Source organism: Pseudomonas brassicacearum, assembly GCF_000585995.1.
Lineage (GTDB): Bacteria > Pseudomonadota > Gammaproteobacteria > Pseudomonadales > Pseudomonadaceae > Aquipseudomonas > Aquipseudomonas brassicacearum_A.
Genome location: NZ_CP007410.1, coordinates 1,597,395 through 1,709,453 on the forward strand (window position 1 = coordinate 1,597,395; position 112,059 = coordinate 1,709,453).

The window sequence follows — 112,059 nt, forward strand, 5'->3', positions numbered from 1 at the left end:
CGAGGTGTAGTTGCCCGGCTTGCCCGGGGTGAACGGCCGGCCGATGCTCAGGTGGTTGTAGTAGGTCGGAATCTGCCCTACCGAGCGTGGGAAGGTGATGGGCAGCTTGCCCGACGGGTTGTAGTCGCCGAACAACACATCGGCGATGGCGTTGCCGCCCTCGGTGCCGCTGAACCAGGTTTCCAGGATCGCGTCAGCCTGTTGCTTCTCGTCCAGCAACGACAGCGGTCGGCCATTCATCAGCACCAGCACCAGCGGCTTGCCGGTGGCCTTCAAGGCCTTGATCAGCTCGCGCTGGCTGGCGGGAATGTTCAGCTCGGTGCGGCTCGAGGATTCATGGGACATGCCACGGGACTCACCCACGGCCGCCACCACCACGTCAGCGTCCTTGGCGGCTTTCACCGCTTCGTCGATCAGCACTTGGGCCGGGCGCGGGTCGTCCACCACTTCCGGGGCGTCGAAGTTGAGGAAGTTCAGGTAGTCGAGCACCTTCTTGTCGCCGGTGATGTTGGCGCCACGGGCGTAGACCAGCTTCGACTCGGCGCCCAGGGCGCGGGTCATGCCGTCGAACAGGGTGACCGACTGCGCTGGACGCCCAGCGGCGGCCCAACTGCCCATCATGTCGATCGGTGCCTTGGCCAGCGGGCCGACCAGGGCGATTTTCGCGGTCTTCTTAAGAGGCAGGGTCTGGTTGCGGTTTTCCAGCAGCACCAGGCTGCGGCGTGCCACGTCACGGGCATCGGCGCGGTGCAGGCGGCTTTCGGCGTAAGTGTCGGCCGGATCGTCTTCGGCTTTGCCGATGCGCAGGTACGGATCCTTGAACAGGCCCATCTCGTATTTGGCCGCGAGCACTTCCCGGACCGCGTTATCGATGTCGCTCTGCTCGATCTCACCGGCCTTGAGCAAGCCTGGCAGTTCCTTGCCGTAGAGCGAGTCGTTCATGCTCATGTCGATGCCGGCCTTGATCGCCAGCTTCGCCGCTTCCCGACCGTCCTGGGCGACGCCGTGCTTGATCAGTTCGAAAATGGCGCCGTGGTCACTGACGGCCAGGCCCTTGAAGCCCCATTCCTTGCGCAGCAAATCGTGCATCAGCCAGGTGTTAGCGGTGGCGGGCACGCCGTTGATGGAGTTCAGCGCGACCATCACCCCGCCGGCTCCGGCGTCGATGGCGGCGCGGTAGGGCGGCAGGTAGTCCTGGTACATTTTCACCGGGCTCATGTCCACGGTGTTGTAGTCCCGGCCGCCTTCCACCGCGCCGTACAGGGCGAAGTGCTTGACGCTGGCCATGATGCTGTCGGCGGCGTTGGCGCCGTTGCCCTGGAACGCCTTGACCATCACTCCGGCGATGCGTGACACCAGGTAGGTGTCCTCGCCAAAACCTTCGGAGGTCCGGCCCCAGCGCGGGTCGCGGGAAATGTCGACCATCGGTGCGAAGGTGATGTCCAGGCTGTCCGCCGCAGCTTCCTGGGCGGCGATCCGGCCGGAACGGTAGATGGCGTCCATGTCCCAGCTGGAGGCCAGGGCCAATGGAATCGGGAAAATGGTGCGGTGGCCATGGATCACGTCATAGGCGAAGAACATCGGGATCTTCAACCGGCTGCGCATGGCCGCGTCCTGCATCGGACGGTTTTCATCACGGGTGATGGAGTTGAACGTACCGCCGATGTTGCCGGCGGCGATTTCCTTGCGGATCATCTCCCGGGGCATTTCGGGGCCGATGCTGATCAGGCGCAATTGGCCGATCTTTTCATCGAGGGTCATCTGCTTCATCAGGTTGCTGATGAACGCGTCCTTGTTCTCCATGGGGGCTGGCAGGTTGTCGGCAAATACGGATTGACTGGCCAGAGTGACAAACAGGCCCAGCAAACACAGCTTCTTCATGAATAGTTTTCTCGCAAGCCTAAAGGGCGGTGATCAGGACACGCCGGTCAGCCAAAATGTGAGGAGCGGCTATTGTTGTTCAGTTAAATGCAGCACACTTTCGAACCCATTGGGCTGAACTTAGTTTCGCACTGCGCATCTTTTAGCCCATCGACCCGATTCAATCCAGTGCGGCGGCAGATTATGCCCCAGACGTCGGTGAGATAGGTGGCAGTGTTTTATCCAATGTCATGCAAGGGAGCGCTTCATCCCATGAATCTACGACTGAACCCCCGCATAGGCCTGCAAATGCTGGCCCTGATGCTCTTCTCCACACTGCTGGCCGGTTGTGGCATCAACAACATCCCGACCCTGGACGAACAGGCCAAGGCCGCCTGGGGCCAGGTGCAGAACCAGTACCAGCGGCGCGCCGACCTGATTCCCAACCTGGTGGAAACCGTCAAGGGCTACGCCCAGCACGAGCAGGAAACCCTGACCGCGGTGATAGAAGCACGGGCCAAGGCGACGTCGATCCAGGTCGATGCCAGCACCCTGGATAACCCGGAAAAACTCAAGCAGTTCCAGCAGGCGCAGGATCAATTGACCGGCGCGTTGAGCCGGCTGATGGTGGTGTCCGAGCGTTACCCGGACCTCAAGGCCAACCAGAATTTCCTGGCCTTGCAATCGCAGCTTGAAGGCACCGAGAACCGCATCGCCGTGGCCCGCCGCGACTTCATCCTGGCGGTGCAGAAATACAACACCGAAATCCGTACCTTTCCGGGCCGCCTGTGGCACAGCGTGATGTACAGCAACCTGCCGGTGCGCGAAACCTTCGAGGCCACCAGCCCCAATGCCGAGAAAGCGCCGGAAGTGAAGTTTTGATCAATTCGGCAGTTTGAAGCGTTGTGGGAGCGAGCTTGCTCGCGATGGCGGCGGCACATTCAGCATTGCTGCAAGCTGACCCACCGCTATCGCGAGCAAAGCTCGCTCCCACACAGGAGTTGCGATGCGAGTGTTGAAAATTGGCCTGGTGCTGTTGCTCTGGGTGTTTGCAGTCACGGCCCAGGCCGAATTGAAGTTTCCGGCGCTGACCGGGCGCGTGGTGGACACCGCCCAGATGCTCGACCCGTCGGTGCGCGGGCAACTGGATGCGCAGCTCAAGGCCCATGAACAGGCCACCGGCGAGCAAGTGGTGGTGGTCACACTGGCGGACCTGCAAGGCACCAGCATTGAAGACTTCGGCTATCAGTTGGGCCGGCATTGGGGCATCGGGCAAAAGGATAAAAACAACGGTGCGCTGCTGATCGTCGCCCGGGATGACCGTAAACTGCGCATCGAAGTGGGCTACGGCCTGGAGGATCGCCTGACCGACGCCCAGAGTTCGGTAATCATCAACCAAGTGATCACCCCGGCCTTCAAGACCGGCAACTTCAACAAAGGCATCAGCGACGGTGTGGCGGCGATGCTGGTGGTGTTGGGCGGCAGCCCGCTGGACGAACCGGCCCCGGTGTACAGTGCGGACGGGCAGCAGGAAGAGAGCGATTTCGTCGGGCGTCATCCATGGCTTTTCGTGCTGTTGGTGATGCTGTTTATCATCACCGTGATGGTTTGCCAGGTGCTCGGTATCCTGCCGTCTGGAGGCGGCGGTTCCAGCAGCTCCGGCCGGGGAGGCTTTGGCGGCGGAGGTTCCGGCGGCGGTGGCGGTGGCTTCAGCGGGGGCGGGGGCAGTTTCGGAGGCGGCGGTTCGTCGGGCGGCTGGTGACAATAATAATGAGCGGGCGTTTCTAACCATGGCACTACTGACTGAACACGAACAACGCAAGGTCGCCGAGGCCATCGCCCGGGTCGAGCGGGACACCGACGCCGAACTGGTCACGGTGCTCGCCGCCCGTGCAGACGACTACGCCTATATTCCCCTGTTGTGGGCCAGCCTGCTGGCCCTGGTACTGCCCGGCGTGGTGCATTACCTCACGGGCTGGCTGACCCTGCACAGCCTGTTGCTGGTGCAATGGGTCAGTTTCATCGTGCTGTGCCTGGTGTTCCGCATTCCCAGGGTCACCACGCACCTGATTCCCCGTTCCGTGCGTCACTGGCGGGCCTCCAACCTGGCGCGTCGACAGTTTCTCGAACAGAACCTGCATCACACGGTGGGCAGTACGGGGATATTGATCTTCGTTTGCGAGGCCGAACGCTATGTGGAAATCCTGGTGGACGAAGGCATTTCCAAGCGCCTCGACAACAAGAATTGGGACGCCATCGTCGCCGCGTTCACCCAGCAGGTTCGCCAGGGGCAGACGCTGGAGGGGTTTGTGACCTGCATCGAAGCCTGCGGCGAATTGCTCAAGGTGCACGTGCCGGTGACTCACGAGCGCAATGAACTGCCGAATCGGTTGGTGGTGTTGGGCTAAGAAATTTCCCGTGCCCTCACCCCCCATCCCCCCTAAAATACCCGCCATTCCCGATTCGCCCGCCCCGAGGCCGCTTTTTCATGTCCGCCACCGCAACTCCCGTCCGTCCCGCGCCGGATCACCACGCCCAGTTCATCGCGCTGCTGCAGGCGAGCCTTGAGCAGAATGCGTTCATCAAGCTGGTGCTGGCCAAGTACGTGGGTGACGAAGCGGACCTGCAACGGCTGATCATCAAGCAGCTGACGGTCAAGGACCAGGCCTGCCTGTCTTTCGTCTACCGCTACAAGACCCGCGACATCACCAAGAATTTCCCGCTGGCCGAGGGCGTGGAAACCATCGCCGCGCTGTTGCCGGCGTCGTTCAAGAACGCGCATTTGCTGGCGGTCACCGACGAGGCGCAGTTGGAGTACAGCAAGAAAGGCAAGAGCTCGTTGTTCAAGAGCAAGCCCCAGCAACTGCGTGAAGTGCCTTCTGCCGAGCACAACCGTGAGAAAAACCGCTTTCTTGACCTGAACCGGCCGTTCCTGGCCGATTTGGGGGTGACCAACCACGAGCACGAGCTGATTCCGGCGATGTCGCGCAAGTGGAAGCAGATCAACAAATTCATCGAAGTCTTCAGCCATGCGCTGACGTCTTCGCCACTGGCTCTGGACAAGCCGGTGCGGGTTTCGGATTTCGGTTCGGGCAAGGGCTACCTGACCTTCGCCATCCACGATTACCTGCGCAACACCTTGCAAGCCGAAGGCGTGGTGACCGGCGTCGAGCTGCGCGAAGACATGGTCAAGCTGTGCAACGAAGCTGCCGCGCGCTTGGAACACCCGGGCTTGAGCTTCCAGCACGGCGACGTACGCAGCGTGGCGCCCAGCGCGGTGGATGTGATGATCGCCTTGCACGCCTGCGACATCGCCACCGATTACGCGATCCACATGGGCATCCGCTCGGGCGCCTCGATCATCATGTGCTCGCCGTGCTGCCACAAGCAGATCCGCCTGCAGATCCAGAGCCCGGCGCTGCTCAAGCCAATGTTGCAATACGGCCTGCACCTGGGCCAGCAGGCGGAAATGGTCACCGACAGTCTGCGGGCGCTATTCCTGGAGGCGTGTGGCTACGAAACCAAGGTGTTCGAGTTCATCTCCCTTGACCACACCAACAAGAACAAGATGATCCTGGCGGTCAAGCGCGCCGAACCTGCGGACCCGACCGAACTGCTGGCGAAGATCCAGGCACTCAAGGCGTTCTACCACGTCACCGAGCATTGCCTGGAAACCTTGTTGCGGGCTGATGGTTATCTCTAGCACTGAGCCCCGTGTGGGAGCGAGCTTGCTCGCGATGGAGCGATGACGCGGTGTGCCTGAGAGACCACATCGCCTGAATCGCGAGCAAGCTCGCTCCCACAGACTGTCCTGCCACTTCTTTTTTGTGCAGCCCGTCAGGTAATGATGGGTTATCGCTCATCCGTCGACTTACCGGACTACCTTTAATGCGTTCACCCCTCACGCATTTCCAAAGGAGCCCAACCCATGGCCGCCAAGAAAATCCTGATGCTGGTCGGCGATTACGTCGAAGACTACGAAGTCATGGTGCCGTTCCAGGCGTTACAGATGATCGGCCATACGGTGCACGCGGTGTGTCCGGATAAAACGGCCGGGCAGACCGTGCGCACGGCGATCCACGACTTTGAAGGCGACCAGACCTACAGCGAGAAACCAGGGCATCTGTTTGCCCTCAATCATGACTTTGCCGGTGTCGAAGCCGCCGACTACGACGCGTTATTGGTGCCGGGCGGTCGGGCGCCGGAATACCTGCGCCTGAATGAAAAAGTCCTGCAACTGGTGCGCGATTTCGACCTGGCGGGTAAGCCGATTGCCGCAGTGTGCCACGGTGCGCAATTACTGGCGGCGGCGGGCATCCTCGAAGGGCGCGAATGCAGCGCCTACCCGGCCTGCGCACCGGAAGTACGCCTGGCGGGCGGGACCTATATCGATATTCCTGTGACGGAAGGCCACGTCCAAGGCAACCTGGCGACCGCGCCGGCCTGGCCAGCGCACCCGAACTGGCTGGCGGGATTCCTCACCCTGTTGGGCACGGCCATCACTTTGTAGCGCACTGCGGGGCCGACTGGCAGAACAAGCGCAGCGGGTCTTTACTGCTTGAGCGACATTTTGCGCGCCCAGAGGAGAACCCCTATGTCTGGATGGTACGAAATCAGCAAAAGCAGCAACGGCCAGTTTCGGTTTGTACTCAAGGCGGCCAATGCCGAAACGATTTTGACCAGCGAGCTGTACACCACCCGCAGCGGTGCTGACGGTGGCATCGCGTCGGTACAGAAAAACAGTCCGCTGGCTGAACGCTATGAGCTCAAAAGCACCAAGGACGGCCATCCGTACTTCAACCTCAAGGCCGCCAACCACGAAGTGATCGGCAGCAGCGAGGCCTACGCCTCGGACGCCGCCCGAGACAAAGGCATCGCCAGCGTCAAGGCCAACGGCCCGACGACGGTGATCAAGGACAAGACCCTGGCAGCGCTTTGAGTTCATCCCTGTGGAAGCGAGCTTCCTGTGGCGAGGGAGCTTGCTCCCGCTGGACTGCGAAGCGGTCCCATCGATCTTCAACACTTCGCAAATGACGACTGCTGCGCAGCCGAGCGGGAGCAAGCTCCCTCGCCACGGTTGAAGCTAAACCTCCACCGGCACCGACAACTTCGGATTGCCCAGCGGATGGCTCTTGGCATCGAAGAAGCGCAATTGAACATCCAAGCCGTGAAACACCTTGGCGTAATGCCGCTTCTGGTGCTGGATAAACGCCTGGCTGCGCGGATAGATCGAAATCGCCACTGTTTTCGGCGCTGCCTGCCGCAAGGCTTGGACAATGTGTTGGTCCTGCTCGCCCAGGGCATGGCCGAACAGGCACAGGTTGTCGCCGTGGTGCAGTAACTGGTCATAGCAGAACGACAGGTAGTCGGAGCTGCGGATGGTCTTGAGCTTGTCCGAGCTCGGGCCTTCATTGACGAACAGCGGCACGTCGTCGAGGGTCTTGATCGTGTTGTTGATAGCGAAACTGCCCAACAGCGTGCCTTCGGTGGAAGTGAGCTTGCGCGCCGTGCCGTCCTGGTTGCGCACCAGGTGCAGGCCACCGTGCAGATACAGCAGGCGCGGTTTGTCCGTGGCCACCTGGCTCAGATCAAAACTGTGATCGACGCCGAAGAACAGGTCGGTGAGGGCCTCGGGCGCGTGCTGGATCGCCCAGTAGTTGAGCAAATCGTAGTTGGTGGTGAACACCGTGCGGTAGTGGCTCATTTCCTGGTTGAGCGTCGCCAGGGTCGATGGCTGCACCAATCGCCACGGGATATGCACCGCGTGCACGGTGTTGATCAGCGCTTCCTTGATCGCGTAATAGCGATTGCGCGGCGCGGCCGAGCTGACGGCCAGGGCCTTGTTGACCCGGCTGGTGGTTTTCAGCGCGCCGAGCACTTGTTCGAAACTGCGCGTCTGCATCGCGTCAAACACACTCAATTCAGACGGACTCAACGGCTTTTCTTCAACGGTGCGGGCGTTTTCGAACAACGAGTCGTAGCCGAAATCGTCCCATACGGCGCGGCTGGCACCATTGCCCACCAGCAAGCCGCTGAAGGTGGTGTTGGCACGCAAGGCCTCCCAGTCTTCGAGCCGGGCGTCATGTTCCTGGAAATCGGTCATTGCGAAGCTCATCTCAAAATGTGGCAAAAGGCAGGGCGCGACTTTATCACGACCCAATCTTGAGCCAGATCAAGATACGCCGTGACTACTCGGTCATTCTGTAGGCCCTGCCGATCCGGCCTCTTCCTGGAGCATGACCCCATGAGCAGTACTTTTTTCATTCCCGCCGTGAACATCATGGGGCTGGGTTGCCTCGAGGAGGCCATGGTCGCCATCCGTAACTATGGCTTTCGCAAAGCGCTGATCGTCACCGATGCGGGGCTGGCCAAGGCCGGCGTCGCGAGCATGGTGGCCGGGCAACTGGCGTTGCAGGACATTGATTCGGTGATTTTCGACGGTGCCAAGCCCAACCCGAGCATTGCCAATGTCGAGCTCGGACTGGGGTTGTTGAAGGAGAGCCAGTGCGATTTCGTGGTGTCGCTGGGCGGTGGTTCCCCCCACGACTGCGCCAAGGGCATCGCGTTGTGTGCCACTAACGGCGGTCAGATCCGCGACTATGAAGGTGTCGACCGCTCGAGCAAGCCACAATTGCCGCTGATCGCCATCAACACCACGGCCGGCACCGCCAGCGAGATGACCCGTTTCTGCATCATCACCGACGAGACGCGTCATGTGAAAATGGCGATTGTCGATCGCAACGTGACCCCGTTGATGTCGGTGAACGATCCGGCGTTGATGGTGGCAATGCCCAAGGGCCTGACGGCCGCCACGGGCATGGATGCGCTGACTCACGCGATCGAGGCTTATGTGTCCACCGCCGCCAACCCCATCACCGATGCCTGCGCCTTGAAGGCTATGACCCTGATCAGCAATAACCTGCGCCTGGTTGTGCGCGACGGCACCGATCTGACGGCGCGGGAGAACATGGCCTACGCACAGTTTCTGGCCGGGATGGCGTTCAACAACGCTTCGCTGGGTTTCGTCCACGCGATGGCGCATCAACTGGGTGGTTTTTACGACTTGCCTCACGGCGTGTGCAACGCAGTGCTGTTGCCTCACGTGCAGAGTTTCAACGCCTCGGTGTGCGCTGCTCGCTTGACCGACGTGGCCACTGCCATGGGCGTCGATACACGTGGGTTCAGTTCGGAAGAGGGTGCCCAGGCCGCCATTGCGGCGATTCGCAGCCTGGCCCTTGACGTGGACATTCCGGCCGGTTTGCGTGACTTGGGCGTACGCCTCAACGACGTACCGGTACTGGCCGCCAACGCCTTGAAAGATGCTTGCGGCCTGACCAACCCGCGAGCGGCTGATCAGCGGCAGATCGAGGAGATTTTCCGCAGCGCGTTTTAAGCCACCCGGGGCGGCATGAACCTTACGCATAGCATCGCCGCCGCCCCCAGCAGCGCGCACAACGCTGCCAGCGGCCAGGCCTGTTGGCTCAACAACAGACTGGCCATGGCGCCGATCACGGACGCCATCAGTTGATGCAGGAAACCGCTCAATGCCATGGCGTAGGCGCCGGCTATCGGTGAACCCTCGTTGGCCAAGGACAGGCTGATGGGGTAGTTCAACGACTGGCCGAACACCGCGAAGCAATACGGCAGCCAGAAGAGCAACGCGATACTGCTCAGGGTGAGGCTGCCTACTAGCATGGTCGCGCTCCCGCCCAGCACCAGTGCGATGCCCCAACCCATCATCCGGCGTTGACCGGTGCGCAACACAAAAGCGTTCACCGCCAGCGCGCCCAGCAGATACGCGGCACTGATTGGCCAGCCCAGCAAACCGTACTCAATGGGCGACCAGTGAAAGCTTTCCTGCAGAATCAACGGCGCTGCGGTATTGAAGGCAACGATCACTCCGTAACCCAGCCCTCCTGCCAAGGCTGGCAGCAGAAAACCACGGCGCGTGAGGATTTGCCCGTAAATGCGCCACGCCGATTGCCCGTTGCCGGTTTGCGCCAATACCGCAAATCTGGCCCTGGACACTGCGGCCGCCATGGCCAGGCTGACTGCGCCCACGCCATAGAAAATCGCCTCCCAGCCGAACGCAGCCTGGATCAGCGAGCCCAGGTACTGGCCGATGCCGAGGGCAATCACGAAAGCGATCGATATCCAGGACAGCGCCTTGGCCAACAGGTCGCCGCTGAAGCTGTCGCGAATCAACACCCGCGCCATCACCGAAATACCGCTGGCGCCGATGCCCTGGATCAACCTGAGGGTCAGGAACCCTTCCACTGTCGTGCCCAGCGGCAGGGCCAGGTTGCCCAGGCCGTACAACCCCAATGCCGCCAGCAAGACCGGTTTGCGCCCCAGGCGCTGGCTCAGGCTGCCCCACAGCAACATGGGCAGCGCCATGCCGATCAGGTATACCGCCAGACCCCAGGACACCCGGGACGCGTCGGCCCCGAGATCCCGGGCGATATCAGGCAGGGCCGGCAAGTAGATGCTCATGCCCAGTTGCGCCAGGAAGACGGTGGTGCAGGTGACGATCAGGGTTGTACGGTTCTTCATCAACGACTCGTTTCAAGGGCGGATGTCACGCCCGTGTGCCAGCAGCAGCTCGGTAATCCGTTCGCAAAATGAGCGAATCACGTCCGGCTCCATATCGGCGCGCAGGGTAACGCGGATAGCAGCCTTGCCTTGCGGCACCACGGGGAAAAAGACCGCTGAAGTGAAATACCCCAGCTCGGCCAGTTCGACCGCCAGGCTATTGGCCAGGGCTGCTTCGCCGCAGGCAACCAGGCGGATCGCCATGGGGCTGGCATGCTGCTCGGTACGGACCAGGCTGTCGAAGAGGCGAATATTAGCCTGCAAACGCTCCTGCAAGGCGCTGAATTCTCGGCTGCGGTGCAGGCGGATCGAGGCCATGCCTGCGCCGATCGCTGCTGCGTTCAGGCTTTGGGACCAATTGCTTGGGCCGCCGTAGCGTTGCACCAGGGCTTTGTGCCGTTCGCTACCGAACAGGGTCAATCCACCACTGGCCCCGAATGACTTGGCCAGCGAGGCGACGATCAAGATGCGCTCGTCCATCGCATGCAGGCGCGGCCGGGCCAGGCCCGCGCCGCATTCGCCGACGGCAGACAGCGCGTGGGAGTCGTCCAGATACAGAAACAGGCCGTAACGCTGTTTGAGGTACAGCAGGCTGTCCAGGTCCGCCATGCCGCCCATGCTATAGGCGCTGTCGGCCACATACGCCACGTTGCGCTGTCGTTTGCACAGGTCTTCGATGAAATCCATGTCGTTATGCGGGCACGTGATGACCTGGGTTTCATCGGCGCAAGCAGCCTTGAGGTGGTTCATCGAATAATGGGCGTATTTGTCGAACACCATGACGGGCGGCCGATTGTCGGTGAAGGCGCCACTGGCCAGCAGCGGCAGGATCCCCGCGCTTGCGGCACTGCAAGACAGGGCACTGAGGCAGCTGGCACCAAACAATTCCGACAACTGGGTTTCGTACTGGTCCAGGATCGCCAGCTTGCAGCGATTTTTTGAGTTGGCGACACGCAGGGTGCCGGTTTCCCACAGGGCGGTCATGGCACCGTCGAGCAGCGCGGGGTGGTAATCCAGGCCCAGGTAGGAGGTGGTGCAGAAGTGATGGAAGGTCCGACCGTATTGGTCGACCAGGACATTGGGTGTCTTGACCTCGACATTCAGGCCCGAGATTTTTCCGATCTCGGCGTTCTTCCAATCCTGGTCTGCCAGGGAAATGACCTTACGGTAGTTGGTGAACTGATGAGTCGATTGTGCGGTAGGGTTCATAGTGCGATTACATTCCTTGGTTAACGATGCTGTCCGTGGGGTGTTTCAATAATCGGTGTGTTTCCAGACTTTACAGATCGTTGGGCAGGGCTTTGAATCGGCTATTTCCGGCATGTTTGAGTGTTACCGGAGACTTCTGTGTAGGATCTTGCCTAGGAGCTTGGGCGGGGAATCCATTTGCGGTGTCGGAGCTTGGCAGCGCTATGTCTTTGACCCCTAGGCCTGTTGCGTTTGGCCTATCATTGTTTTCCAGAGGTTACCCACGGATGCTCTCAGGCTTCAATCATCTGACCCTTGCCGTCACGGACCTGGACCGAAGCGTGGTTTTTTATGGCGAGCTTTTGCAGCTTCGTATAGAGGCCAAGTGGGACCGCGGGGCCTATCTGTCGTTGCCTGGATTGTGGTTGTGCCTGGCTCTTGACCCGTTGCGCAAGGCCGCGCCGGCGGCGGACTACACCCATTACGCCTTCAACATCAGTGCCGAGCATTTCCCCCAACTTGTGGCGCGGCTGAATGCAGCCGGGGTGGCGTCGTGGCGGGACAACCGTAGCGAGGGCGATTCGTTTTACTTCCTCGATCCGGACGGTCACAAGCTTGAAATCCATGTGGGAGACCTGGCCTCCAGGCTGAAGGCTTGTCGGCAGGCTCCGTATCCCGCCATGGAGTTCTTTACCGATCCGTGAAGCGTGAACGGGCGCCGCGTCGTAACGAATAACGACACCAAGGGCCTCGCCCAGATCTATCCTGACCGCATACGCTATCCTCATGGGTACCAGGCTCTGCGTCGCGTACCACCCCCACGCAAGGTTCCGCTCACTTCTGCATCATACGGATGACCTCCAGCCCCATGGACACTCGAAGTTCCGCGCCGTTGGCCAGTTACATCGACCTTCTGCTGGACGCCGTGTGTGCCGTCGACGGTCAAGGGCGTTTCGTGTTTGTCAGTGCCGCCTGCGAACGCATTTTCGGTTACACCCCGCAGGAGCTGATCGGCCAGCCGATGATCGAGATGGTGCACCCTGCCGACCGCCAGCGAACCTTGGAGGCGGCGAGGGAGGTCATGGGCGGCGAACCCAAGCTCAATTTCGAGAACCGCTACCTGCGCAAGGACGGTCGGGTCGTGCACATCCTGTGGTCGGCGCGTTGGTCACCGGTGGATCAATTGCGGATCGCCGTGGCGCGGGACATTACCGAGCGCAAGCAGGCCGAGTCCCGACAAGCGGCGCTGTACGCGATTTCCGAGGCGGCCCATGCCGCGGCGGATCTGCTGGCGTTGTTCAAGCGCATCCACCTGATCATTGGCGAGTGGCTGCCGGCGCTGAATTTTTCGGTGGCGCTGTATGACGAGCAATGCGCGCAACTTAATTTTCCTTACCACGTCGATGACTCGGAACGGCAACCCGAATTACCCGGCACGATCACGGGGCGTCTGTGCGCCGAGGTGATTCGCAGTGGCCAACCCATCCTGTTGACGCCCGGTTGCAGCGAGCTGACGCCGGGGTTTTGCGACCTTGTGGCGCTGCCGGACGCGCCCTGTTGGCTGGGCGTGCCGCTGAACTCGCAGAACGGCACGATTGGCGCTCTGATCGTCAAGAGCGCGCCGAACAACGCACGTTATACCGAGCAGGATAAGGAACTGCTGCAATACGTCTGTGCGCAAATCACCACCGCTATCGAGCGCCAGCAACTGCACGCCCGGTTGCAGCACATGGCGCAGTATGACCAATTGACCCAGGTGCCCAACCGCGAATTGCTGCGTGACCGCTTCAAGGCGGCGCTGGCCACCGCCCGGGCCGCATCGGGGCGCATGGCCCTGCTGTATATCGATCTGGATCGCTTCAAGCAGATCAACGACACCTACGGCCATGGGGTGGGCGATATGCTGTTGCAAGCGGTGGCCAGCCGACTCAAGGGGTGTGTACGTGATACCGACACCGTGGCACGCATTGGTGGGGACGAGTTTGTGGTTCTACTCCATAGCATTCAGGTTCTGGAAGATGCCCACCGCGTGCAGGAAAAAATCCGTCATGCGTTGGCCCAACCGCTGCGCCTGGACGGGCATTGCCTGAGCATTGAGCCGAGCATTGGTGTCGCCTGTTTTCCCGAGGATGGCACCGAAGACGTGGCGCTGTTCCGCCACGCTGACGCGGCGATGTATGCCGCCAAACGCCACAATCACAAGGTGTTCGGTATCTGACTGCGCGCCACCGTTCGTCGTGGCGCCGGATGTTTAATCAAACCTTTGAGCCCTTGATCCTTTCAAATGCCAGGCGAGCCCGCTTGCCCCTATCCGTGAAGCGGGAGGGCCAAACCACGTCCGGTTCACGAGGCGATGACCCAGGAAACATCGCCCACGATCGAACGAAGGTGTCTGAAACGGGTCGCAAAAGTGGGAGAACCACTACTTCGACCGACGAGATTCCCGGTGGAAAACCAAAATCGGTCGTAAAACCGAGTCGGATTTTTTTACTGGAACGTCTCACGTGGTTCTGATTCATGGGCGGGAAAACCTGCCGCAACTTTTTTCAGAGGAGGGCGTGATCATGAGCCGGATGGCCATCTTTTTACGCACCAGCAGTCTCGTCGTGCTGATGGGCCTGGGTGCCAATAGTGCCTGGGCCCAATCGCCTGCCGAATTCATCAACGATGCGTCGGCCAAAGGCATGGCCGACATCGAGGCCAGCCGCATGGCCCACGGGAAAGCCGAATCCAGGGAGGTCAAGGATTACACCATCATGGTGATCAACGACCGCACCACCGCCAATCAACATCTGGCGAAGATCGCGAAAAAGCTCGACTTGCCTGTCGCGCCTCGAGAGGAGGTAGCAGACAAGGCCAAGACGCTGATGCCGCAGGTACAGGAGGGCGAGTCCTTCGAAGCTGCTTATGCAGCCAGTCAGGTCAAGGCCACCGAGGAAGCCATCGCGCAAATCGAGCAGCAAGCCCAGACCACCGAAGTACCGGAAATCAAGGCGTTTGCCGATGAGACCCTGCCTAAATTGCAGACCCATCTTGAAATGGCCAGGGCGCTGCAAGCCAGTCGCTGATTCGCACCCCTTCTTACATCAAGACCAGGGCGTTCGCGTCCTGGCTCATCTTGCCCGCCGAAAAGGAGAAGTTCGATGTCCACACGCCGAGAACCCAACCAATACGCGATGCAGAACCCACTGACCCAATATCCGCGCCCACCCTTTCCTGACCAGCCGCAGTCGCCACCGGGCATTGACCAGGACATGGTGCCCAAGCCCGATCATGGTGAAAAAAGTTACCAGGGCTTCGGGCGTCTGGAAGGGCGCAAGGCACTGGTCACCGGTGGTGACTCAGGTATCGGTCGTGCCGCCGCCATCGCCTATGCCCGCGAGGGTGCGGATGTCGCGATCAACTATTTGCCCAGCGAAGAGCGTGATGCGCGGCAAGTCATAGAATTGATCGAAGCCGAAGGCCGCAAGGCGATCGCGATTCCTGGTGACCTCAAGGACGAAACCTTTTGTGTGCAATTGGTGAAGAGTGCCCACGAGCAATTGGGCGGCCTGGATATTGTGGTGAACGTCGCCGGTAAGCAGGAGGCGCAAAAAGACATTGCCGACATCACCACCGCGCAATTCGACGACACCATGAAAACCAACATCTATGCGATGTTCTGGATCTGCAAGGCGGCGGTGCCACTGATGCCGGCGGGAGCGACGATTATCAATACCGCCTCGATCCAATCCTACGATCCGTCCGCGACGCTGTTGGATTACGCCACCACCAAAGCGGCCATTGTGGCGTTTACCAAGGCGCTGGCCGGGCAGGTCATCAGCAAGGGCATCCGGGTCAATGCCGTGGCACCGGGGCCGATCTGGACCGTGCTGCAACCCAGCGGCGGCCAACCGCAGGAGAAAATTCCTACCTTTGGTGCCCAGGTGCCGATGAAACGTCCAGGCCAACCGGCCGAATGTGCGCCGCTCTATGTATTGCTGGCATCCCAGGAGTCGAGTTACATCACCGGGGAAGTGTTTGGCGTGACAGGTGGCAACCCACTGCCTTGATGCTTGGCCGAAGCGCGCGAGTGGCACGTCACCACTCGCGCATCTCTCAGCACTGGTTCAGGTCGATCTTGCTTTTCGCTTCCAGGCCTTCAAGGCTTTTGACCTCGTCGTTGCCCATGGCTTGGTAGTGCTTTCTCAACGCCTCCAGTTGCTTGAGGTCCAGGGATTCGAGCCCGAGCATCGCGTTTTGTGCCTCCTTGGTCGCTCGCAACAACTCATCGATCTTCAGGTGCAAGATGTCTGTATCGCGGTTCTGCGTGTTCTGGATCAGGAACACCATGAGGAAGGTGATGATGGTGGTCGAGGTGTTAATGATCAATTGCCAGGTGTCGTTGAAACCGAAGAAAGGTCCGCTGGCTGCCCACAGTGCCAACAACACGATGGCCCCCAGGAATGTCTTGGGGCTCCCCGCCCAGAGGGCTAGTTTTTGAGCGATTTTTGCGAACGTCATTGCCGTGTTTCCTTATGGGATGCACCTGTCTGGTGTGACAGCAACGAGGCGGTGAAAATTCTACTTACATTTCAGTCGCCAACATCCGTCGACGTTCATCGTCCGGCACGATGACAGTCGCAACCATTACCGCTCTCGCAGGTCACTGCTCAAAGCCCTCGGCATCGGAGTACATCATGAATCTCGCCCGCACTTTTTGCCTTGCCTGCTGCTTGTTCGCCCTGCAAGGCTGTTTCGACAACTCGGATAACGAGACCAAGGACAACACCGACGGCACCAAGTCTTCGGTGCAGATGCAGGAGTCCGGGGCGGAGAAAAAATAGACGGCCCGCAGCCACCGGAGCGGTGACTGCAAAACCCCAGTGGGAGCGAGCTTGCTCGCGATGGCGTCAGATCAGCAGCATCCAGATTGGCTGACAGGGCGCTATCGCGAGCAAGCTCGCTCCCACAAACGTTCACCGCCCTTAGGGCGTCATCAGCACGCTACGCTTCCCTGGGTACCGGGCCTCTTGTGTAAAGAGATATTGTCGTGCTATCACTCACGCAAGGACGCTCAGTGCCCAGTTAACTTCCCGATAGGGAGAAGGGCCTTGGATGGAGCTCAGCATGGACCGGCTGCGCCAGCACGCAATTGATCGTAAGAAAATCAAACATATCCCGTTTTTTCAAATCGGGCGGTTATGTCGTGCCTGAAATCTAATAAATGACACCTTAATTGCCCATTTTTTCTAGGCGAAATATCCGCTCAAGCTTCACTGGCCACAGCCGAAAAACACCGCAGAGATTCTTGCTTCAGTTTTGTAAACAAGCACTGATTTTACGAGACCTCCTCTACCATCCTTAAACAGGGAAGAAAAATGGCCGTTATCAATGGAACAGCTGGCGCAGATGCACTAATTGGCACCGCCGGGGATGATGAGATCAACGCTCTGGGCGGGAACGATGTAATTAAGGGCACTGCTGGCGCAGACAAAATTGACGGCGGTGCTGGTATAGATACTGTTGATTATTCGGCATCGACTGAAGGTATCAGTATAGATTTGCGCCAGGGAACTGGACTTGTTGGACGGGGTGGCGACGCAGAGGGGGATACGCTCATTGGTATCGAAACCGTCATAGGCTCTGCCTTCAACGACGTGCTCTCCTCTGGCCCGTACACCGTAATCCCAACGGTACGGCTGGAAGGGGGGGCTGGCGACGACATCTACAACATCAATCTGGGGCTGACCCCCTACATCATCGAACAGGCCGGTGGCGGCAACGATGAAGTCCGCGTGTCGGTGATCAATGCCAACGGCACGGTCCTGGCGGCAAACGTCGAGCGCCTGACCTACGTCGGCACTGGCGCATTCACCGGTTATGGCAACGACAGCGACAACATCATTACTGGTGGTTCGGGTAACGACACACTGTACGGTGGCGCGGGAGCGGATCAGTTCATCGGCGGTGCCGGCTATGACATAGCGGGTTATACCGACAGCAAAGAAGCTGTGACCATCAACCTCAAGACGGGTGTGCATACCGGGATCGCGGCAGGTGATACCTACACCGGTATCGAGGCGATCAGAGGATCGAATTTCAACGACACGTTCGTTGGCGATGGTAGCGGTATGGATTTCGACGGCGGTGCCGGGATCGACACGGTTGACTACTCGGGCTCGACTGCGGGGGTAAACGTCGATATCCGTACCGGGACGGGAACGGCAGGAACGGGCGGAGATGCCGAAGGCACCATTTTAGCGAATATCGAAACCGTCATAGGCTCTGCCTTCAACGACGTGCTCTCCGCTGGCCCGTACACCGTAGCCCCAACGGTACGGCTGGAAGGGGGGGCTGGCGACGATGTCTACAACATCAATCTGGGGCTGACCCCCTATATCATCGAACAGGCCGGTGGCGGCAACGATGAAGTCCGCGTGTCGGTGATCAATGCCAATGGCACGGTCCTGGCGGCAAACGTCGAGCGCCTGACCTACGTCGGCACTGGCGCATTCACCGGTTATGGCAACGACAGCGATAACATCATCACCGGCGGTTCGGGTAACGACATACTGCACGGCGGCGCGGGAGCTGATCAGTTAATCGGCGGAGTTGGCTACGACGTAGCGGGGTATCTTGACAGCAAAGAAGCTGTGACCATCAACCTCAAGACGGGTGTGCATACCGGGATCGCGGCAGGTGATACCTACACCGGTATCGAGGCGATCAGAGGATCGAATTTCAACGACACGTTCGTTGGCGATGGTAGCGGTATGGATTTCGACGGCGGTGCCGGGATCGACACGGTTGACTACTCGGGCTCGACTGCGGGGGTAAACGTCGATATCCGTACCGGGACGGGAACGGCAGGAACGGGCGGAGATGCCGAAGGCACCATTTTAGCGAATATCGAAACCGTCATAGGCTCTGCCTTCAACGACGTGCTCTCCGCTGGCCCGTACACCGTAGCCCCAACGGTACGGCTGGAAGGGGGGGCTGGCGACGATGTCTACAACATCAATCTGGGGCTGACCCCCTATATCATCGAACAGGCCGGTGGCGGCAACGATGAAGTCCGCGTGTCGGTGATCAATGCCAATGGCACGGTCCTGGCGGCAAACGTCGAGCGCCTGACCTACGTCGGCACTGGCGCATTCACCGGTTATGGCAACGACAGCGATAACATCATCACCGGCGGTTCGGGTAACGACATACTGCACGGCGGCGCGGGAGCTGATCAGTTAATCGGCGGAGTTGGCTACGACGTAGCGGGGTATCTTGACAGCAAAGAAGCTGTGACCATCAACCTCAAGACGGGTGTGCATACCGGGATCGCGGCAGGTGATACCTACACCGGTATCGAGGCGATCAGAGGATCGAATTTCAACGACACGTTCGTTGGCGATGGTAGCGGTATGGATTTCGACGGCGGTGCCGGGATCGACACGGTTGACTACTCGGGCTCGACTGCGGGGGTAAACGTCGATATCCGTACCGGGACGGGAACGGCAGGAACGGGCGGAGATGCCGAAGGCACCATTTTAGCGAATATCGAAACCGTCATAGGCTCTGCCTTCAACGACGTGCTCTCCGCTGGCCCGTACACCGTAGCCCCAACGGTACGGCTGGAAGGGGGGGCTGGCGACGATGTCTACAACATCAATCTGGGGCTGACCCCCTATATCATCGAACAGGCCGGTGGCGGCAACGATGAAGTCCGCGTGTCGGTGATCAATGCCAACGGCACGGTCCTGGCGGCAAACGTCGAGCGCCTGACCTACATTGGCACTGGCGCATTCACCGGTTACGGCAACGACAGCGACAACATCATCACCGGCGGTTCGGGTAGCGACACACTGTACGGTGGCGCGGGAGCGGACCAGTTAATCGGCGGTTCGGGTAACGACACATTGTACGGCGGCGCGGGTGCGGATCAGTTGATCGGCGGTGTTGGCTATGACATAGCGAGCTATCTCGACAGCAAAGAAGCCATGACCATCAACCTTAAGACAGGTGTGTATTCCGGGACCGCGGCAGGTGATACCTATACTGGTATCGAGGTGATCAGGGGATCGAATTTTAACGACGTTTTCTATGGCGGTAGTTCGTCCATGATGGAGGATGGCGCGGGTGGCGTGGATCTAGTCACTTATGAACAGTCTGACAGCGGGGTGACGATCGACCTGACCAACGGCACCGACATAGGGGGGGCTGCTGGCCACACCTACGCCAACATTGAGTTTTTTCAAGGCAGCAATTTTAACGACACACTATCAGGCTCTGGTTTGAAGGAGATCTTCATTGGTGGAGCCGGGGCAGATGTAATCGATGGTCGCGCAGGTTTCGACAGTGCTTTTTACATTACAAGCACAACAGGAGTCTCGATCAACTTGCAGACTCAAATCAATCAAGGTGGCGATGCCGAAGGTGATGTATTGCTCAACATCGAACACGTGTTGGGTAGTCACTTCAACGATGTCTTGGTTGGAGACACGGGTGTTAACTATCTGGAGGGTGGATTGGGCAACGACGTCATCGACGGCGGGGACGGCGATGATTTCCTCTATGGTGGGCTGACTTCGTGGATAGAGCCTTTCAAAGTCGATAGCTCGGCGAATGGGCCGCAGGCAGACATCTTGTACGGCGGCGGCGGTAACGACACCATCGTCACGGCTGCCAGTGACGAGGGTACTCAGGCCTACGGTGAGGCCGGAAGTGACACGATCACTGTGATACATGGCATGGCTGATGGTGGGGATGGCAACGACCTGCTGACCGGTAGAGGCGTGGGCTTTTCATTGTCGGGAGGTCAGGGGGATGACAGACTGATATTGCAGACCGGCGGTTTTGCTAACGGTGGTGAGGGTGACGATATCTACACCATCGATACTCCAAAGTTAGTGACAATTCGGGACGATGGCATCAGCAGCGGCGACAAATTGATTTTGTCCTATATTGGCAGCGATGAACTGTTGGCTGATCGCATCGGTGATGATCTCTATCTGCATCGATCAAGCTTCGCTCCAGGACAGACACCGCAAGAAGGTGTGCGCCTCCAGGATTGGTTTGCAGGTTACGACACCATCGAACAGATCCAGACAGCTGATATGCAGCTCGTCAGTCTGTCGGGCATCAAGGGGTTTGCCGATGATCTGTTTTCCTAAACAGCTGAGTCGGCGTTTCTTGCCGCTTCATACTGGTCACGGTAGGGAAATGCACTCAATGGCAATCACGCTTTCCTAATCAGTCTTGAATGTGTCGCTTTTGCCCGGTATTGCTTGAGCCGGGCAAAAGTTTTCAACCCTGCACCCTGTGGAGAGAAACGTCGCCCGAATTGACTACAGCGGTGAAGACACACGTTTGAAGACAGGCTGCGGCAGGAAGCCAGATGTATCCGTCCAGCCAACACACCTTCCTGACTCCAACACCAAAGACGATGGTCTAATCGCGGGGTAAGACGTAAGCGAGCAAGCTCGCTCCCACAAACGTTCACCGCCCTTGCTGCAATACCTTCAGAGCGGCAGAAGCGAGGAACCCAGACCGGCTTTTCTCTTCAGGATGGTGCAACACATATTCATCAATGCGATTGAGCAGATAGCCTGGCAGCGTGATGTTGAGCTTCTGCGCCTTACCCAGGTATTTGGTTACATCAATGTCCACCAGCGCCCAAGTACAACCGGCGTATTTTGGATTGGCCGCGTGCAAGGTAACGGTGTTGGCCGGCGGAATCGCCGAGCCGTCCTCAGCCAGAATTTCGAAGTGCCCCTCAATGGCCTCTCGCGCCATCGCCATGGCGTCGTCCAGATCGTCGCCTGCGGAGAAGCAACCGGGAATATCCGGCACTTCAACACCCCAGGCGTGCTTGTCATCGCCCATGGAAATCGCAATCGGGTAAAGCATATTCATCGTCCTCCGGGAACGCAGGGCAACGGGCCGGCTGGAGCAGCGCCTGTTGCAAGATACTGATGGCCGTTTTCTTGAGCAGGTCCTTCTTCGGATGAGGAACCGTGACCAATCCCGGTTTGGTCGGGTGCTTGAAGTGATGATGACTGCCCCGAACCCGCACCAGATACCAACCGTCCGCAATGATCTGGCTTATCAAAAATCGGCTATTCACAACACCTCCGTGTGGCGTGCTTGGTGGGTACTATACCTACTGAAATTTAATGATCAACACCATAACCACCAAGAGTGAGGCTTGCGGGTGTGTGATTTGATTGCATCGAAGTGTAGAAGCCGCCCCCGGCAAGGATTGCTGGGAGGCAAACGGGGTTATTGCGGGATGTAAAAGATGGCAAAAATACGCCCGTGGCGAGGGAGCTTGCTCCCGCTGGGCTGCGTAGCAGCCCCCGGTTTCAGCCCAGTTCGCTTCGCTCCAGGTGTCCGTCCGACCAGCTTATCCACAGGCATTAGGCCTGCTGCACAAACGTCAGCCGCACCGCAAACCCAATCAAAAGACTGCCAAACAACCACTGTTGCACGCGCTGGGCCGAAGGGGAGCGCTGAAGCCAGCGCCCAAGCGCGACACCTACCAGCGCGTAGGCGCTATCAAACAACAAACCAACGCTGACCAACACCACGCCCAGAGTCGCAAACTGCCCCAACACCGGTCCGCCCTTTGGATCAATAAACTGGGGCAGTAACACCGAGCAAAACAACAATGCCTTGGGATTAAGCAAATTGGTCAGCAGACCGCGCCGAATTGCCTGGTACCAACGCCGCTTTCCGGCCTCGATACCGGCTCCTTCAAAACTCGGCAACAACGTGGTCCTTAGGCATTGAAAACCGATCCATAACAAATAGGCAGCCCCGGCCAGGCGTACCGCATCAAACGTCCAGGGCGCAGTCTTGAACAATGCCGAAAGCCCCAATGCGGCCAGTGCGACATGACATCCCCGGGCAACGCCCAAGCCCACCGCCGTCGCCAGCGCCGCGCCCTTGCCCTGGCGGGCACCGGTTTGCAGCAACAGAATCATGTCCGGCCCAGGCAGCAAATACGCCACCATCAAGGCCATCAGGAACAACCAGAGCTCTGCCATGCCACACCTCCCTTCATCGACGATTCGGTCGTGCCAGTCTAGGGCCGAGGGGCAGGGCAGGTGGTTGCGAAGTCAGCTTCTAAGGCTTATGAAATTGGCATAATCTGCTAGGTATTAGTCTCATTGAATCGGAAAATGCCAATCCATGAAACTCGACGCCTTCGACCGCAAAATCCTCGCCGCGCTGCAACGCGACGGTCGCCTGAGCAACGTGCAACTGGCCGAAGAAATCGGCCTGTCCGCCTCCCCGTGCCTGCGCCGCGTGCGGATGCTCGAAGAAGCCGGAGTGATTCGCGGCTATCAAGCCGTCCTCGACCGCGACGAAGTAGGCCTCGGGCTGACGATTTTTGTCGGCGTGAAAGTCGAGCGGCACAACGACGAACGAGCCGAAGCATTTCGCCAGGCGGTCACGGCATTGCCGGAAGTGATTTCGGCGTTCCTGGTGTCAGGCGAGTCGGATTTTCTGTTGCAAGTCGTGGTGCCGGACTTACGCGCCTATGACCGCTTCGTCACCGGGCATTTGTTGAAGCTGCCGGGCATAAGTGACATCCGCAGCAACTTCGCGATTAATACGGTGAAGACGCCGGGGGCGTTGCCGTTGGGGCATTTGCCTGGGGGCTGAGCCATGTATGACACCAGGCAAGATACAAAAAGCCCCGCTGCGAAAAACGCCGGGGCTTTTTGTTTTGTCGTTAGATGGGAATCTTGCGGTTCCCATTCTCAACGTACTGTCTATCTATTGTTTCTCGGCTTTTTTTCTAACTTCAATTTCCGGTCTAGGCGTGATGACTTTTACAACGTCATCAATCACCGCCTTGCTCATCTCCAATAAAAAATGCGCAGCCCAGGCGTAGCGGTCGGTGCTCTTCTCAAACGCCGCGTCTTCGGCAAGCCGGTGAGCGAGATGCAAAAGATCCGATGCCCGTTCCAATGCCTCTTGGATAGGGACGCCGCCGTTGACACGGAACAGTGCTCGATCAGCGGAATAGTTGAAGGGGGTGTAGCCGATGGTTTTGAGCGTCGTATCTTCGTTCATGGCCTGCCTCCGTTGATGACGAGGCAGTGAGGCCGAGAGTTGAACAAATGATTGAAAAGCGAGTTGCTGTGCATTGTCTAGCTCCTTGACGTCTGGAGCTGCCACTTTCGTTCCAAGCGAATGGGTGGCAGCTGTGCGCAGGTTGGAAACCGGGAGTCAAGGAAACCGGCACGCCCAAAGGCGTCCCACGCACAGCCGCCAAAAACACAAGTTTACAGGCGTAAAACTACCTCTGCACTTGTGAAGGCGTGCGGTTTCGTGACTCACGGGTTTCCAAGCCCGATCGCTGATTTGCAGCGACATCTGGAGAGTAGCCATCGAAGGGCAAGGGCAACAAGGCGAAAACTCGCCGAAAAGCAAAGTAAGCGCACCCCCTACGCAGTTTTCGGATTCTGCCTACAAATTTCCCGGGGCGTACGCAACTCTCTGAGTTTGCCTACAAATTCAGGAGGAGCCGCCCGCTATCCACAACTGCGTAGATAGGAAATAGTGCTCCGTACGGACTATTCGATTGGCATTGCGATTGACGTTCGACAGATTTTGCCGGCTGCGCAGAAAGCGACGCTTAGGGCGATGGCTTAAACCCTGGAAGGATGATCAATGCTTCAGAACGATCGCGATAATTTAGAGCTCGATAAACTATTGATCGAAACCCGAAAGTTGTTGGCTGAGACTCGCAAGCTTACGGCCGAAGAAACGAAGCTGAAGCACGAAGCCTTCTGGTACCCATACGCAGTAGGGGCTGGGGTAGTGACCGCCATAGTCGCCTTTACGAGTGTTTGGGTTAAGATCTGAGTGCTGGATCGCAACAATGCGTCAATCTCACACGGCACAGGATTGCTAGAAATGTTTCACCGACTCAGCAGGGCGCCGCGACCTCGGAGGAGAAAAAGACATGTCCACACATCGAAGTCATCAAGCAAGCATTGAGCAATTACATCGAGAGGTAGAGGCTTTAGCAGAAGAAATGAGGCGCCCGGCCCCGACCACATTCCGCGTTACGTGGTTGCCGTTCAGCATCGGTGCAGCGTTCGCTCTGACCGTGTTTGTCGTCGTCGCTTTTGTCGCTAAGCATGTTTGATGCTCTATTGCTGAGATACCTCTTTTCGGCGATGCCGTGGCGGTAGCCGGCTCAAGGCGTTTTCGGCTTGCAAGGGGGGCTTTCTCGATAACGTCGAGGGTGTGGAGATGGGGGCGTGTGGAAATGGGGACGTATTTATTTTGGACGGAGACGGGGAGCCATCTATCTACGCTCGGAGATCACCTCATATTTCCCCAAATATCAGCCATAAAAAAACCGGCCACCAAAAGCCGGTTTTTTCATATCCCCCGTCAAATCACATGACGTGAGACCAGAATTCGATTGGAGCGGGTGAAGGGAATCGAACCCTCGTTATCAGCTTGGGAAGCTGGAGTAATGCCATTATACGACACCCGCTCAGAGCGGCTGACTTTGTACCAGATGTGGCCACGGATTTGAAGTTTTTCTTTACGTACGGCGAGGTCACTCGTCTACGCAAGCCTCAAACCAGAGCGGTCGTTCGCGGGCAAGCCCCATTTGCCAAAAAGCGCAGGGTGGGGCTTGCTCGCGAGGACTCGGTTTCAGATAGCCAGTGCATGGTAGCCCTGCACGTAGTTGTAGCGCGGTCGACTTTCGTGGTGGGCCGGTTTCAGGAAGTCCATTAAAGCGTTGCGGCTGTCCCGGCAGGCGGCTTTGTGTTCCATGTCCAGGAAGTGCCCGGTGGCTTGCAGTGTGCTGAAGCTGCTCTGCTGCACATGCTCGGCAAAAAGCTTGGCGTCGTCGGCCGCGGTGTACTCGTCCCATTCGCCGTTCAGGAACAGCACCGGCACGTTGATTTTTTTCGCCGCGTTGACGTAGCACAACCGGTCGCTGTGGAGCACATCGCTGATATGGAAGTGCATCTGCCCGTATTCGTGCTCCGCCAGGCTGCTGACGTGGCGATGGTTGAAGCGCTTGAACAGCGGCGGCAGGTGTTTGCCAATGGTGCTGTTGACCAGGTGCCCGACACGGTCGCCGTCCAGGCTGCCGAGGTAATCCACGCCGCGCTCCAGGTAGTCGCGCATCGGCGCATTGAGTACCGGTGAGAACGAGCTGATGACTGCTTTTTCGATGCGTCGTGGGCGCTGCGCCAAGGCGGTCAGCGTGGCGGCGCCGCCCCAGGAAAACGACAGCACATGCTCGGCGGCAAAGTGATCGATCAGTTCCAGGAGGATCTGGCCTTCGACCTCTTTTGTCAGCATGGTCTCATGCCGGTTGTGGGCTTTGGACTTGCCCGCGTAGGGCTGGTCGTAGAGCACGACGTTGAATTGCGGGTAGAGGTTTTTGGCGGTCTGTGCAAACGACGCAGTGGTGGCCATTGAGCCGTTGACCAGAATGATGGTCTTTTGTGCGGCGTCTGCGCGATAGAACTCCGTGTAAACCCGATACTGACCCTGTATATCCAGCACAGCGATTTCTGGCCTCATGTCATAAGACTCCTGGCAAGCGGGTATGCGCGCAATGAGATTGCACGAGCAATGTGACAGGTAGGCATACGCCTGAAAGATAAGGCCCATGTCGATCCAAGGAAGACGGTCGACGGGTGTTGTTATAGGCGGGCAGTTTGCCGAATGGATAAGGCGGAACCTGAGGGTTCTGGCCGGCAAAAAGTTTCTTGGAAGTATGTTGTGACTCATCGGTCACATTTCGGCCGACGGTTTGATTCAAGCAGGGGGGCGAGCGTTGTGCAAGTGCCTATTTGAAAATTGTTCGACACTTCTGCCCGACGGTCATCGACTCAGATCAGATCGATCTCTTCAGGCGTCAAGGCACGGTATTGACCGGGCTCGAGGTTGGCGTCCAGCAGCAGTGGCCCCATGCGTTCACGGTGCAGGCGCAGCACCTTGTTATCGAAGTGGCCGAACATGCGCTTGACCTGGTGATAGCGCCCTTCAACGATGCTCAGTCGCGCCGATTTTGACCCCAGCAACGTCAGCTCCGCGGGCTGGGTGGTGAGGTCTTCGAAGGCGAAGTACAGGCCGCGAGCGAAGAGGACGGCATATTCGGCGGTGATGGTTTGCTCGGTTTCGACGTAATAGACCTTGGGCAATTTGGTCTGCGGTTGGGTCAGGCGCCGCGACCAGCTGCCATCGTTGGTGATCAGCATCAGCCCGGTGGTGTTGAAATCCAGGCGCCCGGCAATGTGCAGGTCATCCTTGTCCGGCTCGTGCAGCCAGTCGAGCACAGTGGGGTGCTGCGGATCGCGAGTGGCACTGACGCAGCCGGGTGGTTTGTGCAGCATGAAGTAGCGCGCCGGTCGGCCCGCTTGCAGCACGTCGTCGTCGACCTCGACACGGCTGAACTCACGCACTTGCGCGTGGGGATCGCTGACGATCTGGCCATCGATCCGCACTCGACGTTCCACCAGCAACAGTCGAACCTGTTGGCGATTGAAGCGCGGCAGATTACTGAGGAAGCGGTCAACACGCATGGGCAGTTCGGGCAGCAGAGCGGAGGGCGCGCATCTTACGCGATTGGCAAGGGCTTGGCGCGCAACGCGTCTTGGACCTGGGCGCAACGCGGGCATAGGCAAGATTGATCGCGCAGTTCGGCCGGCAAGGCCTCCAACACGGCCGGATCGATACTCACGCCGTAGCACCAGCAGGCCTGGTCGACGGTTTTCGGATTGGCCAGGGTGCAGTCGTTGACGCCGCCGCAGGCAGGGCAAAGTTCAGGTTTATTCATAGCTGGAGTGAGGAAATTCCACGCAGGTTCGGTTGCACCCGGTCTGCCGAGCGCGTTGCAGCGCATGATCGGTCCGCAACAGCAGACTGTGCAAGACGTCTTCGTCCTGCAAGGTGGTGAGGCCGATGCTGACGGTCACCAACAGTTGTTTTCCACTGCAGAAGTAGCGTTGTGTTTCGATGCGTTGGCGAATTTTCTCGGCGATGTTCAGGCCGGTCTTTCCATCGGTGTCCTTGAGCAGCACGACAAAGGCCTCGGCACTCCAGCGACACACAATGTCTGATTGGCGCAGGCTTTCAGTCAGATCGCGAGCGAGCCCGGTCAGCAGTTGATCGGTGGCGACGTGACCGTGACTGGCGTCCAACCGCTTGAAATCATCGAGCTCCAGCAACAACGCGGTCATCGGTTTGGGTTCGCGCTGGGCTTCATGCAGGGCTTGCACCGCCAGCAGGTCGAAACCGCGGCGGTTCGGCAGTTCGGTCAGGCTGTCGAGAATGGTTTGGGCGTCAATGCGGCGTTGGTAGTCATTGATCATTCGATGCAACACGGCCAAAACCGCCAGCGTCACCAGCAGACCCAGCAAAAGATTCAGGTACAACACCTTGAGCGTGTTGTCCCGTGCCGAGGTATTGGCTGCGTAATAGCCCAACAATGAAATGATCAGGAAGCTTGTACCAAGCAGCGCCACTACGGCCAGCAGCGGCTTGCGCTGGGAATACAACGGCGAACGAAGCGACATGGCGATTCCCTTGGCTAGGACCCAATGGAGTCAGTTTAGTGGCCTTGTGGGAAAAGACAGTCGAATTTGCAGGTTTGCAAGATTGTGGCGAGGGAGGTTGCTCCCGTTGGGCCGAGAATCGGCCCAACGCGTCTGCTTCGAAGCCGAGCGGGAGCAAGCTCCCTCGCCACAGGTTCAGCTTTATTCCAGGCTACGCAGATAAGCCCGCCATCCCCCCAGATGGCTGATGTCCCGTGCGCCCTCCAGGCCATACGACTCACAGATGAATCCGCTCTCCCAGCGGCCATCGGCCAGTTGCACCTTGCCTAGCCCCAACGGTGCGGGAATGCCAGCCAGGAACGAGCCCAGTTCGCTGCTCGGCAGTTCCCAGACCTCAACCTCGATCGCCACGCCGCCCTCACTGACCCGAAGCATGCCGGGGCGCAGGGGTGGGCCGCCGGCCAAGGCATGGAGGCGGTAATCCGCTGAGCTTTGGGTGGCTTCGATCAGACGGGCGCCGCGCTGCTTGAGCTGCCAGTTCAGCGCCAACCCGTCCAGGTGCGCGCCACACACCACCAGCCGCGCTCGGTCGTGGCGCGCCGGGTGGGTGGGAACGGGCAAGGCCTTGTTCTGTTGACGCTGCAAGGCATCGGCCACGCTCAAGAGGTATTGATCGGTGAACGCTCGACCGAACAGCGTCACGCCCCAGGGCAAACCATTGGTCATGAACGCGCTGGGAACGGCGACGGCGGCGTAGTCCAGCAGGTTCATGAAATTGGTGTAGTAACCCAGTTCTGAGTTGCGCAGCACCGGTTCGGCGGTGAGTTCGGCGAGGGTCACCGGGCGCCCGATGGTCGGTGTGAGGACGCAATCAAGCGCGTCCATGGCCTGGTCGCATTGGGCTTTGAGTGCTTGCAAACGGTAGCGGGCGCGGAAGGTTTGTACGCCATCCACCGTAGGCGCTTTCGCCAATACGGCGCGGATGACGGGTAGGACGGCGTCGGGCTCGCGCTCCATCAATGGGCCGGCAACGCTGTAGCGTTCGGCCACCCAAGGGCCCTCATAAAGCAGTCGGGCGGCTTCCAGGAACGGCGACAGGTCCAGTTCCACGGCTTCGCCGCCCAGACGTTCGAGTCGCTCGATGGCATCCAGAAACAGTTGCGGACCTTCAGGACAGCCAAAAAACTCCAAGTCTTGCTGGCGCGGCACACCGAAGCGAAAGCGCCGAGGCGCGCCGAACGCGGCGCCATCGTTCCACTGCGGGTTGTGGCGGCTGTAGTCGTCACGAGGGTCTCGACGGGCCGTCAGCGCCAACAGCTGGCTGGCTTCCTTTGCTGTCGCCGTAAAGGTCGTGACGCAGTCCAGCGTGCGACAGGCCGGGACTACGCCCGCCGTGGAGAGCAACCCCAGGGTGGCTTTCAATCCCACCAGATTGTTCAGCGCGGCTGGCACCCGACCGGAGCCGGCGGTATCAGTGCCCAAGGCAAAACTTGCCACGCCCAAGGCCACGGCCAGTGACGAGCCGGCGCTCGAACCGCCTGCCGGATAGCCGGGCAGCACGCTGTTGCGGCAGGCGCCGTAGGGCGAGCGAGTGCCATTGAGCCCGGTGGCAAATTGGTCGAGGTTGGTCTTGCCCAGGGGGATCGCGCCCATCGCCAGCAACTGTTCGACGATGGTGGCCGAACGTGGCGGCACATAGGCAAACGCCGGGCAGGCTGCCGTGGTCGGAATGCCGGCCAGGTCGATGTTGTCCTTGATGGCAAAAGGTACGCCGTACAGCGGCAGGCTCTCCAGGTCGCGGCCTTCCAACGCGGCCAGGTAAGGTTCCAGTTCCTCAACCGTCAGCAGGTGGATGAACAGGTGATAGTCCGGGTTCAGCGCCGCGGCTTTTTCCCGCAGGTCCAACAGCAATTTGCGAGGTGTCAGTTCGCCGCTGCGGTAGGCATTGCGCAGGTCGTCCAAGCGAAGAGAGAGGTTCATGGGGTTAATCCTTTGATTGAGTTCATTCACGTTCCAGCACCACGACGCGCTGTCCGGCGCGCACCGCCGAACCGGGCTGGACGCGCACCTCGCGCACCACGCCGGCCGAGGGCGCAAGCACCGGGATTTCCATCTTCATCGACTCCAGAATGACCAACACATCGCCGGCGGCGACCCGAGCACCAACCTCCACCTGAACCTGCCAGAGGTTACCGGCGATGTGGCTGTCGACGCTCAGTTGAGTCTCGGTCAGCAGCGAATCTTCGCTCGGCGCGATAGCCGGTTCTTCGCTGTCGAAGTGCGCCTGGCCACTGGCGATCCAACGCTCGCGCTCGGCGTCGAAGGCGCCTTGTTGCCGCTGCCGGAACGCGGCGATGCTGTCAGCCTCCTGTGCCAGGAAACGCTGGTAGTCAGCGAGGTTGAGTTGGCTATCCTCAATCTCCAGGTCGAAGCGGCCCAGCGGGAAGTCCCGGCGGATGCGCAACAGTTCATCGGCGCTGACCGGGTAAAAGCGGATCTGGTCGAAAAACCGCAGCAGCCAGGGCTTGCCGTCGAATGCGGCGACGTCCCGATATCGATTCCACATCTGCAACGTGCGCCCGACGAACTGATAGCCGCCCGGGCCTTCCATGCCGTACACGCACATATAGGCGCCGCCAATGCCCACCGAGTTTTCCGCGGTCCAGGTCCGGGCCGGGTTGTATTTGGTGGTCACCAGCCGATGCCGTGGGTCCAGTGGCGTGGCGACCGGCGCGCCAAGGTAGACGTCCCCCAGGCCCATCACCAGGTAGCTGGCGTCGAACACCGTGCGCTGCACTTCATCGAGGTTGGGCAGGTCATTGATGCGTCGGATGAACTCCAGGTTGCTCGGGCACCAGGGTGCGTCCTTGCGCACGGTGGTCATGTATTTCTCGATGGCGAGTTGGCAAGCCGGATCGTCCCAGGACAATGGCAGGTGGACGATGCGCGACGGCACTTGCAGATCCTGCGCGGCGCACACCGCGTCCCATTCCCCGGCGACGATGGCCAGCAGATCGGCCAGGGGCAGTTGCTCGGGTTGATAGTGCACTTGCAGCGAGCGAATGCCCGGCGTCAGGTCGATCACACCGTGCAGTTGTTTGTGTTCCAAAGCCTGCATCAAGGCGTGGGCGCGAAAGCGCAGCACCAAGTCGAGTTCGGGGGCGCCGATTTCCAGCAGCAGGTGGGTGTCGCCGGACAATCTCGCCACCAGGCGCGTATCGTCCTGGCCGATATCCAATACCACAGGCGACCCCCATTTCTGTGTGCACCCAAAACCTGTGGCGAGCGAGCTTGCTCGCGCTGGGTCGCGAAGCGGCCCCAACTCTTTATCGGTAGGACCATGGTCTGGCGAGTGCTGCGCACTCGAGCGGGAGCAAGCTCCCTCGCCACAAGGGATGTGTGTCGCCAATGAGCGGGCGGTCGATACATCCACCGGCACAAACCGCACCTTGTCCCCAGCCTTGAGCTGCCCCAATTGCCAAAGGTCCGCCTCGATCACCGTCACCGGGCAGACGAAACCGCCCAGGCTCGGGCCGTCGGGGCCGAGGATGACGGGCATGTCGCCGGTGAAGTCCACGGCGCCGATGGCATAGGGATTGTCATGGATGTTGGAAGGGTGCAGGCCGGCCTCGCCACCGTCGGCGCGTACCCATTCAGGTTTCGGCCCGATCAGTCGTACGCCAGTGCGGCTGGAGTTGAAATGCACTTCCCACGCCGTGTCGAAGAAGGTCTGGATGTAGCGCTCGGTGAAATATTCGGGTGCGCCGTGGGGGCCGTAGATCACGCGGATCTGGCGCACGCTTGGCAATTCGAGGATCGGCGCGCTGGTTGGCGCCGGGGTCGTGTGCTCATCCAGCGGTGCCAGGTGCAATACATCGCCGGTGCACAACGCCCGTCCGCCATGACCGCCAAACTGGCCGAGGGTAAAGGTGCTTTTACTGCCCAGGTAATCCGGCACTTGTACGCCGCCTTGCAAGCACAAGTAACTGCGCGCCCCGGCCCCCGAGATGTTGCCGATCGCCAGGGTGGCGCCGGCACGAATCGACAACGGAGTGTTCATCGGCACGGCTTCACCGTCGAGAGCGAGGGCAATCACCGCGCCAGTCACGGCGACCCGGGCATCGCAGTTGAAGCGCAGCAGCGGCCCGTTCATGGTGATTTCCAACGCCGCGGCCCCTTCTTCATTGCCCAGCAAGCGATTGCCCAGGCGCAACGAGCGGCTGTCCATCGGTCCCGACGGTGGCACCCCCACCGCCCAATAACCGAGGCGGCCGGGATAGTCCTGGACGCTGGTCTGGGTGCCGGGGCTGAGCACTTCAACGGTGTGGGCGCGATAAACCAACGCCTCCAGGCAACGGGTCCAGGGCTGGCCGTTGGCAAACGGTGCATCGAGGAGAATCTGTTGCAGGTAGCCGCGATTGGTTTCGACGCCGTACAGCAGGCTTTCATCCAGCGCTTGATGAAGGCCCAGGCGCGCTTGCTCGCGAGTCGGCGCCCAGCGAATGACTTTTGCGATCATCGGATCGAAGTAGGGCGGGATCTGGCAACCGGCCTCGACCCAGGTGTCGATGCGCAGCTGTTTGCCGTCGGCGTCCGGGAATTTCACGGCGGTCAAAAGCCCAGGGCTTGGCTGGAAATCCCGGCCTGGATCTTCGGCGTACAGACGTGCCTGAATCGCGTGGCCCTCGGCTTTTAAACCCTCGCTCAACTCGTTCAGTGGCGGTAGGTCTCCGGCAGCCAGTTGCACCATCCAGCGCACCAGGTCCACGCCCCACACCTGCTCGGTGACGCCGTGCTCCACTTGCAGGCGGGTGTTCACTTCCAGGAAGTAAAAGCGCCCCGCGTCGCTGTCGAACACGAACTCCACGGTGCCGGCGCTGCGGTAGTTCACGGCCTTGGCCAGTTGGATCGCCGCCGCGCAGAGCGCGTCGGCCATGCCCTCGGGCAGGTTGGGGGCTGGGGTTTCCTCGAGGACTTTCTGGTTGCGCCGCTGCACCGAGCAGTCGCGCACGCCCAAGGCGATCACCTGGCCCTGGCCGTCGCCGAACACCTGTACCTCAAGATGCCGCGCGCGTTCGATGTACTTCTCGATGAACACCCCGGCATCGCTGAAGTTGTTCTGGCCCAGGCGCTTCACCGCTTCGAAGGACTCGCTCAGTTCGGTGGCGCTGCGGCACACGCGCATGCCGATTCCGCCGCCGCCGGCGGTGCTTTTGAGCATCACCGGATAGCCGATCTGTGTGCCGGCCAACAGCGCGGCGTCGAGGCTGTCGAGCAGTTCGGTGCCTTCGAGCAGGGGCACGCCGTGTTGCCGCGCCAGGTCGCGGGCGGTGTGCTTGAGACCGAACACGCGCAGTTGTTGTGGCGTCGGACCAATGAAGGCGATCCCGGCCGCCTCGCAGGCTTCGGCGAAGGCTGCGTTTTCCGAGAGAAAGCCGTAGCCGGGATGAATCGCCGTCGCGCCGCTGCTTTTGGCAATCGCCAGGAGTTTGTCCACCGCCAGATACGTATCGACCGCCGCGCCTTCGCCCAGGCTGTGGGCTTCGTCGGCCTGCAAGATATGCAGGCTGGCGGCGTCGGCTTGGGAATACACCGCGACGCCTTGGACCTTCAGTTCGCGCAGGGTGCGCAGGATGCGACAGGCGATGGCGCCACGGTTGGCGATGAGGATTTTTTCGAACATGGCATTGCCCCCTCAGGCTTGCGTGCTGCCTGAACTGGGATGCGGGCCGTCCCGCAGTTTTCGATGGCCGCCGGGGTCGTCCCTGGCGGCGAAACTTCCAAACATCACTGCGCCCCTTGTGGGAGCGAGCTTGCTCGCGATAACGGTGGTACATCCAACATCAATGTGACTGACAGACCGCTATCGCGAGCAAGCTCGCTCCCACAGGGGATGGGTGGTGTTCATGAATCTGTGTTTATTTGATGCACTGCCCCGACCGGCTCTGGCACAACGCAAACAACCAGCGCCGCAGGCGGGTGAGTTTCAGTTCCATATCAGCAGCTCCGCAGGCGTCGGGTTGTAGGCGTTGCACGGGTTGTTCAGTTGCGGGCAGTTGGAGATCAACACGATCACGTCCATCTCGGCCCGCAGGTCGACGTATTTGCCCGGCGCCGAGATCCCGTCTTCGAAGGTCAGGCCGCCATCGGCGGTGACCGGCACGTTCATGAAGAAGTTGATGTTCGGCCCGATGTCGCCCTTGCCCAGTCGACCGTCGTGGGCGCAGGCCCGCAGGTAGTTGTCACGGCAGCTGTGCATGTAGCGTTTTTCCAGGGCGTAGCGCACGGTGTTGCTTTCCTGGGCGCAGGCGCCGCCGAGGGTGTCGTGGCGTCCACAGGTGTCTTCGACGATGGTCAGCATCGGGTGGCCGAGGTTGGAATACAGCACGCTGCCGGTGCTCAGGTAAACGCTGTTTTGTCGGCGCAGGGTGCGTTGCACGTCGTAGCGTTCCTTGGGGTTGGCCAGGCTGTAGAACAACGTATCGACGGCTTGGTTGCCTTCCAGGTCGAGAATGCGCAGGGTCTGGCCTGCCTTGACCTCCACCAGCCACGGCTCCCCGGCGGGAATGGTGGCGCGGTAGATAGCGGTGTCAGGCTGCTTGTGTACGGTGGCGATGGCGAGTGACATGGCGGCGATCCTCAGGCGAACAGGCGGTCGGTGTTGATGAAGCCGCGCTGGTTTTCCGGGCGCGAAAGGCGGCAGTGCTCGGCGACGCTGGCGTCAGCATTCATCCAACTGAGCTTGAGCGGTTGCGGGGCGTAGTGCGGGTTAGGGTCCATCGGGTGTTGCAGTGCGGTCAGCACCACCAGGGTGTCCATCGGCGCGTACAGCTCGATGTAGTCGCCGGTCAGGGAGTTGCCCTCGACGAAGTGAAAGTTTCCCGCCTCATCGACATCGACCCGGCTGAACAGGTTGAGGGTCATCAGCAGGTCGGACAGGCCCAGTCCCCATTTGCCCAGTTCCACCAACAGGTTGTCGGTGCCGTTGCGAAAGAAGCCGTTGCGCAGTTCCTGGTAGCGGCCCTGACCGTATTTTTGCGCGACTTCCTCGGCGCAGAGCACGCCGCCCAGGCTGTCACTCCAGCCGCAGGTATCGGCGGTGATTGCCGCCAGTACCCGGCCCATGTCCGAGTACAGGCAATGGCCGGCGGTGAGTTTGGCGGTGTGTTGGCATTTGAGGCTGTCGGGCAGGTTCAAGCGTTCGGTTTTCTCGTTGGCATTGAGCAGCGTCAGGCTCACGTTGGCCCCGCCGCGCAGATCGGTCAGGCGCAGCAGTTGGCCGCGCTTGAGTACGAAAGAACGGTGGCCGCCACCGGGCAGCAGTTCTTCGGCGAAGGGCGTAAACAAGCGGGTCGAGTCGGTCATGGAAAAACTCCTTTCAAGCGATACGCAAGGTGCCGGCCAGTTCGGCGGGCAGGGCGTCGACGGCGGCACGGGCGGTGCGGCGGTCGCTGTTCAATGGAATGTCGTAGGTGATGCGGGCGCCATAGGCGCCGGGGGCGTGCGGGTCGACACGAACCTTGTCGAACACCAACAGGCGTGTGCCGAGGCTGAAGCCTTCGGACAGGTCATGGGTGACCATGAACACGGTCAGCCGGGTTTCGCGCCACAGCTCCAGCAACAGGGCGTGCATGTCTTTGCGAATGCCCGGGTCGAGGGCGCCGAAGGGTTCGTCCAGCAGCAGGACCCGCGGCTTCATGATCAGTGCCTGGGCGATAGCCAGTCGCTGTTGCATGCCCCCGGACAGTTGCGCCGGGTATTTATCCAGCGCATGACCCAGGCCGACCTTGCCCAGCAGATGCGCTGCGTCTTCCCGGGCCTGGCGTTTGGCGTTGCCGAACAAGCGGCCCAGCAGCGGCGAGCGCGGCAACTCCAGGCCCAGGGTGACGTTGTCCAGGACCGTCAGGTGCGGGAACACCGAATAACGCTGGAACACCACGCCCCGGCTGGCATCCGGCTCACCGGCCAAGGGCTCGCCATCCAGGAGAATCTGTCCGCGACTGGCGCGCTCCTGGCCCAGTAGCAATCGCAGGAAGGTCGACTTGCCGCAACCCGACGCCCCCACCAGCGTGCAGAACTCCCCCTCGGCGACCCTCAGGTTCAAGCGCTCGAGCACCACCTGATCGGCGTACTGCTGCCAGACGTTGTTCACGGTAATGAAACTCATGCCTTCGCCCCTTCATACCAAGGGAACGCTTGCCGGGTCAGGCGCTTGAGGCCCCAGTCCATCAGCCAGGCGAGCAGGGTGATCCACACCACGTACGGCAAGATCACGTCCATCGCCAGGTAACGTCGCACGAGGAAAATCCGATAACCCAGCCCATCGGTGGAGGCGATGGCTTCGGCGGCGATCAGAAACAGCCACGCCGAACCGAGCATCAGCCGCAGGGAAATCAACAGGCGCGGCAGTAATTGCGGCAGCACCACCCGCAGCATCAGCGTCCAGGTCGAAGCACCGAGGGTCTGGGCCTTGATCAGCAGTTCGGGCGGAATTTCCCGGGCGCGCTGTTCCAGGTCCCGGGCCAGGCACGGTGTGATGCCGATGACGATCAGCATCACTTTCGACAATTCTCCCAGGCCGAAGACGATGAACAGGATCGGCAGAATGGCCAGCGGCGGCACCATCGACACCACGGTGAGCAACGGCGATAACGGCGCGCCCAACAGCGGCAACGTGCCAGCGGCAATGCCCAGGCACAGTCCGGCCAGGGCGCTGATGCCCAGGCCGATGGCCAAGCGGCGCAAGCTCGACGCGGTGTCTTGCCAGAGCAAGTAATCGCCACTGCGGGCGTCGGCCGTGAAGGCCAGGCGTTTCACCGCATCGGCCATTTGCACGGCGCTGGGCAGCAGCTTGTCGTTGGGGTTGTCCGTCAACCGTTCGGCCGAGCCCATGAAGTAGGCGAACAACACCAGCGCGAAGGGCAGGATTACCAGCAACAAGCGGCTGGGGCGATCCGGGTAGCGGTTGATCAGGCGCATGCCAGGTCCTCCGGTTTACAGCTTGGCGTCGGCGGCCAGCTGTACGTAGGTCGGGTCAAAGCGCAGCTTGAGGTTGGCCTTGTCGCCACGGGTCACGCCATTGGCGAACGCCATGCCGACCGCGTTGGTGTCCTTGGCACCTTCGCCCAGCAAGCCGTGTTGGAACGAGAACTCGGCCACCTTGCCCATGGTGGCGGGCAGTTGCTCGCTGGTGGCGAAACCCAGGGCTTCCTTGGGCGTGGCGAACAGCTTGGTGGTGTCCAGTTGCGACTGGAAACCGGCCAGGTCGGTGCCCGAGGCCTTGGCCATGTGTTCCAGCGCCGTCTTGCTCGCGGCGTTTTTCGCGTTCATCAGCGCCACCACTTCAAACCAGGCGCCGGTCAACGCTTTACCCAGGGCCGGGTTGTCCTGCAGGGTCTGGGTGTTGACCACCATCATGTCCATGATCTCGCCAGGGACCTGGCTGGAGTTGAACACTTCGGTCACGCCGGGCTGGGCCTTGATGTCCGAGAGCATCGGGTTCCACGTGGTGACGGCTTTGACCTGGTCGGTGTTGAAGGCGGCGGAGATATCGGCGTCGGAGGTGTTGACGACTTTCAGGTCTTTCTCGGTAAGGCCAACCGAATCCAGGGCGCGGGCGAGCAGGTAATGGGACACCGACAGTTCCACCAGGTTGACGTCCATGCCCTTGAGATCGGCCACTTTCTTGCCTTCGCCCTTGAGGACGATGCCGTCGTTGCCGTTGGAGAAATCGCTGACGATCAGTGCGGTGCTGTCCACGCCACCGGCGGCGGGGATGGTCAGGGCGTCCATGTTGGTCATGGTGCAGCCGTCGAACTGACCGGCGGTGTACTGGTTGATGGATTCGACGTAATCGTTGAGCTGCACGACATCGATCTTGATGCCGTATTTTTTCGCCCATTTGTCGACGATGCCTTGGCTGCCGGCGTATTCCCAGGGCATCCAACCGGCGTAAATGGTCCAGCAGACGCTGAAGTGGTCTTTTTGTGCGGCGGCGGATGAGAAGCTCACGAGGGCCGAAAGAGCGGCGAGGAGCAGGGCGGACAGACGAAGCTTGAACATGGTGGTTCTCCAGTTGATCAAGGGCGGACAGGAGCAACGCGGCACCGCGAACGGTGGCTTGTCTCCCGGGCTTTTGTCCCGCCGTGTAACCTCAACTGGAGGTCGCCAACTCTCGGACCAGCCACTCGCCAGAAGCGAGCCGGAACCCTAGTCAGCCATTGCAAATTGTGGTGCCGCGAACCTGTGATGACTCCTGCACGGAGTTTGTTAAAGCGAGAGCCGTGCCAATTACGGCAAAGGCCCGGGCCAGAGAGGGCAGGTGTCGGGGAAGGAGGATTGAGGGCGGATTTATGCTTGCTTGTGGTGCTGTCGCGCACCGGAACAGGGCGACGAGCGACATGTTTCTAGTTGTTGCCAGGTCGCACCAGATTCCGATTTTGCTGTCTGAGTAGTTGTCAGTCACACAACGTTGACTGCCGCCCATCAGCGTCGCTGATGTGGCTCATTCGCGGTCCAGGAGGCCGCCATGTATCGACGACTGCTCCTCATTGCGTTTCTCGGTTTGACTCTTTCGGCATGCGTGCCTTATTACGACGGAGACTCGAGCTACTACCGTTCCGAGGTCTACACCTCACCGGCACCAGTCTATTACGGTGGCGGGAGCTACTATTCGGCACCGCGTGGCTATTACGCACCGCGGTATTACCAACCGGCGCCACGCTATTACTCGCCGCCGCGCTACTACCAGCAAGGCCCACGCTATTACTCGCCACCGCGAGCGGCGTATCGGTCTTATCCAAATCGGGGTGGCTGGGACGGCCGTGACCGGGGCGGTTGGAATGATGACCGACGGGGTCGAGGCGGACGTGATCATCGGGGACGCGGTGATCATGACGGAAGGGGCAGCCATCGCTGATCCCAGGGCAACAGAAAGCGGCGCATAAAGCGCCGCTTTTTTTGTGCCTGCAATAAACCCGATGGGATAACCCTTGTGGGAGCGAGCTTGCTCGCGATGGCGTCGGGTCCGCCAGCATGGATGTGTCCGATATACCGCTATCGCGAGCAAGCTCGCTCCCACAGGTTGCTCTTCCTGGCTCGTTACTCGTTAGACAAATCCGCCAGCGGATGCCGACCTTCCCACGCCTTGTGAAAATGCGCCTCGACCGCCGCCTCGGGCACATGATTGATGTCCGGCCAATGCCAGTGGGGTTTGTGGTCCTTATCGATCAGCCGCGCCCGCACGCCTTCGCTGAATTCCGGATGACGGCAGCAATTGAGGCTCAGGGTGTATTCCATCCGAAACACACCGGCCAAGGACAAATGCCGCGCCCGGGTGATCTGCTCCCAGACCAGATGAGCGGTCAGCGGTGAGCCTTCGGTCATGGTCTTGGCTGCGCGGGCGATCAATGGGTCCGAGTGGTCCACCAGCAGGCTGAGGGCTTTCCAGGCGCAGCGTACATCGCTGACATCCAGCCACTCGTCGATTTTCTGCCGACGTGGCAGCCATTGGGCTTCGGGCATCTGGCCGATCGCTTCCTGCTGCAGGGCCTTGAGCAGGCTGTTGAGCTGCATGTCGGTCTGTTCCTGCCAGTTGAGTTGCAACAGGCCTTCGATCAGGTCGTCCTGCTGTTCATCCAGTAAAAAGCGGTCGGCCAGGCCCAGGTCGATGGCATCCCGGGCATTCATGTGGGCACCGGTCAGGCCAAGAAACAGGCCGAGCTTGCCCGGCAGGCGCGCCAAAAACCAACTGGCGCCAACGTCCGGGTACAGGCCGATGCTGATTTCCGGCATCGCCAGGCGACTGCTCGGCGTGACGATACGTGTGCTGGCACCTTGCAGCAGCCCCATGCCGCCGCCCAGGACATAGCCGTGGCCCCAGCACAGCAAGGGTTTGGGGTAGGTGTGCAGGTTGAAGTCCAAGCGGTATTCCGCCGCGAAAAATTGCGCCGCCAAGGGCGGTACTTCACCGGGGTTGGCACGGCAGGCTTCCACCAGGCTGCGGACTTCACCGCCGGCGCAGAAGGCCTTGGCACCATTACCACGCAATAACACACAAACGATTTGCGGTTCTCTGGCCCAGGCATCGAGACGATCGCGCAGGGCGTTGATCATCGGCAAGGAAAGGGCGTTCAGGGATTTTTCAGCATCCAGCGTGGCAATGCCGACGCGGGCACCGTCGATGCCGGTGAGTTCTTCGAAGTGCAGATTCATCGTGACCTCGATCAGAAAATTGAATGATCAGTATGACCGCTGCGTAGGAAAGTGCCGGTTCTGCGTCAGATCAATTGACAAGCTATGTAGGCTTTCCTAGGGTGCGCCCATTGTTTTTACCGGATGCAACCATGACTGCTGACGACCGTATCAAACTCGAACCGAGCTGGAAGCAGGCACTGCGTGCCGAGTTCGACCAGCCCTACATGGCAGAGTTGCGCGAATTCCTGCGGCGGGAATACGCCGCCGGTAAGGAGATTTATCCACCAGCACCGTTGATTTTCAATGCCCTCAATTCCACGCCGCTGGACAAGGTCAAGGTGGTGATCCTCGGCCAGGATCCGTACCACGGCCCGGGCCAGGCCCATGGCCTGTGTTTTTCGGTGCAACCGGGGGTGCCGGCGCCGCCGTCGCTGGTCAATATCTACAAGGAATTGAAGCGCGACCTGAACATCGACATTCCCAACCACGGCTATCTGCAAAGCTGGGCCGACCAGGGCGTATTGTTGCTCAACACCACCATGACCGTGGAGCGCGCCACCGCCAACGCCCATGCGGGCAAGGGCTGGCAGCATTTCACCGACCGAATCATCGAAGTGGTCAGCGCCCATCAGCCGCACCTGGTGTTCCTGCTGTGGGGCGCCCATGCGCAGAGCAAGCAGAAGCTGATCGACGCCACCAAGCACCTGGTGCTGACCTCGGTCCACCCGTCGCCGCTGTCGGCTTATCGTGGCTTCCTGGGCTGCGGGCATTTCAGCCGGGCCAACAAGTTTCTCGAGCAGCAGGGCGAGACGCCGATCGATTGGCGGTTGCCGCCGGTTTAAGTGGTCGGCAGTCAGGCCCCATCGCGAGCAAGCTCGCTCCCACAGGTTCAGGGCAACACTAATCCCCTGTGGGAGCGAGCTTGCTCGCGATGAAGGCGCCGCGGACGATCAGACCGAACCCGGCTTGCGCATCCAATACCTGAACAACGGCTCCGCCAGAAACAGCACGAACAGCAGTCGCATCACCTGCAACGCCGTCACCAGTGGCACCGACAGTTGCAGCGTCTCCGCCGTCAGGCTCATTTCGGCAATGCCGCCGGGCATCATGCCCAGTGTCAGCGACCGTAAATCCAGATGGGTCAGGGTGCTCAGGCCCAAGGCGGCGAGCGTGGCGATCAGCATCGTCAGCACTGTGCCGACCAGGGTGCGCCCCATGAATGATGGCGCCCGGCGGAAGAACTGCCGATTGAAATGACAGCCCAATCCACTGCCGATCAGCCACTGACCGATCTGGCTGGCGCCATTGGGCAGGCCGATGTGCAGGTCCCAGCCGACGCTCACCGCCGCGCTCACCAGCAACGGCCCGAACAACCACGGGTTCGGTTGATGCAAGCGTTGCCAAATCCAGGCGAGCAGGGCGCCCGCCGGGAACAGGATCGCCAGCCACAGCCAGTCCACCGTGGTGGCGTGCTGTGCCGGGGTGCCTTCGCCCAGCAGATACTTGAAGGCCGCCGGCACGCACAGCACCACTACCAGCACCCGCAGGCTCTGGCCTGCAGCGACGCGACTGAGGTCCGCGCCGTTGCGGGCGCCGAGGTTGACCATTTCGCCGGAGCCGCCCGGCATGCTGGAGAAGAAGGCGGTGGCGCGGTCCTCGCCGGTACGGCGCATCAACCACACACCCACTACGCTGGACACGCTGGTGATCAACGCGCCGAAAAAGATCAAGCCGAAGTGGCTCAGGACTTGTTCCATCACCACTGGGGTGAAGTGCAGGCCGATACCGATGCCTACCACCCATTGGCCGCATTTACGGCCGCCGGGGATTTCCATCAGTTGCCACGGCGTCAGGCAGCGCACCAGGATGATCGCCAGCAACGAGCCGACCATCCAGGGCAACGGCCAGCCGATCAGGCTGGCCAGGTAACCGCCGGCCAGACCGACCAGCGGTGTTCCCCACCAATGTCTGAAGGTCGCCTCAGACATTGGCCAGGGCGCGACGTTGTGCGGCGCGGCGACGCCAGATCCGCAGCAATGGCATGAACAGCATGATTGCCGTCAGGATCCAGCAACCGAAGGTGATCGGGCTCGACCAGAGGATTTCCAGCGCACCGTTGGAGATCGACAGCGCACGACGCAGGTTCTGCTCCATCAGGCCGCCTAGGATGAAGCCCAGCAGGACCGGCGACAGCGGGAAATCCAGCTTGCGCAGGATGTAGCCGAAGATGCCAATGCCGATCATCAGGAACAGGTCGAACGTCGTGGCATGCACGGCGTAGACGCCGATCCCGGTGATGATCGCAATGACCGGTACCAATGCCCAGTTCGGCACGGCCAGGATGCGGGTGAAGATGCGGATCATCGGGATGTTGAGGATCACCAGCATGATGTTGGCAACGAACAACGAGGCGATCAGGCCCCAGACGATGTCCGGCTGTTGCTGGAACAGCAGCGGACCCGGCGTGATGTTGTACAGCGACAATGCGCCGATCATCACCGCCGTGGTGCCCGAGCCGGGAACACCGAGGGTCAGCATCGGCACCAGCGCCCCGCAGGCGGCGCCGCCAATGGCGGTTTCCGGAGCGGCGAGGCCGCGCTTGTCACCCTGGCCGAACTTGCCACTGGCACCGGCGATACGCTTCTCGGTCATGTAGGCCACGGCACTGGCCAGGGTCGCCCCGGCACCGGGTAACACGCCCATGATGAAACCGAGCACGCCGCAACGCAGGTTCACAGTAAAGACCGATGCCGCTTCCTTGAAGTTGAACATCATCCGCCCGGTAGCTTCTACCGCTTCCTGGCCGCGATGGGTTTTCTCCAGCAGCAACAGGATTTCACTGATGGAGAACAAACCCAGCACCAGCACGACGAACTGAATTCCGTCGGTCAGGTGGATGTTGTCACCGGTGAAACGGTAGACGCCGCTGTTGGCATCGATCCCGACACTGGACAGGAACAGCCCGATCAACGCCGCAATGAACGTCTTGAGCGGTCGGTCGCCGGCCATGCCGCCCAGGCAGACAATGGCGAACACCATCAGGACGAAATATTCCGCCGGTCCGAAGGCAATCGCCCATTTGGCCAATAGCGGCGCGAACAGCACCATGCCACAGGTGGCGATGAACGCGCCGATGAACGAACTCCACGCCGACAGCGACAGCGCCACCCCGGCCAAGCCCTGGCGGGCCATCGGGTAGCCGTCGAGGGTGGTCATCACGGTGGAGGCTTCTCCCGGGATGTTGAGGAGGATCGAGCTGATGCGCCCGCCGTACTCACAACCCAGGTACACCGCCGCCAGCAGGATCAGCGCTGATTCAGGCGGCAGGCCGAGGGCGAACGCAATCGGGATCAGCAGCGCCACGCCGTTGATCGGGCCCAGGCCCGGCAGCAGGCCGACCACAGTGCCGATCAGCGTACCGGTCAACGCGGTGACCAGGTTGTACGGTGTCAGTGCTACGCCAAAACCCTGGCCGAGATAATTCAGGGTATCCATATCAATTCTCCAGGACGTCGAGCAGGCCCAGGGGCAGCGGCACGTCCATCAGCTTGTCGAACAACAGATAAAGACCGATGGCCATCAGGCTGATGATCACCACGCTCGGCACCCAGCGCCCGCCATACAGGCGCGCCATCGGCACGCCGATCAGGATGCTGGCGACAATGAAGCCCAGGGGTTCGAAGGTCCCGGCGAATACCAGCAGCAGTGCCACGCAGATGCCGATCTTCTGCAGGGTTTCACGGTCCAGTTGCGGGTCTTCGTCGCTGTGCACGATGGGGGTTGGACGAAACAGCATGTACAGAAGCGCCAACCCCATCAGCCCCAGCATCAGCAGTGGGAAGGCCCGCGGGCCGACCGGTTCGTAGGAAAAGGCTGCCTGATACGGCCAGGCCATCAGCGCGAGGCCGACGCAGACCAGTAGCAGCAGCGCAGCAAAGATACGTTGGATAGTGAGCATGACTAACTCCTGGGCGACGCCGGTGATGCCAGCGCCGCCGCGAGAACAGAGACGGTTACTGGATCAGGCCGAACTCTTTGGCCAGCACCTTGTAATCAGCCACTTGCTTCTTCACGTAGGTGTCCAGTTCCGGGCCGGTCATGGCAAATGGGAACAGCTCACGCTGGTCACGCAGCTTGGCGAACTCTTCGGAAGCCAGCAGCTTGTCGAACGCGTCTTTCCACCAGGCGTAGTCTTCGTCGCTGACTTTTGGCCCAAGGTAGAAGCCACGAACCACCGGCCAGACGATGTCGTAGCCTTGCTCTTTGGCGGTTGGAATGTCTTTCATCTCCGGCTCGTCGATGCGCTTCTCGGCAAACACGGCCAGCAGGCGCATGTCGCCGCTCTGGATGTGGGGCATGGAGTCGGAAATGTCGGTACTGCCGACCTGGATGTGGCCGCCGAGCAGCGCGGTGGCGATCTCGCCGCCGCCTTCGAGGGCTACGTAACGCAGGTCGCGCGGGTTGATGCCGGCGGCCTTGGCGATGAGGGCGGTCTGCATCCAGTCCTGGCTGCCGACGGTGCCGCCGGAACCGATGACCACCGAGCCCGGATCTTTCTTCAGGGCCTGTACCAGATCGTCGAGGTTCTTGTAGGGCGAATCGCTTTTCACGGCGATGGCGCCATAGCTGGTGCCGACGGCGGCCAGCCAGCGCACGGCGCTTTCATCGAAACGACCGAACTTGCCCTGGGCCAGGTTCAGCAACGAGCCGCTGGACCAGGCCACCAATGTGCCGGCGTCGGCCGGACGCTGGGCGACGACTGCGTTGTAGGCCACCGCACCGACACCGCCCGGCATGTAGGTGACGCGCATCGGTTTGGTCAGCAGCTTTTGATTGACCAGCGCGCTTTGTGCCAGTTTGCAGGTCAAGTCAAAACCGCCGCCGGGGGAAGCTGGGGCGATACATTCCGGGCGCTTCGGTTCGGCGAGCAACTGTCCAGCGACCATCAGGCATCCGACAGCCAGGGCTACTTTACGCAGTGATAGGTTCATTATCGTCTCCACAGGAGTTGTTGTTGTGTGTGGTGCAAATTTGGTGTCGAGGGTTTCCCGGCCTGGTCGTCGCCGATGGCGGACACAGGTTGTTGCCCAAGGTTTCGGGATTGAAGGCGTAGGAAGACGCTGGACCGAGGAGCGGCGGCATCGGCCACGCGGGTCTGTTTGAAGCGGGAAGGGCGAGCAGGCATTGGGGCCTGGAGCTGTAGGGAGAGCATTGTGAATACTCCGCTTTATTGTTCTTATTTGGCGAAAACGCTTCGAGGCATTTTTCGTTTGCGATATACGTCGCGACGGTCAGCCGAAGCTGTCCGTATCTGGACTCTAACTGCTCAACCTTTCGCTAACCTTTCAGTAGGCTTTCATGATTCTTTTGCCTTCACAGCGGCGGACTCGGCTGTAAACTCCGCGCCAAAGAATGGCGCCGACCATCCCTGAATCGAGGAAAAATCCATGCGTGTTCTGCTCGTCGAAGACCATCTGCAGCTCGCCGAAAGTGTTGCCCAGGCGCTCAAGAGCACCGGTTTGACCGTGGATGTGCTGCACGATGGGGTGGCGGCCGACCTGGCCTTGAGCAGTGAGGAGTACGCCGTGGCAATCCTCGATGTTGGGTTGCCGCGCATGGATGGCTTCGAGGTGCTGGCGCGCTTGCGCTCGCGAGGCAAGACCCTGCCGGTGTTGATGCTGACCGCTCGCAGCGACGTCAAGGACCGGGTCCATGGGCTGAACCTCGGCGCCGACGATTACCTGGCCAAGCCCTTCGAACTCACCGAGCTTGAAGCGCGGGTCAAGGCGTTGCTGCGTCGTAGCGTGTTGGGCGGTGAACGCCAGCAGCGCTGTGGTGGGCTGGTCTATGACCTGGACACCCGTCGTTTCACCCTCGACGACGAACTGCTGACCCTGACGTCCCGTGAGCAGGCCGTGCTGGAGGCGTTGATTGCCCGGCCCGGTCGGGTGATGAGCAAGGAGCAAGTGGCGGCCCAGGTGTTCGGCCTGGACGAAGAGGCCAGCCCCGACGCCATCGAAATCTACATCCACCGCCTGCGCAAGAAGCTCGATGGCCATGCCGTGGCGATCGTGACATTCCGAGGCCTGGGCTACCTGCTGGAAAACCGCGATGCATAAGCCCGACAGCCTGCGTTGGCGGCTGCTGCGCAACCTGGCATTGCTGCTGGTGGTGCTGATGCTCGCCAGCGGTCTGAGTGCCTACTGGAACGGTCGCGAGGCCGCGGATACCGCCTACGACCGTACCCTGCTGGCCTCGGCCCGGACCATTGCCGCCGGTCTTTCGCAACGCGACGGCAGTCTCAGTGCGGATGTGCCTTACGTGGCCCTGGATACCTTCGCCTACGACAGTGCCGGGCGCATTTATTACCAGGTCAATGATATTAATCAGAAGTTGATTTCCGGCTACGAAAACCTGCCTGGCCCTCCGCCCGGCACGCCGCGCACGGACGATTACCCGGCCCTGGCCCGCTTCTATAACGCTCGTTATCAGGGCCAGACCGTGCGGGTGGTCAGCCTGCTCAAGGCGGTGAGCGAGCCGGAGATGAACGGCATGGCGGAAATTCGCGTGGCTGAAACCGAAGAGGCGCGGGTCAGCATGGCCCGTAGCCTGGCGGCCGACACTTTGTTGCGCCTGGGCATGCTGGCCGTGGGGGCGCTGTTGTTGGTGTGGTTTGCGGTCAGTGCCGCGCTGCGCCCGCTGGAGCGCTTGCGCACGGCGGTGGAAGAGCGCCAGTCGGACGACCTGCGACCATTGCCGCTGGTGGAAGTCCAGCATGAGCTTTGGCCACTGGTGCGCGCGCTCAACCATTTCACTGAGCGTCTGCGTGGGCAATTCGAACGCCAGGCGCAATTCATTGCCGATGCCGCCCATGAACTGCGCACCCCCCTGGCCGCCCTCAAGGCGCGCCTTGAGCTGGGCCTGCGCGCCAGTGAGCCGGCGACCTGGCGTGAAACCCTGGAAACCGCGGCCCAAGGTACCGACCGGCTGACCCACCTGGCGAATCAGCTGCTGTCTCTGGCGCGCGTGGAAAACGGCGCCCGGGCCATTGCCGAGGGCGGTGCCCAGTTGCTTGATCTCAGCCAATTGGCCCGGGAGTTGGGCATGGCCATGGCCCCGCTGGCCCATGCCCGAGGCGTAGCGTTGGCCCTGGAAGCCGACGAGCCAGTGTGGCTGCGGGGTGAACCGACCTTGTTGAACGAGCTCTTGAGCAATCTGGTGGACAACGCCCTGGCCCATACGCCGCAAGGCGGTAATGTGATCCTGCGGGTCACGGCGCCGGCGGTGCTGGAGGTGGAGGACGATGGCCCCGGCATTCCGCTGCATGAGCGGGACCGAGTGTTCGAGCGCTTCTATCGACGCAACCAGCAAGTGGCCGGTTCAGGCCTGGGATTGGCGATTGTGGGCGAAATCTGCCGTGCCCACTTGGCGCAGATTACCCTGCATGACGGGCAGGAGCGTGGGTTGAAGGTGCGGGTGAGTTTTATCCCGGGTTCAGATTAAGCCAAGGTCAGGCCTGACTTGAGTTGGTTGGCTGACCTGCTTAATAAAACATCGACCGCGCTTCTTCGATATCCACGCACCGGGCCCTGTTGTCCGGGTCGATGCCCAGCTTCTTGAAGGCCGGAACCGCGAACACATCAATTTTGCTGAGGGGGTGGTCGGTGTCCTTGTAGCAATACAGCGCAGCGATCTGCACCAGGTCGATATAATCGATTTGCTTCGAATCCCGGGTGAAATCCAGATACAGCCCCGGCAGTTTCACCAGCCTCTCCGGAAACTCCCAGACGCTGAGCAATTTGTCTCCCAGCACCGGGTGAATCGTTTCGATGACGTGGTTAAGGCTGACCGGATCCGACAGCAATTCGTTGTTGTCCTGTGCATAAGTCAGGATCGGCAGCACGCCAATCTGGTGCACCAGCCCGCCCAGCGCCGCCTGATCAGGCTTGAGCTGCGTATAACCACGACACAACGCATAGCTGACGCCGGCAATCTCCAGGCTTTTGAGCCAGACTTCGCGCATCTTTTGTTCCACCACCTCGGAGCGGGCGTGGAATATCTGTTCCATGACCAGGCCAATGGCCAGGTTGCTGCTGTAGTTGACCCCCAGCCGGGTAATGGCCGTGTGCAGGTCCGTGACCTCTTGGGTGGCGCGCAGCAGTGGGCTGTTGACCACTTTTATCAGGCGAGCCGAGAGGGCCGTGTCGCGGCCGATCACTTTGCTCAGGTTGCTGACGCTGATTTCCGGGTCTTCGGCGGCCCGGCGAATCTGCAGGGCCACTTCCGGTAATGTTGGCAGAACCAGGTCATCGTTATCGATGGCCTGTACCAAATCCCGTTGGACCTTATCCGCCAAATCGCTCATTTCGGTTCTCTAGGGTGTTGCGACAAATGCTGCGATCAGCGCTGGATTTCGCGGTCACGGTCCAGCTCGTAAGGCAAGTCCAGCAACTGCAAGCCCGGGCCTTCCAAAGCACCGAGGTGAAGATTGCCATCTTCTGCTGCTTCGGCCTGTAACACCGCCAGCAGTTCAATGTTTCGCTCGGCACGAGCGGCAATCACCACTTCGCCGATGGAACTGCCGTGAGTGGGGGAAAACAGCGCGGTGCCGGGTTCCGGCAGTTCGCTGGCGTCCAGCTGCAGGCGATACAGGCGCCGCTTGAGCTTGCCCAGGTATTGCATGCGGGCGACGATTTCCTGACCGGTGTAGCAACCTTTCTTGAAACTCACGCCGCCGACGGCCTGCAGGTTGAGCATCTGCGGGATGAACAGTTCGCGAGTGGCCGGCATGACCTGGCCGATCCCGGCACGGACCTGGCCCAGCAGCCATTGGTTCAGGTCCGCCTCGGTCAATGCTGCCCCGAGCCTGGATTTCAGTGTATCTGCCTGCTCGGCGGGGGCCCACAGCTCGGCGCGGCCGGGAGAAACGCGGATAGCGATCAAGGATTCATGGCGAGTGACGCTGTCGGTGTCGACCGGCAGTTCGAGGCCCAGGTCGGTCAGCGCCTTGTCAGCGTTTTCCACGCCGAAACGAACCCAGGCCGCACTTTCATCGGTGAGCTTGGATTTGGAGAACACCGCATATTTTTTCAGGTCCGCCAGTTGCGGTTCAAGCAATGGGGTGGCCATGGCCATCAGCACACCATCGCCTTCGAGCAGGATGCGGAAACTCGATTGCATCCGGCCTTTCTGGGTGCAGCGGGCGCCGAGGCTGGCCTGGCTGTCGCTCAAGTAGTTGAGGTTGCAGGTCAATTGACCTTGCAGGAATTTGCTGGCATCCACGCCGCGGACCGCGAGAACGCCTTCGTGGGACAGGGTGCAGAAAAAAGCGGAATCAGCCATGGGTCATCGCAGGGTAAATAGTCTGGTGGACATCATAAGGGGGCGCCCTTGAAATGGGTAGTTCACAAAGGATCGATGGTGCCCGACCAAAGCGGTCTGTCGCGCTGCGGCGGGGCCTGTATACTTGCGCTCTATTTGAGGAGCGCTCCATGGTCGAAGATGTTGAACTGAATCGCCTCTACTGGCACAGCCGCCGCGGCATGCTTGAGCTGGACGTGTTGCTGGTGCCTTTCGTGAAAGAGGTCTATCCCCATCTTAATGAAGTGGACCGTGCTTGCTACGTTCGTCTGCTCGAGTGCGAGGATCAGGACATGTTTGGCTGGTTCATGGAACGCAGCGAATCCGAAGACCCAGAGTTGCAGCGCATGGTTCGGATGATTCTGGACCGTGTCCAACCCAAGTAGTCGCTTCGAATGCCGCTGGCAGGCCTGCGGGCAACTGCTGGCGGCCTATCTCCTGGCCCAGGTGTTCGCCTTGGCTTCGTTGTTCCTGTTGTCTGTCCCGTTCTGGTTCACGGCGCTTGGCGTTGCGCTGTGCCTGGCTCATGGCGCCTGGACGATACCGCGACATCTCTTGCTGACTCATCCCCGGGCCTTCTGCGGTTTGCGTCGTGATGCCGGTGGCTGGCAGCTCTGGAGCAAAGCCGATGGCTGGCGGCCGGCGCAGTTGCGCCCTGACAGCCTGGCACTGCCGGTGATCGTCGTGCTGCGTTTTCGCCTGCCGGGGGAGCGGCGGATCCGGTCGCTGTGCGTGCCCCGCAACGCGCTGGCGCCGGATGAGCATCGGCGCCTGCGGGTGCGGCTCAAGTTCAGTCGGCGTAGGTGGGCGGCACCAGGATAGTGTCCAGCGCCTCGGGCAGCAGGTTCGGGTAGTCGAGGGTGTAATGCAGTCCTCGGCTTTCCTTGCGTTCCATGGCCGAGCGGATCATCAGTTCGGCCACTTGGGCCAGGTTGCGCAGTTCGATCAGATCGCGGCTGACTTTGTAGTTGCTGTAGAACTCGTCGATTTCGTCCAGCAGCAAGCGCACCCGATGCTGCGCCCTTTGCAGGCGTTTGTTGGTGCGCACAATGCCAACGTAGTCCCACATGAAGCGCCGCAGTTCGTCCCAGTTGTGCGCAATGATCACGTCTTCATCCGAATCGGTGACCTGGCTTGCATCCCAGGATGGTAGCGCGGCAGGAATGGTGATTTGCGGTAGCTGCTCAAGAATGTCTGCCGCGGCCGAGCGTGCATAGACGAAACATTCCAGTAATGAGTTGCTGGCCATGCGGTTGGCGCCGTGCAGGCCGGTGAAGCTGGTTTCGCCAATGGCATACAGGCCCGGTACATCGGTTCGGCCCTGCTGGTCGACCATCACGCCACCGCAGGTGTAATGCGCCGCTGGCACCACTGGGATCGGCTGTTTGGTGATGTCGATGGAGAATTCCAGGCAGCGCTCGTACACCGTTGGGAAATGGCTTTTGATGAACGCTTCGGGCTTGTGGCTGATGTCCAGGTAAACGCAGTCGATGCCCAGTCGCTTCATTTCATGGTCGATGGCCCGGGCGACGATGTCCCGTGGCGCCAGTTCGGCGCGGGGATCGAAGCGCTGCATGAAGCGTTCGCCGTTGGGGAGTTTCAGGTGGGCCCCTTCACCACGCAGGGCCTCGGTCACCAGGAAACTCTTGGCCAACGGGTGATAAAGGCAGGTGGGGTGGAACTGGTTGAACTCCAGGTTCGCCACCCGGCAACCCGAGCGCCAGGCCATGGCAATGCCATCACCGCAGGCGCCGTCGGGGTTGCTGGTGTACAGATAGACTTTCGCCGCGCCACCGGAGGCCAGGATCACGAAGCGTGCGCCGTAGGTGTCGACTTCGCCGGTGCCGCGATTGAGCACGTAGGCGCCCAGGCAACGGTCGCCTTCCAGGCCCAGGCGTTTTTCGGTGATCAGGTCGACCGCGACGCGCTGTTCCAGCAATTCGATGTTCGGCCGTTGCCGAGCCTTGGCCAGCAGGGTCTTGAAGATCGCCGCGCCGGTGGCATCGGCGGCGTGAATAATGCGCCGGTGGCTGTGACCGCCCTCGCGAGTCAAATGAAACTCGAAACCACCGTCCTCGGTGCCGGATTGCTCATCGCGGGTGAACGGCACACCTTGATCGATCAACCACTGGATGGCTTCTTTGCTGTGCTCGACGGTGAAGCGCACCGCCTCCGGATTGCACAGGCCGCCGCCGGCATTGAGAGTGTCTTCGACGTGGGATTCAATGGTGTCGGTGTCGTCCAGCACGGCTGCGACGCCGCCCTGGGCCCAGAATGTCGAGCCGTTGGCCAGGTCGCCTTTGCTCAGTACTGCAATGCGCAGGTGCTCCGGCAGGGTCAGTGCAAGGCTCAATCCGGCGGCGCCGCTGCCGATTACGAGAACATCGTGTTGAAACTGTTGGCTCATTTGGAAGGTTTCCGCTTAAAGCGACCCGGGTCGGGGTTGGCGCACGACATCCGCTTTAACGGGTCAGGCAGCCACGCAGCCCACTAGTATATAGAGGGGGGGATCGGCACAATAGCCGGGCATACATGGCAATGTGAAACCAGCGTGACACAAAAGCGACACGCTTCGTCGGATCACGGTTTCACCAGAAACGCGATAAGGCGGCCGTTTCGAGGACAGTACGCGGTTTATCTCGTCATGGTTGCCCAAGATTCCATTCACAACGCTATAAATAGTGGGAACTTTTGCCAAGCGCCTACGTTCAATAGACGGTTGTCTGCAAAAGGGAGCAGCGTCGGGTTGGTGCAAGATTTCGATTGGAGTCTCTGCCGACAGACCCGACGACAGATTATTCGCGCAGCCGGGGAATCTCGTGCTGCGTTTTTCGTGCGTGCCGAGATCAGAGCGCGTCGGAAACTTGCTTGGAAGGGGGAGAACTTTTGCGAAAAGCCCGAGTCTATGTTTGCAAGCCCGGTCATTTAGTAATGCAAGCCTCCTTCGAGCTTATCGAGGAGTGTTCATGCTAACCCAGGAAGAGGATCAGCAGCTGGTCGAGCGCGTTCAACGCGGCGACAAGCGAGCTTTCGATCTGCTAGTGCTGAAATACCAGCACAAAATTCTCGGGTTGATCGTGCGTTTTGTGCACGACACCCATGAAGCCCAGGATGTCGCTCAGGAAGCTTTTATCAAGGCTTACCGAGCACTTGGTAACTTTCGCGGGGACAGCGCGTTTTACACGTGGCTTTACCGCATCGCCATTAACACGGCGAAAAACTATCTGGTTTCACGCGGCCGCCGGCCGCCGGATAGCGATGTGAGTTCCGAAGATGCAGAGTTCTATGACGGCGATCATGGCCTCAAGGATCTCGAATCACCGGAACGAGCGTTGCTGCGGGATGAGATCGAAGGCACCGTCCATCGAACTATCCAGCAACTGCCCGAAGATTTGCGTACGGCTTTAACTTTACGTGAATTCGACGGTCTGAGTTACGAGGACATTGCGAGTGTCATGCAATGTCCGGTGGGTACCGTGCGCTCCCGGATCTTCCGCGCCCGGGAGGCCATCGATAAAGCCCTGCAACCGTTGTTGCAGGAAAACTGAGACAGCGGCGACAGCCAAGAGAGGAACGCCATGAGTCGTGAAGCCCTGCAGGAATCGCTGTCCGCAGTGATGGATAACGAAGCGGACGAATTGGAATTGCGTCGGGTGCTCAATGCCTTCGACGATGTTGAAACCCGTGAGACCTGGGCTCGTTACCAGATTGCCCGGGCTGTCATGCACAAGGACTTGCTGCTTCCGCGTCTGGACATCGCTGCGGCCGTTTCTGCTGCATTGGCTGACGAAGCCGTACCGGCAAAAGCTTCCCGAGGTCCATGGCGCAGCCTGGGTCGCCTGGCAGTTGCCGCTTCGGTTACCGTAGCCGTTTTGGCCGGTGTACGTTTGTACAACCAGGATGAGATTGCTGGCGTGCAGATGGCACAACAGTCCACTCAGCCAGGCCTGGCCGCTCCACAGGTCAAGGGCCCAGCGGTACTGGCCGGTTACAGCGAAGGGTCGGAAGCTGCAGGTCCTATGGTCAACGGTGTTCTGCAGGGCCAACCTGGCTGGCATGATCAGCGTCTGCCCAACTACCTGCGTCAGCATGCCCAGCAGGCTGCCTTGAAGGGTACCGAAAGCGCGCTGCCTTACGCCCGTGCAGCCAGTCTGGAAAACCGTTAAGGAGGACTATTGCGCGCCATACCTCTATTCACGCTTCTGCTTGGGGGCTGGTGTGCTGTTCCAGCCTATGCCGGTGAGGCTCAAGATTGGTTGAATCGTCTGAGTCAAGCCGAGCAACAGCAGAGCTTCCAGGGCACTTTCGTCTACGAGCGCAACGGTAGTTTTTCTACCCATAACATCTGGCATCGTGTCCAGGATGGCAAAGTCCGCGAGCGGTTACTCCAGCTCGACGGCTCGGCACAGGAAGTCCTACGCATTGATGGACATACTCAATGCGTCAGTGGCTCCTTGATCGCAGGGCTGGGCGATACGCCTGATGGCACCGCACGTGCGCTCGATCCGCAAAAACTCAAGAACTGGTACGACCTTGCTATCATTGGCAAGTCGCGTGTGGCTGGGCGTCAAGCGGTCATCGTGGCTTTGACGCCCAAGGATCAGCATCGCTATGGCTTCGAGCTGCATCTGGACAAGGAGACCGGCTTGCCGCTCAAGTCGTTGTTGCTCAACGACAAGGGCCAATTGCTTGAGCGTTTCCAGTTCACGCGTTTGAGCATTGCCGAGCCGTCAGACGGTGAACTGCAAGCCAGTGCCGACTGTAAGGCGGTCGCACAGGAGCAAGGTAAAGCCGCCTCGGTGAAAGCGACCTGGCATTCGGACTGGCTTCCACCTGGTTTCGAATTGACCAGCAGTACGGCGCGCAAGGATCCGGACACCAAGATTCAGGTCAATAGCTTGATGTACGACGACGGCCTGGCTCGCTTCTCGGTGTTCCTGGAGCCTTTGAACGGCGCTAACGCTACCGATACCCGTACTCAACTCGGCCCGACGGCTGCCGTCTCTCGTCGTCTCACGACGCCTCAGGGCGAAATGATGGTTACGGTAGTCGGCGAGATTCCCATCGGGACAGCGGAGCGGATCGCGCTCTCCATGCGATCCGACGTCACGGCGACCCAGTAGCATGGCGCTGGGGTGGTTCGATTGCGTAAGAGGCTGATAACGCCAGGGCTTGATCGAAATGCCGAAACTTTCTGTCAGCATTTTCATTTGCAAAACTTTTTGTTTTTTTCTATAGGTCAGAGCCGCTCGGCTCTGGCCTTGTCTGTTCCCGGAACAAAAATACCGGCGTATCTTGCCTTGGTGTTTCTTGCTCCATATCGCTTAACCATGCTCGTCGTAACGGGAGCCGTATGTCGATACCACGCTTGAAAACCTATCTCTCCATTTTTGCCACCGTGCTGGTGCTTGGTCAGGCCGTTCCTGCGGTGGCGGTCGAATTGCCTGACTTCACCCAATTGGTCGAGCAGGCCTCGCCCGCAGTGGTGAACATCAGCACCACCCAGAAGTTGCCGGATCGCCGGGTGTCTGACCAACAGATGCCGGACCTGGAAGGGTTGCCACCCATGCTGCGTGAGTTCTTCGAGCGCGGTATGCCGCAGCAGCCGCGTTCGCCCGGCGGCGGTGGCCGCCAGCGTGAAGCGCAATCCCTGGGCTCGGGTTTCATTATCTCGCCCGACGGTTACATCCTGACCAATAACCATGTGATCGCCGATGCCGACGAAATCCTGGTGCGTCTGGCTGATCGCAGCGAGCTAAAGGCCAAGCTGGTCGGCACCGACCCACGTTCCGATGTGGCGCTGCTGAAAATCGAGGGCAAGGATCTGCCGGTACTCAAGCTGGGTAAATCCCAAGACTTGAAAGCCGGCCAATGGGTCGTGGCTATCGGTTCGCCGTTCGGCTTCGACCACACCGTGACCCAAGGCATTGTCAGCGCCATTGGTCGCAGCCTGCCGAACGAAAACTACGTGCCATTCATCCAGACCGACGTGCCGATCAACCCGGGTAACTCCGGTGGTCCGCTGTTCAACCTCGCCGGTGAGGTGGTGGGCATCAACTCCCAGATCTTCACCCGTTCGGGCGGCTTCATGGGCGTGTCCTTCGCCATCCCGATCGACGTTGCCATGGACGTCTCCAACCAACTGAAAAGCGAAGGCAAGGTCAGCCGCGGCTGGTTGGGCGTGGTCATCCAGGAAGTGAACAAGGACTTGGCCGAATCGTTCGGGCTGGAGAAACCGGCCGGTGCGCTGGTGGCACAGATCCAGGAGGGTGGTCCGGCGGCCAAGGGTGGCCTGCAAGTGGGTGACGTGATTCTGAGCATGAATGGTCAACCGATCGTCATGTCCGCAGACCTGCCGCACTTGGTGGGTGCCCTCAAGGCGGGTGCCAAGGCCAATCTGGAAGTGATTCGCGAAGGCAAGCGCAAGAACGTCGAGTTGACCGTCGGCGCCATTCCTGAAGAAGGCAAGGAGTTGGATTCGCAGCCTAAGTCTGGCGTCGAACGCAGCAGCAACCGCCTCGGCGTGGCTGTGGCCGAGCTTACCGAAGAGCAGAAGAAGACCCTGGAGTTGCAAGGCGGCGTAGTGATCAAAGAAGTGCAGGAGGGTCCTGCTGCGCTGATCGGCCTGCAGCCGGGCGACATCATCACGCACCTGAACAACCAGGCAATCGGTTCCGCCAAGGAGTTCACCGACATTGCCAAGGCTCTGCCGAAGAATCGCTCGGTGTCGATGCGGGTTCTGCGCCAGGGGCGTGCAAGCTTCATCACTTTCAAGCTGGCCGAATGACGGGTTAGCGGCTCAATAAAAAACCGCCTCGAAAGAGGCGGTTTTTTTGTGCGCGATGAATACTCAGCCCATCATGTCCTTGACCAGGCGTTCCTGCTCCATGAGTTCCCGTTGCCGGGCATCGATGCGTGACGACAGCGGGAAGTTGGTGCCGGCGCGTCGTTTGGCGAAGTCCAGTTGCTGGATGGCCTGACGGTAGTCACCCACCAGTGCGAAGTACTCAGCCCGCGCCTGATGCAAACCGATGATATTGCCCGACAGCCCACGAGTCTCGGCCACCATGTACCAGACATCCGGATCGTCCGGGCGGGTCTTGAGCAGGTTCTCCAAGGCTTTTTCGGCGTCGGCGGGGCGGTTCTGCTTGAGCAGCAGGTCGACGCGTACCTGGTTGAGCGGATAGTTGCCCGGGTATTGGCTCAGCATCCGGTCGACGCGGGATTGAGCGTCGGCCAGCTTATTGCTGGTGATGTCCAGATCCACCTGGGCCAGGTTGTAGATGATTTCGTTGGGCGATTTGGCCAGCAGCGGCTTGAGGTTCTCCCGGGCTTCATTCAACTGCCCACCCTTGACCTGCGCAATCGCCAGGCCATAGCGGGCCACGTCGTTCTTCGGGTTCTCATCCAGTTGTGCCCGGAAGCGCTTGGCGCCCAGGCCTGGGGTTTCTTCATAGGTCAACTGGACCCGTGCGCGAATCAATTGATAACGCACACTGTCCTCGATGCCGCCCGGCTTGGCTTGTTCGGCTCGGTTACGGGTGTCGGCGATCCGGGACTCGGTCACCGGGTGAGTCAACAGGAATTCGGGCGGCTTGGCGTCAAAGCGATATTGGCGCATCAGGCGTTCGAACATGGTTGGCATGGACCGTGGATCGTAGCCGGCCTTTTCCAGGTTCTGGATGCCGATGCGATCGGCTTCCTGTTCGTTCTGGCGAGAGAAGCGCCGCTGCTCCTGGATGGCGGCCGCCTGGGTCCCGGCAATGGCCGCGATCCCGGCGTCACCGCCACCGGCGGCGGCAATCACGATACCGGCCAACAGTGCCGCCATCATGGGCACTTGCATGCGCTGCTGGGCCTCGACGCCGCGGGCAAAGTGACGTTGCGACAAGTGCGCCAGTTCGTGGGCCATGACCGAGGCGTATTCACCTTCGGTCTGCGCATTGAGGAACAGGCCGCCGTTGACCCCAACGATCCCGCCAGGTGCGGCAAAAGCGTTGAGCTGCGGACTGTTGATCAGGATGAACTCCAGGCGTCGGTCATTGACCTGGCTGGTCTCTACCAATTTATAGACGCTGGACTCGACGTAGTCCTTGAGTTGTGGATCGTTGAGCTGTGAAACCTGGCTGCGCAGCAGGGCCAGCCAGGCGCGGCCCAACTGGTGCTCCTGTTCCGGCGACACAATGGCAGAACTGGCGTCGCCAAGTGACGGCAGGTCGTCGGCGAAGCCCGGCGAGGCAAGCAGGCAGGCGAGCGTCAGCAGGGTGGGGCGCAGAAATGTCATGCACGAAGCCTTAGTCGACAAAGACCCTACTGTAGCCGGACACCGGGCCCGGGACCAGATATTCTAGGTCGCTCAATCACCTGCCGCGGAGTGAACCGATGACCGATGCTGTAGCCCACGATGCCGAATTGGACGCCAGCGGCCTGAATTGTCCGCTGCCGTTGCTCAAGGCCAAGCTGGAACTCAATCGCCTGGCCAGCGGCGCCGTGCTCAAGGTGACCGCGACGGACGCGGGGTCCCAGCGGGATTTCCGCACCTTCGCCCGGTTGGCCGGTCATACGCTGCTGCGTGAGGAAGACGACAATGGCGTCTACCGTTACTGGCTGAAGAAAGCCTGAAAAATCGATAGCGTCTCTTAAGGATTCTTAATGTTCAAAGTGTTACGCGACTGGATTCAGCGCTACTTCTCCGACGAGGAGGCGGTGGTGCTGGCCGTGCTGCTGTTCCTGGCCTTCACGGCGGTCCTCACCCTGGGTGGCATGCTGGCGCCGGTACTGGCGGGGATGGTGCTGGCGTACCTGATGCAGGGGTTGGTCACGACGCTTGAGCGCCTGCGGCTACCGGGTGCCGTGGCCGTGGGCTTGGTGTTCGCCCTGTTCATGGGCTTGTTGTTGGTATTCATCGTGGTGATTGTGCCGCTGCTCTGGCACCAGTTGGTGACGTTGTTCAACGAGCTGCCGGGGATGCTTGCCAAATGGCAGTCGGTGCTGTTGTTGCTGCCAGAGCGCTATCCGCACCTGGTGTCCGATGAGCAGGTGTTGCAGACCATCGAAGTGGTGCGCGGCCAGATCGGCAAGTTCGGCCAGTGGGCGCTGACGTTTTCGCTGTCCAGCTTGCCACTGCTGGTTAACATCATGATCTACCTGGTGCTGGTGCCGATCCTGGTGTTTTTCTTCCTCAAGGATCGGGAAATGATCGGGCGCTGGGTCCGTGGCTACCTGCCCCGTGAGCGGGCGCTGATTACCCGGGTGGCCCAGGAGATGAATCGCCAGATCGCCAATTACATTCGCGGAAAAGTCATCGAGATTTTCATCTGCGGCGGGGTGACCTACATCGGCTTCATGGCCCTGGGGCTCAACTACGCCGCGCTGCTGGCGTTGCTGGTGGGTATTTCGGTGGTGGTGCCCTACGTCGGTACGGTGGTGGTGACCGTGCCCGTGGCGTTGATTGCGCTGTTCCAGTGGGGCTGGGGCGACCAGTTCATTTATCTGATGGCGGTCTACGGGATCATCCAGACGCTGGACGGCAACGTGTTGGTACCGCTGCTGTTCTCCGAGGCGGTGAACCTGCATCCGGTGGCGATTATCTGCGCAGTGTTGTTATTCGGCGGGTTGTGGGGATTCTGGGGCGTGTTCTTTGCGATTCCCCTGGCAACGCTGTTCAAGGCGGTGCTGGATGCGTGGCCGAGCAAGGAGCCGGTGGTGGCGCCGTTGTTGTAGCTGATTCATCGGTTGGGCTGATGGCCTCATCGCGAGCAAGCTCGCTCCCACAGGGTTCTATTGAACATCACAGATCCCATGTGGGAGCGAGCTTGCTCGCGATGGCGCCAGGACAGGCAACGAAAAATGTCAGGCCTTGTTCAGCGCCTGAGCCGCCGCCAACACCGCATCCACATGCCCAGGCACCTTCACACCACGCCATTCCTGGCGCAGTACGCCGTTCTTGTCGATCAGGAACGTGCTGCGATCAACGCCCAGGTATTCCTTGCCATAAAGCTTTTTCAGCTTGATCACGTCGAACAGCTGGCAGACGGCTTCGTCCTTGTCGCTGATCAGCTCGAACGGAAACTCCTGCTTGCACTTGAAGTTCTCGTGGGACTTGAGGCTGTCGCGGGAGACGCCGAACACTTCGGTATTGGCGGCCTTGAACTGCGCGTACTGGTCACGAAAGCCCTGGCCTTCGGTGGTGCAGCCAGGGGTGCTGTCCTTGGGGTAGAAGTAAATCACCACCTGCTTGCCTTTGAGGCCAGCGAGGCTGACGGTCTGTCCGCTGGTGGCGGACGCCTGGAAATCGGTAACCGGCTGGTCGACGGCAACGGCCATGAACGCTTCCTTACATTGGGTTTTGTGGGCGCCACGGTTCGATCAGTGCGTCGAGGTTCATCGCATCGGCGAAGTCCAGGAACTGATCGCGCAGCCAACTGATCTGGGTGCCGGCCGGCAGGGTTACGGTGAACGTGGCATTGAGCATGGTGCCGCCGGTCTGCGGAGCCTGGTAGGTGTCGCATGTCAGGTTTTCCAGCTCGACCTGGTGGTCCATGAAAAACTGGCACAGCTCGTTGATGATGTCCGGCCGGTAGGCCGAGCTCACATAGGCCACGTAGGGCAGGGCCTGGGGACGGTTCTCCAGGGCGGCGCTGCGCACCACGTTGACGGTGAAGGCGTGCTTCTTGGCCAGCAATGACAGGCTGCCTTCCAGGCGAGCCAGGGCGTCCCAGCTGCCGGAGATTTCGAGCACGAGCGCACTGCATTCGCCATGACGGGTCAGGCGTGAGGTTACGACGGCACAGCGATTTTCATGGCTGGCGCGGCACAGGACGTTAGTCAGCTCCATGGGGTTGGCGCCAAGGGCACTGATAACAAGGAATTGTTCGCGGACTGTGGGGGTGGACATGCAGCATTCCTAAAGCGATGAGCGGTCGGCACTTCATGCGGCTCGACACGGCCCCAGGCCCGGATAAACGAACGGTTCAAGCCCTGTGCCTGGGATTGCGCTGCATTCCGGGACGGCGGGAATGCACCATGACAAACGCAGGATCGGGGCTTGTGGCGACGAAAACGGAGGCTGGGAACCGGCGAATGAGCTTATCAGTACCGATCAAAGCCTGAAGGGTAGCGAAAACCATCGCCAAGGGGAATGGTAGTTCGCTTGTACAAGCATCTTGGCGCCAGTACCATTACCGCTCTCTTTTTCCGGCAGGAGCGGTTTCATGATTGCGGGCAGTATGGTGGCACTGGTCACACCCATGGATGCACAAGGGCGTCTTGACTGGGTCAGCCTCAGCAAACTCGTGGACTTCCACCTTGAAAACGGCACCCATGCCATTGTCGCCGTCGGTACCACCGGCGAGTCGGCAACCCTCGATGTCAACGAGCACATCGAAGTCATCCGGGCCGTGGTCAAGCAGGTCAACGGTCGCATCCCGGTCATCGCCGGTACCGGCGCCAACTCGACCCGCGAAGCCGTCGAGCTGACCCGCAACGCCAAGGAAGCCGGCGCCGACGCCTGCCTGCTGGTCGTTCCGTACTACAACAAGCCGACCCAGGAAGGCTTGTACCAGCACTTCAAGTTCATCGCTGAAGCGGTCGACATCCCGCAGATCCTCTATAACGTGCCCGGCCGCACCTCCTGCGACATGCAGGCCGAGACCGTGATTCGCCTTTCCACTGTCCCGAACATCATCGGCATCAAGGAAGCCACCGGCGACCTGAAGCGCGCCAAGGCCATCCTTGATGGCGTGAGCAAGGACTTCATCCTTCTTTCCGGTGATGATCCGACCGCGGTCGAGCTGATCCTGATGGGCGGCAAGGGCAATATTTCCGTCACCGCCAACGTCGCTCCGCGCGAAATGGCCGACCTGTGCGAGGCAGCGCTCAAGGGCGACGCCGATACCGCACGGGCACTTAACGAAAAACTGATGCCGCTGCACAAAGACCTGTTCCTCGAAGCCAACCCGATCCCGGTGAAGTGGGCTTTGGTCGAAATGGGTCTGATGCACCAAGGCATCCGTCTGCCGCTCACCTGGCTCAGCGAAGCCTGTCACGAACCGCTGCGGCAGGCCATGCGCCAGTCCGGCGTCCTGGTTTAATTGAGGAAGTACAACGCATGAAGCGAATGGCCGGACTTTCCGCACTTGCCTTGATTATCTCCAGCACCAGTGGCTGCGGATGGATCTGGGGCCCGGAAGGTTACTTCCGCGACCGTGGTAGCGATTACCTGGAAGCGCAACAGACTGCACCGATGCAACTGCCGCCTGACGTCAGCGTCGCCAAGCGCCTGGATCCGCTGTTGCCGGTCCCGCGTAACGTGGCCGATGACAGCGTCAAGGGCGAATACGTCGTCCCACGTCCACAGCCGCTGTCGGCCATGGCCGATGCCAGCGACTACACCCTGCAAAAGAGTGGCGATTCAAGCTGGGTCATGGCCCAGCATCCACCGGCCGAAGTCTGGCCCGTGGCAATCCAGTTCTTCCAGGACAACGGTTTCCGCCTGGACGAGCAGCGCCCGCAGACGGGTGAATTCACCACCACTTGGCAACGTTCCGATGAACTGTCCGCTGCCATGGCCAAGCGCCTGAGCGCCGCCGGCGTCGCTGCCGACAGCGAAAGCCGCGTGCGGGTGCGTATCGAGCCGGGTGTGCAGCGCAATACCAGTGAAGTCTACGTGGTCAGTGCTGAGCGTCCTGCCGGTAGCACAGCCGACGTAGCGTTCACCAACCGTTCGGTCAATACCGGCCTCGACGCTGCGCTGGTAGACGACATGCTCGCCAGCATGAGCCGTACGGCAGAGCAGGGTGGTTCGGTCTCGATGTTGGCCTCCAAGGAGTTCGATGCGCCGAGCCGCGTCAGCCTGAGCGAAGACGGCAGCGGCAACCCGGTGCTCAACGTCGGTTCGGACCTGGATCGTGCCTGGTCGAGTGTTGGCCGTGCGCTGGAGCAGGGCGAATGGCGGGTTGAGGACATCAACCGTAGCCTGGGCCTGTACTACATCAACCTCGCCGAAAAGGCCGAGAAGAAAGACGAGAAGCCTGGCTTCTTCAGTGGCCTGTTCGGCAGCAAGCCGGACAAGGAAGAAGTTGAAGCCCGCGCCGAGCGTTATCAGGTTCGCCTGAGCAAGGTGGGCGACAACGTCCAGGTGACTGTCGAGAAGAACATCAACACCGTGGCGCCGGCCGATGTGGCGCGCAAAGTGTTGGGCGTGATTCAGGATAACCTGGGCTGATCCGATGCGTTTTGCCGTTCTCGGCAGCGGTAGCCAGGGGAACGGCACGCTGATAGCCAGCGCCGACACGTACGTGCTGGTCGATTGTGGTTTCTCCCTGCGGGAAACCGAGAAGCGCCTGTTGCGCCTGGGTGTGCACCCGGCGCAATTGAGCGCGATACTGGTGACCCACGAACATGCCGACCACGTGCATGGCGTGGGTTTGCTGTCTCGGCGCTACAATTTGCCGGTCTACCTCAGCCGTGGAACGTTGGATGGCCTGCGCAAGCCCATCGAGCCCGCCGGTTTCGTGGTCGGGGGTGAGCAATTGCGCGTTGGCGCCCTGGATATCAGTGTGGTCAGCGTGGCGCACGATGCCCGGGAGCCGACGCAGTATGTGTTCAGCGACGGCGAGCGCCGCTTCGGGTTGCTCACTGACCTGGGTTCGTATTGCAACAAGGTGATGGACAGCTACCGGGACCTCGATGCGTTGATGATCGAGTCCAACCACTGCCGTGACATGCTGGCGCGCGGGTACTACCCGTACTTTCTCAAGCAGCGGGTAGGCGGGGAGCGCGGACATTTGAACAACCACCAGGCGGCGTTCCTGGTGGCCGAGTTGGGCTGGCAAGGCCTGCAACACCTGGTCCTGGCCCATCTGAGCAGCAAGAACAACCTGCCGCAGCTGGCCCGGCAATGTTTTGTCGACACCCTCGGGTGCGACCCGGACTGGCTGCAATTGGCCGATCAAGATTCAGGGCTCGACTGGCGAGATATCGCCTAGCCCACTACTTAGCAAGCGGAGCCCATCATGGAAAAACGTGAAGAACTCTACCGCGGCAAAGCCAAATCGGTTTACAAGACCGACGACGCTGACCGCTTGATCCTGCTGTTTCGCAACGACACCTCGGCGTTCGACGGCAAGCGCATCGAACAGCTGGACCGCAAGGGCATGGTGAACAACAAGTTCAACGCCTTCATCATGCAGAAACTCGAAGCCGCCGGCGTGCCGACCCAGTTCGACAAGCTGCTGGGCGACAACGAATGCCTGGTCAAGAAGCTGGACATGATCCCGGTCGAATGCGTCGTGCGTAACTACGCCGCCGGCAGCCTGGTCAAGCGCCTGGGTGTGGAAGAGGGCATGAAGCTCAACCCCTACACCTTCGAGCTGTTCCTGAAGGACGACGCCAAGGGCGACCCGTTCATCAACGAATCCCACGTCGTGGCATTCGGTTGGGGCACCGCCGAGCAACTGGCCCGCATGAAGGAGTTGTCCCTCAAGGTCAACGAAGTGCTGACCAAGCTGTTCGACGACGCCGGCCTGCTGCTGGTGGACTTCAAGCTTGAGTTCGGTGTGTTCAGCGACGGCTCCATCGTCCTGGGTGACGAATTCAGCCCGGACGGCTGCCGTCTGTGGGACAAGGACACCAAGAAGAAGATGGACAAAGACCGCTTCCGCCAAGGCCTCGGTGATGTCATCGAAGCCTATGAAGAAGTCGCCCAGCGTCTGGGTGTACCGCTGTAATCGACGCAAGCATCTGATAGCACGGAAAAAATTTCGTCCGGGGGTTCGCTTCCGGCAAATGTGCTGGTATGATGCGCGCCACTGGAGAGATGCCGGAGTGGCCGAACGGGACGGATTCGAAATCCGTTGTACTGGCGACAGTACCTAGGGTTCAAATCCCTATCTCTCCGCCATTATTGAATACGACTAAGCCCCTGAAATGGTTGAACATTTCAGGGGCTTTTTCGTTTCTGGCAGTGAGAGGCTGCTCGATGAAGACTAGCTGGCGATGTACTGGTCAGCATCGAGTCACAGGTCAATGGCGGCATCGGCCCGCACCGCACCCTCTCGACACTGATCATCAAGACCTACTTCGTAATAGGAAGCTTGTTAGTGGTTACAAATTGATCGAACGCTTTCTGACTATCACGTGCGGCTTGCCGAACATCATGAAATGTCAGTTCATTGTGAACGAGCTTTTTGTGCGGTTTGTCGACTTTTTTTGTGATGGACATCGGGGCCGCCATCGCGTTTGTATCCAGCTTCGGTGCCATAAACTCGACGCCTATCTATGAGGAAATGGGCCTAGTTAGAGGCCCTTGTAATGCTAGGCAGGCTCGGCATCCAATCGTCTGGCCAAGACATCGAGTAAGTCGCAGCCACCCCTTAAAGGAATGCAGCACAGTTGTGCGAAATCCTGAAGGACCACTGAGTCGGTGGGTATCTCTCCGCGCATCGCGAGATTTTCTAAAAACTGGGTAACAGCACGAATTCTATAGCCTGCTGTATCAAGCAGGATGTGCAGCGGGGCGGTGGTATCGACGAAGAGAGGTTGATCGTCGGCATTACTGGTAAGAGCCATATATTTATTCATTTCAATTATGTCCAGTTGATTGAGGTGTTCCTCAAATTTGCGGAAACTTCTGAACATTTGTTTTCGAGTCGCCAAACCCGCGTCGCCCTTATGAACGACGCCTGAACTATAGGGCTCTCCTCTGGATGTCAGCAACGGGCTGATGCGTAGGAGGATTCTTTGAATTATGTAGGTGAGTAATGTCGGAAATTACTCCTAAGCAGCGAGTCGCTTTCCCTTAGCGTTTTTAACCCGTTATCTGCTTCCAGCAAGGGCTTTCTCCACCTCAGAAAGCCGCTCAAATGAGCCTCCTCACAAGCTCATTTCATTGTGACAACCAGACTAATGGTCTATAGCTCAAGACATGCTTGCCGATAGGTAAGGCAATCCAATCTAAGGAGTGACCCCCCATGCTGCGGTTTTTTGCCGATCTTGGCTTCCGCTGGAAAATCACCCTTCCAATCGCTTTCCTCGCCGTGTTGCTGGTGCTGATGGGGTGGTCGGGCATGCGTGGTATTGATCAGGTGACGCAGTCCAGCACACAGCTGACCAAGCGTTATTTGCCAGCCATCAGTCTGCTGCTCAATGCCGATCGCGATCTTTACCAGGCTTTCGTTGCCGAGCGCAGTTTGCTCGGTGGCAATGCGGGTGGCCATGTGGAGGCACTGCGTGGCAGTCATCGGGACAACCTGAAGCAAGCTTATGATCGCGTGCAGAAATACGCCGCGATGCAACCGAGTGCCGAGGCGCTGGCGCTGGTCAGTCAGTTCAATGATCGCTTTGCACAGTGGTCGCAGGTTTCACGGCAGGTCGTCGAGTTGGCCGGGAGCGATCCGCAACGGGCGAGCACCCTGAGTTTTGGTGACGGTGAAAGTAAGTTCGATACCATGCGCGATGCCATCGACAAGCTGGGTGAGTTGGAAGATGAGGCGTCGCTTCGCGAGGGGCAGGCGGCGATCGACCATGGTCAGGCAGTGGGGATACAGCAAGGCGGCATTCTGTTGATTGGTCTGCTCGGTTGCGTCCTGCTGATCGTTGCCCTGCCAATGGTCGTGCTGCGCCCGATGCGTCGGCTGCTGCACCGTGTCGAGCAAATTGCCGAGGGCGGCGGCGATCTGAAAGGGCGCCTCGAGGTGCGTTCGGCTGACGAGCTGGGCCAGCTTGGCAATGCCTTCAACCGCTTTCTCGACAAGTTGCAGCCGTTGATTGCCGAAGTGGGCCGGGTGACCGGGGAAGTCGATGCTGCGGCACGGAGCATGGCCAACATGGCCGCGACCAACGATAAACTGATCAGCAGCGAGCATGCTGCGCTCGATCAGGTCAGTACCGCTGCGACCCAGATGAGTGCCGCCGTGCATGAAGTGGCGAGTAGCGCACAGAACGCCTCGGACGCCGCGCAGCAAGCCACCAGCCAGTCCCGTGATGGTGCTGAGGTGGTCAGCAGTACCATCGAATCGATCCGTCAACTCGCCCATGAAGTGGAAAGCGCTTCGGGGACCATTGAGGCGTTGGCCCAGGAAACCTCCAGCATTGGCGCCGTGCTCGAGGTGATTCGTGGCATTGCCGAACAAACCAACCTGCTTGCGCTGAACGCCGCCATTGAGGCCGCGAGGGCGGGCGAGCAAGGCCGCGGTTTTGCCGTCGTGGCTGATGAAGTCAGGGCCCTGGCGGCACGTACCCAGGATTCGACCAAGGACATCCAGGTTCGCATCGAGCGCCTGCAAGCCGGTGTCGCCAAGGCAGTGCAAGCCATGCACATCGGCAGTACCAAGGCCCGCGACAGCGTCGAGCGCGCCGCGGGTGTCGATCAGGTGCTCAGTGGTACCGGAGGGTCCATACAACGGATCAACGATATGGCTGCGCAGATCGCCAGCGCCTGTGAAGAGCAGAGCAGTGTCACCGAGGAAATCGCCCGCAATATCTCCGATATCCGAGACTTGTCCAACGAAGCAGCGGAAAACTCTGCGCAGAGCATGCATGCCAGCCAGCAGCTTTCCAATTTGTCGAGGGACCTGAAGGAGCTGACCGGTCGCTTCCGCGCCTGAGCCAGGCCCGAACGTGAGCGCCTCCGAACCCTTGGCGGCGACACCTCGCCAACGACGCCTCCTGGGAGATCACCAGGAAGCTGAATACGATTGAGTTCCTGGTGTAATCAACTGCACCAGGGCGAGTGAGGTGTAACCTCAGATCCAGACATCGTTGACGGCCGTTCGCTCATTGGTTTCATCGCCCGTATTGATGACGCCACGAGGCTCGATCAACAGCAGCTTCACTTCCCGGGCGGCGAAGGGCTTGTGCTCGATGCCTTTTTTGACGACGTACATCTCGCCGGGACCGATCGTCACCGCGCCGTCGCGAAAGTCGATCCGCAGTTCACCTTCGAGCACGATAAACGTTTCATCGGTGTCGGCATGGCTGTGCCAGACGAAGTCACCTTCGAGGCGGGCGATCTTGAATTGGTAGTCGTTCATTTCGGCCACGACTTTCGGTGTCCATTGCTCCTGGAACAATGCGTACTTTTGAGCGAAGTTGATGGGCGAGTATTGAGTGGTCATTGGGGATGCTCGTGGTGTGAGGGAATAAGCGCCACCTTACTGTCCTGGTCGGAGGCGGTATTGCATGATCGTGCAGCTTTTTGCGGCGCCTGGTTTCAGCTTCGACGGAGCATCTTCAGCCAGCGTGCCGGTGAGATGCCGAACGCCTGGGTATGCAGCCGGGTCATGTGGCTCTGATCGAAAAAGCCACTGGCCAGTGCGGCATCGCTCAACGGCGCGCCGTGGAATATCAAGCGACGGGCTTCATTCAATCGACGCTGGGTGATATAGCGATAGGGACTGGTGCCGTACAGCGCACGGAAGTCCCGGGACAGGCTCCATCGGTCCCGACCGCTTGCCTGGACCAAATCATCCAGGGTAATGGCCTGCTCAAGGGCATCATGGATGAACAGTCGGGCACGTTCCGCCGCGGGGTAATCAAGCAATCGCCTCCCGCGGCGGTTACCCGCAGCGATATCGAGGGCCTGGGCCACGTCGTAGATGGCGTCCTCTTCCTCCAGCGGGTCGAGGTGATGATCCATGCTGCTCAATAACCTGCGGGTGGCGATATTGAGGCGAGGGTCGCTCGATAAGCCGCCTTCGATGAAGGGCAACGGTTTGCCGCCCAGCACCTGCTGGATCAACGACGGCTCAATGTAGAACATCCGGTAACGAAAGCCATCGCTTGTCCCCGCCTCACCGTCGTGAACCTCATCCGGGTGCAGGACGATGGTTCCACCGGGCAGGCTATGACGTTTGCTGTGCCGGTAATTGAAACTCTGGACACCGGAAAGCGTAATCCCGATGGCGTAGGTGTCATGCCGGTGTGTGGTGTAGCCATGACCACTGAAATAGGCTTCGATGCGTTCCAGTTTCCTTGATTCAGGTGCCCGCACCAGCCAGTCGTGATTGTGAGTGGATCGAATCATTGGGACTGGCCTCTCGTTCTACTGGTACACGATAGCTGTCTGGCGGGCCCAGGTTGAGGCCACAGAAAGCTGCCCACCCGGAGCAGCTCATGGTCGATACAGCGCCGCGCTGTTTAGATTTCCTTCACCGGTGTCTCGCCGTGGGCATTTTTGATCAGCCCGATGACGTGAAGGCAGTCGGCTTTGTTCACATAGGATTCGCCACTGGCGATCGTTTCGTGGTTACCCGCCCTCAAACGCCAGCGCCATTGGCCTTTTCCGGTGTTCTGGGTACCTCGGGTCTGCCTGTAGATTTCAAAATACATCGGTCCGCTCCATGCGATTGACTCAATAAGACATGCTTTGCACATGTCGTTGCAAGCCTAGCCAAGCTGATAGTTTTGGCTATCGCCAATAGGTTTCCAATGATGATGAGATATTGCCGAAAATTGCAGTGCTTTTGCTCGAACCGACTCGGACCGGGAGCAATGGATGAACCGCAACCAATTGCGCAAGGCCGACATCAACCTGATGGTGGTGGTTGAGACGCTGATGCTTGAGCGTAACGTGACACCGGCACGCGACGAAACAAATACTGCGTAAAAGAATAAAGTCGAGGTATGGTTTGCCACGGCTGAACCCACCTGGTCATATTTCGAATTGGAGTCGAACACATGCCTCACCTGCACATGGAATACACCGCCAACCTGCCCAACCTCAAGGCCGACGTAGCGCTGTTGCGTTTGAATAACGCATTGGTGGCTTCGGGTCAGTTTGCCGCCGAGTCAGACATCAAGAGCCGGGCGGTGAAAGTCGAGACTTACCGGGTGGGTACGGGGTTGGGCGAGCGCGGTTTCGTGCACGTGAAGTTGGCCTTGCTGAGCGGTCGCTCACCGGAAATCAAGAAGCAACTGGCCGACAGCCTGCTGGCCGTGATCCAGGAACTGGACGAATGGCCGGCGGGTGTTTCCGTGCAGCTGTGCGTGGAAATCCTCGACATCGATCGGGGTCCTTACGCCAAGGCTATGATCGGTCAGTGACGGTCAGGCGTCATTCTTGGCGCAGGCCTTGATGATCTGTTCGCGCAGCCAGGTATTGGCGCTGTCCTGATCGGCGGCCGGGCTCCACTGCATGTCCAGGGTGAACCCCGGCAGGCCCTTGGGCGCTTCGTGGTGATTGAAAATTGCCTCGTTGGCCAGCAATTTCTGGATGCGGCGGGGCAGGGTCAGGATGAAGTCGGTGCCGGTGATCATCTTCAGCGCCGCACTGTAGCTGTTGGCGCGCGCGGCAAGCTGGCGTTGATGGGCCTGCTGTGACAGCCAACCATCCACCATGTTGCTGGGCGAATTCCAAGGCGTCGGAAAAACGTGCCGACGCTCCAGGAAAGACTGAAGGCTCAATTGCGCTTGCAAGGGCGTCGCCCGTTTATCCACGACACAGACCAAGTCCTCCTCCAGCAACTGCCGGGATTTGAAATCGGCATGGGCACTGTGGAAGTTCGGGCCGAAGCAGATCACCAGGTCCAGGCTGCCGTCACGCAGTTCCTCGGCCGGAATATCGGCTTCGAGTTTGTGCATATTCACCACCACCGGCAGGTTGGCGTAATCGAAGCCTTGCAGCAGTTGCGGCAGGATCAGGTGCTCGAAGTATTCCGGTGCGCAAATATTGAAGGTGACGGCCTGCCGGGTCGGATCAAACGTCGGCGCACCGGCATGGCACAGGTTGATGCTTTGCAAAATGGTGCGCACGTGGTCGTACATGCCCTCGGCCTTATAGGTAGGGCGCATGCCGGTGCGGGTGTTGATAAACAGCTCGTCTTCGAAGCAGGTGCGCAGTTTCTTGAGGCAGTAACTGACCGTTGACTGACTGACACACAATGCCTCGGACACGCCGGTCACGCTGCTTTGCTCGTACACGGCGGTAAACACCATGAGGTCCTGCATATCGAGCTTTCTGAGGGAGTTACTGTTCAGCATCCGTTCTGTCTCGCTGTGCTCCTTGCGCGGATGTAGCGCAAATCAGACCGACGATCCTAACGGAACGATGGTCCCAAGAGAATGCCATGCACGGGGTTTCATGGTGGGGAGTGGGACAGATAATGTCGCGAATACGACGTGAGGATCAACGCCCGGTCGTTTGCCATTGTTTAGCCTGATCCGATCCATGTTCCATCAAATCCATGTTTAATCACCCTCAGTGTCGTGGGACGCTTTCAGGGTGTGTTTCCGGTGACGCGCTTATGGACGGTTGGCCCGCGGCATTCCTGTACTTTTCATCCGCCATGGCTGCTCCGGTCGGCCGATTCACGTCTGCTTTCACCCCTTCGCTCTGCGCACTGCCCTCTGAACTGGCTTTTTGGGCACTCTGGCATTGTCGCCACGCCCGTCCTCCAGATACCTGTATTCACGGTTGATCAACCCGCGTGTTCGCTGATGGCGAACGCAGACTGACGGCGCCTCATCGCCCGTCCGACACGTCAATACGAGCCTGTTCATGAGCCTTTCCAAGTACTCTTTCGCACCTGTGCAACACGCCCAGGCGTTCCTGGCGCAGCATCCGGATATCGAGCTGTTCGAGTTGTTTATCCTCGACAACAATGGTGTGCCTCGGGGCAAGTTGTTGCATCGGGATGAACTGCTGGCGGTCTACGAAAGTGGCCGGCCGTTGCCCAGTACGATTCTCGGCCTGACCCTCAATGGCGACGATGTGGAGAATTCCGGGCTGGTGTGGGACGTCGGTGACATCGATTGCCGAGCCTATCCCATCAGCGGCAGTTTGCAGCGCATGCCGTGGCGGCTGATCCCCACGGCTGCCGTGCAGGTGAGCATGCATCCTCAGGAGGGCATGCCGGCCACCATTGCCGATCCACGCTATGTGCTCAGCCAGGTGGTCGAGGCCTTGCAGGCGGACGGTTACTACCCGGTGATGGCTGCGGAACTGGAGTTTTATCTGTTGGACGCGCAGCGCGACAGCCAGGGCCGGCCACAACCGGCGCGGGACGCGGATGGCGGCCGGCCGCGCGCCACCCAGGTCTACGGTTTGCGTGAGCTGGAACAGATCGAGCCGTTCCTCGCGGACCTTTATGCGGCGTGCAAGCTGCAGGGCATTCCTGCCCGGACGGCCATTTCCGAATACGCACCGGGGCAGGTGGAGATCACGCTCGAACACCGTGCCGATGCACTGCAAGCCATGGATGAAGCCGTACGCTACAAGCGGCTGGTGAAGGGTGTGGCGCATAAACACGGCATGCAGGCGTGTTTCATGGCCAAGCCGTTCGATCATCTGGCGGGTTCCGGCATGCACATGCACGTCAGCCTGGCCGACAGGGATGGCCACAACCTGTTTGCCAGCGAAGCCGCCGACGGCACGCCGCTGCTGCGCAATGCGGTGGGCGGAATGCTCCACACCTTGCTCGATTCGCTGTTGCTGTTTTGTCCCAACGCCAACTCCTACCGCCGATTCCAGAGCAACAGCTACGCGCCGCTGGCGGCGACCTGGGGTGTGGACAACCGCACGGTGAGCCTGAGAGTGCCGGGCGGTCCGGCCTTCTCGCGGCACATCGAGCACCGCATTTGCGGTGCCGATGCCAACCCGTACCTGGCCGCGGCAGCCATACTGGCCGGCATCCATCATGGCATCCGTGAACGGTGCGATCCGGGAGCGCCTGTCGAGGGCAACGGCTACGCCCAGGCGACTGAGTTATTGCCTACCGATTGGCTCACCACCCTGCGCGCCCTTGAGGCCTCGACCTGGGCGAGGGAAGCCTTCGGCGATGAGTTCCTCGGTGTCTACCTGGCGGTCAAGCGTGCCGAATACCGCCAGTTCATGGGGGAGGTCGGAGAGCAGGACTGGCGCTGGTACCTGAATCAAGCCTGACGAGCGCTTGGAATCGACTGTTTAAATAATTATTTAATGGCAACTTTTTCACGAAAAATTGATGGTGGACTGCCTAAAGTTTGTGGTGCCGTAGGGAACGAATTTTTCACATTCGCTTCGGCGCCTCTTATTCAAAGAGTAACTTTCAGGAAGCCGTCAACCATCATGCTGACCATTAAAGCCGTGCGCCCCGAGTGGGTGACGCTGGCCGCCAGTGCCTTTTTATTAGTGGGTTTCAACGTCATTCTCTGGCAACACTTGCTCACGATCACGGCGACTGATGGCCGGGGCCTGCTGCTGTGCGTGGCATTTGGCGTGATGGTTTTCGGTGTGTTCAACCTGGTGCTGACGCTGGTGGCGTTCCGTCCGGTGCTCAAGCCGTTGTTGATGCTGCTGTTCTTGATCAGTGCCGGCGTGGCGTATTTCATGGCCCAGTATGGCGTGCTGATCGATGCCGGCATGTTACGTAACTTTGCGGAAACCAATGCCACTGAAGTCCGTGACCTGTTGTCGCTGAAGTTATTTGCCTACCTCGGTTTATTAGGGGTGTTGCCGTCCTGGTTATTGTTCAAGACACCCATCAAGTATCGTCGCTGGCCCAAAGAGTTGTTAAATAAGTTAGTTGTCGGTGTGGCCACTGCGGTAATTATCGGCGTGGTTGCCCTGGCCAATTACCAGGGCTTGTCTTCGTTGTTTCGCAATCACCACGAGTTGCACTTGATGGTGGTGCCGAGCAACTACATTGGCGCGTCGATCGGGTACTTGCGCGAGCAGATCGCGTCGGCCAAGCAACCCTTCACCCCGTTGGGCGAGGATGCGGTTCGCAACCCCGTCTGGCAAAGCCACGCCCGCAAATCCCTGACCGTATTGGTGGTGGGGGAGAGCGCCCGTGCCGAAAACTTCGGCATCCTCGGCTATAACCGCGATACCACCCCGACACTGGACAAAGAAGCCGGCCTGATTGCCTTCACCGATGTACATTCCTGCGGTACCGAAACCGCCGTGTCGGTGCCGTGCATGTTTTCCAACATGGGGCGCAAGAACTATGACGCCAGCAAGGCCAAAAATGAGGAGGGCCTACTGGATGTGCTCAAGCGCGCTGGCCTGGAGGTGATCTGGCGGGATAACCAATCCGGCTGCAAAGGCACCTGCGACCGCGTCACCCTGCAGGACGTGAGCAATCTCAAGGATCCAACCCTGTGCGCCAGCAGCGAATGCCGCGACGAAATCCTGCTCCAGGGGTTGCAGCATTTCATCGACACCCTCGATAAAGACACCGTGCTGGTGCTGCATCAGATGGGCAGCCACGGGCCGGAATATTTCAAGCGCTATCCCAAGGAGTACGAGCATTTCACCCCGGTGTGCAAAAGCAACGCGCTGAACAATTGCAGCCGCGAGAGCATCGTCAACGGCTACGACAACACGCTGGTGTACACCGATCATGTGCTGTCGACCCTGATCGACTTGCTTCGGGCCAATCAGGACAAGGTCGACACCGCCATGCTGTACCTGTCGGACCACGGTGAATCCCTGGGTGAATACAACCTGTTTCTCCACGGCACGCCTTACATGCTTGCTCCGGAGCAACAGAAGCATGTGGCGATGCTGGCCTGGTTTTCCGACAGCTATCAGAAGTCTTTCTCGGTCGATACCCATTGCCTGCAACTGAGTCGGGAAAAACCCTTGAGCCAGGACAACCTGTTTCATTCGATGCTCGGGCTGCTGGAAGTCAACAGCAAGGTCTACAACCAGGACCTGGATTTGTTTGCCAGTTGTCGCAGCCCGGTGATCGACGGTGTGTTGGCAAAGGAGTGATGGCCTACACCTTTTTTTCACGTATGGCTGTTTAACCTGTCATCCACCCATCTTCCAAGAGCTGTTCGTATGTCCGGGCAACCCCCTTCCACCGTTGAGCTTGAGTTCGCCAGGCAGCACGATCAGGAGCATGCGCAAGTTTGCTGCCAGCCGGCGCCGCGCCGCCTGCGCCTGACGTTCTGGCGTGACGAGCAGATGGTGCGAAACGCGCTGAAAGTGGCCGGTGAGCCAGGGCTGGTGCTGGATGTGGCGTGTGGGGCGGGGCGGTTCTGGCCAGTGCTGGCCGAGCATGCCAACCGGGTGATCCTGGCAGCGGACCCCTCGCCGGACATGCTTGAGCACGCGCTCACCCACCATGGCGGCGCGGTGCTCAAGCGGGTCAAGACGTTCCCGAGCTCGGCGTTCACCATTGGGCTGTCAGCCAACGCGGTGGATTGTATTTTTTGTCTGCAACTGTTTCGGCACATCAGCGCCAGTGAGCATCGCCTGGCGTTATTGCGTGAATTTCATCGGGTCAGTCGCGACACCGTGATCGTGTCGGTTCAGATCGAAGGGCGCCTTAAGATCGGCCAGGCGCCGCAACGCCACCTGGCCGGCAAGGCTGACGTTGAGGCCGAATTCCGCCAGGCCGGTTTTACCGTGCTGTGGTATCAGGATTTCCTGCCCGGTTTTGCCCTGACACGGGTTTATGTACTGCGTAAGACCAGTTAAGTTCGGATGTAGGACTATTCTTGCGTTTGCGCAGGCAATTTCTCACAGGCTCCTGCTCTATGGATGCTCGCAATCGCCGGCGGCGATATATACTGCGCGCCATTCTTCAAGGGAGAGCCGTGTGGCCATCGATATTCACTGGATTCGCGACAACGATAGCCTCGGTCAGTTTTGCGCCGAATGGCAGCAGTTGCCCTTCGTCGCCCTCGACACCGAATTCATGCGGGTCGACACCTTTTACCCCATTGCCGGTTTGCTGCAGATCGGCGACGGCAAGCGTGCCTACCTGATCGACCCCTTGACCATCGACAACTGGCAGCCCCTGGCCGCACTGCTGGAAAACCCGGCGGTGCTCAAGGTGCTGCACGCCTGCAGCGAAGACCTTGAGGTCCTGCTGCGCTTGACGGGCAGCCTGCCCGCGCCACTGTTCGATACTCAACTGGCCGCCGCCTACCTGAACCTGGGTTTTTCCATGGGCTACTCACGGTTGGTGCAGTCAGTGCTGGGGATCGAATTGCCCAAGGGCGAGACCCGTTCCGACTGGTTGCAGCGGCCCCTGTCCGAGACGCAGATCAGCTACGCGGCTGAAGATGCGGTGCATCTGGCGGAAGTGTTCGTGCAACTGCGCCCGAAGCTTTCCGACGAACGATTCACCTGGGTCCTGGAGGATGGCGCCGAGCTGGTGGCCAACCTGCGTCGCGAAGTCGACCCCTATGAGGTGTACCGCGAGGCCAAGCTGGCCTGGAAACTGTCCCGTGCCCAACTGGCTGTGCTGCGCGAACTGTGTGCCTGGCGGGAGCGAGAGGCGCGGGCCCGTGACTTGCCGCGCAATCGCATCATTCGCGAACACTCGCTATGGCCCCTGGCCCGTACGCAGCCGGATAACCTCGGCGCGCTGGCGAAAATCGAAGACATGCACCCGCGTACCGTACGCCAGGACGGCGAGTTTCTGTTGGACCTGATTCAGCGCGCCGCCAGCGTGCCGCCCGAACAATGGCCGCCCGCCGTGGCGGAGCCGTTGCCCATCGAGGCCTCAGCGCTGGTCAAGCGTCTGCGGGCGTTGGGGCAGGCTGAAGCCGAGCGCCTGGGGATTGCCCCGGAGCTGATGCTGCGCAAGAAAACCCTCGAAGCGCTGATCAAGAGTGGCTTCCCCGAGGGCCCTTACCAATTGCCCGATTCGCTGCGTGGCTGGCGCCGCGAATTGATGGGCCAGGCGCTGCTCGACAGCCTGGCCACTGCCGGAGAACAGCCTTGAAACGTATCTGCTCCATCTACCGAAGCTCGAAGAAAAGCGAGATGTACTTGTATGTGCTCAAGAGCGATGCCTTGAAGCGTGTGCCCGAGCCTTTGATGGCCGCCTTTGGCAAGGCGATCCATGCCTTTGACCTGGTCCTGAGCCCCGAGCGACCGCTGTCTCGGGAAGACATCAACAAAGTGCTGGAGAACCTCGACACCCAGGGTTATCACCTGCAGATGCCACCGGCCGAAGACGAGTACATCGAACATTTGCCCGAAGAGTTGCTGCGGCGTAACGACCCGGTCTGACGATCTCCTGGGCCCCCGTCCTGGGGGCTCTTGAAACACTGGAATGATTTATTGGCGATGATCGCCTGGATGGAGCGACACTCTGTCGGCGGTTGTCTGCATCGTTTTTGAAAGGTTGATTCATGCGCGTTCTGATTGCCGAACACGACCACGTGGTGTATGCCCAGCTTCTGCGCCAGGCTGCCCCCGATCTCGAAGTCCTGACCAGCGGCGACTCCGCTGAACTGTCGCGACTGGCCGCCGACTGCCCGGTCTGGCTTGGCCAGCCCGATCTGCTCGCGACCCTATTGCGTCAAGGCCATCATCCCCGCTGGTTGCAATCGACCTGGGCGGGCATCACGCCGTTGCTGGCCGAGGGCTTGACACGTAATTACCGCCTGACCCGTGCCGTGGGTATTTTCGGCCAGGTCATGGCCGAGTACGTGCTCACTTACATGCTCGGCCATGAACGCGAGGTGCTGGCGCGGCTGGTCAGCCAGGTGGAGCGCAAGTGGGACAACCGCCAGGGACAAGGCCTGGCCGGGCGCAAGGTGCTGATCGTCGGGACCGGCGATATTGGCCAGCGTGTGTCGCAGTTCCTGGTGCCGTTTGGCGTGCAGTTGTATGGCATTGCCAGCGAAGCCCGGGAGTTGGCGCCTTTCATCGAGGTCGGCGCGTTGGCGGATTTGCCGCGTCTGGTGGGTGAAGTGGATTACGTCATTAACCTGCTGCCCAACACGCCCAATACCCATGACGTGTATGACGCGGCGTTGTTCAAGCAATTCAAGCCAAGCGGACTGTTCATCAATGTCGGACGCGGCGTGGCCGTGGTGGATGCGGATCTGGTGCAGGCCTTGAAGGAAGGGCACCTGGCCGGGGCGGTGATCGACGTTTGCCGCCAGGAGCCGCTGCCGCAGCGTCACCCATTCTGGACTGCCTGGGGCCTGCTGTTGACCGGCCATAGCTCGGCCCCGACATCGCCGACGATGATGGTGCAGTTGTTCCTGGAAAACCTGCGGGCCTATCAGGCCGGTGAAGCGCTACGCGGGGAAGTGGATTTCAACCGGGGCTACTGAGGCCCGGATTCAGTGTGGGGGTGGGTTTGCTCCCACAGTGGGTTTTCAGTGGTCACAAAAAATGTGTACGCCACAGATCAAAATGTGGGAGCGAGCTTGCTCGCGATGGCGGAGTGTCAGTCGACATCAAAGTGACTGACCTGACGCCATCGCGAGCAAGCTCGCTCCCACAGTGGATCTTCAGCGGTCACAAAATAGGGTTACAGGGTGAAGTCGCCCTCAGCCACCAATTCGCTCAACGGTCGGCGTGGGCTTGGGGTTTCGCGGGCCTGGAGGTAGTCGGCCAGGGTGGATTTGTCCCCCAGCTTGCCAATCGCCACGGCGGCGTGCAGTGCATAACCTTCCGGGATCTTCAGTTCCTTGCGGGTCAGTTCCTGATCGAAACCGGCCATGCCGTGGGTGTGCCAGCCGCTGAGGCTGGCTTGCAGCGCCAGGTGGCCCCAGGCCGCGCCCGTGTCGAAGGTGTGGGACTGCGCCGGGGTTTCCTCGGTGGCGCCGGGCACCGCAAAGGTGGTTTTCGACACGATGATCACCAACGCCGAGGCGTGCTGGGCCCAGCCGCGGTTGAATTCATTGAGCAGGCCCAGGAAGCGCTCCCAATTCGGCGTGTCGCGGCGTGCATAGAGGAAACGCCACGGTTGGGAGTTGTAGGCCGACGGGGCCCAGCGTGCCGCTTCGAAGAAGCCCAGCAAGGTTTCTTCGGCGATGTTCTCGCCGGTAAAAGCGCGGGGCGACCAGCGTTCGATGAACTGAGGATGAATGGCGTAATCGGCGATGCGAGGATTGGCGCTCATGGGCTTACCTGATTGGGTTCGGGAAGATCAATGAAGCAACCTACGTCCCGACGTCCAGCCTGACAAGCCCCTGCCATACCGACAGTCGCCAACGCTTGGCCTGGCGAGGTCCCGGCACTAGACTGTCGGCCTTTTCACCACCTGATGTTGATGCTTGAGCCATGGCCGCCAAAGTCGAACCGTTCTGGATACGCAAAACCCTCGATCAGCTTGATCCGCAGGAATGGGAATCGCTGTGCGACGGTTGTGGCCTGTGCTGCCTGCAAAAGCTCGAAGACGAAGACGACAACAGCGTCTACTACACGCGCATCGCCTGCAAACTGCTGGACCTGAAAACCTGCCAGTGCACCGATTACCCCAACCGTCGTGATTTCGTTCCCGATTGCATCCAGCTCACGGCGGGTAAGGCCGATGAGTTCAAGTGGCTGCCGCCGACCTGCGGTTATCGACTGGTCAGCGAGGGCAAGGACTTGCCGTTGTGGCATCACCTGGTCTGCGGCGACCGCGATGCCGTGCACCACGAACGTATTTCCCAGTCCGGGCGGATGCTGGCCGAAGGCAGCGTGCCGGAAGAGGATTGGGAAGATCATCTGATTTTCCGCGCCGGCTGAGTCGCCGGGCATCGCGCTACCAGGGAGAACCCATGGCTGCAGGATTGAAACGGATGCTGGCGGCCGGGCTGCTGGCGATGTGCGGGCCGCTGTGGGCGGCGCAGAAAGTCGATCTGGATTATCACGTGCACCTGTTGCCGCAGAGCGACCAGGCCGAAGTGCGCCTGACCCTGGCGCGGGGTTCGGCGGTGCGCAGCCTGGATTTCGACCTCGGCGATGGCAGCCGCTACAGCGATTTCAAGGCTGACGGCCAATGGCAGCTCAGCCCTGGCAAACAAGCGCGTGGTGTCTGGCGCCCGGCCGCCGACAAGGCGAGCCTGAGCTACCGGGTACGCATCAGCCATGCGCGCAAGACGGGCACCTACGAAACCCGCATGACCCCGAACTGGGCCTTGCTGCGCGGCGACGATCTGGTGCCGTCGGCCAAGCTCGATCAGCAGGACGGCGTCGAACTGGTTGCTCGGCTGGAGGTGGAGTTGCCCGATGGCTGGAAAAGCATCGAGACACCCTGGCCGCGCATCGGCAAGCAACGCTTTCGCATCGACAACCCCTCGCGTCTGTTCGATCGCCCCACGGGCTGGATGCTCGCCGGCAAACTTGGCAGCCGCCGTACGCGCCTGGGAGAGACCGAGGTGACGGTGGCCTCGCCCCAGGGCCAGGGCATGCGCCGGATGGATGTACTGACGCTGCTGACGTTCGTCTGGCCGCAGGTGCAAGCGGTGGTACCGCGCCATCCTGCCAAGCTGCTGATTGTCGGCGCGGGTGACCCGTTGTGGCGGGGTGCCCAGGCCGGGCATGACTCGATTTACCTGCACAGCCGTCCGCCCCTGGTCAGCGAGCGGGGCAGTAGCCCATTGTTGCGCGAGCTGGTGCAGGCGCTGGCGCGCGTCAATGATCATGATCGCAGCGACTGGATCAGCGAGGGGCTGACCGAGTACTACGCTGTCGAACTGCTGCGCCGCGCTGGCGGCATAAGCGATGAGCGCTATCAGGCCCTGAATGACCGGCTCGCCCGGGACAGCAAGGGTGTCACGACCTTGCGCGGCGAGCAGGTCAGCCCGGCGACGGTGGCCAAGGCGGTGTTGCTGCTGCAGGAACTGGACCGCGAGATACGTCTGAAAACCCGTAACAAGCGTTCGCTGGATGATGTGTTGCAGGGGGCGATGCGGCTGGAAACGGTCGACACCCAGGAGTTTGTGCAGCTCAGTGAAAGCATCCTGGGTGCAAGCTCTACTGTGTTGGATACCCGGTTACTTCAGTGACATCGCTATCGCGAGCAAGCTCGCTCCCACATTGATCGATGTCGTACACAAATAGTGTGTGCAGCAAAGATCCAGTGTGGGAAGCGAGCTTGCTCGCGATGAGGCCATCAATGTCACCGCAAAAATCAGAGCCCAGCCTTCGGCGAAACCAGCGAATCATTCCCGGTCACCGTCGCCGTGCCAGTCGCCGCTTCGGCATTGGCCTTCAGGCGGCTCAGCTCATCGCCGGCCTGCTCGATCCGGGCGCGGGCGTTGTGCAGATTTTGGCGGTTCTTTTCCAGCAGGGCCTTGGCCGAACAGTGCCCGGTGATACCCCGCGCCAGGGCCATGCCACCGATAGCCAATTGAGCCAGACCGATCACACCGCCGCGACGCAAGCCCTTGCCCATCATCAGCACACCGCCGGCCAGTGAGCCAATGCGTTCCCAACCATGCACGTTTTGCGGCGGATGAGATTGGAAAGGGGTGCTCTCAATCGGCTCGAACGGATTGTTGTCGCTCATGATCTGTCTCCAGTATGGGATTGGTATAAAACTGACTGTTCGAGTAATTGCCTTGTTCAATCAATTTTGCACCGATCAGCGGAATTGCGGCCCCGAGCGGGTGTTGTTGCCTTTGGCCATGCGGTCGTACAGCACGACGTTGACCGTGGCGGCCAGGTTCATGCAGCCGGTGGTGGGGATGTACACCACGTCTTCGCACCAGTCGCGAATGTCTTTGTCCAGCGAGCCATCCTCGGGACCGAAGATGTACAGCGCCCGGTCCGGGTGAGTGTATTCCGGCAACGGGCGGGCGCCTTCCACCAGTTCCACGGCCACCGGCACACAGCCCAGGGGCAGAATTTTCTTCAGGTCATCGATGCCGATCAGCGGGATGTCGTAGTGGACTTTCTTGGTGTCGGTGACAAAGTCGGCGGCACGTTCATAGCGCTTGCCGGTGTAGAACACCGACGCCACGCCGTAGCAACCGGCGGCACGCATGACCGAACCGACGTTTTCCGGTGACTTGGGATTGAACAGACCGATGCAGCTGTAGCGTTTGTTGGCCACGGGCGGGGTGCCTTTGGGGAAAAGGCGAGATTATACGGGGAATGCAGGAGGGCGGTCAGTTTCGCTGATTGGTGGTGAAAGGGGGATCGCCATCGCGAGCAAGCTCGCGCTGGACTGCGCAGCAGTCCTTTTATAAGGCAGGGGGTTGCTTCGCAACCCAGCGGGAGCAAGCTCCCTCGCCACAAAAGCGGGCTACTCGTCTTTCTTCATCAGCCCAGCCAGCGCCGCAAACGGGTTGTGCGTGGCCTTGGCGATTTTCGGCGTACTCAGCGAGCCTTCGCCGAAGTACTGTTGGTCGGTGTAACGCGAGTGTTCGTTGTCATGGCAGTACAGGCACAGCAGTTCCCAGTTGGAACCGTCCTGCGGGTTGTTGTCATGGTTGTGGTCGCGGTGGTGAACGGTCAGTTCGCTCAGGCGCTTGCCGGAAAACTCACGGGCGCAGCGACCGCAGACATGGGGGTACATTTTCAGGGCTTTGTCGCGGTAGCCCATTTCCCGATCACGCTGGGCGTCGGCGAGGATGCGGTCCAGCTTGGCGGTGTTGGACGGTGGTGTTGACGAACTCATGGGTTCACCTTTGTAAAAAGACTGATAACGGTTGAACGCAGTTTAGCTCAGCCCTTGAGCTTCTCGGCAATCCAGATGGTGTGGCGGGTGCCTTTGTTGCCATGGGCGAACACTTGCACCTCTTCGGCCTTGAAACCGGCCTTTTTCAGCTTGTCGGAAAACTGCCGGTCAGCGCTGGCCGACCACACCGCCAGCACGCCCTTGGGTCGCAGGGCTTTGGCGCACGCCGCCAGGCCACCGGCCGAATACAGCCAACTGTTGGCTTTCTGGGTCAGGCCTTCGGGGCCGTTGTCGACGTCCAGCATGATGGCGTCGAAACCCTGGGGCTCGGCTTGCAGCACCTTGGCCACATCTTCCATGCGGATCACGGTGCGCGGATCCGACAGCGGCCGCCCGGCCTTTTCACCGAGGGGGCCGCGGTTCCACTCCACCACGCCCGGTACCAATTCGGCCACCACCACTTCGGCAGTCTTGCCCAGGTGCTTGAGCGCCGAGGCGAGGGTAAAGCCCATGCCGAGGCCGCCGATCAGCACGCGCGAGCCGGGCCGGCCGGCGACCTTGCGGCAGGGAATCTCCGCCAGGGCGTCTTCGGAACCGTGCATGCGGGTGTTCATCAACTGCCCGCCATCACCGCCCTGGATCTTGATGACGAAGTCTTCGCCGTACTCGAACAGGCACAAGGCACCGCCGTTGTCAGGGATGGGGGTGCTGTCGAGCAGAACGAAACGTTTCATGGAAATCTCGTGAGAGGGGGCAAACCGGCGCGGTAAGGACTAGCCTGAAGGCAGACAATAGCCACGGAGCCATTGATGAAGTGCATCATTCTAACGGCCATTGCCCTGGCGACGCTCTCGATAAGTTGGGCGCAGGCCCAGCAACCGACGATTCCGGTAAGCCCGGCGTCCATTCCCGGCTCGCCCGGCACGGCCACACCCATGCCATACCCGCCGGTCACGCCCAACGGCGTGCCCAAGCCAGGCCCCGGAAGCGGTGGGCCGCCGTTGTTGCCACCGATTGAAATGCCCAAGCCGCCCAAGGATCAGCCGATACCGGGCATGGAGCCGAATCCGCCGAAGGCCAAGTCGCCGGGGGGATAAATCGACAAGACGACGCTATGACCTGTGGGAGCGAGCTTGCTCGCGATAGCGGTGTGTCAGTCGGCTTCAATGCTGGCTGATCCACCGCCATCGCGAGCAAGCTCGCTCCCACAGGTATTGGCTGTCAGACCTGTTGCGACAGCAACTGCCCATCGGCCATGCGCAGGCGCTTGGACAGGGAGACGGCGAGGGCACGGATGATCTTGGCGGCAATCTTCGGGGCGTCGTTGAGCATTTTCTCCAGGGAGTCCTTGCCCAGGTTCAACAGTTGGCAATCACTGGCGGCGATGCAACTGGCCGAGCGTCGCTCGCCATCGAGCACCGCCATTTCACCGAACGCCCGGCCACTGCGCAGCGTGGCGATAGTCACAGGTTGGCCGTCGGGGCCGGTTTTCTGCACGGCCACTTGGCCGGTGTGGATGATGCACATGAAGCTGCCGGCATCGCCCTCGCGGAAAATCGCTTCGCCTGCGGCGATGGCGCTGATGCTGAAGTAGCCCGACGCCGCGGCGAAGTCCACAGGCAGCAATTGGTCGAACAGACCGCAGTCCATCAGCCAGTCACGGATTTCTTTGTTCAGTAAGGTCGGTTCTGACATGTCGTCACGGTCTTTTTCTTGTGTCTGTCGCGTGTTGGGAGGATCTGGGTGTGGAATACCTGTGGGAGCGGGCTTGCTCGCGAAGACGGTGTGTCAGTCGACACATCAGCTGAATGTCAGTCCGCCTTCGCGAGCAAGCCCGCTCCCACATTTCGAGACTGCGTCGTTCCCTAAGACCCGACCGCCCCACAGAGTTCCTCAGCCCAACCCCAAAACCTTCAAAACAAATGCATATTCGAGCGCTACGTCACGCAATCCCTGGTAGCGCCCGCTCATTCCGCCGTGGCCGGCGCCCAGTTCGGTCTTGAGCAGCAAGGGGTTGTCATCGGTCTTGGTGGCCCGCAACTTCGCCACCCACTTGGCTGCTTCCCAATACTGCACGCGACTGTCGTTGTAGCCGGCGATCACCAGCAGCGCCGGGTACGCCTGGGCGCTGACGTTTTCGTACGGGGCGTAGGTCCGGATCCGATCATAAACGTCCGGCTCCTGCGGATTGCCCCATTCGTCGTATTCGGTGACGGTCAAGGGCAGGTCCGGATCGAGCATGGTGTTGAGCACATCGACGAACGGCACTTCGGCAATCGCGACCTTGAACAGCTCCGGGCGTTGATTGAGCACTGCACCGATCAGCAAGCCACCGGCACTGCCGCCGCTGATCGCCAGTTGCTCGGCGGTGGTGAAGCCCTTGGCGATCAAATGCTCGGCGCAGGCGATGAAGTCGCTGAATGTGTTGTGCTTGTGTTCCTGCTTGCCGGCGCGGTACCAGGCTTCCCCCAGCTCACCGCCACCGCGCACATGGGCGATGGCAAACGCCACGCCACGGTCGAGCAGGCTCAGGCGCGCGTGGGAAAACCACGGATCGAGGCTTTCGCCATAGGCACCGTAGCCGTACAGGTACAGCGGCACCGGCTGGCCGAGGGCCTCGCGCTTGACCACCAGGCTGATGGGTACCTGCGTACCGTCCGGTGCCGTCGCCCATAGCCGCTGGCTGACGTACGCATCGGCGTCGAACGGGCCCAGCACCGGGGTCTGCTTGAGGACAACCTGTTCGCCGCTGGCCAGGTCCAATTGACGGATCTGCGCCGGACGGTTCAGGGCCTCGTAGCGCAGGCGAATGCGCTCGCTGACGAACTCCAGGCTGTTCTGCACATGCAGGCTGTAGGCCGCGTCCGGCAATTGCACCCGATACGCCGGCAAATCCTGTGGATGAACCTCGATGATCGGCAGGCCACCTTCACGCAGGCTCAAGGTCATGGCCCCGGCGTTCAGGCTCAAACCGTCGATCATCACAGTGTCGCTGTGGGGAATCAGGTTCTGCCAGTCGGCTTCGGTAGGCACCACGCCATTGTCGGCGGCCTGGTACAAGGCGAAGTTGATCCCGTCGCGGTTACTGCGGATCAGCCACGTCCATTGACCATCGAGCAGGCCGTGATCGACATCGTATTCGTGGTTCTCCAGGCGGGGCGCCAGGCAGGTGAAGGGCAGTTGCGGATGCGCGGCGTCCAGCACCCAGACTTCACTGGTGGTCTTGCTGCCCAGGGACAGGATCAGTTGCCGCTCGGAGCTGGAACGGTAGCAATGCAGGAAGAAACGCCCGTCCGGCTCGTGGAACACTTCTTCGGCGGCGGTGCCATCGAGACGATAGCGCCAGAGTTTGTGCGGGCGATGGGTTTCGTCCAGCTCACCAAAAAACAGCGTCAGGCTGTCATTGGCCCAGGTCATGCTGCCGTCGCAATTCTCGAAGGACAGTTCACTGACCTTCTCATTGGACAATTCCTTCACGAACAGCGTGTAAATCTCGTCGCCCGTGGTGTCCAGGCTGTAGGCCAGGCGCTGGTGGTCGGGGCTGATGCTGAATGCGCCAAGGGAAAAGAAACCGCCGCCGGCCAATTCGTTTGGGTCCAGCAGCAGCTGTTCGCGGTGCTCGTCTACGGTCAGGCTGTCGTCGCCCGGGCGTGGGCAGCGGTAATGGCGCGGGTATTCGTCACCGGCCGTGGTGCGGGTGTAATACAGGTACGGACCCCAGGGCGAGGGCAGGGACAGGTCGGTCTCGAGGATCCGGCCCTTGATCTCCTGGAACAGGGTTTCGCGCAGTTCGGCCTGGTTGGCAAGTTGGGCTTCCTGGTAGCTGTTTTCAGCCTTGAGGTAGTCGAGCACGGCGTCGGTGTCGCGCTCCTGCAGCCAGGCGTATGGGTCAACACCGGCGTCCCTGTGGGCAATCGGGGCGTTGGAAACGTGGGCAGATAGGGACATGAAAGGCTCTCGAACGTTGTACGAAAAGGGACCAGCGGCCCGCGTGGTTAGTTCTGTCAGGCAAGCGAACTCACCACACAAGTCACTCGGCAGACGCCGGGGCAGCCTGACGAGCGAAAAGCCGTTACTATAAGCGCCTATTTGCCTGCCTTGCCATGGACACCATGACCGAGAACGACTATCTGATTGCCTGGGGCCTCTACGCCTTCGCCGCCCTGGGCTGCCTGCTGGTATGGATGCGCATGACCCGCTGGATGTGGCGCTGGTTGCGCGAGCCGCTGCGGCTGTTGATGGCGGTGTTGCTGTTCAGCCCCACCATCGTTGATCCGGTGAAGGAAAAGATCGCCCCGGCCCTGGCCATTGTCGCCCTGGACGTGCTGTTCAAAGTGGGTAACAACGTCTGGCGGGCAGCGTCGGATCTGCTCATGTACGGCATGATCGCCTTCGGTCTCTATTTGATTTTCGTGCTGATCCGCTTCCCCATCGAGCGCGCCTCCAACGCTCGCAAGGAGCGGGCTGCCGCAGCAAAAGCCGCCGCTGCGGCCGATGATGAACTGCAGGACGAACCACCGTTCGGTGTGGCCGGTGATGACCGTTATGGTCGCCCGCCGGTGCCGAGCAATCCCCAGCGTTCGCGTATCGAACCGCGCCTGTAAACCAGGCCTGCCCATTCAAGCGAGAGTTCGAGCATGTGTGAGTTACTGGGCATGAGTGCCAATGTGCCGACCGACATCGTGTTCAGCTTCACCGGGTTGATGCAGCGCGGCGGCAAGACCGGGCCGCACCGGGACGGCTGGGGCATCGCGTTCTATGAGGGCCGAGGCCTGCGCCTGTTCCAGGACCCGGCCGCCAGCTGCGAGTCGGAAGTGGCGAACCTGGTGCAGCGTTATCCGATCAAGAGCGAAGTGGTGATCGGGCACATCCGCCAGGCCAACGTCGGCAAGGTCTGCCTGTCCAACACCCACCCCTTCGTGCGTGAGTTGTGGGGCCGCAACTGGTGTTTTGCCCACAACGGTCAACTCGCCGATTTCCACCCTGAGGTCAGTTTCTACCGCCCGGTGGGCGACACCGACAGTGAAGCGGCGTTCTGCGATTTGCTCAACCGCGTGCGCCTGACGTTCCCGGAACCGGTGGAAGTGGAGCAATTGCTCCCGTCGTTGATTGAGGCCTGCGCCGAATACCGCAGCAAAGGCGTGTTCAATTGTTTGCTGAGCGATGGCGACTGGCTGTTCTGCTACTGCTCGACCAAACTGGCCCAGATCACCCGTCGCGCCCCGTTTGGCCCGGCGCGCCTCAAGGATGTGGACGTGATCGTCGATTTCCAGGCCGAAACCACGCCCAACGACGTGGTCACGGTCATCGCCACCGAACCCTTGACCGAAAACGAAACCTGGACCCGTTACGAACCGGGCCAATGGAGCCTGTGGCGACGCGGTGAATGCGTCAGCCACGGCCAGACCGAATAAGGACGTCACGTTATGTTGCTCAGTTATCTCCGGCTGGTGTTGTTCGCTGTGGGCCTGTTGGTGGGGGTCCAGGTGCCGGGCTTCGTCAGCGATTACGCCAAGCGGGTCGAGGCGCACTTGATCGAGGCGCAAACCGGCCTGCAAGGTTTCCAGGGCACCGCCAACCAGTTTTTCAAGGGGGACATGCAGGCCCTGGTGGCCCATTACCGCGCCAGCGAAGACCCGATCTTTCGCAGCGATGCCGACAGCCTGAACACCTTGCTGGTTCGCCAGCAGGCCCTGGACAAACAGTTCCAGGCGATGCAAGGCCCGTGGTACATCCGTTTGCTGCAAGTGGCGCTGGCCGCCGACCCGGACATTCGCAAGGAAACCTGGAACGGCTACAGCTACCAGATCCTGCTGACCCCCGAGGCCATGATCTGGGGCATCAGCGGGGCCCTGTTGCTGTCGTTTGGCCTGGAATGCCTGTTCCGCCTGATCGACTGGGTGGTACTGGGCGGCAAGCGCCTGCGCCAGAGCCGGCCGATTGAAGAGCGGGATCTGCGGGGGCTGTAAAGCCGCAGCCGGCTTCTGTGGCGAGGGAGCTCGCTCCCGCTGGTCTGCGCAGCAGACCCAAACCTGCTGGACACCATCAACCTGACACTGCGTGGTGCCTGGTTTTGGGGCCGCTTCACGGCCCAGCGGGAGCAAGCTCCCTCGCCACAACGGTGTTCAGCCAGGCCCTGCGTCTTACCCAATCAAGTTTTTCTTATGACCCAGCCGAGGTTTTATTCGTTGGACGGGATCGGCCGCGCGCTCAAGAATCGGGGCAACGGTCTCCACGTCAGCGTCGTCGAGACTCACAACAATAAAACCGCGGAGAACCCCCATGAGTGCACCCGACACGCTCGGCGTCCCTAAACCCCAGGCCCGTTCTGGCCCGTTCGATTGGTATCGCAATATCAATCAGCAGGAACGTCGCACATTCTGGAGTTGCAAGATTGGCTACGCCCTGGACGGCATGGACACACAGATGCTCAGTTTCGTGGTGCCGACCCTGATCGCGATGTGGGGTATCACCACCGGCCAAGCGGGGCTGATCCACACCAGTACCCTGATCGCTTCGGCCATTGGCGGCTGGGTGGCGGGCATTCTCTCGGACCGTATCGGTCGGGTGCGCACCCTGCAACTGACGGTGCTGTGGTTCGCGTTTTTCACCTTCCTGTGCGGCTTCGCCCAGAACTACGAACAACTGTTGATCGCCCGCACGTTGATGGGCTTCGGCTTTGGCGGCGAATGGACGGCCGGTGCGGTGTTGATGGGTGAGGTAATCCGCGCCAAGGACCGCGGCAAGGCGGTCGGTATGGTGCAATCGGGTTGGGCGCTGGGCTGGGGTATGACGGCGATTCTGTATGCGCTGCTGTTTTCGGTGTTGCCGCCGGAAGACGCCTGGCGCGCCTTGTTCATTCTGGGCATTGTCCCGGCAGTATTCGTGATTTTCGTCCGGCGGCTGGTCAAGGACCCAGAAGTCTATAACCAGGCCAAGGCCCGGCAAACACCGAGCAATCCGGCGAAGTTCTACGAGATCTTCGCCCCCGGCATACTGTTCACCACCTTTCGTGCCTCGTTGCTGACCACCGGTGCTCTGGGCGGTTACTACGCCATCACGTCCTGGCTGCCGACGTTCCTGAAAAATGAGCGCGGCCTGAGTGTATTGAGCACCGGCGGCTACCTGGCGATGGTGATCGTTGGTTCCTACGTGGGCTACGTCATCAGTGCATATTTGAGTGACATCCTGGGCCGTAAAAAGAACTTCGTCCTGTACGCCATCGGCTCATTCACCATCGTGCTGTTGTATACCCAACTGCACGTGAGCAATAACGTGATGCTCTGGCTGGGCTTCCCCTTGGGGTTCTTCGCGTCGGGCATGTTCAGCGGCATGGGCTCGTTCCTTACCGAGTTGTTCCCGACGCGCATTCGCGGTTCGGGCCAGGGTTTCTGCTACAACATCGGCCGGGCGGTGGCGGCATTGTTCCCGCTGTTGATCGGCCTGCTGAGCCAGAAGGTGCCGCTGAGCGTGGGGATCGGTGCGTTTGCGGCGGTGTCCTATGGCGTGGTGATCCTGGCGGCCCTGAGCCTGCCGGAAACCCAAGGCAAGCAGCTGGAAGCCGAGTAACTGATAACCTGCGGGGCACATGTCCCGCAGTTAAACGAAGAAAGCACCTACAGGAGCGTTCACCGTGAACCGCCTGCTATTGAACTGCGACATCGGCGAGAGCTTCGGCAACTGGACCATGGGTCTGGACGCCGAGGTCATGCCCTTCATCGATTGTGCCAACATCGCCTGCGGTTTTCATGCCGGCGACCCGAGCATCATGCGCAAGACCGTCAGCCTGGCCCTGAGCCACGGCGTGCGGATCGGCGCGCACCCGGCCTATCAAGACCTGGCGGGCTTTGGTCGGCGGTCCATGGCCTATGGCGCCCAAGAACTGCAGGACTTGCTGCACTACCAGATCGGCGCTCTCGACGGCATTTGCCGGGCTCAGGGCGGGCAGGTCAGCTACGTCAAACCCCATGGGGCGATGTACAACGACATGATGGCCAATCCAACGCAACTGCGTGCCGTGATCCAGGCGGTTGCCGCCTATGACCGGCAGTTGCCGCTGATGCTGATGGCGACCCGGGACAACAGCGCCGCCCAGGCCCTGGGCGATGAATATGGCCTGACCCTGTGGTTCGAAGCCTTCGCCGACCGTGCCTATGACAGTGCCGGTCGCCTGGTTTCGCGGCAAGCGCCGGGAGCCGTGCACCACGAGCCCGAGGTTATCATCGAGCAAGCCCTGACCATTGCCCGCGGCGATGCGCTGACTGCCAGCGATGGCAGCGCCCTGAATCTGAAGGCCAACACGTTGTGTGTGCACGGTGATAACGCCAGCTCCGTGGCCGCCGTACAACGTATCCGTGAAGCCCTGAATCGGCAGAGCGCGCCATGACACCACGTTTGGAAGTGGTGGCGGTGGACTGCCTGATGGTCCGACTGTTCGATGAGATCGCCGAGACCAACATGCCGTGGATGCTCGCCGCCAGTGCGCGGCTCAAAGCGGTATTTGCCGAGCATCTGATTGATCTGGTGCCGTCCTACACCACGCTGATGGTGCACTACGATATGTTGGCGCTGACGCCGGTCCAGGCCCGGGATCTGATCGGCGAGGCGCTGAGAAACCTTTCACCCGATGCCCGCTCGGTCGGCCAATGCCATGTGCTGCCGGTGTGGTATGACCCCAGTGTCGGCCCGGAACTGAGCCTGTTGGCGAGCCGCGGCGGTTTGACGGTGCAGCAGGTGATCCGCTGCCACAGCGAGCGCGAGTACCAGGTGTTCGCCCTGGGCTTTGCACCTGGATTTGCCTTCATGGGGTTGGTGGACGAAGTGCTGGCCGCGCCACGCCTCGACACGCCGCGCAAGCGGGTAGCGGCGGGCAGCGTCGGGATCGCCGAGCGTCAGACCGCGGCGTATCCAGTGGTATCACCCGGTGGCTGGAACCTGATCGGCCGCACCCCGGCCAAATTGTTCGACCGCGAGCGCGACGGCTACAGCTTGATGCAGCCCGGCGATACGGTGCGCTTCGCCGCCGTGGATCACGCCGAATTCATCGCACTGGGCGGCGACGATACACCGCTGGAGGCCCAGGCATGAGCCGTCTATTGATCGAGGCCAGCACACCGCTGTGCCTGTTGCAGGACACCGGTCGTTTCGGCGTCAGACATTTGGGCGTGACCCAGGGCGGCGCGGCGGATTGGCTGTCGATGGCCTGGGCCAACTGGATGTTGGGCAATGCTCCGGACGCGGCGGTGGTGGAAATCACCCTCGGCGGCTTTACGGTGGTGGCCGAAGAGGATTGCGTGCTGGCGCTGACCGGGGCGGACCTGGGGGCACGGGTGGAGGGGCAATCGGTGGCATCGTGGCGCTTTTTCAGCCTGCGAAAGGGGCAGACGCTGGCGCTCACCCAGCCTGTACTCGGTGCCCGGGCCTATCTGGCGGCGCCCGGCGGATTCAATGCGCCTGAGGTACTGGGTAGCCGGTCGACGGTGGTACGTGAAGAGCTCGGTGGCCTGGATGGACGGGGGCGGGCGCTGAGTCGCGGCGCGCACCTGAGCTATTCGGGCTTGGCGACGCCTCGGCCCATTCCTCGCGCGCTCATTCCGGATTTTCAGCAGGACTCGCCGCTGGACCTGATCCTCGGCGCGCAGAATGGGGCGTTCAGCGGGCAAAGCCTGTACGACGCGTTCAATATCGCCTGGACGCTGGACAGTCGCGCTGACCGCATGGGTATCCGGTTACTCGGCACGGCGCTGGAATACCAGGGCCCGTCGATGATCTCCGAAGGCATTCCCCTGGGCGCCGTGCAGGTGCCGCCGGACGGCCAGCCGATCGTTTTGCTCAACGACCGGCAAACCATCGGTGGATATCCACGCCTGGGCGCCTTGACGCCGTTGGCCCTGGCCCGACTGGCGCAATGCCTGCCGGGTGCGCAAGTGCGGTTGCGGCCGGTGGTGCAGGAGATTGCGCATCGGCAACAGGTGGAGTGTCTGCGCAGTTTTCTGGACCGCTAAAAGCATCGCGAGCAAGCTCGTTCCCACAGGGGATCTCATGTGTGACGCAGATCCAGTGTGGGAGCGAGCTTGCTCGCGATGAGGCCCTTCCAGGCAATACACAACAACTATTTGGACAGAAACCGCATCCCTTCCTCCAACCCCCGCAAGGTCAGCGGATACATCCGGTCTTCCACCAACTCGCGCACGATGTTGGTCGAGGCGGTGTAACCCCAGGTGTCCTTGGGATAAGGGTTGATCCAGATGAGCTTCTTGTATTTCTCCATGAAACGCTGCATCCACACATAGCCGGCTTCTTCATTCCAGTGTTCGACACTGCCGCCGGCCTGGGTGATTTCATAAGGGGCCATGGCCGCGTCACCGATGAAGATCACTTTGTAGTCGGCGCCGTACTTGTGCAGCAAATCCTGGGTCGACGTGCGTTCCGAGGTGCGGCGCAGGTTGTTCTTCCATACCGACTCGTACACAAAATTGTGGAAGTAGAAATACTCCAAGTGCTTGAACTCGGTCTTGCAGGCCGAGAACAGCTCTTCGCAGATTTTCACGTGGGCATCCATCGAGCCGCCGATGTCGAACAGCAGCAACAACTTCACGGTGTTGCGTCGTTCCGGACGCATCTGGATGTTCAGCAGGCCGGCGTCGCGGGCGGTGTGGTCGATGGTGCCGTCGATGTCCAGCTCTTCGGCCGCACCCTGGCGGGCGAATTTGCGCAGGCGGCGCAGGGCAATCTTGATGTTGCGGGTACCCAGTTCCACCTGGTCGTCGAGGTTCTTGTACTCGCGCTGGTCCCAGACCTTCACGGCCTTGCCCTGGCGCTTGCCAGCGTCGCCGACGCGAATGCCTTCGGGGTTGAAGCCGCCGGAGCCGAATGGGCTGGTGCCGCCGGTGCCGATCCACTTGTTACCGCCGGCATGGCGTTCCTTCTGTTCTTCCAGGCGTTTCTTGAATTCTTCGATCAGCTTGTCCAGGCCACCCAGGGACTGGATCTGCGCCCGCTCTTCGTCAGTCAACGAGCGCTCGAACTCCTTGCGCAACCAGTCTTCGGGAATCAGCGCCTGGAGATGATCGTCGAGTTTTTCCAGGCCGTTGAAGTAGGCGGCGAACGCCCGGTCGAACTTGTCGAAATGCCGTTCGTCCTTCACCAGGATCGCCCGCGACAAGTAATAGAACTCGTCCATGTCGGCGAAGATCACCCGCTGTTTCAGCGCGTTGATCAGGTCCAGCAGTTCACGCACTGACACGGGCACCTTGGCGGCGCGCATTTCATTGAACAGGTTAAGCAGCATGGCAATCGCCCTCGCTCTTGTTAGACGAAGAGGATCAGCGGGTGCCGCGGCGGCTCATGAACGCCAGGCGCTCGAGCAGTTGCACGTCCTGTTCGTTCTTGACCAGGGCCCCGGCCAGCGGCGGAATGGCCTTGGTCGGATCGCGTTCGCGCAGCACCGCTTCGCCGATGTTGTCGGCCATCAGCAGCTTGAGCCAGTCCACCAGTTCGGAAGTGGAGGGCTTTTTCTTCAGGCCCGGCACCTTGCGCACATCGAAGAACACGTCCAGCGCTTCGCTGACCAGGTCTTTCTTGATGTCCGGGTAATGCACGTCGACGATTTTCTGCAGGGTGACGCGGTCGGGGAAGGCTATGTAGTGGAAGAAGCAGCGGCGCAGGAACGCATCCGGCAGCTCTTTTTCGTTGTTGGAGGTAATGATGATGATTGGCCGCTGCTTGGCCTTGATGGTTTCATCGGTCTCGTAAACGTAGAACTCCATCTTGTCGAGTTCTTGCAGCAGGTCGTTGGGGAACTCGATGTCGGCCTTGTCGATTTCGTCGATCAGCAGAATCACTCGCTCTTCGGACTCGAACGCTTCCCAGAGCTTGCCCTTCTTCAGGTAGTTGCGCACGTCATGGACCTTGTCCACGCCCAACTGCGAGTCCCGCAGGCGGCTGACCGCGTCGTACTCATACAGGCCCTGATGGGCCTTGGTGGTGGACTTGATGTGCCAGGTGATCAGGCGCGCGCCGAAGGACTCAGCCAGTTGCTCGGCGAGCATGGTCTTGCCGGTGCCCGGTTCGCCCTTGACCAGCAGCGGCCGCTCCAGGGTGATGGCGGCGTTGACGGCCAGCTTCAAGTCATCGGTGGCCACGTAGGCGCGGGTGCCTTCGAACTTCATCTGCAATTCCTCGAACGGTGTCGCCGGCCTGATGAGGCAGGGCGTGCGAAATAAATGTCGTGCCCGACTATAACGCGGCGCCCCGGCGACTGTGAACGCAGACGCTGTATTCAGTCTCTGAATGGAGCGTCACATGTTGACTCAGTCTCGGCCGCTTGCCAGTATTGCATATCGCCAATTTGGCGATATGTTTGGTGCATGTCTACTAAATATCGATTCAAGAATACTTACCGCATTCAACTGCGTGAACGAGACCATCCACCGCCCCATGTTCACCTGACAGGTGGTGGGTTGGATGTGATGCTGAGCCTGGAAACCGTGGAAGTGATGATGGGCCGCGCGCCGCCCTTGATCATCAAGGAAGCGCTGGACTGGGTCAGGGTTCACCAGGCGCAACTGTTGGAGGACTGGAAACGATGCTACCCATGAAACGGCCGCGGCTATTGGCCGTGCAGGCCTTATTGCCATTGAGTCTTGAACTGAAGTTCATCGACGGACAGCAGCTGACGCTGGACTTGAGCGCTGATGTGCAACGTTTTCCGGGCTTACAGCCTTTGCTTGAGGAAGGTGCGTTTGGAGGCGCGAGCCTGGGGGATGATGGTTGGAGTGTGGAATGGCCCGAGCTGGATATCCAGATCGGGGCCGATACCTTGTATCTGGATGCGCTGGCGCAGAATGCCGTGGATGAAAATACCCGCATTTTCATTGGTTGGCGTGCCCGCACCGGCCTGCCGCTGAACCAGGCGGCTGAAGCACTGGGGGTCAGCGCTCGCAGCATCAGCCGCTATAGCAGTGGGCGCGAGGCTGTACCGCGTTCGCTGGCCCTCGCGTGCCTGGGATGGGACTCGCTGCAGCGTGGCGCGGGCACCGCGGCGGCGGAACCGATCGGCCGCTACACCGTCACGCGCAAGCCCTAGTCGGTCGAAGGCGCTGGCTGTTCATAACGGGCGTTGAACGCCTGGACGAAACCGTTGCGCAGAATCTGCAAGAAGGCTTCGAAGGCGCTGATGTCCTGCTGATGAACGTTGCCACTGAGCTCCACTCGCGTGGCGAACTGGTTCTTGCGTTGGTTCTTGAGGGCCGTTTCACCCGCGCCGACCAACGCTTCCCAGACCGAACGGAAGATGTTTTTGTTCTTGTTTTCCACGTCCTGTTGCCAGTCGAATACATCGACATCGCGCAGCAGCGGCTTGATGTAGCCGCTGAGCTTGGCGTTGTCGGCCTCAGCCTCGACCACCAGGTCGCCATGGCCGGCGTTGAAATCGAATTTGCCATAGGCCGCGGCGAAATCGTTCAGGCGCTTGAGTTCGATGTTCCTGGCCCGCAGGCGGAAATCGAAGTCCTCGAAGTTGCTCAACGGGTCGAAGGTCGCCTGCATTTCCAGGGGCGCGTGTTCGGCCACCAGGGCCTTGCCCTCGAAGCGGGCATCGCGCTTGCCTTCGGTGTCGACCACGTTGGTCAGGTTATAGAAGCTGGCGTTGACGTCGGTGGCCCGCAAATTGACCGGCGGCTTGGAGTTGAAGTTGCGGAAGGTGACCTTGCCGTCCCTGATTCGCACTTCGTTGAGGGTAATGGGCAGCAGTTTGCCGAGTTGCTCCCGCCAGTTGGTGCCCTGGCCGGTCTGGGAGTTCTGCCGGTTGGCCCCGCCGTCGACGAAGTTCACTTCGGGGCGGGCGAACTCTACCTCGGCCACCACGGCATGGTCGTACCACAGCGAATGCCAGCTCACGGACAGGTCGATCAACGGCGCGTCGACGAATGGCACCGGGACCTTGCCGTCGACCTTGACGATTTTCAGGCCGTTGATCCGGTAGGCACCACGCCAGAGCGCCAGGTCCACATCGATGACCTGGCCGCGATAGTCACCCATGTCGGCCAGCTTGTCGTTCAGGTAGTTGCGTACCAGGTAAGGCAGGGTGAAATGCAGGGCCACGAGCACCGCAACGATGGCGGCGAGAGTCCACAGTGGCCAGCTGTATCGACGCTTCATGTCAGTCTCCAGCATTGTTAGGGGGACTAAAGCCATTGACTGTTGTAGCTACTGGAACGTTCGGTGCAACTGGACGCCCATGAGCAACAGGCATACCTTTAAACGCTTAAATTTCCCGCTGCATCAAGGACCCAGCCATGAGCCGCATATTTGCAGACAACGCCCATTCCATCGGCAATACGCCACTGGTGCAGATCAACCGCATCGCCCCACGCGGCGTGACTATCCTGGCCAAGATCGAAGGGCGTAACCCAGGGTATTCGGTCAAGTGCCGGATCGGCGCGAACATGATCTGGGACGCTGAAAGCTCGGGCAAGCTCAAACCTGGCATGACCATCGTTGAACCCACGTCGGGCAACACCGGGATCGGCCTGGCGTTCGTCGCCGCCGCCCGTGGCTACAAGCTGATGCTGACCATGCCGGCGTCGATGAGTATCGAACGGCGCAAGGTGCTCAAGGCCCTGGGCGCGGAGCTGGTGCTCACTGAGCCGGCCAAGGGGATGAAAGGGGCCATCGAGAAAGCGGCCGAGATCCTGGCCAGCGACCCTTCCAAATACTTCATGCCGCAGCAGTTCGATAACCCGGCGAACCCGGCGATTCACGAAAAAACCACCGGTCCGGAAATCTGGAACGACACCGACGGCGCGGTCGACGTGCTGGTAGCGGGCGTGGGCACCGGAGGAACCATTACCGGGGTTTCGCGATACATCAAGAACACCTGTGGCAAGCCGATCCTGTCGGTGGCGGTCGAGCCGGAGGTTTCACCGGTGATTACCCAGGCGATGGCGGGCCAGGAGATCAAGCCCAGCCCCCATAAGATCCAAGGGATCGGCGCGGGATTCGTGCCGAAAAACCTCGACCTGTCGATTGTCGATCAGGTTGAGCGGGTCACTGATGACGAGTCCAAGGCCATGGCCCTGCGCTTGATGCAGGAGGAGGGCATCCTTTGCGGGATTTCCTGTGGCGCGGCGATGGCCGTGGCCGTGCGCCTGGCGGAAAAGCCGGAAATGCAGGGCAAGACCATCGTGGTGATCCTGCCGGATTCGGGTGAGCGGTATCTGTCGAGCATGTTGTTCAGTGATTTGTTTACTGAGCAGGAGACTCAGCAGTGAAGTTGGTTAGCGTCAGCCAAGGTTCAGGCCATGCATGTTAAGAAAGGAATTGTTGCGTAATTTTCAACAGTGAATGTTGCGCCGGGTAGTTTCCGAGCCTGGCAGCGATCTATAACATGGCCGGCCGCTGCATCGGGTTGATAGCGTTGCGTAAGTTGTTTTGGACAAGGAGTTATAAAATGACCGTTTCGTTTGTCGCCAAGGCCTCGGTGTTGCTGCTATTCCTGGGCAGTACGCTCTACGTGCATCTGCGCGGTAAGGCGCGTTTGCCGGTATTGCGCCAGTTCGTTAATCACTCGGCGTTGTTTGCCCCCTACAACGCCTTGATGTACCTGTTTTCCGGCGTGCCGTCCAAACCGTATCTGGACCGCAGCAAGTTCCCCGAGCTCGATGTGCTCAAGGACAATTGGCAAGTTATCCGCGACGAGGCCATGCACCTGTTCGACGAGGGGTACATCCGGGCTGCGGAAAAGAACAACGACGCGGGCTTTGGTTCGTTCTTCAAGAAAGGCTGGAAACGCTTCTACCTCAAGTGGTACGACAAAGCGCTGCCGTCAGCCGAATTGCTGTGCCCCCGCACCGTCGAGCTGGTCAACCAGATCCCGAATGTGCGCGGTGCGATGTTTGCCCTGTTGCCGGGCGGCAGCCACTTGAACCCCCATCGAGACCCGTTTGCCGGTTCCCTGCGCTATCACCTCGGGCTGTCCACGCCCAATTCCGACGACTGCCGGATCTTCGTTGACGGTCAGATCTATGCCTGGCGCGACGGCGAAGACGTCATGTTCGATGAGACCTACGTGCACTGGGTCAAGAACGAAACGCCGCAGACCCGGGTGATCCTGTTCTGTGACATCGAACGACCCTTGAAAAGCCGGCTGATGACCCGTCTCAACCGCGCCATCAGCGCCTTTCTTGGCCGCGCCACCGCGCCGCAGAACCTCGACGATGAACACGTTGGTGGCATCAACCGGGCCTACGCCTGGAGCAAGTCGTTCAGTGACGGCATCAGCGGCCAGGTCAAGCAATGGAAACGCAAGCATCCCAAGGCGTACCGGGTGATGCGGCCAGTATTGGCGGTCGCGGTGCTGACGGTCCTTGGCTATTGGTTATTCGTTTAAACATTGCGTAACACTTCGAGCGCTGGTTATAGTCAGCGCTTGTCGGGTTCTCGAACCCACCCTCCAAGAGATCGGCTCATGCCTGCATCCCCTGTCATCGCGGTTGTCGTCCCAGCGTTCAGCGCTGGCGTCGTGCCGTGCGGGAATCAGCAGCCTGCGCAGATCGGTCAATACCCCCCACCAGCCAGTAACCCACCGGTGTACGCCGTCGTATCACCGCCGGGTGTTGGCGTTCAGGGCTGATCGGCAACTGCTGTCATCCCCTGTGCTCGCCTGAAACAACTACTGGACTTCAGCTTCGGCTGAGTTGGCTTTTTGCCTGACTACAGGTGGTATTCATGTTTTCCCTATCCAAAAACGCCTTATTGGCGGCGGCTTCCACGAGCCTGTTTGTTCTGCTGTGGAGCAGCGGGGCGATCTTTTCCAAGCTCGGCCTGGCCCACGCGTCACCTTTTGCCTTCCTGCTGATCCGTTTTGCCATCGCCCTGTCGGCGCTGGTGCTGTTGATCCCGGTGTTCAAGTTCAAACTGCCGAAAACCGGCAGGCCGATGCTGTACGCGGCGACCACCGGGCTGGTGCTGCTGGGGGCCTATCAGATCTTCTATCTGCTGGCCCTGCAAATGAACGTCACCCCCGGGGTGATGGCGACGCTGATGGGCGTGCAGCCGATCCTTACCGTGGTGCTCGTGGAGCGCCAGCGATCCTGGCAGCGCCTGTTCGGCTTGGCGCTGGGGTTGGTGGGATTGGTCATGGTGGTGTACCAGGGGATCGGCCTGGCCGGCATCTCCCTGGCCGGGATGCTTTGCGGTTTGCTGGCGCTGGTGAGCATGACGGCCGGTTCCATCATGCAGAAGCGCATCACCGATAATCCCCTGGGCACCCTGCCTGTGCAGTACCTGGCTGGGCTCGTATTGTGCGCGGTGTTCGTGCCATTCCAGCCGTTTCACTTTGAGTACAGTGTGGGCTTCATCGGACCAGTGTTGTGGATGGCGCTGGTGGTGTCGGTGCTGGCGACGTTGCTGCTGTACCGTTTGATCGCTCGGGGCAACCTGGTGAATGTCACCAGCCTGTTCTACTTGGTGCCGGCAGTGACGGCGATCATGGACTACCTGGTGTTTGGCAATCGGCTGGCGTTGTTGAGCTGGCTGGGGATGGTGCTGATCATCGTTGGGTTGGTGTTTGTGTTTCGTAAAAGCCGTTAGCCGCTAGCGCTCTGGCAACTGTTGTATCGCACTCGCGAGCAAGCTCGCTCCCACAAGGACTGCACATGACCCTGTGGGAGCGAGCTTGCTCGCGATGGCATTTTCAACAGCGCCGACGAACTACCGGGCAGACACCTCAGCCGGTTTCACCACCCCAGGCTTGAGCACCAGCCACAACGCCGCTGCAATCAACACCCCACCATACAGATGCGCCATCCCCAGCGGCTCATCCAGCAGCAATGCCCCCACAACACGCCGAACGGCGGGATCAGGAAAGTCACGGTCATGGATTTGACCGGACCGATGGAGCTGAGCAGGCGGAAATAAAGGATGTACGCCAGCGCGGTGCACACCAGGCCTAGCCCCAGCAGTGACAACCAGACGCTCCAACCACCCCAGCTGACGGGCGGCTGGCTGATGACGCTGTAGCCAAACAGAGGCAGCAAAAATACCGTGGCGCCAAACATACTGCCCAGGGCTGAAAGGCGGCTGTCCAGCCCGCCTTGATGATCGAGCCAGCGGCGGGTGAGGAAGCCGGCGAAGCCGTAGCACGTGGTGGCGAGCAGGCAGGCGAGGGCGCCCATCAGCAATTGCAGGTCGAAGGCCACCGGGCCGGCACGGGTCAGGATACCGACGCCGAGCAATCCCAGGAACACGCCGCTGACCTTGGCGGTGGTGAGTTTTTCGCTGAAGAACAACCCGCCGATCAGCACGCCCATCAACGGCGTGGTGGCGTTGAAGATGGCTGAGTAACCGGCTGGCAGCACTTGGGCGGCCAGCGAATAAAACGTCGCCGGGATGCCCGAATTGATCAGGCCCAGAACCATCACGACTTTCAACTTGCCGCGAAAATTCCAGTCGACGCGCATCAGCGCCAGGATCACCAGCAGTCCGACGAAGGCGATGGATACGCGGAAAAAGGCGGTGGGGATCGTGCCAATGACGGGGGCGATAATGCGCATGAACAGGAAGCTCGCCCCCCAGATGGCGGCCAGTGACAGCAAACGCAAGGTGTCGACGAGGTTCACGAGTCATTCCTTCCTTGATTGGGCGGCAAGTGTCGCCGCCCTGAATACCGATGGCAATGGTTGCGTTGCCGCGCGATTGGCCTCTAAGCTCAGTCGCCCATAACACGCATGACCCGCCGAGGTTTACCCTATGCCGCAGCCATGGCCCGCCACCGATATCGCCCGTTCGATTCTCGACGGCTTCGACGATTATCGTGAGCATTTCCGGCAGATCACCGACGGTGCCCGTGCCCGGTTCGAGCAGGCCCGGTGGCTGGAAGCCCAAGCGGCTTCGGCGGCGCGAATCAATTTATATGAAGAAAAAGTCTTTGAAACCGTCACTCGATTGCGTGCGACCTTCGACGCCGAGTCGTTGATGGATGTCGGCTGTTGGCCGCTGGTCAAAAGCGCTTACATCAGCCTGATCGACCTGCGCTTCGACGATGAACTGTCCGAGACCTGGTACAACTCGATCTTCTGCGGGCTGTTCAGTCATGATCTGATCAGCGACGGCACCATGTTTATCCACACCACCCGACCCAGCCTGCGTCGCGCCCGCGCCGCCCAGACCCGCACCTACAAACCCCAGGGCCAACTGGACCGGATGCTGGCGAGTGTGTTTGCCGATTACCGCTTCAGCGAGGATTACGCTGACCTGCCAGGCGACCTGAAGCGTCTCGAAGCCCAGCTGCGGGAGAATCTGCCGGATTGGGTCTGCAAGGACCCGGAACTGACGGTGGAGTTGTTTTCTTCCGTGCTCTATCGCAATAAGGGCGCTTACCTGGTGGGCCGGATCTACACCCGCGATGAGCAATGGCCGCTGGTGATCCCGCTGCTGCACCGCGAAGGCCGGGGCATCCAGATCGACGCGCTGATCACTGACGAGGCGCAGGTGTCGATCATCTTCTCGTTCACCCGCTCGTACTTCATGGTGGACGTGCCGGTGCCGGCGGAATTCATCGGCTTTCTCAAGCGCATCCTGCCGGGCAAGCACATCGCCGAGCTGTACACCTCCATCGGTTTCTACAAACACGGCAAATCCGAGTTCTACCGGGCGCTGATCAATCATCTGGCGAACACCGACGACCAGTTCATCATGGCGCCGGGCGTGCGCGGCATGGTCATGAGCGTATTCACGCTGCCGGGCTTCAACACCGTCTTCAAGATCATCAAGGACCGTTTCTCGCCGTCGAAAAACGTCGACCGTGCCACGGTGATCGAAAAGTACCGCCTGGTGAAAAGCGTCGACCGGGTCGGACGCATGGCCGATACCCAGGAGTTCGCCGATTTCCGTTTTCCCCTGGGCAAGTTCGAGCCGGCGTGCCTGGCGGAATTGCTGGAAGTGGCGCCATCCACGGTGTCGGTGGAAGGCGACACGGTGCTGATTCGCCACTGCTGGACCGAACGGCGCATGACCCCGCTGAACCTCTACCTGGAAAACGCCAACCAAGACCAGGTGCGTGAAGCGCTGGAAGATTATGGCCTGGCCATCAAGCAACTCGCTGCGGCGAATATCTTCCCTGGCGACATGCTGCTCAAGAACTTCGGCGTGACCCGCCACGGCCGTGTGGTGTTCTACGACTACGATGAAATCTGTTTCCTGACCGAAGCCAACTTCCGTCACATTCCCCAGCCTCGCACCCCGGAAGACGAAATGGCCTCCGAGCCCTGGTATTCCATCGGGCCGCTGGACGTGTTCCCCGAAGAATTCCCGCCCTTCCTGTTCGCCGACGCGGGGCAGCGCAAGCTGTTCGACCAGTTGCATGGCGAGCTGTACAACGCCGACTATTGGAAAAGCCTGCAAGAGGCGATCCGGGCGGGGAAGGTGATCGATGTGTTTCCGTATCGGCGCAAGGACCTGGACAGCGAATAACCCGGCAGGTAAACGAAGCCCCCACAAAAGCAGCCTTGACGAAAATCTCCCGTGGGAGCGAGCTTGCTCGCGATAACGGTGTATCAGTCAACATCAATGCAGGCTGAACCACCGCCATCGCGAGCAAGCTCGCTCCACAAGGGTGTGGCGGTGGCTGCTTTGCGTGTTCGGCGCAATGGCCGCAAATCTGCGACAATCCGCCCCTGCACAAACCGACGACCCTTGCGTACCTGATGACTGACCAAGCCCCCGCTATCGACAAGCTGCTGAAAAACCTCGACCACGCCATGCTCGCCGACCGTCACCGGTTGCGGCGCCAGTTGCTCGAGCTGCGCAAGAATCCCGATGAGGCCAAGCTGGCCCAGTGGGTGACGCGCATGCAGGCGTCATGCGACCAGGTGCTGGCGCGCAAGGCGAGCCTGCCGGCGATCCGCTACGACGACAATTTGCCGATCGCCGCCAAGCGCGACGAAATCAAGGAGGCGTTGCTCAAGCATCAGGTGCTGATCATCGCCGGCGAAACCGGCTCGGGCAAAACCACGCAGTTGCCGAAGATCTGCCTGGAAATCGGTCGTGGCCAGCATGGCCTGATCGGCCACACCCAGCCGCGCCGGATCGCCGCTCGTAGCGTGGCGAGCCGTGTGGCCGAGGAGCTGGCGACGCCGTTGGGCGCGCTGGTGGGGTATCAGGTGCGCTTCGAGGACCAGAGCGACGCCAACACCCTGATCAAGCTGATGACCGACGGCATCCTGCTGGCCGAGACCCAGAACGACCGCTACCTCGAGCGCTACGACACGATCATCGTCGACGAAGCCCACGAACGCAGCCTGAACATCGACTTCCTGCTGGGCTACCTCAAGACCTTGCTGCCGCGCCGCCCGGACCTCAAGGTGATCATCACCTCGGCGACCATCGACCTGGAGCGTTTCTCCAAACACTTCGATGACGCGCCCATCGTGGAAGTCTCTGGCCGTACCTTCCCGGTGGAAACCTGGTATCGCCCCCTGACCCTGGAGCAGGACGAGGAGGGCAACCGGGTCGAGGACGACTTGACCGTCGACCAGGCGATCCTCGCCACCCTCGATGAAATCGCCGCGTTTGAACGCAGTGAGCGCCGCAGCCCAGGGGATGTGCTGGTGTTCCTGCCCGGTGAGCGGGAGATTCGCGACGCGGCGGAGATGCTGCGCAAGGCCCAGCTCAAACACACCGAGATCCTGCCGCTGTATGCGCGCTTGTCGCCGGCTGAACAACAGCGGATCTTCCAGTCGCACCCGGGCCGTCGCGTGGTGCTGGCGACCAACGTCGCGGAAACCTCGCTCACGGTGCCCGGCATCCGCTACGTGATCGACAGCGGAACCGCGCGCATCAGCCGCTACAGCTATCGCGCCAAGGTCCAGCGCCTGCCCATCGAAGCCATTTCCCAGGCCAGCGCCAACCAGCGCAAAGGCCGTTGCGGACGGGTTGAACCGGGGATTTGTGTGCGGTTGTACAGCGAAGAAGATTTCCTCGGTCGGCCGGAATTCACCGACCCGGAGATCCTGCGCACCAACCTCGCAGCGGTGATCCTGCAGATGCTGCACCTGCGCCTCGGCGAAATCACTGATTTCCCGTTCATCGAACCGCCGGACGGCAAGGCCATCAGCGACGGTTTCAACTTGCTGCAAGAGTTGTCGGCGGTGGACCGCAACAGTCAACTGACGCCGCTCGGTCGGCAGTTGGCGCGCTTGCCGGTGGACCCGCGCATGGGTCGCATGCTGCTGGAAGCGGCGAAATTGGGCAGCTTGCAGGAAGTGTTGATCGTCGCCAGCGCCATGTCGATCCAGGACCCGCGCGAGCGTCCGCCCGAGCGCCAACAGGCGGCCGATCAGGCCCACGCCCAATGGAAGGACCCGGACTCGGATTTCGCCGGGCTGGTCAATCTGTGGCGCGGTTTCGAAGAGCAGCGCCAGGCCCTGACTGCCAGCCCGCTGCGCAACTGGTGCCGCAAGAACTTCCTCAACTACCTGCGCTTGCGCGAGTGGCGCGATTCCCATCGCCAGTTGAGCCTGATCTGTCGCGACATGCAGTTGAGCCTCAATAAGGAATCGGCGGATTACCCGAAACTGCACAAAGCGGTGCTCTCGGGCCTGTTGAGCCAGATCGGCCAGAAAACCGAAGACGGCGACTACCTCGGTGCTCGCCAGCGACGGTTCTGGATTCATCCGTCATCGGGCTTGGGCAAGAAGCGTCCGCAGTGGCTGATGACCGCCGAACTGGTGGAAACCACCAAGCTGTACGCGCGCATGGTGGCCAAGATCGAGCCGGACTGGATCGAGCCGCTGGCCGGTCACCTGATCAAGAAAAACCACTTCGAACCTCATTGGGAGAAGAAGCGCGGGCAAGTGGTGGCGTACGAACAGATCACCCTGTTCGGGCTGATCGTGGTCGGTCGCCGGCCGGTGCACTACGGGCCGGTGGACCCGGTGGTGTCGCGGGAGTTGTTCATTCGCGAGGCGCTGGTGCGCGGTGAGATCCAGTCCAAGGCCAAGTGCCTGAGCGCCAATACCCGCTTGCTGGAGCAACTCGACGAGCTGGAGGCCAAGGCCCGCCGTCGCGACATCCTGGCGGACGAAGAAACCCTGTTTGCGTTCTACGATGCGCGTTTGCCGGCAGAGATTCACCAGACCGCGACGTTCGACAGCTGGTACCGGGTCAACAGCCAGAAAGACCCGCAGTTGCTGATCATGCGCGAAGAAGACGTGCTCGCCCGCGAGGCCAGTGAAGTCACCGCCGCGCATTACCCGGACACCTTGCGCGTCGGCGACCTGACCTTGCCGTTGAGCTACCACTTCGAACCCAACCATGCCCGCGACGGCGTGACCTTGCGCGTGCCGGCGCCGCTGTTGCCGATGCTGCCGCCGGAACGTCTGGAATGGCTGGTGCCCGGGATGATCGAGGCCAAGTGCATTGCCCTGGTGCGCAACCTGCCCAAGGCCCTGCGCAAGAACTTCGTGCCGGTGCCCGACTTCGTCAAGGCTGCGCTGCAACGCATCACCTTTGCCGAGGGTTCGTTGCCGCAAGCCCTGGGCCGTGAGCTGCTGCGCATGACCGGCGCGCGGGTCAGCGACGAAGCCTGGGCGGAAGCGGCGCAGCAGGTGGAAAGCCATCTGCGCATGAACCTGGAAATCGTCGACGGCCAGGGCAAGTTCCTGGGTGAAGGCCGGGACCTGGCCGAACTGACGGCGCGTTTTGCCGAAGCCAGCCAGGCTGCCTTGGCCGTGCCGCAAACGGCCAAGAGCCAGGCACCAGTGGAGGCGAAAATCTTCGCGCCGGTCGCCGAGAAAACCCAACAGAAAATTGCCGGACTGTCGATGACCGTCTACCCGGCGCTGGTGGAAGAGGGTGGCGTGGTCAAGGAGGGCCGCTTCCCGACCCCGGCCGAAGCCGAGTTTCAGCATCGCCGCGCCTTGCAGCGCTTGTTGATGCAGCAATTGGCGGAGTCGGCGAAGTTCCTGCGGGGCAAACTGCCTGGGCTGACGGAGCTGGGCCTGCTGTATCGAGAACTGGGGCGGATCGACAGCCTGGTGGAAGACATCCTGCTGGCCAGCCTCGACAGTTGCGTACTCGAAGGTGAAGCGAGCCTGCCCCGTGACGGCGCCGCGCTGGCCTCCCTGGCCGAGCGCAAGCGCGGCGGCTGGACCGAACACGCCGAACGCCTGGCGAAGCTGACCCTGGACATCCTCAAGCTCTGGCATGGCCTGCAAAAACGCTTCAAGGGCAAGATCGACCTGGCCCAGGCCGTGGCGCTGAACGACATCAAGCAGCAACTCAGCCATCTGGTGTATCCGGGCTTCGTGCGCGAAACCCCGCACCAATGGCTCAAGGAACTGCCGCGCTACCTCAAGGCCATCGAACAACGATTCGAGAAACTGGGTAGCCAAGTGCAGAAGGACCGGGTCTGGAGCGGCGAACTGTCGAACCTCTGGGCCCAATACCAGGCCCGCGCCAGCAAACACGCCCAAGAAGGCAAGCGCGACCCGCAACTGGAGTTGTACCGTTGGTGGCTGGAGGAATACCGGGTGTCGCTGTTCGCCCAGCAGTTGGGGACCAAAGTGCCGATTTCCGACAAGCGCCTGAGCAAGCAGTGGAGCGTGGTGGAAGGTTGATCGCAGAATCAGGGGTAGGCCCATAACCCCTGTGGGAGCGGGCTTGCTCGCGAATGCAATTGCATATTCAACATTGTTGCAAGCTGACCCACCGCCTTCGCGAGCAAGCCCGCTCCCACAGAGTTTTGTGTGGTGAAGAAGGGAGAATGGGCCAAACGCCAGCGTTTATGGCAAACTTCGCGCCTATAAATACCGGTCCCGTGGTTTTGAGCTTCACTGCCCCGGGCGGATCGGAATAAAGCACTGCCAGGTCTGCTTCCCCTGGATGGGAAAAGACCCTTTGTGTATTGGTACGTCGGTGCCAATGCTTTCTGCCTGAACAGATCAGAGACACGACCATGCATAACGTCGTCATCAGCGGCACCGGCCTGTACACCCCGGCCAATAGCATCTCCAACGAAGAGCTGGTGCAATCGTTCAATACCTATGTCACGCAGTTCAATGCCGACAACGCCGACGCCATCGAGCGCGGTGAAGTCGAGGCATTGACCGAGTCCAACGCCGCGTTCATCGAAAAGGCCTCCGGCATCAAGAGCCGCTTTGTCATGGACAAGGACGGCATCCTCGACCCGCAACGCATGGCGCCGCGCCTGCCCGAACGTTCCAACGACGAATGGTCGGTGCTCTGCGAAATGGCCGTCGGTGCTGCCAGGCAGGCCCTGGAACGCGCCGGCCGCACGGCCGCCGATATCGATGGCGTGATCGTCGCCTGTTCCAACCTGCAGCGCGCGTATCCGGCCATTGCCATCGAGGTCCAGGAAGCCCTGGGCATCGAAGGTTTCGGTTTCGACATGAACGTGGCCTGTTCTTCCGCGACGTTCGGCATCCAGGCCGCGGCCAACAGCGTACAACTGGGCCAGGCCCGGGCGATCCTGATGGTCAACCCGGAAGTCTGCACCGGGCACCTGAACTTCCGTGACCGCGACAGCCACTTCATCTTTGGCGACGCGGCCACCGCCGTGATCATCGAACGGGCTGACCTGGCGACTTCGCCGTATCAGTTCGACGTGGTCAGCACCAAGCTGCTCACCAAGTTCTCCAACAACATCCGCAACAACTTCGGCTTCCTCAACCGCGCCGCCGAAGAGGGCATCGGCAGCCGCGACAAGTTGTTCGTCCAGGAAGGCCGCAAAGTGTTCCGCGACGTCTGCCCGATGGTGGCCGAGCTGATCGGTGCTCACCTGGAAGAAAACCAGCTGAACGTCGGCGAAGTGAAGCGCTTCTGGCTGCATCAGGCCAACTTGAGCATGAACCACCTGATCGTGCGCAAGTTGCTGGGCCGCGAAGCCACCGAAGAGGAAGCGCCAGTGATCCTCGACCGCTACGCCAACACCAGTTCGGCGGGCTCGGTGATTGCGTTTCACAAATACCAGGATGATTTGCCCAGCGGCTCGGTTGCCGTGCTCAGCTCGTTTGGCGCTGGGTACTCGATTGGCAGCGTGATTCTGCGTAAGCATTGATCGGGTCTGGCTCAGCTTTTGTGGCGAGGGAGCTTGCTCCCGCTGGGCTGCGAAGCGGCCCCAGGACTTTGCGGTTGCTACGCAACCGAGCGGGAGCAAGCTCCCTCGCCACAACAGCACTACCAGTCCACCAGGCAATGGGGTGTTGAATGACGGTCACCGATGACACCCAACTGCTCACACGCCTCCTGGCCGGTGAGCAGCAGGCCTACAAGGAGCTGGTCAGCACCTACCAGGGCCCCATGCGGGCGGTGGCGTATGCCATCGTCGGCAGTCGCCATGCCGATGAAGTGGTGCAGGACGCGTGGTTGTCGGTGGTGCGCAATCTCACCGGTTTCCAGGGGCGTTCCAGTCTCAAGACTTGGCTGCTGACGATCACTGCCAACGCCGCCAAGGGCCGTTACAAGCAGAACCGCCGGGAAGTGCTGCTCGATGATCTGCCGTCGCCCCACGGCACCCTCGGCGATGATCGCTTCGCCGCCGATGGTCATTGGCTGCTGGCGCCGTTCGCCTGGCACCAGGACACACCGGAGGCGTTGCTCACGATGAGCGAATTGCGCGATTGCCTTGAACACACCCTGCTCAGCCTGTCGGAACTGCAAGGCAGCGTGTTGACCCTGCGGGAACGCCAGGGGCTGGAGCCGGAAGAGATCTGTAATCTTCTCGACATCTCGCTCTCCAACGTACGCGTGCTGTTGCATCGCGCCCGGCTGAAGGTCTTCGCGACCGTGGAACATTTCGAGGAAACCGGCGAATGCTGACCTGCAAGGAACAAGTGGCACGCTCCAGCGACTATCTCGATGGCCAACTGAGCTTTCGTGAACGCCTGATGGTGCGTCACCACCTGATGTTCTGCCCCAACTGCCGGCGCTTTATCCGCCAGATGCGCCTGATGCAGGCGACCCTCAGGAAACTCCCGGAACCGCCCATTCCTGACCTGGATCACCTCGCCGAGAAACTCGCCGCCGAGCGTCGCCGAAACATCCGCTGAGCCTGAGAAACTACCTCCCCCTGTGGGAGTGAGCTTGCTCGCGATGGCGGCGTGTCAGGCAGAAATCTGTCACTGCCATACCTCTATCGCGAGCAAGCTCGCTCCCACAGGGGGGTTGCCGTTGCGCCTGGTTATTTCCTTTCGAAGTAAAAAGTTCCGCTGTCATAAAATCTTTATGTGATGGCAACTTGCCTGACACAACCCATCGCCAAGATCCCCTCCCAACACCAGCGGGCCCGGTTCCGCGTGTTTTCTAACGCATAGACTACCAACAGGGGAATTCTTCGATGATTCGCAAGCACTTCGCAGGTGTTGCCGCCAGCGCACTGGCCATGGCAGTAACCGCCCAGGCTTTCGCCGGTACCGTCACCACCGATGGCGCCGATATCGTGGTTAAAACCAAGGGCGGCCTTGAGGTCGCTACCACTGACAAAGAGTTCAGCTTCAAGCTCGGTGGTCGTTTGCAGGCTGACTACAGCCAGTTCGACGGGATCTACACCGACAATGGTGACAAGGCCGATGCCGCTTACATCCGCCGTGGCTTTCTGGAACTGTCTGGCGTGCTGTACACGGATTGGGCCTACACCATCAACTACGACTTCTCCCACAACAGCGGCGACTCCGATAACGGCTACTTCGACGAAGCGTCCCTGGCCTACAACGGCTTCAAGCCGGTTTCGATCAAGGTCGGTCGTTTCGACCCCGACTTCGGCCTGGAAAAAGCCACCAGCTCCAAGTGGGTGACTGCTCCTGAGCGCAACGCCGCCTATGACCTGATCGACTGGGCCAACGGCCACCAGAACGGTCTGGGCATCCAGGCTTCCAGCACCTTCGCCGATTCGTTCTATGCCTCGGCCGGTGTGTTCAGCAAGGACACCGACGACACTGACGGCAACAGCATCAAGCAAGCCAACGGTCGTTTCGTATTCGCCCCGATGCACGAGGCCGGCAACGTGTTGCACTTCGGCTTGAACGTGGCCTCGCGCGATGTCTCCGACACCGCGTTCGACGCGCGTTATCGCTCTCGCCTGGGCATGCGTGGCGTCGAGACCCTGGGCGGCAACGATGCCGGTCCTAACGGTAACCGTCCGGTACTGGGCGGCGCCAACAACTCGCCGGCCGGTTCGTACGACACGGATACCGCTTACGGCCTGGAAGCCGCTTTCGCCATGGGCCCTGCGTCGATCCAGGGTGAATACATTTCCCGCAAGACCAAGGCTGACAGCGACGCCTTCGAAGACCTCAAGGGCCACGGCTTCTACGTCCAGGGCGCCTACACCATCACCGGTGAATCCCGTGGTTATAAAGTCGGCAAGTTTGACGCGATCAAACCCCAGAACAAGTCCATCGGCGCGTGGGAAGTGTTCTATCGCTTCGACAGCATGACCGTCGAAGACGACAACATCACCACCGCCTCCGCCACCCGCGACGTGGGCGATGCCGAAGCCAAGGTGCACAACCTGGGCGTGAACTGGTACGCCAACGAGGCGGTGAAAATCACTGCCGCTTACGTCAAGGCCAAGACCGACAACGTCACCAACGCCAATGGCGATGACGATGGCAAAGGTGTGGTTGTTCGTGCCCAGTACGTGTTCTAAACCGTGCTGATTTGATACAGCGTTCTTGCTCCATCCGTTAAAGCTCCTTTGAACCCCACCTCTGGTGGGGTTTTTTTATGCCTGCCCGGTCAGGATCGGCGATACTCGTCCCATCCGCCGCCTGGATTTCGGGGAACCGCATGCCGCTTCACGTTTTCGACAGCCTGTCCGCCATCGCGCCGCAAGAATGGGACGCGCTGGTACCTGCCAACCAACCGTTCCTGCGCCACGCCTTCCTGAGTACCCTGGAAGACAGCGCCAGCCTCGGCCCGCAATCTGGCTGGCAGCCTGAGCATTTGCTGCACATTGAAGACGGTCGTCTGCTGGCGGCCTTGCCCAGTTACCGCAAATGGCATTCCTACGGAGAATATGTATTCGACCACCCCTGGGCCGATGCCTGCGCTCGGGCCGGGATCGAGTATTACCCCAAGTTGCTGACGGCGGTGCCGTTCAGTCCGGTCAGTGGCCCACGACTGCTGGCGGCGCGGGTCGAGGATGGCATGGCGTTGCTGGGCAGCCTGCCGGGTTATCTAGACATCGAAGGGCTTTCCAGCGCTCACATTAACTTCACCGATGCCTTCACTGACGCGGCGCTGGCCGGGCAGGAGGGGTGGCTGCAGCGGATTGGCTGCCAGTACCACTGGCAAAATCGTGGTTATCGGGATTTCCAGGATTTTCTCGATGCGCTCAGTTCGCGCAAGCGTAAGCAGATGCGCAAGGAGCGTGAACAGGTGGCGGGGCAGGGCATCGAGTTCGAATGGCTCGAAGGTCAGCAACTGGACGAGGCCCAGTGGGACTTTGTCTACGCCTGTTACGCCAACACCTACGCGGTGCGTCGGCAGGCGCCGTACCTGACCCGGGCGTTCTTCAGCCTGCTGGCCGAGCGCATGCCCGAGGCCATTCGCGTGGTCTTGGCCAAGCAAGGTTCACGGCCGGTGGCGATGGCGTTCAGCCTAGTGGGCGGCGACAGTTTCTACGGGCGTTACTGGGGCTGCCTGGCGGAATTCGACCGCCTGCACTTCGAGACCTGCTTCTATCAAGGCATGGACTACGCGATTGCCCATGGCTTGCAGCGCTTTGATGCCGGGGCCCAGGGCGAACACAAATTGATTCGTGGGTTCGAGCCGGTGATTACCCGCTCGTGGCATTACTTGCGGCATCCGGGATTGAAAGCGGCGGTGGCGGATTTTCTTGTGCGCGAGCAAGAGGGGGTTCTGGCCTATGCCGAAGAGGCGAAAACAGCACTGCCTTATCGGCAGTGCTGATCTTCGCGGGGTGACTCAGCTGTCTTCGTTGCCCAGCCAGCGGTACGCGACACCGCCGATGACAGCACCCAGCAGCGGTGCTACCCAGAACAGCCACAGTTGCTCGATGGCCCAGCCGCCGACGA

Annotated in this window: 106 protein-coding genes, 2 tRNA genes, 4 pseudogenes and 1 riboswitch (2 of these 113 running past the window's edge); of the genes and pseudogenes, 63 read left to right on the top strand and 49 right to left on the bottom strand. The window is 60.5% G+C overall.

The features are described 5' to 3' along the window. Nucleotides 1-1,881, bottom strand: the 5' portion of a protein-coding gene (gene bglX, locus CD58_RS06950; RefSeq protein ID WP_025212318.1) for a beta-glucosidase BglX. Its footprint begins 411 nt before the window's first position; only the first 1,881 of its 2,292 coding nucleotides appear in the window; its start codon is at nt 1,879-1,881; the stop codon falls past the left edge of the window. Nucleotides 1,882-2,133: 252 nt separating this feature from the next. On the opposite strand from bglX, the gene CD58_RS06955 reads away from it, so the two are divergent. From CD58_RS06955 to CD58_RS06980, 6 genes are all read left to right on the top strand, one after another. Next, nucleotides 2,134-2,742 (top strand): LemA family protein, encoded by a 609-nt coding sequence (locus CD58_RS06955; RefSeq protein ID WP_025212319.1) that lies wholly within the window; start codon nt 2,134-2,136, stop codon nt 2,740-2,742. A gap of 124 nt (nt 2,743-2,866) precedes the next feature. Continuing rightward, entirely contained in the window at nt 2,867-3,622 is a 756-nt protein-coding gene (locus CD58_RS06960; RefSeq protein ID WP_025212320.1) for a TPM domain-containing protein, read from the top strand. A gap of 28 nt (nt 3,623-3,650) precedes the next feature. Continuing rightward, nucleotides 3,651-4,268, top strand: a complete 618-nt coding sequence (locus tag CD58_RS06965; protein ID WP_025212321.1) for a TPM domain-containing protein — start codon at nt 3,651-3,653, stop codon at nt 4,266-4,268. A gap of 80 nt (nt 4,269-4,348) precedes the next feature. Beyond that, entirely contained in the window at nt 4,349-5,563 is a 1,215-nt protein-coding gene (locus tag CD58_RS06970) for a class I SAM-dependent methyltransferase (RefSeq protein ID WP_025212322.1), read from the top strand. A 225-nt stretch (nt 5,564-5,788) separates the two neighbouring features. Next, nucleotides 5,789-6,370 (top strand): DJ-1/PfpI family protein, encoded by a 582-nt coding sequence (locus CD58_RS06975; protein WP_025212323.1) that lies wholly within the window; start codon nt 5,789-5,791, stop codon nt 6,368-6,370. Between the two features lie 84 nt (nt 6,371-6,454). Beyond that, nucleotides 6,455-6,799, top strand: a complete 345-nt coding sequence (locus CD58_RS06980) for a YegP family protein (protein WP_025212324.1) — start codon at nt 6,455-6,457, stop codon at nt 6,797-6,799. Nucleotides 6,800-6,943: 144 nt separating this feature from the next. On the opposite strand, the gene CD58_RS06985 is transcribed toward CD58_RS06980, so the two are convergent. After that, nucleotides 6,944-7,963: a DUF4917 family protein gene (locus tag CD58_RS06985; protein WP_025212325.1), complete on the bottom strand. Its 1,020-nt coding sequence runs from the start codon at nt 7,961-7,963 to the stop codon at nt 6,944-6,946. 141 nt (nt 7,964-8,104) lie between these two features. Between CD58_RS06985 and yiaY the strand changes: the two genes are divergently transcribed. Next, the gene (yiaY, locus tag CD58_RS06990) at nt 8,105-9,253 is read left to right on the top strand and encodes an L-threonine dehydrogenase (RefSeq protein WP_025212326.1); all 1,149 of its coding nucleotides are present in this window, start codon (nt 8,105-8,107) and stop codon (nt 9,251-9,253) included. On the opposite strand, the gene CD58_RS06995 is transcribed toward yiaY, so the two are convergent. Both CD58_RS06995 and CD58_RS07000 read right to left on the bottom strand, forming a co-directional pair. Continuing rightward, nucleotides 9,250-10,413: an MFS transporter gene (locus tag CD58_RS06995; protein ID WP_025212327.1), complete on the bottom strand. Its 1,164-nt coding sequence runs from the start codon at nt 10,411-10,413 to the stop codon at nt 9,250-9,252. The two genes, yiaY and CD58_RS06995, sit on opposite strands and share 4 nt — an antisense overlap. 12 nt (nt 10,414-10,425) lie before the next feature. Beyond that, entirely contained in the window at nt 10,426-11,661 is a 1,236-nt protein-coding gene (locus CD58_RS07000) for an aminotransferase class I/II-fold pyridoxal phosphate-dependent enzyme (RefSeq protein WP_025212328.1), read from the bottom strand. Between the two features lie 266 nt (nt 11,662-11,927). On the opposite strand from CD58_RS07000, the gene fos reads away from it, so the two are divergent. From fos to CD58_RS07020, 4 genes are all read left to right on the top strand, one after another. After that, the gene (fos, locus tag CD58_RS07005; protein ID WP_025212329.1) at nt 11,928-12,344 is read left to right on the top strand and encodes a fosfomycin resistance glutathione transferase; all 417 of its coding nucleotides are present in this window, start codon (nt 11,928-11,930) and stop codon (nt 12,342-12,344) included. Between the two features lie 164 nt (nt 12,345-12,508). Next, complete coding sequence (locus CD58_RS07010) at nt 12,509-13,858, top strand: diguanylate cyclase domain-containing protein (protein ID WP_025212330.1); 1,350 nt, start codon at nt 12,509-12,511, stop codon at nt 13,856-13,858. A gap of 346 nt (nt 13,859-14,204) precedes the next feature. Next, a complete protein-coding gene (locus CD58_RS07015) occupies nt 14,205-14,708 on the top strand; it encodes a DUF4142 domain-containing protein (RefSeq protein WP_025212331.1) in 504 nt (167 codons plus the stop codon). A gap of 75 nt (nt 14,709-14,783) precedes the next feature. Next, nucleotides 14,784-15,692 (top strand): SDR family oxidoreductase, encoded by a 909-nt coding sequence (locus tag CD58_RS07020; RefSeq protein WP_025212332.1) that lies wholly within the window; start codon nt 14,784-14,786, stop codon nt 15,690-15,692. 46 nt (nt 15,693-15,738) lie between these two features. On the opposite strand, the gene CD58_RS07025 is transcribed toward CD58_RS07020, so the two are convergent. Further along, on the bottom strand, nt 15,739-16,143 hold the full coding sequence (locus CD58_RS07025; RefSeq protein ID WP_025212333.1) for a low affinity iron permease family protein: 405 nt from the start codon (nt 16,141-16,143) through the stop codon (nt 15,739-15,741). A 176-nt stretch (nt 16,144-16,319) separates the two neighbouring features. Here CD58_RS07025 and CD58_RS31200 point away from each other — a divergent pair, with 176 nt between their 5' ends. Then, nucleotides 16,320-16,466, top strand: coding sequence for a hypothetical protein (locus CD58_RS31200; RefSeq protein ID WP_170866878.1), 147 nt, complete (start codon nt 16,320-16,322; stop codon nt 16,464-16,466). 534 nt (nt 16,467-17,000) lie between these two features. Beyond that, a complete protein-coding gene (locus tag CD58_RS07030; protein WP_080712516.1) occupies nt 17,001-20,786 on the top strand; it encodes a calcium-binding protein in 3,786 nt (1,261 codons plus the stop codon). A gap of 325 nt (nt 20,787-21,111) precedes the next feature. On the opposite strand, the gene CD58_RS07035 is transcribed toward CD58_RS07030, so the two are convergent. The 3 genes and pseudogenes from CD58_RS07035 to CD58_RS07040 form a co-directional block, all read right to left on the bottom strand. Further along, complete coding sequence (locus tag CD58_RS07035; protein ID WP_025212335.1) at nt 21,112-21,522, bottom strand: type II toxin-antitoxin system HicB family antitoxin; 411 nt, start codon at nt 21,520-21,522, stop codon at nt 21,112-21,114. Nucleotides 21,523-21,562: 40 nt separating this feature from the next. Beyond that, nucleotides 21,563-21,739 (bottom strand): annotated as a pseudogene (locus tag CD58_RS29045) (type II toxin-antitoxin system HicA family toxin); the annotation flags it as partial. Between the two features lie 292 nt (nt 21,740-22,031). Next, entirely contained in the window at nt 22,032-22,661 is a 630-nt protein-coding gene (locus CD58_RS07040; protein ID WP_025212336.1) for a LysE family translocator, read from the bottom strand. Between the two features lie 145 nt (nt 22,662-22,806). Here CD58_RS07040 and CD58_RS07045 point away from each other — a divergent pair, with 145 nt between their 5' ends. Further along, nucleotides 22,807-23,283 carry an Lrp/AsnC family transcriptional regulator gene (locus tag CD58_RS07045; RefSeq protein WP_025212337.1) on the top strand — a complete coding sequence of 159 codons (477 nt, stop codon included), beginning with the start codon at nt 22,807-22,809 and terminating at the stop codon, nt 23,281-23,283. A gap of 114 nt (nt 23,284-23,397) precedes the next feature. Here the strand turns inward: CD58_RS07045 and CD58_RS07050 are convergent, their stop codons facing one another. Then, nucleotides 23,398-23,697 carry a DUF3077 domain-containing protein gene (locus tag CD58_RS07050; RefSeq protein ID WP_025212338.1) on the bottom strand — a complete coding sequence of 100 codons (300 nt, stop codon included), beginning with the start codon at nt 23,695-23,697 and terminating at the stop codon, nt 23,398-23,400. Between the two features lie 600 nt (nt 23,698-24,297). Between CD58_RS07050 and CD58_RS07055 the strand changes: the two genes are divergently transcribed. Then, nucleotides 24,298-24,492, top strand: coding sequence for a hypothetical protein (locus tag CD58_RS07055; RefSeq protein ID WP_025212339.1), 195 nt, complete (start codon nt 24,298-24,300; stop codon nt 24,490-24,492). A 569-nt stretch (nt 24,493-25,061) separates the two neighbouring features. On the opposite strand, the gene CD58_RS07060 is transcribed toward CD58_RS07055, so the two are convergent. The 12 genes and pseudogenes from CD58_RS07060 to CD58_RS07115 all read right to left on the bottom strand — a co-directional run bounded on the left by CD58_RS07060 (nt 25,062) and on the right by CD58_RS07115 (nt 38,222). Next, nucleotides 25,062-25,135: transfer RNA gene (locus CD58_RS07060), tRNA-Gly, on the bottom strand. Nucleotides 25,136-25,299: 164 nt separating this feature from the next. Continuing rightward, the gene (locus CD58_RS07065) at nt 25,300-26,184 is read right to left on the bottom strand and encodes an alpha/beta fold hydrolase (RefSeq protein WP_025212340.1); all 885 of its coding nucleotides are present in this window, start codon (nt 26,182-26,184) and stop codon (nt 25,300-25,302) included. 311 nt (nt 26,185-26,495) lie between these two features. Beyond that, a complete protein-coding gene (locus tag CD58_RS07070; protein ID WP_025212341.1) occupies nt 26,496-27,188 on the bottom strand; it encodes a pseudouridine synthase in 693 nt (230 codons plus the stop codon). 35 nt (nt 27,189-27,223) lie between these two features. Further along, nucleotides 27,224-27,442, bottom strand: coding sequence for a cysteine-rich CWC family protein (locus CD58_RS07075; protein WP_025212342.1), 219 nt, complete (start codon nt 27,440-27,442; stop codon nt 27,224-27,226). Continuing rightward, a pseudogene (locus tag CD58_RS07080) lies at nt 27,435-28,040 on the bottom strand (GGDEF domain-containing protein); the annotation flags it as partial. The gene CD58_RS07075 and the pseudogene CD58_RS07080, both read right to left, overlap by 8 nt. 321 nt (nt 28,041-28,361) lie before the next feature. Continuing rightward, nucleotides 28,362-30,140 carry an allophanate hydrolase gene (gene atzF / locus CD58_RS07085; RefSeq protein ID WP_025212344.1) on the bottom strand — a complete coding sequence of 593 codons (1,779 nt, stop codon included), beginning with the start codon at nt 30,138-30,140 and terminating at the stop codon, nt 28,362-28,364. 22 nt (nt 30,141-30,162) lie between these two features. Then, on the bottom strand, nt 30,163-33,843 hold the full coding sequence (gene uca / locus CD58_RS07090) for an urea carboxylase (protein WP_025212345.1): 3,681 nt from the start codon (nt 33,841-33,843) through the stop codon (nt 30,163-30,165). Between the two features lie 303 nt (nt 33,844-34,146). Then, complete coding sequence (locus CD58_RS07095; RefSeq protein WP_025212346.1) at nt 34,147-34,788, bottom strand: urea amidolyase associated protein UAAP2; 642 nt, start codon at nt 34,786-34,788, stop codon at nt 34,147-34,149. 11 nt (nt 34,789-34,799) lie between these two features. Beyond that, nucleotides 34,800-35,525 carry an urea amidolyase associated protein UAAP1 gene (locus CD58_RS07100; RefSeq protein WP_025212347.1) on the bottom strand — a complete coding sequence of 242 codons (726 nt, stop codon included), beginning with the start codon at nt 35,523-35,525 and terminating at the stop codon, nt 34,800-34,802. A gap of 13 nt (nt 35,526-35,538) precedes the next feature. Then, the gene (locus tag CD58_RS07105; protein WP_025212348.1) at nt 35,539-36,327 is read right to left on the bottom strand and encodes an ABC transporter ATP-binding protein; all 789 of its coding nucleotides are present in this window, start codon (nt 36,325-36,327) and stop codon (nt 35,539-35,541) included. Next, a complete protein-coding gene (locus tag CD58_RS07110) occupies nt 36,324-37,139 on the bottom strand; it encodes an ABC transporter permease (protein WP_025212349.1) in 816 nt (271 codons plus the stop codon). Before CD58_RS07110 ends, CD58_RS07105 begins: the two co-directional genes overlap by 4 nt. Nucleotides 37,140-37,154: 15 nt before the next feature. After that, the gene (locus CD58_RS07115; RefSeq protein ID WP_025212350.1) at nt 37,155-38,222 is read right to left on the bottom strand and encodes a putative urea ABC transporter substrate-binding protein; all 1,068 of its coding nucleotides are present in this window, start codon (nt 38,220-38,222) and stop codon (nt 37,155-37,157) included. A 60-nt stretch (nt 38,223-38,282) separates the two neighbouring features. Beyond that, a riboswitch (guanidine-I (ykkC/yxkD leader) is annotated at nt 38,283-38,384 on the bottom strand. A 304-nt stretch (nt 38,385-38,688) separates the two neighbouring features. Between CD58_RS07115 and CD58_RS29060 the strand changes: the two genes are divergently transcribed. Next, a complete protein-coding gene (locus CD58_RS29060) occupies nt 38,689-39,078 on the top strand; it encodes a hypothetical protein (RefSeq protein ID WP_080712518.1) in 390 nt (129 codons plus the stop codon). Between the two features lie 182 nt (nt 39,079-39,260). Here CD58_RS29060 and CD58_RS07125 read toward each other — a convergent pair whose 3' ends face one another. After that, nucleotides 39,261-40,373, bottom strand: a complete 1,113-nt coding sequence (locus CD58_RS07125; protein WP_025212352.1) for an enoyl-CoA hydratase/isomerase family protein — start codon at nt 40,371-40,373, stop codon at nt 39,261-39,263. Between the two features lie 131 nt (nt 40,374-40,504). On the opposite strand from CD58_RS07125, the gene ung reads away from it, so the two are divergent. Continuing rightward, nucleotides 40,505-41,197 (top strand): uracil-DNA glycosylase, encoded by a 693-nt coding sequence (gene ung / locus CD58_RS07130; protein WP_025212353.1) that lies wholly within the window; start codon nt 40,505-40,507, stop codon nt 41,195-41,197. Between the two features lie 108 nt (nt 41,198-41,305). On the opposite strand, the gene CD58_RS07135 is transcribed toward ung, so the two are convergent. The 4 genes from CD58_RS07135 to CD58_RS07150 are packed head-to-tail and all read right to left on the bottom strand — an operon-like array spanning nt 41,306 to nt 45,346. Further along, the gene (locus CD58_RS07135) at nt 41,306-42,343 is read right to left on the bottom strand and encodes an AbrB family transcriptional regulator (RefSeq protein ID WP_025212354.1); all 1,038 of its coding nucleotides are present in this window, start codon (nt 42,341-42,343) and stop codon (nt 41,306-41,308) included. Further along, the gene (locus CD58_RS07140; RefSeq protein ID WP_025212355.1) at nt 42,336-43,850 is read right to left on the bottom strand and encodes a tripartite tricarboxylate transporter permease; all 1,515 of its coding nucleotides are present in this window, start codon (nt 43,848-43,850) and stop codon (nt 42,336-42,338) included. Before CD58_RS07140 ends, CD58_RS07135 begins: the two co-directional genes overlap by 8 nt. Before the next feature lies 1 nt (nt 43,851). Further along, a complete protein-coding gene (locus CD58_RS07145) occupies nt 43,852-44,313 on the bottom strand; it encodes a tripartite tricarboxylate transporter TctB family protein (protein ID WP_025212356.1) in 462 nt (153 codons plus the stop codon). Nucleotides 44,314-44,368: 55 nt separating this feature from the next. After that, a complete protein-coding gene (locus tag CD58_RS07150) occupies nt 44,369-45,346 on the bottom strand; it encodes a Bug family tripartite tricarboxylate transporter substrate binding protein (protein ID WP_025212357.1) in 978 nt (325 codons plus the stop codon). Nucleotides 45,347-45,802: 456 nt separating this feature from the next. Here CD58_RS07150 and CD58_RS07155 point away from each other — a divergent pair, with 456 nt between their 5' ends. Together CD58_RS07155 and CD58_RS07160 are read left to right on the top strand one after the other, a co-directional pair. Continuing rightward, nucleotides 45,803-46,474, top strand: coding sequence for a response regulator (locus CD58_RS07155; protein ID WP_025212358.1), 672 nt, complete (start codon nt 45,803-45,805; stop codon nt 46,472-46,474). Beyond that, a complete protein-coding gene (locus CD58_RS07160; RefSeq protein WP_025212359.1) occupies nt 46,467-47,858 on the top strand; it encodes a sensor histidine kinase in 1,392 nt (463 codons plus the stop codon). Before CD58_RS07155 ends, CD58_RS07160 begins: the two co-directional genes overlap by 8 nt. 40 nt (nt 47,859-47,898) lie before the next feature. On the opposite strand, the gene CD58_RS07165 is transcribed toward CD58_RS07160, so the two are convergent. Beyond that, the gene (locus CD58_RS07165) at nt 47,899-48,720 is read right to left on the bottom strand and encodes an HDOD domain-containing protein (protein ID WP_025212360.1); all 822 of its coding nucleotides are present in this window, start codon (nt 48,718-48,720) and stop codon (nt 47,899-47,901) included. 35 nt (nt 48,721-48,755) lie between these two features. Further along, a complete protein-coding gene (locus CD58_RS07170; RefSeq protein ID WP_025212361.1) occupies nt 48,756-49,697 on the bottom strand; it encodes a YgfZ/GcvT domain-containing protein in 942 nt (313 codons plus the stop codon). Nucleotides 49,698-49,846: 149 nt separating this feature from the next. On the opposite strand from CD58_RS07170, the gene CD58_RS07175 reads away from it, so the two are divergent. Together CD58_RS07175 and CD58_RS07180 are read left to right on the top strand one after the other, a co-directional pair. Then, complete coding sequence (locus CD58_RS07175; RefSeq protein ID WP_003184348.1) at nt 49,847-50,101, top strand: succinate dehydrogenase assembly factor 2; 255 nt, start codon at nt 49,847-49,849, stop codon at nt 50,099-50,101. Beyond that, nucleotides 50,085-50,537: a protein YgfX gene (locus CD58_RS07180; RefSeq protein ID WP_025212362.1), complete on the top strand. Its 453-nt coding sequence runs from the start codon at nt 50,085-50,087 to the stop codon at nt 50,535-50,537. The genes CD58_RS07175 and CD58_RS07180 overlap by 17 nt, the downstream gene beginning before the upstream one ends. Here the strand turns inward: CD58_RS07180 and nadB are convergent. Then, entirely contained in the window at nt 50,506-52,122 is a 1,617-nt protein-coding gene (gene nadB, locus CD58_RS07185; RefSeq protein WP_025212363.1) for an L-aspartate oxidase, read from the bottom strand. The genes CD58_RS07180 and nadB overlap by 32 nt on opposite strands. A 559-nt stretch (nt 52,123-52,681) precedes the next feature. Here nadB and rpoE point away from each other — a divergent pair. The 4 genes from rpoE (at nt 52,682) to CD58_RS07205 (ending at nt 56,502) form a co-directional block, all read left to right on the top strand. Next, complete coding sequence (gene rpoE, locus CD58_RS07190; RefSeq protein ID WP_003172477.1) at nt 52,682-53,263, top strand: RNA polymerase sigma factor RpoE; 582 nt, start codon at nt 52,682-52,684, stop codon at nt 53,261-53,263. A gap of 30 nt (nt 53,264-53,293) precedes the next feature. Next, nucleotides 53,294-53,881 (top strand): sigma-E factor negative regulatory protein, encoded by a 588-nt coding sequence (locus CD58_RS07195; protein ID WP_025212364.1) that lies wholly within the window; start codon nt 53,294-53,296, stop codon nt 53,879-53,881. 9 nt (nt 53,882-53,890) lie between these two features. Further along, a complete protein-coding gene (locus CD58_RS07200; RefSeq protein ID WP_025212365.1) occupies nt 53,891-54,838 on the top strand; it encodes a MucB/RseB C-terminal domain-containing protein in 948 nt (315 codons plus the stop codon). A gap of 230 nt (nt 54,839-55,068) precedes the next feature. Then, nucleotides 55,069-56,502, top strand: coding sequence for a DegQ family serine endoprotease (locus CD58_RS07205; RefSeq protein WP_025212366.1), 1,434 nt, complete (start codon nt 55,069-55,071; stop codon nt 56,500-56,502). A gap of 63 nt (nt 56,503-56,565) precedes the next feature. Here CD58_RS07205 and CD58_RS07210 read toward each other — a convergent pair whose 3' ends face one another. After that, nucleotides 56,566-57,999, bottom strand: coding sequence for a M48 family metalloprotease (locus tag CD58_RS07210; protein WP_025212367.1), 1,434 nt, complete (start codon nt 57,997-57,999; stop codon nt 56,566-56,568). A gap of 98 nt (nt 58,000-58,097) precedes the next feature. On the opposite strand from CD58_RS07210, the gene CD58_RS07215 reads away from it, so the two are divergent. Together CD58_RS07215 and CD58_RS07220 are read left to right on the top strand one after the other, a co-directional pair. After that, the gene (locus CD58_RS07215) at nt 58,098-58,337 is read left to right on the top strand and encodes a sulfurtransferase TusA family protein (protein WP_025212368.1); all 240 of its coding nucleotides are present in this window, start codon (nt 58,098-58,100) and stop codon (nt 58,335-58,337) included. Between the two features lie 30 nt (nt 58,338-58,367). Next, nucleotides 58,368-59,438, top strand: coding sequence for an AI-2E family transporter (locus CD58_RS07220; RefSeq protein ID WP_025212369.1), 1,071 nt, complete (start codon nt 58,368-58,370; stop codon nt 59,436-59,438). 129 nt (nt 59,439-59,567) lie between these two features. Here CD58_RS07220 and CD58_RS07225 read toward each other — a convergent pair whose 3' ends face one another. Beyond that, nucleotides 59,568-60,041 carry a peroxiredoxin gene (locus CD58_RS07225; protein ID WP_025212370.1) on the bottom strand — a complete coding sequence of 158 codons (474 nt, stop codon included), beginning with the start codon at nt 60,039-60,041 and terminating at the stop codon, nt 59,568-59,570. A gap of 10 nt (nt 60,042-60,051) precedes the next feature. Beyond that, complete coding sequence (locus CD58_RS07230) at nt 60,052-60,612, bottom strand: glycine cleavage system protein R (RefSeq protein WP_025212371.1); 561 nt, start codon at nt 60,610-60,612, stop codon at nt 60,052-60,054. A gap of 316 nt (nt 60,613-60,928) precedes the next feature. Here CD58_RS07230 and dapA point away from each other — a divergent pair, with 316 nt between their 5' ends. The 5 genes from dapA to CD58_RS07255 all read left to right on the top strand — a co-directional run bounded on the left by dapA (nt 60,929) and on the right by CD58_RS07255 (nt 64,617). After that, nucleotides 60,929-61,807 (top strand): 4-hydroxy-tetrahydrodipicolinate synthase, encoded by an 879-nt coding sequence (dapA, locus tag CD58_RS07235; protein WP_025212372.1) that lies wholly within the window; start codon nt 60,929-60,931, stop codon nt 61,805-61,807. A gap of 17 nt (nt 61,808-61,824) precedes the next feature. Then, on the top strand, nt 61,825-62,940 hold the full coding sequence (gene bamC, locus CD58_RS07240) for an outer membrane protein assembly factor BamC (protein ID WP_025212373.1): 1,116 nt from the start codon (nt 61,825-61,827) through the stop codon (nt 62,938-62,940). Between the two features lie 4 nt (nt 62,941-62,944). Continuing rightward, entirely contained in the window at nt 62,945-63,703 is a 759-nt protein-coding gene (locus tag CD58_RS07245) for an MBL fold metallo-hydrolase (RefSeq protein WP_025212374.1), read from the top strand. 27 nt (nt 63,704-63,730) lie between these two features. Then, on the top strand, nt 63,731-64,444 hold the full coding sequence (gene purC, locus CD58_RS07250) for a phosphoribosylaminoimidazolesuccinocarboxamide synthase (protein WP_025212375.1): 714 nt from the start codon (nt 63,731-63,733) through the stop codon (nt 64,442-64,444). 83 nt (nt 64,445-64,527) lie between these two features. Further along, nucleotides 64,528-64,617, top strand: a tRNA-Ser gene (locus CD58_RS07255). Nucleotides 64,618-65,030: 413 nt separating this feature from the next. Here the strand turns inward: CD58_RS07255 and CD58_RS07265 are convergent. Next, on the bottom strand, nt 65,031-65,297 hold the full coding sequence (locus CD58_RS07265) for a hypothetical protein (protein ID WP_025212376.1): 267 nt from the start codon (nt 65,295-65,297) through the stop codon (nt 65,031-65,033). Nucleotides 65,298-65,686: 389 nt separating this feature from the next. On the opposite strand from CD58_RS07265, the pseudogene CD58_RS31785 reads away from it, so the two are divergent. Then, nucleotides 65,687-66,463, top strand: a pseudogene (locus CD58_RS31785) (MCP four helix bundle domain-containing protein); the annotation flags it as partial. A 78-nt stretch (nt 66,464-66,541) separates the two neighbouring features. Further along, the gene (locus tag CD58_RS31790; RefSeq protein WP_405045645.1) at nt 66,542-67,321 is read left to right on the top strand and encodes a methyl-accepting chemotaxis protein; all 780 of its coding nucleotides are present in this window, start codon (nt 66,542-66,544) and stop codon (nt 67,319-67,321) included. Between the two features lie 138 nt (nt 67,322-67,459). Here the strand turns inward: CD58_RS31790 and CD58_RS07275 are convergent, their stop codons facing one another. The 3 genes from CD58_RS07275 to CD58_RS07285 all read right to left on the bottom strand — a co-directional run bounded on the left by CD58_RS07275 (nt 67,460) and on the right by CD58_RS07285 (nt 69,044). Beyond that, nucleotides 67,460-67,831 carry a cupin domain-containing protein gene (locus tag CD58_RS07275; RefSeq protein WP_025212378.1) on the bottom strand — a complete coding sequence of 124 codons (372 nt, stop codon included), beginning with the start codon at nt 67,829-67,831 and terminating at the stop codon, nt 67,460-67,462. A 95-nt stretch (nt 67,832-67,926) separates the two neighbouring features. After that, nucleotides 67,927-68,739 (bottom strand): AraC family transcriptional regulator, encoded by an 813-nt coding sequence (locus CD58_RS07280; RefSeq protein ID WP_025212379.1) that lies wholly within the window; start codon nt 68,737-68,739, stop codon nt 67,927-67,929. A gap of 113 nt (nt 68,740-68,852) precedes the next feature. Continuing rightward, on the bottom strand, nt 68,853-69,044 hold the full coding sequence (locus CD58_RS07285; RefSeq protein ID WP_025212380.1) for a YegP family protein: 192 nt from the start codon (nt 69,042-69,044) through the stop codon (nt 68,853-68,855). 348 nt (nt 69,045-69,392) lie between these two features. Between CD58_RS07285 and CD58_RS07290 the strand changes: the two genes are divergently transcribed. Continuing rightward, complete coding sequence (locus CD58_RS07290) at nt 69,393-69,758, top strand: 5-carboxymethyl-2-hydroxymuconate Delta-isomerase (RefSeq protein WP_025212381.1); 366 nt, start codon at nt 69,393-69,395, stop codon at nt 69,756-69,758. Between the two features lie 3 nt (nt 69,759-69,761). Here the strand turns inward: CD58_RS07290 and CD58_RS07295 are convergent, their stop codons facing one another. After that, nucleotides 69,762-70,694 carry a LysR family transcriptional regulator gene (locus CD58_RS07295; RefSeq protein WP_025212382.1) on the bottom strand — a complete coding sequence of 311 codons (933 nt, stop codon included), beginning with the start codon at nt 70,692-70,694 and terminating at the stop codon, nt 69,762-69,764. Nucleotides 70,695-71,211: 517 nt separating this feature from the next. On the opposite strand from CD58_RS07295, the gene CD58_RS07300 reads away from it, so the two are divergent. From CD58_RS07300 to CD58_RS07325, 6 genes are all read left to right on the top strand, one after another. Beyond that, nucleotides 71,212-72,594: a glutamine synthetase family protein gene (locus CD58_RS07300; RefSeq protein ID WP_025212383.1), complete on the top strand. Its 1,383-nt coding sequence runs from the start codon at nt 71,212-71,214 to the stop codon at nt 72,592-72,594. Nucleotides 72,595-72,759: 165 nt separating this feature from the next. Next, the gene (locus CD58_RS07305) at nt 72,760-74,409 is read left to right on the top strand and encodes a phosphoethanolamine transferase (protein WP_025212384.1); all 1,650 of its coding nucleotides are present in this window, start codon (nt 72,760-72,762) and stop codon (nt 74,407-74,409) included. A gap of 69 nt (nt 74,410-74,478) precedes the next feature. Then, nucleotides 74,479-75,120 (top strand): class I SAM-dependent methyltransferase, encoded by a 642-nt coding sequence (locus CD58_RS07310; RefSeq protein ID WP_025212385.1) that lies wholly within the window; start codon nt 74,479-74,481, stop codon nt 75,118-75,120. 121 nt (nt 75,121-75,241) lie between these two features. After that, nucleotides 75,242-76,375, top strand: coding sequence for a ribonuclease D (rnd, locus tag CD58_RS07315; protein ID WP_025212386.1), 1,134 nt, complete (start codon nt 75,242-75,244; stop codon nt 76,373-76,375). Further along, nucleotides 76,372-76,665, top strand: coding sequence for a YcgL domain-containing protein (locus tag CD58_RS07320; protein WP_025212387.1), 294 nt, complete (start codon nt 76,372-76,374; stop codon nt 76,663-76,665). The genes rnd and CD58_RS07320 overlap by 4 nt, the downstream gene beginning before the upstream one ends. A gap of 122 nt (nt 76,666-76,787) precedes the next feature. Next, complete coding sequence (locus CD58_RS07325) at nt 76,788-77,720, top strand: D-2-hydroxyacid dehydrogenase (protein ID WP_025212388.1); 933 nt, start codon at nt 76,788-76,790, stop codon at nt 77,718-77,720. Between the two features lie 200 nt (nt 77,721-77,920). Here CD58_RS07325 and CD58_RS07330 read toward each other — a convergent pair whose 3' ends face one another. Then, nucleotides 77,921-78,514, bottom strand: coding sequence for a nitroreductase family protein (locus tag CD58_RS07330; protein WP_025212389.1), 594 nt, complete (start codon nt 78,512-78,514; stop codon nt 77,921-77,923). 161 nt (nt 78,515-78,675) lie between these two features. On the opposite strand from CD58_RS07330, the gene CD58_RS07335 reads away from it, so the two are divergent. Then, entirely contained in the window at nt 78,676-79,125 is a 450-nt protein-coding gene (locus CD58_RS07335) for a YcgN family cysteine cluster protein (RefSeq protein ID WP_025212390.1), read from the top strand. A gap of 32 nt (nt 79,126-79,157) precedes the next feature. Next, the gene (locus CD58_RS07340) at nt 79,158-80,387 is read left to right on the top strand and encodes a hypothetical protein (protein WP_025212391.1); all 1,230 of its coding nucleotides are present in this window, start codon (nt 79,158-79,160) and stop codon (nt 80,385-80,387) included. Nucleotides 80,388-80,512: 125 nt separating this feature from the next. Here the strand turns inward: CD58_RS07340 and CD58_RS07345 are convergent, their stop codons facing one another. From CD58_RS07345 to CD58_RS07360, 4 genes are all read right to left on the bottom strand, one after another. After that, the gene (locus CD58_RS07345) at nt 80,513-80,890 is read right to left on the bottom strand and encodes a YgaP family membrane protein (RefSeq protein ID WP_025212392.1); all 378 of its coding nucleotides are present in this window, start codon (nt 80,888-80,890) and stop codon (nt 80,513-80,515) included. Nucleotides 80,891-80,965: 75 nt separating this feature from the next. Next, nucleotides 80,966-81,436 carry an RNA methyltransferase gene (locus CD58_RS07350; protein ID WP_003198862.1) on the bottom strand — a complete coding sequence of 157 codons (471 nt, stop codon included), beginning with the start codon at nt 81,434-81,436 and terminating at the stop codon, nt 80,966-80,968. 192 nt (nt 81,437-81,628) lie between these two features. Next, a complete protein-coding gene (locus CD58_RS07355) occupies nt 81,629-82,003 on the bottom strand; it encodes a YajD family HNH nuclease (RefSeq protein WP_025212393.1) in 375 nt (124 codons plus the stop codon). Nucleotides 82,004-82,050: 47 nt separating this feature from the next. After that, entirely contained in the window at nt 82,051-82,737 is a 687-nt protein-coding gene (locus CD58_RS07360; RefSeq protein WP_025212394.1) for a spermidine synthase, read from the bottom strand. A 75-nt stretch (nt 82,738-82,812) separates the two neighbouring features. Here CD58_RS07360 and CD58_RS07365 point away from each other — a divergent pair, with 75 nt between their 5' ends. After that, complete coding sequence (locus CD58_RS07365) at nt 82,813-83,100, top strand: hypothetical protein (RefSeq protein ID WP_025212395.1); 288 nt, start codon at nt 82,813-82,815, stop codon at nt 83,098-83,100. A gap of 124 nt (nt 83,101-83,224) precedes the next feature. On the opposite strand, the gene CD58_RS07370 is transcribed toward CD58_RS07365, so the two are convergent. Then, on the bottom strand, nt 83,225-83,698 hold the full coding sequence (locus CD58_RS07370) for a cyclic nucleotide-binding domain-containing protein (protein ID WP_003198869.1): 474 nt from the start codon (nt 83,696-83,698) through the stop codon (nt 83,225-83,227). A gap of 198 nt (nt 83,699-83,896) precedes the next feature. Further along, entirely contained in the window at nt 83,897-85,951 is a 2,055-nt protein-coding gene (locus CD58_RS07375) for a S9 family peptidase (protein WP_025212396.1), read from the bottom strand. 155 nt (nt 85,952-86,106) lie between these two features. Between CD58_RS07375 and CD58_RS07380 the strand changes: the two genes are divergently transcribed. The 7 genes from CD58_RS07380 (at nt 86,107) to CD58_RS07410 (ending at nt 92,007) form a co-directional block, all read left to right on the top strand. After that, nucleotides 86,107-86,607 carry a hypothetical protein gene (locus CD58_RS07380; protein WP_025212397.1) on the top strand — a complete coding sequence of 167 codons (501 nt, stop codon included), beginning with the start codon at nt 86,107-86,109 and terminating at the stop codon, nt 86,605-86,607. Between the two features lie 33 nt (nt 86,608-86,640). Beyond that, nucleotides 86,641-87,417 carry a class II glutamine amidotransferase gene (locus tag CD58_RS07385; protein WP_025212398.1) on the top strand — a complete coding sequence of 259 codons (777 nt, stop codon included), beginning with the start codon at nt 86,641-86,643 and terminating at the stop codon, nt 87,415-87,417. 12 nt (nt 87,418-87,429) lie between these two features. Next, a complete protein-coding gene (locus tag CD58_RS07390; protein WP_025212399.1) occupies nt 87,430-87,972 on the top strand; it encodes a DUF2937 family protein in 543 nt (180 codons plus the stop codon). 313 nt (nt 87,973-88,285) lie between these two features. Beyond that, a complete protein-coding gene (locus CD58_RS07395; protein WP_025212400.1) occupies nt 88,286-89,572 on the top strand; it encodes an MFS transporter in 1,287 nt (428 codons plus the stop codon). 64 nt (nt 89,573-89,636) lie between these two features. Then, nucleotides 89,637-90,389 carry a 5-oxoprolinase subunit PxpA gene (locus tag CD58_RS07400; RefSeq protein ID WP_025212401.1) on the top strand — a complete coding sequence of 251 codons (753 nt, stop codon included), beginning with the start codon at nt 89,637-89,639 and terminating at the stop codon, nt 90,387-90,389. After that, the gene (gene pxpB / locus CD58_RS07405) at nt 90,386-91,090 is read left to right on the top strand and encodes a 5-oxoprolinase subunit PxpB (protein ID WP_025212402.1); all 705 of its coding nucleotides are present in this window, start codon (nt 90,386-90,388) and stop codon (nt 91,088-91,090) included. Before CD58_RS07400 ends, pxpB begins: the two co-directional genes overlap by 4 nt. Next, a complete protein-coding gene (locus tag CD58_RS07410) occupies nt 91,087-92,007 on the top strand; it encodes a biotin-dependent carboxyltransferase family protein (RefSeq protein ID WP_025212403.1) in 921 nt (306 codons plus the stop codon). The genes pxpB and CD58_RS07410 overlap by 4 nt, the downstream gene beginning before the upstream one ends. Before the next feature lie 107 nt (nt 92,008-92,114). Here CD58_RS07410 and CD58_RS07415 read toward each other — a convergent pair whose 3' ends face one another. Beyond that, the gene (locus tag CD58_RS07415) at nt 92,115-93,293 is read right to left on the bottom strand and encodes a vWA domain-containing protein (protein ID WP_003198888.1); all 1,179 of its coding nucleotides are present in this window, start codon (nt 93,291-93,293) and stop codon (nt 92,115-92,117) included. Nucleotides 93,294-93,327: 34 nt separating this feature from the next. After that, nucleotides 93,328-94,173 carry an AAA family ATPase gene (locus CD58_RS07420; RefSeq protein WP_025212404.1) on the bottom strand — a complete coding sequence of 282 codons (846 nt, stop codon included), beginning with the start codon at nt 94,171-94,173 and terminating at the stop codon, nt 93,328-93,330. Nucleotides 94,174-94,371: 198 nt separating this feature from the next. Between CD58_RS07420 and CD58_RS07425 the strand changes: the two genes are divergently transcribed. Together CD58_RS07425 and CD58_RS07430 are read left to right on the top strand one after the other, a co-directional pair. Next, entirely contained in the window at nt 94,372-94,602 is a 231-nt protein-coding gene (locus CD58_RS07425) for a DUF4160 domain-containing protein (RefSeq protein ID WP_025212405.1), read from the top strand. Continuing rightward, nucleotides 94,590-95,090 (top strand): DUF2442 domain-containing protein, encoded by a 501-nt coding sequence (locus tag CD58_RS07430; RefSeq protein WP_025212406.1) that lies wholly within the window; start codon nt 94,590-94,592, stop codon nt 95,088-95,090. Before CD58_RS07425 ends, CD58_RS07430 begins: the two co-directional genes overlap by 13 nt. Here the strand turns inward: CD58_RS07430 and CD58_RS07435 are convergent. Next, entirely contained in the window at nt 95,087-96,163 is a 1,077-nt protein-coding gene (locus CD58_RS07435; RefSeq protein WP_025212407.1) for a DUF748 domain-containing protein, read from the bottom strand. The two genes, CD58_RS07430 and CD58_RS07435, sit on opposite strands and share 4 nt — an antisense overlap. Nucleotides 96,164-96,300: 137 nt before the next feature. On the opposite strand from CD58_RS07435, the gene cysK reads away from it, so the two are divergent. The 3 genes from cysK (at nt 96,301) to CD58_RS07450 (ending at nt 99,595) form a co-directional block, all read left to right on the top strand. Further along, nucleotides 96,301-97,275: a cysteine synthase A gene (gene cysK / locus CD58_RS07440; protein WP_025212408.1), complete on the top strand. Its 975-nt coding sequence runs from the start codon at nt 96,301-96,303 to the stop codon at nt 97,273-97,275. A 179-nt stretch (nt 97,276-97,454) separates the two neighbouring features. Next, nucleotides 97,455-98,393: an aspartyl/asparaginyl beta-hydroxylase domain-containing protein gene (locus CD58_RS07445; RefSeq protein ID WP_025212409.1), complete on the top strand. Its 939-nt coding sequence runs from the start codon at nt 97,455-97,457 to the stop codon at nt 98,391-98,393. A gap of 338 nt (nt 98,394-98,731) precedes the next feature. Beyond that, on the top strand, nt 98,732-99,595 hold the full coding sequence (locus tag CD58_RS07450) for a DMT family transporter (protein ID WP_025212410.1): 864 nt from the start codon (nt 98,732-98,734) through the stop codon (nt 99,593-99,595). Nucleotides 99,596-99,715: 120 nt separating this feature from the next. On the opposite strand, the pseudogene CD58_RS07455 reads toward CD58_RS07450, so the two are convergent. Then, nucleotides 99,716-100,623 (bottom strand): annotated as a pseudogene (locus tag CD58_RS07455) (DMT family transporter). 130 nt (nt 100,624-100,753) lie between these two features. Here CD58_RS07455 and aceK point away from each other — a divergent pair. From aceK to CD58_RS07490, 7 genes are all read left to right on the top strand, one after another. After that, on the top strand, nt 100,754-102,475 hold the full coding sequence (gene aceK / locus CD58_RS07460) for a bifunctional isocitrate dehydrogenase kinase/phosphatase (protein ID WP_025212411.1): 1,722 nt from the start codon (nt 100,754-100,756) through the stop codon (nt 102,473-102,475). Nucleotides 102,476-102,708: 233 nt separating this feature from the next. After that, nucleotides 102,709-106,620 (top strand): ATP-dependent RNA helicase HrpA, encoded by a 3,912-nt coding sequence (gene hrpA / locus CD58_RS07465; protein WP_025212412.1) that lies wholly within the window; start codon nt 102,709-102,711, stop codon nt 106,618-106,620. Nucleotides 106,621-106,958: 338 nt separating this feature from the next. Then, a complete protein-coding gene (locus CD58_RS07470; protein WP_025212413.1) occupies nt 106,959-108,080 on the top strand; it encodes a beta-ketoacyl-ACP synthase III in 1,122 nt (373 codons plus the stop codon). Nucleotides 108,081-108,229: 149 nt separating this feature from the next. Beyond that, entirely contained in the window at nt 108,230-108,841 is a 612-nt protein-coding gene (locus tag CD58_RS07475; RefSeq protein WP_025212414.1) for an RNA polymerase sigma factor, read from the top strand. Continuing rightward, entirely contained in the window at nt 108,835-109,071 is a 237-nt protein-coding gene (locus CD58_RS07480) for an anti-sigma factor family protein (RefSeq protein WP_025212415.1), read from the top strand. Before CD58_RS07475 ends, CD58_RS07480 begins: the two co-directional genes overlap by 7 nt. Nucleotides 109,072-109,358: 287 nt before the next feature. After that, entirely contained in the window at nt 109,359-110,669 is a 1,311-nt protein-coding gene (locus CD58_RS07485) for an OprO/OprP family phosphate-selective porin (protein WP_025212416.1), read from the top strand. A gap of 140 nt (nt 110,670-110,809) precedes the next feature. After that, the gene (locus CD58_RS07490) at nt 110,810-111,934 is read left to right on the top strand and encodes a GNAT family N-acetyltransferase (RefSeq protein WP_025212417.1); all 1,125 of its coding nucleotides are present in this window, start codon (nt 110,810-110,812) and stop codon (nt 111,932-111,934) included. 15 nt (nt 111,935-111,949) lie between these two features. On the opposite strand, the gene aqpZ is transcribed toward CD58_RS07490, so the two are convergent. Then, a protein-coding gene (gene aqpZ, locus CD58_RS07495) for an aquaporin Z (RefSeq protein ID WP_025212418.1) crosses the window boundary here: on the bottom strand, nt 111,950-112,059 show its end. The gene runs 580 nt beyond the window's last position; the window shows 110 of its 690 coding nt (coding positions 581-690); its start codon lies beyond the right edge, outside the window; its stop codon occupies nt 111,950-111,952.

What these genes read in the sequence shown, in the direction of transcription:
- CD58_RS06955 (WP_025212319.1), top strand. Translation starts at nt 2,134, where the DNA reads ATGAATCTACGACTGAACCCCCGCATAGGCCTGCAAATGCTGGCCCTG.
- CD58_RS06960 (WP_025212320.1), top strand. Translation starts at nt 2,867, where the DNA reads ATGCGAGTGTTGAAAATTGGCCTGGTGCTGTTGCTCTGGGTGTTTGCA.
- CD58_RS06965 (WP_025212321.1), top strand. Translation starts at nt 3,651, where the DNA reads ATGGCACTACTGACTGAACACGAACAACGCAAGGTCGCCGAGGCCATC.
- CD58_RS06970 (WP_025212322.1), top strand. Translation starts at nt 4,349, where the DNA reads ATGTCCGCCACCGCAACTCCCGTCCGTCCCGCGCCGGATCACCACGCC.
- CD58_RS06975 (WP_025212323.1), top strand. Translation starts at nt 5,789, where the DNA reads ATGGCCGCCAAGAAAATCCTGATGCTGGTCGGCGATTACGTCGAAGAC.
- CD58_RS06980 (WP_025212324.1), top strand. Translation starts at nt 6,455, where the DNA reads ATGTCTGGATGGTACGAAATCAGCAAAAGCAGCAACGGCCAGTTTCGG.
- CD58_RS06985 (WP_025212325.1), bottom strand. Translation starts at nt 7,963, where the DNA reads ATGACCGATTTCCAGGAACATGACGCCCGGCTCGAAGACTGGGAGGCC.
- yiaY (WP_025212326.1), top strand. Translation starts at nt 8,105, where the DNA reads ATGAGCAGTACTTTTTTCATTCCCGCCGTGAACATCATGGGGCTGGGT.
- CD58_RS06995 (WP_025212327.1), bottom strand. Translation starts at nt 10,413, where the DNA reads ATGAAGAACCGTACAACCCTGATCGTCACCTGCACCACCGTCTTCCTG.
- CD58_RS07000 (WP_025212328.1), bottom strand. Translation starts at nt 11,661, where the DNA reads ATGAACCCTACCGCACAATCGACTCATCAGTTCACCAACTACCGTAAG.
- fos (WP_025212329.1), top strand. Translation starts at nt 11,928, where the DNA reads ATGCTCTCAGGCTTCAATCATCTGACCCTTGCCGTCACGGACCTGGAC.
- CD58_RS07010 (WP_025212330.1), top strand. Translation starts at nt 12,509, where the DNA reads ATGGACACTCGAAGTTCCGCGCCGTTGGCCAGTTACATCGACCTTCTG.
- CD58_RS07015 (WP_025212331.1), top strand. Translation starts at nt 14,205, where the DNA reads ATGAGCCGGATGGCCATCTTTTTACGCACCAGCAGTCTCGTCGTGCTG.
- CD58_RS07020 (WP_025212332.1), top strand. Translation starts at nt 14,784, where the DNA reads ATGTCCACACGCCGAGAACCCAACCAATACGCGATGCAGAACCCACTG.
- CD58_RS07025 (WP_025212333.1), bottom strand. Translation starts at nt 16,143, where the DNA reads ATGACGTTCGCAAAAATCGCTCAAAAACTAGCCCTCTGGGCGGGGAGC.
- CD58_RS31200 (WP_170866878.1), top strand. Translation starts at nt 16,320, where the DNA reads ATGAATCTCGCCCGCACTTTTTGCCTTGCCTGCTGCTTGTTCGCCCTG.
- CD58_RS07030 (WP_080712516.1), top strand. Translation starts at nt 17,001, where the DNA reads ATGGCCGTTATCAATGGAACAGCTGGCGCAGATGCACTAATTGGCACC.
- CD58_RS07035 (WP_025212335.1), bottom strand. Translation starts at nt 21,522, where the DNA reads ATGCTTTACCCGATTGCGATTTCCATGGGCGATGACAAGCACGCCTGG.
- CD58_RS07040 (WP_025212336.1), bottom strand. Translation starts at nt 22,661, where the DNA reads ATGGCAGAGCTCTGGTTGTTCCTGATGGCCTTGATGGTGGCGTATTTG.
- CD58_RS07045 (WP_025212337.1), top strand. Translation starts at nt 22,807, where the DNA reads ATGAAACTCGACGCCTTCGACCGCAAAATCCTCGCCGCGCTGCAACGC.
- CD58_RS07050 (WP_025212338.1), bottom strand. Translation starts at nt 23,697, where the DNA reads ATGAACGAAGATACGACGCTCAAAACCATCGGCTACACCCCCTTCAAC.
- CD58_RS07055 (WP_025212339.1), top strand. Translation starts at nt 24,298, where the DNA reads ATGCTTCAGAACGATCGCGATAATTTAGAGCTCGATAAACTATTGATC.
- CD58_RS07065 (WP_025212340.1), bottom strand. Translation starts at nt 26,184, where the DNA reads ATGAGGCCAGAAATCGCTGTGCTGGATATACAGGGTCAGTATCGGGTT.
- CD58_RS07070 (WP_025212341.1), bottom strand. Translation starts at nt 27,188, where the DNA reads ATGCGTGTTGACCGCTTCCTCAGTAATCTGCCGCGCTTCAATCGCCAA.
- CD58_RS07075 (WP_025212342.1), bottom strand. Translation starts at nt 27,442, where the DNA reads ATGAATAAACCTGAACTTTGCCCTGCCTGCGGCGGCGTCAACGACTGC.
- atzF (WP_025212344.1), bottom strand. Translation starts at nt 30,140, where the DNA reads ATGAACCTCTCTCTTCGCTTGGACGACCTGCGCAATGCCTACCGCAGC.
- uca (WP_025212345.1), bottom strand. Translation starts at nt 33,843, where the DNA reads ATGTTCGAAAAAATCCTCATCGCCAACCGTGGCGCCATCGCCTGTCGC.
- CD58_RS07095 (WP_025212346.1), bottom strand. Translation starts at nt 34,788, where the DNA reads ATGTCACTCGCCATCGCCACCGTACACAAGCAGCCTGACACCGCTATC.
- CD58_RS07100 (WP_025212347.1), bottom strand. Translation starts at nt 35,525, where the DNA reads ATGACCGACTCGACCCGCTTGTTTACGCCCTTCGCCGAAGAACTGCTG.
- CD58_RS07105 (WP_025212348.1), bottom strand. Translation starts at nt 36,327, where the DNA reads ATGAGTTTCATTACCGTGAACAACGTCTGGCAGCAGTACGCCGATCAG.
- CD58_RS07110 (WP_025212349.1), bottom strand. Translation starts at nt 37,139, where the DNA reads ATGCGCCTGATCAACCGCTACCCGGATCGCCCCAGCCGCTTGTTGCTG.
- CD58_RS07115 (WP_025212350.1), bottom strand. Translation starts at nt 38,222, where the DNA reads ATGTTCAAGCTTCGTCTGTCCGCCCTGCTCCTCGCCGCTCTTTCGGCC.
- CD58_RS29060 (WP_080712518.1), top strand. Translation starts at nt 38,689, where the DNA reads ATGTATCGACGACTGCTCCTCATTGCGTTTCTCGGTTTGACTCTTTCG.
- CD58_RS07125 (WP_025212352.1), bottom strand. Translation starts at nt 40,373, where the DNA reads ATGAATCTGCACTTCGAAGAACTCACCGGCATCGACGGTGCCCGCGTC.
- ung (WP_025212353.1), top strand. Translation starts at nt 40,505, where the DNA reads ATGACTGCTGACGACCGTATCAAACTCGAACCGAGCTGGAAGCAGGCA.
- CD58_RS07135 (WP_025212354.1), bottom strand. Translation starts at nt 42,343, where the DNA reads ATGTCTGAGGCGACCTTCAGACATTGGTGGGGAACACCGCTGGTCGGT.
- CD58_RS07140 (WP_025212355.1), bottom strand. Translation starts at nt 43,850, where the DNA reads ATGGATACCCTGAATTATCTCGGCCAGGGTTTTGGCGTAGCACTGACA.
- CD58_RS07145 (WP_025212356.1), bottom strand. Translation starts at nt 44,313, where the DNA reads ATGCTCACTATCCAACGTATCTTTGCTGCGCTGCTGCTACTGGTCTGC.
- CD58_RS07150 (WP_025212357.1), bottom strand. Translation starts at nt 45,346, where the DNA reads ATGAACCTATCACTGCGTAAAGTAGCCCTGGCTGTCGGATGCCTGATG.
- CD58_RS07155 (WP_025212358.1), top strand. Translation starts at nt 45,803, where the DNA reads ATGCGTGTTCTGCTCGTCGAAGACCATCTGCAGCTCGCCGAAAGTGTT.
- CD58_RS07160 (WP_025212359.1), top strand. Translation starts at nt 46,467, where the DNA reads ATGCATAAGCCCGACAGCCTGCGTTGGCGGCTGCTGCGCAACCTGGCA.
- CD58_RS07165 (WP_025212360.1), bottom strand. Translation starts at nt 48,720, where the DNA reads ATGAGCGATTTGGCGGATAAGGTCCAACGGGATTTGGTACAGGCCATC.
- CD58_RS07170 (WP_025212361.1), bottom strand. Translation starts at nt 49,697, where the DNA reads ATGGCTGATTCCGCTTTTTTCTGCACCCTGTCCCACGAAGGCGTTCTC.
- CD58_RS07175 (WP_003184348.1), top strand. Translation starts at nt 49,847, where the DNA reads ATGGTCGAAGATGTTGAACTGAATCGCCTCTACTGGCACAGCCGCCGC.
- nadB (WP_025212363.1), bottom strand. Translation starts at nt 52,122, where the DNA reads ATGAGCCAACAGTTTCAACACGATGTTCTCGTAATCGGCAGCGGCGCC.
- rpoE (WP_003172477.1), top strand. Translation starts at nt 52,682, where the DNA reads ATGCTAACCCAGGAAGAGGATCAGCAGCTGGTCGAGCGCGTTCAACGC.
- CD58_RS07195 (WP_025212364.1), top strand. Translation starts at nt 53,294, where the DNA reads ATGAGTCGTGAAGCCCTGCAGGAATCGCTGTCCGCAGTGATGGATAAC.
- CD58_RS07205 (WP_025212366.1), top strand. Translation starts at nt 55,069, where the DNA reads ATGTCGATACCACGCTTGAAAACCTATCTCTCCATTTTTGCCACCGTG.
- CD58_RS07210 (WP_025212367.1), bottom strand. Translation starts at nt 57,999, where the DNA reads ATGACATTTCTGCGCCCCACCCTGCTGACGCTCGCCTGCCTGCTTGCC.
- CD58_RS07215 (WP_025212368.1), top strand. Translation starts at nt 58,098, where the DNA reads ATGACCGATGCTGTAGCCCACGATGCCGAATTGGACGCCAGCGGCCTG.
- CD58_RS07220 (WP_025212369.1), top strand. Translation starts at nt 58,368, where the DNA reads ATGTTCAAAGTGTTACGCGACTGGATTCAGCGCTACTTCTCCGACGAG.
- CD58_RS07225 (WP_025212370.1), bottom strand. Translation starts at nt 60,041, where the DNA reads ATGGCCGTTGCCGTCGACCAGCCGGTTACCGATTTCCAGGCGTCCGCC.
- CD58_RS07230 (WP_025212371.1), bottom strand. Translation starts at nt 60,612, where the DNA reads ATGTCCACCCCCACAGTCCGCGAACAATTCCTTGTTATCAGTGCCCTT.
- dapA (WP_025212372.1), top strand. Translation starts at nt 60,929, where the DNA reads ATGATTGCGGGCAGTATGGTGGCACTGGTCACACCCATGGATGCACAA.
- bamC (WP_025212373.1), top strand. Translation starts at nt 61,825, where the DNA reads ATGAAGCGAATGGCCGGACTTTCCGCACTTGCCTTGATTATCTCCAGC.
- CD58_RS07245 (WP_025212374.1), top strand. Translation starts at nt 62,945, where the DNA reads ATGCGTTTTGCCGTTCTCGGCAGCGGTAGCCAGGGGAACGGCACGCTG.
- purC (WP_025212375.1), top strand. Translation starts at nt 63,731, where the DNA reads ATGGAAAAACGTGAAGAACTCTACCGCGGCAAAGCCAAATCGGTTTAC.
- CD58_RS07265 (WP_025212376.1), bottom strand. Translation starts at nt 65,297, where the DNA reads ATGAATAAATATATGGCTCTTACCAGTAATGCCGACGATCAACCTCTC.
- CD58_RS31790 (WP_405045645.1), top strand. Translation starts at nt 66,542, where the DNA reads ATGGCCGCGACCAACGATAAACTGATCAGCAGCGAGCATGCTGCGCTC.
- CD58_RS07275 (WP_025212378.1), bottom strand. Translation starts at nt 67,831, where the DNA reads ATGACCACTCAATACTCGCCCATCAACTTCGCTCAAAAGTACGCATTG.
- CD58_RS07280 (WP_025212379.1), bottom strand. Translation starts at nt 68,739, where the DNA reads ATGATTCGATCCACTCACAATCACGACTGGCTGGTGCGGGCACCTGAA.
- CD58_RS07285 (WP_025212380.1), bottom strand. Translation starts at nt 69,044, where the DNA reads ATGTATTTTGAAATCTACAGGCAGACCCGAGGTACCCAGAACACCGGA.
- CD58_RS07290 (WP_025212381.1), top strand. Translation starts at nt 69,393, where the DNA reads ATGCCTCACCTGCACATGGAATACACCGCCAACCTGCCCAACCTCAAG.
- CD58_RS07295 (WP_025212382.1), bottom strand. Translation starts at nt 70,694, where the DNA reads ATGCTGAACAGTAACTCCCTCAGAAAGCTCGATATGCAGGACCTCATG.
- CD58_RS07300 (WP_025212383.1), top strand. Translation starts at nt 71,212, where the DNA reads ATGAGCCTTTCCAAGTACTCTTTCGCACCTGTGCAACACGCCCAGGCG.
- CD58_RS07305 (WP_025212384.1), top strand. Translation starts at nt 72,760, where the DNA reads ATGCTGACCATTAAAGCCGTGCGCCCCGAGTGGGTGACGCTGGCCGCC.
- CD58_RS07310 (WP_025212385.1), top strand. Translation starts at nt 74,479, where the DNA reads ATGTCCGGGCAACCCCCTTCCACCGTTGAGCTTGAGTTCGCCAGGCAG.
- CD58_RS07325 (WP_025212388.1), top strand. Translation starts at nt 76,788, where the DNA reads ATGCGCGTTCTGATTGCCGAACACGACCACGTGGTGTATGCCCAGCTT.
- CD58_RS07330 (WP_025212389.1), bottom strand. Translation starts at nt 78,514, where the DNA reads ATGAGCGCCAATCCTCGCATCGCCGATTACGCCATTCATCCTCAGTTC.
- CD58_RS07335 (WP_025212390.1), top strand. Translation starts at nt 78,676, where the DNA reads ATGGCCGCCAAAGTCGAACCGTTCTGGATACGCAAAACCCTCGATCAG.
- CD58_RS07340 (WP_025212391.1), top strand. Translation starts at nt 79,158, where the DNA reads ATGGCTGCAGGATTGAAACGGATGCTGGCGGCCGGGCTGCTGGCGATG.
- CD58_RS07345 (WP_025212392.1), bottom strand. Translation starts at nt 80,890, where the DNA reads ATGAGCGACAACAATCCGTTCGAGCCGATTGAGAGCACCCCTTTCCAA.
- CD58_RS07355 (WP_025212393.1), bottom strand. Translation starts at nt 82,003, where the DNA reads ATGAGTTCGTCAACACCACCGTCCAACACCGCCAAGCTGGACCGCATC.
- CD58_RS07360 (WP_025212394.1), bottom strand. Translation starts at nt 82,737, where the DNA reads ATGAAACGTTTCGTTCTGCTCGACAGCACCCCCATCCCTGACAACGGC.
- CD58_RS07365 (WP_025212395.1), top strand. Translation starts at nt 82,813, where the DNA reads ATGAAGTGCATCATTCTAACGGCCATTGCCCTGGCGACGCTCTCGATA.
- CD58_RS07370 (WP_003198869.1), bottom strand. Translation starts at nt 83,698, where the DNA reads ATGTCAGAACCGACCTTACTGAACAAAGAAATCCGTGACTGGCTGATG.
- CD58_RS07375 (WP_025212396.1), bottom strand. Translation starts at nt 85,951, where the DNA reads ATGTCCCTATCTGCCCACGTTTCCAACGCCCCGATTGCCCACAGGGAC.
- CD58_RS07380 (WP_025212397.1), top strand. Translation starts at nt 86,107, where the DNA reads ATGGACACCATGACCGAGAACGACTATCTGATTGCCTGGGGCCTCTAC.
- CD58_RS07385 (WP_025212398.1), top strand. Translation starts at nt 86,641, where the DNA reads ATGTGTGAGTTACTGGGCATGAGTGCCAATGTGCCGACCGACATCGTG.
- CD58_RS07390 (WP_025212399.1), top strand. Translation starts at nt 87,430, where the DNA reads ATGTTGCTCAGTTATCTCCGGCTGGTGTTGTTCGCTGTGGGCCTGTTG.
- CD58_RS07395 (WP_025212400.1), top strand. Translation starts at nt 88,286, where the DNA reads ATGAGTGCACCCGACACGCTCGGCGTCCCTAAACCCCAGGCCCGTTCT.
- pxpB (WP_025212402.1), top strand. Translation starts at nt 90,386, where the DNA reads ATGACACCACGTTTGGAAGTGGTGGCGGTGGACTGCCTGATGGTCCGA.
- CD58_RS07410 (WP_025212403.1), top strand. Translation starts at nt 91,087, where the DNA reads ATGAGCCGTCTATTGATCGAGGCCAGCACACCGCTGTGCCTGTTGCAG.
- CD58_RS07415 (WP_003198888.1), bottom strand. Translation starts at nt 93,293, where the DNA reads ATGCTGCTTAACCTGTTCAATGAAATGCGCGCCGCCAAGGTGCCCGTG.
- CD58_RS07420 (WP_025212404.1), bottom strand. Translation starts at nt 94,173, where the DNA reads ATGAAGTTCGAAGGCACCCGCGCCTACGTGGCCACCGATGACTTGAAG.
- CD58_RS07425 (WP_025212405.1), top strand. Translation starts at nt 94,372, where the DNA reads ATGTCTACTAAATATCGATTCAAGAATACTTACCGCATTCAACTGCGT.
- CD58_RS07430 (WP_025212406.1), top strand. Translation starts at nt 94,590, where the DNA reads ATGCTACCCATGAAACGGCCGCGGCTATTGGCCGTGCAGGCCTTATTG.
- CD58_RS07435 (WP_025212407.1), bottom strand. Translation starts at nt 96,163, where the DNA reads ATGAAGCGTCGATACAGCTGGCCACTGTGGACTCTCGCCGCCATCGTT.
- cysK (WP_025212408.1), top strand. Translation starts at nt 96,301, where the DNA reads ATGAGCCGCATATTTGCAGACAACGCCCATTCCATCGGCAATACGCCA.
- CD58_RS07445 (WP_025212409.1), top strand. Translation starts at nt 97,455, where the DNA reads ATGACCGTTTCGTTTGTCGCCAAGGCCTCGGTGTTGCTGCTATTCCTG.
- CD58_RS07450 (WP_025212410.1), top strand. Translation starts at nt 98,732, where the DNA reads ATGTTTTCCCTATCCAAAAACGCCTTATTGGCGGCGGCTTCCACGAGC.
- aceK (WP_025212411.1), top strand. Translation starts at nt 100,754, where the DNA reads ATGCCGCAGCCATGGCCCGCCACCGATATCGCCCGTTCGATTCTCGAC.
- hrpA (WP_025212412.1), top strand. Translation starts at nt 102,709, where the DNA reads ATGACTGACCAAGCCCCCGCTATCGACAAGCTGCTGAAAAACCTCGAC.
- CD58_RS07470 (WP_025212413.1), top strand. Translation starts at nt 106,959, where the DNA reads ATGCATAACGTCGTCATCAGCGGCACCGGCCTGTACACCCCGGCCAAT.
- CD58_RS07475 (WP_025212414.1), top strand. Translation starts at nt 108,230, where the DNA reads ATGACGGTCACCGATGACACCCAACTGCTCACACGCCTCCTGGCCGGT.
- CD58_RS07480 (WP_025212415.1), top strand. Translation starts at nt 108,835, where the DNA reads ATGCTGACCTGCAAGGAACAAGTGGCACGCTCCAGCGACTATCTCGAT.
- CD58_RS07485 (WP_025212416.1), top strand. Translation starts at nt 109,359, where the DNA reads ATGATTCGCAAGCACTTCGCAGGTGTTGCCGCCAGCGCACTGGCCATG.
- CD58_RS07490 (WP_025212417.1), top strand. Translation starts at nt 110,810, where the DNA reads ATGCCGCTTCACGTTTTCGACAGCCTGTCCGCCATCGCGCCGCAAGAA.